This is a genomic window from Allobosea sp. TWI1241, assembly GCF_039673065.1.
Classification (GTDB): Bacteria; Pseudomonadota; Alphaproteobacteria; order Rhizobiales; family Beijerinckiaceae; genus Allobosea.
On record NZ_JBDJKW010000008.1, the window covers coordinates 113,034 to 199,614 of the forward strand.

Here is an 86,581-nt window from a genome sequence, read left to right on the forward strand (position 1 = left end):
TCGGCGTTGCTGTTGGCGCCGCCGCGAAGCGGTCCCGATCAACGGTTCCGGAGTACGAAAGTCCCATGACGTCGCGCAACCTGCTCTTCCTGCTGATCGGCGCGCTGGTCGTCGGCCTCGCCGCCACCGGCTACGCCCTCTATCAGGAGAAGAAGCAGCCCGACGGGGTCGAGATCTCCGTCGGCAAGGGCGGCCTTTCCATCAAGGAGAAATGAGCCGTCCCGCCGGCGCCTCGCCGAGCGCAGGCGCCGGCTCGGCCGCTGCGGCCGTGACCACCCTGTTCCGGCCCTCGGCCTTGGCGCGGTAGAGCGCGTCGTCCGCCCGCTTCAGCATGGTGCCGAGCGTATCGCGCGCCAGGGGCTCGCTCGCCAGCCCGATGCTGACCGTGATCGCCAGCGCCTCGCCTGCATCGTTCCTGACCGGCGTCCGTTCGCAGAGCTGGCGGAGATGCTCGGCCGTGGCGCGCGCGGCGTCCGCCGCCTTGCCCGGCATGACGATGGCGAACTCCTCGCCGCCTAGCCGCCCGAACACGTCCTCGCGCCGCAGTTCCGCGCCGATGGCGGCCGAGAGCGCCGCCAGCGCGCGGTCGCCGGCGGCGTGGCCGTGCCCGTCATTGACGCTCTTGAAATGGTCGACGTCGAGCAGCAGCAGCGCCAGCGGCTCGCGGCGCTCGCGGCTGCGCAGCAGGGCGCGCTCGCCGCGTTCCAGCAGGGCGCCGCGGCTCAGCACGCCGGTCAACGCGTCGTGATTGGCGGCGTGGTCGAGCTTCGCCAGCAACGCGCCGCGCGCGCTGTTGATGCTCGCCACCATGATCGGCCCGAGCGCCACCAGCGCGAGGCCGAGCCGGTGCGAGACCGCCGCCGGGATGAAGGCGTCGGTGCCCGGCGGAATCGCCGAAACCAGCACCGTTCCCTGCCAGACGCCCATGACGAAGGTCAGAACCGCGGTCGGGAACAGGCCGTAGCTAAGCGCGCACCAGAGGATGGCCGGGATCGGCACCGAGACCGCACCCGAGCCGCCGACCATCGTGCCGACGGCGAGCGAGACGATCAGCGCCAGCAGCGGCAGGGACCGCAGCATGCCGTCGCGATCGGGGGCGCGCGGCCGGAGCCGTCGCGCGCGTAGCGTGGCGATGGGCGGCGCGGTCAGCACCATCGGCAGCACGACGAGATTGGCGGCGAGCTCGCTCGCCACATAGAGGGCCAGCGCCTGGGCCGGGCTGGAGCCGAAGAAGACAACGAGGCCGCCGGCCCCGACCACCGCCGAGACCGCGGCGCTCGCCAGGCTGACCAGCAGCAGAAGCAGGATCGACTGCGGCCGTGCCAGCCGCTGGTCTTCCGGGTCGGCCTGGCGGAAAAAGGCATGGCCGGCCAGCAAGCTGGCGAGGTTCGCCACGGTCAGCCAGAGCGAGAGCAGCGGCGGGGTTCCACCGACGAAGTCGGCGAGAAGATAGCCGGCGACCGCCCCGCTCAGGCTGAGCGGCGTGGCGAATTCCGACCGGCGGATCATCAGCCCGAGCAGCAGCGCGTTCGCCGGCCAGAACGAGGCGAGGAAGCCGACCGGGCGGGTGAGATGGCCGAAGCTTGCGGCGGCGAAGACGATCGCGCCGATCAGCAGGGCCGCCGGCATGGGCGGAAGGGGCCCGGTCCGGTGAGCGGCGGGGCCACCGGCAGGCTGGGACGGCCGGGGCGCTGTCATGGCGCCATCATCAACCACGAAAAGGTGAAGGCAAGCTGAAACCGCCCCGTTCCCGGCCGGTCTTGCGCTGGCGGCAAGGCGGCGTCACGCCGGCGGGCGGTGCTGCGGCGTGGTCATCGCGTCCGAAAGACGCTAAGAGCGGCTCTCCTTTGGACAGGCATGAGGTTTTGCGATGAATGCTCCTTTCAAGAATCTGATCGCCGGTGAGTGGACCGGTGCGCAGAACGTCTCGCGCAACATCAACCCGTCCAACACCGGCGATCTCGTCGGCGAGTACGCGCAGGCCTCGGTCGACGATCTCAACAATGCGGTCGCCGCCGCCAAGGCCGCCTTCCCGGCCTGGAGCCGCAGCAACCCGCAGGAGCGCTACGAGGTCCTGAAGAAGGCCTCCGACGAGATCCTGGCCCGCAAGGAAGAGCTCGGCCGCCTGCTGGCGCGCGAGGAGGGCAAGACCCTGGCCGAGGGCATCGGCGAGGCCGGCCGCGCCGGCCAGATCTTCGCCTTCTTCGCCGGCGAATGCCTGCGCCTGGCCGGCGAGGCCCTGCCGTCGGTGCGCCCGGGCGTCGGCGTCGAGATCACCCGCGAGCCGGTCGGCGTCATCGGCATGATCACGCCCTGGAACTTCCCGATCGCCATCCCGGCCTGGAAGATCGCGCCGGCGCTGGCCTATGGCAACTGCGTCGTGATCAAGCCGGCCGACCTCGTGCCGGGCTCGGCCTGGGCGCTGGTCGACATCGTGCAGCGCGCCGGCCTGCCCAAGGGTGTGCTGAACCTGGTGATGGGCCGCGGCTCGGTCGTCGGCCAGGCGCTGCTCAACCACAAGGACGTGCACGCGATCTCCTTCACCGGCTCGGTCGCTACCGGCCGCAAGGTCGCCGAGGCCTGCATCGCCTCCTCGCCGATGAAGAAGATCCAGCTCGAGATGGGCGGCAAGAACCCGCTCGTCGTGCTCGACGACGCCGACCTCAAGATCGCGGTCGAATGCGCCGTCCAGGGCGCCTTCTTCTCGACCGGCCAGCGCTGCACCGCCTCCTCGCGCCTGATCGTCCAGGCCGGCATCCACGACCGCTTCGTCGAGGCCTGCATCGAGCGCCTCAAGGGCGTGGTCGTCGACGACGCGCTCAAGGCCGGCACGCATATCGGCCCGGTCGTCGACCAGAGCCAGCTCGACCAGGACCTCAAGTACATCCAGATCGCCAAGGACGAGGGCGGCAAGCTGGCCTTCGGCGGCGAGCTTTTGAAGCGCGACACCCCCGGCTTCTACCTGCAGCCGGCGCTGTTCACCGAGACGACCAACGCCATGCGCATCTCGCGCGAGGAGGTGTTCGGCCCGGTCGCCAACATCATCCGCGTCAAGGACTACGAGGAGGCGCTTGCCATCGCCAACGACACCGAGTTCGGCCTGTCGTCCGGCATCTGCACCACCTCGCTGAAGCATGCGACGCACTTCAAGCGCAATGCCGACGCCGGCATGGTCATGGTCAACCTCGCCACGGCGGGCGTGGACTATCACGTGCCGTTCGGCGGCCGTAAGGGCTCGAGCTACGGCCCGCGCGAGCAGGGCGCCTATGCCCGCGAGTTCTACACCACGGTGAAGACCGCCTACACGCTGGCCTGAGCGGCCGCGACCGACGCCTGAGACGAGAAGGGCCGTGCCGCAAGGCGCGGCCCTTTTTCATGATCGTTTCTCTTGGCTGCTTCTCATGGCCGTTCGCGCCGCCGTCCCGGCCCGGCTCAGGCGAACAGCGCCTGCTCCAGCCCGGCGATGCTCGGCAGCAGCAGGTCGCTGAGCGGCCGCAGCGTCCCGGCGCTGCCGGCCCCGGTCAGCACGGCGACGCGCAGCCCGGCGCCCGCCGCCGCGGCCATGTGCATGTCGTGGCTGGAATCGCCGACCACCGCGACGGCGTCGGCCGGCAGCCCCGTCGCCGCGCAGAAGCCGTCGACCATGCCGCGCCCCGGCTTGGCGCCATGGCCGGAATCGTAGCCGCAGGCGAAGGCGAGATGCGAGGCGAGGCCGAAGCGCGCGGCCGTCGCCAGCACCGAAGCTTCGCTGTCGCTCGAGGCGATGCCGAGCCGCAGGCCGCGGCCGGCGAGGGCGGCGAACAGCGCGGCGAGATCGCAGACCGGCACCGCCGCCACCACCGCGCCCTGGAACAGCGCGTCGAGCCGCGCGGTCAGCTCCGCCGTGCCGAAGGGCGCGCCGGCCTCGACCCAGGCCCGCGCCACCTCCGCGGTATGGCCCGAGGCGAGCAGCCCGTCGGAGACGGCATGGCCGGTGGCGGGATCAACCCCGGCGACGGTCAGCAGCCTGGCCGCCAAGGCGCGGTCGCCCCCGGCCGCGAGCAGGCCGGCGCCGAGATTGGTCGGCGCCCAGCTCGCCTGGTAGTCGATCAGCGTGCCGTCCTTGTCGAACAGCACGGCGCGGATCGCCGGACGCGTGCTCACGCGACCGGGACCACGTCGACGCCTACGTCGAGTTTCTGGCTGCCGGGGCCGACGAGCACGCCGTCGAGCGGCGAGACGTCGGCATAGTCGCGGCCGATGGCGGTGACGATATGGTCGTCGCCGACGATCAGGTCGTTGGTCGGGTCGAGACCGATCCAGCCGGTCTCCGGGCCGCACCACAGGCTGACCCAGGCATGGGTCGCGTCGGCGCCCTCCAGCCGCGGCTGGCCCTCGGGCGGGATGGTGCGCAGATAGCCGCTGACATAGGCCGCCGGCAGGCCGAGCCCGCGCAGACCGGCGATCATGATATGGGCGAAGTCCTGGCAGACGCCGTGGCGCCGGGCGAAGGCCTCGCGGATCGGGGTCGAGACCTCGGTCGCCTCGGGGTCGTAGCTGAAGCCGGCGCGGATGCGCGCCATCAGGGCGCTGGCCGCCTCGAACACCGGGCGGCCGCGGGCGAAGCTCTCGCTCGCATAGGCGGTGATCTCGTCGACCAGCGGCACGAGCCGGCTGGGATAGAGCTGCTGCGCCGGCGAATCCGCGCCGAGGCTCTGGGCGGCGAGCGCCAGCTGCGCCACCTCCTCCCAGCGCCGGGTGATCGCCGGGAAGGGCGCCGCCCCGCGCTCGACCGCGACGCGCGCCGTCATCTCGATGCGCAGCTCGCGATGCGGCCTGGCGATGGTCAGCGTCGTGGTGCGGTTGCCGAAGAAGCAGAGCCCGTCCTGCCGCTCGGCGTCGCGCGGCGAGACGGTGATCTGGCTGGAGAGCACCTGCTGGCCGCCGCCCTCGCGCGGCAGCATGCGCAGCACGCAGCGCGCGAAGGGCACCGGCCGGCCATAGGCGTAGGTGGTGACGTTGCGGATGTCGTAGATCACGGCCGCCTCACGCGAGTTGCGTGGCGCGCGCGCCTTCGGGGCGGGCGTTCTGCAGGAAATAGCGCTCGGCCACCGCGTTGGAGAGCCCCATCAGCAATTGCTCGAACAGCAGGATGCTGGCGCGGTCGAGCCGGGCGGCCTCGGCGGTGCGCACCTCGGCCGAGAGCCTGACTGCCAGGCGCTGCGGCTCCTCCAGCATGCCGTTGTCGCTGAGCGAGGGCAGGGCGGCGAGCTCGGCGTGCAGCCGCTCGATCTGGAAGCCGACCGAGCGCGGGTTGTAGGGATCGAGCATCACCAGGTCGAGCACCGGCTGCAGCTCGACGCCGACCATGTAGCGCGAGCGGTAGGTGATCTGGGAATCGGTCAGGTCGAGCAGGGCGTCGAGGCAGTTGTCGGGGGCCGACGCCTCGGCGAAATGCCGGGCGAAGCGGCAGGTCGCGATGCCGCGCTCCAGCCGCCGGCCGATGTCGAGGAAGCGCCAGCCGGCGCCGCGCACCATGTTCTCCTGCGACAGGCCGGAGAAGGCGGCGAGCGATTTCAGCGCGCTGTCGGCGATCTCGAAGGCCTCGCCCTCGCTGGAGGGCTTGCGCGGGCCGGAGAGCTGGCGCTGCAGGTCGCCGAACAGCCGCCAGGCGTCGACCGAGAGCCGCTCGCGGATGACGGAGGCGGTGCGGCGCGCCTCGCGCAGCGAAGCGGCGGCCGAGCCGTATTCCTCGACGTCGTAGAGCGCGCTCGCCGCCTGCGCCACGATGCTGCGCCCCTTGGCGGCCGGGGCGGCGCCCCAGGCCGAGAGCAGCCGCGCCAGCCGGGCGATGGCCTCGGCATGGCCGGGCGCCTGGTCGTCGGCGTTGATCAGCCGGCCGAGCAGGGCGCGCACCAGCCGCAATGTCGCCTCGCAGCGCTCGAGATAGCGGCCGAGCCAGAACAGGTTGTCGGCGGCGCGGCTCGGCAGGATGCCGACGATGCGGCGGATGGCGATGGCGTCGCGGCTCGGCAGCAGCGTCACCGGCTCGACCGGCTGGTCGGAGGTCACCCAGACATCGCTGGAACGCACGCCGGAGCGCATGGCGACGGCCCGTCCGTCCCCGCTCTCGGCGATGCGGCAGAAGCCGCCGGGCATCACCTGCCAGCCATCCGGGGTCGCGGCGGCGAAGACGCGCAGCGTCATCGGCCGCGGGGTCAGCCGCCCGTCCTGCACCACCGGCATGGTCGAGAGCCGCAGCCGCTCCTGCGCCACCAGGTCGAGCCCGCGCCGCGCGATCGTCTCGCGCAGCCGCGCGCGCTCCGCCGCGGGCAGGGAGGCCACGGGCACCGGCTCGCCCGAGGCCTCGTCCGTCGTGCGGAAGGCGGGCGCGATGTCGAGCTCGTCGAGCCGCTCCAGCACTTGGGCGCGCGCCTGCGGATCGCCGCACCAGAAGCTCGCCGGGCTCGGCAGGATCAGCTCCTCGCCGATGACGGCGCGGCTCAGTCTCGGCAGGAAGCCGGTCAGCGCCCTGGCCTCGACCACGCCGGAGCCGAGCCCGTTGGCCACCACGACGCTTTCGCGCCGCACCGCCTCGACCAGGCCGGCGACGCCGAGCGCCGAGCGGGCGTTGAGCTCGAGCGGATCGGCGAAATCGCCGTCGATGCGCCGCCAGATCACGTCGGCGCGCTTGAAGCCGGCGATGGTGCGCACATGCACCCGCCCGTCGCGCATCACCAGATCGCCGCCCTCGACCAGCAGGAAGCCGAGATAGCGGGCGAGATAGGCCTGCTCGAAATAGCTCTCGTTGAGCGGGCCGGGCGTCAGCAGGCAGATGCGCGGCTCGACGCGCCGCGCCCGCGAGACCAGCCCGGCGCGGAAGCCCTGGAAGAAGCCGGCCAGCCGCTCGACATTCATGGTGCGGAACAGGTCGGGGAAGGCGCGGCCCATGGCGAGCCGGTTCTCCAGCGCATAGCCGGCGCCGGAGGGCGCCTGCGCCCGGTCGCCCAGCACCTGCCAGCGCCCGTCCGGCCCGCGGCCGAGATCGGCGGCGTAGAGCTGCAGCCGGCCAGCGCCCGGCGTGCCCTGCAGCGGGCGCAGATAATCCGGGCTGCCGGTGATCGCCGCCGCCGGCAGCAGCCCTTCGGCGACCAGGCTGCCGCGGCCGTAGACATCGGCGAGCAATGCGTCGAGCAATTGGGCGCGCTGGGCGACACCGGCGGCGATGGTGCGCCATTCGGCGCCGGTCAGCACCAGCGGTACATGGTTGAGCGGCCAGGGCCGCTCCCCGGCCAGCGGGTCGTCGGGATCGCCGTCGCCATGGATGCGGTAGGAGACGCCGGTGTCGCGCGCGTGCCGGTCGGCCAGGCCGAAGCGCCTGTGCAGCTGCTCGCCGGTCAGCGCGCTCCATTCGGCGAGCAGCGGCTCCCATCGCGGATGCACCGACCCGTCCGGCGCCATGAGCTCGTCATGGGCGCCGGCGAGCGGACGATAGCCCGCCAGCAGGGCGGCGCGGCGTTCGCCGCGCACCCGTGCGGAGCCGCTCCGGCCCTGGATCGGCATCGCCGGCCTCAGGCCCCGGCCGGGCGGCGCAAATCGAGCGTCATGGGGAACTCCGGATTGCGCTCCTCCGCGGGAATCGCCAGCGCGCCCGGACTATGGCCGATCGCCTCGAAACGGGCCAGCCTGCGTGCCTCCGCCTCGTAGGAATTCACCGGCGGCGTCTCGTAGTTGCGCCCGCCCGGATGCGCGACATGGTAGACGCAGCCGCCGAGCGAGCGCCCGGCCCAGAGATCGACGATGTCGAAGGTCAGCGGCGCGTCGACAGGCAGGGTCGGATGCAGGCCGAAGGCCGGCTGCCAGGCCTTGAAGCGCAGGCCGGCGACGCTCGTCCCGGCGGCGATCTCGGTCATCGGCAGGCGCCGGCCGTTGCAGCAGATCGCGTGCCGGCCCGGCACCAGCCCGGTCGCCTTGACCTGCAGCCGCTCCACCGAGCTGTCGACATAGCGCACCGTGCCGCCGATCGCGCCCTGCTCGCCCATGACGTGCCAGGGTTCGAGCGCCTGGCGCAGCTCCAGCTCGACGCCGCTCTGGACCACCTTGCCGAAGAAGGGGAAGCGGAACTCCTGCTGCGCCGCGAACCAGGTCGGATCGAAGGCGTAGCCGGCGCCGCGCAGATCGGCGAGCACCTCGGCGAAATCGGCCGCGACGCAGTCGGGCAGCATGAAGCGGTCGTGCAGGGTGGTGCCCCAGCGCACCGGGCGCCCGGTCTGCGGCTGGCGCCAGAACCAGGCGAGCAGCGCCCGGATCAGAAGCTGCTGCGCCAGCGACATCCGCGCATCCGGCGGCATCTCGAAGGCGCGGAACTCGATCAGCCCGAGCCGGCCGGTCGGCCCGTCGGGCGAATAGAGTTTGTCGATGCAGATCTCGGTGCGGTGGGTGTTGCCGGTCACGTCGATCAGCAGGTTGCGGTAGAGCCGGTCGACCAGCCAGAGCGGGATCGCCGGCTCGCCCGGCCCCGGCGTCTGCGCCAGGGCGATCTCGAGCTCGTAGAGCTGGTCGTGCCGCGCCTCGTCGATGCGCGGCGCCTGGCTGGTCGGGCCGATGAACAGGCCGGAGAACAGATAGGACAGCGAGGGATGGCGCTGCCAGTAGAGCACCACGCTCTTGAGCAGGTCGGGCCGGCGCAGGAAGGGGCTGTCGGCCGGGGTGACGCCGCCGAGCACGACATGGTTGCCGCCGCCCGTGCCGGTATGGCGTCCGTCGACCATGAACTTCTCGGCACAGAGCCTGGCCTGCCGCGCCTCCTCGTAGACGCCGCGGGTGATCGCCACCGCCTCGCGCCAGTCGGCGGCCGGGTGGACGTTGACCTCGATCACGCCGGGATCGGGCGTGACCTTGATCACCGCAAGCCGCGGATCGTGCGGCGGGGCATAGCCCTCGATATGGACCGGCTGCCCGGTCGCGGCCGCCGAGGCCTCGATGCCGGCGACGAGGTCGAGATAGTCCTCCAGCCGCTCGACCGGCGGCAGGAAGACGCAGACCACCCCGTCGCGCACCTCGATGCTGAGCGCGGTGCGCACCGCATCGGCCGAGAGGTCCTGCTCGACGATGTCCTGCCGCGCCACCTCCGGGCCGGAGGCCACCGGCTGGGCGATCGGCTGCGGATGCGCCTCCGCGGCGGGGGGGAGGGGCGGCGCGGGCGGAGGTGCTGCTGGCGCGGCGCCGGCCGGCGGCAGCGGGCCGCGCGGCTCCATCGGGTCCTGCGGATGGACATGCGGATAGGCGCTGGCCGGCAGGTTGGGCAAGGCGCCGAGCGGCAGACGGTAGCCCACGGGCGAATCGCCCGGCACCAGGAAGAGCCGCCCGCGCCGAAGCTTCCACTTCTCCGAGCGCCAGCGCCGGTCGCCGGCCTCCGCCTGCCAGCGCTGCACCGGGATGACGTATCCGCTCGGCCGGCCGAGCCCGCGCTCGAAGACGCGCACCATCCGGGCCCGTTCCTCGGGGTCGGAGAGCTTCGGGTCGAGCGGGTCGACATTGGAGGGCAGCTGGCCCTCCTTCAGCAGCCAGTGGCCGGGATCCTCATAGGCCGGCAGCACATGGTCGGCGCCGATGCCGAGCCGCTCCGCCAATTGCCCTGCGAGACGCTCCACCGCCGGCTGCTCCGGCTCCGGCGGCGTCTCCGCCGCGGCCTCGCGCGTGGCGCCGGGCTCCGGCGCGATCAGGGCAGGGTCGCGCCAGATCGGCTCGCCGTCGCGGCGCCAGTACAGCGCGAAGGCCCAGCGCGGCAGGCTCTCGCCGGGATACCATTTGCCCTGGCCGTAATGCAGCATCCCGCCCGGCGCGAAGCGCGCGCGCAGGCGCCGGATCAGCACGTCGGCGCGCTGGCGCTTGCTCGGGCCGACGGCGGCGGTGTTCCATTCCTCGCCGGACTGGTCGTCGATGGAGACGAAGGTCGGCTCGCCCCCCATGGTCAGGCGGACGTCCTGCGCGGAGAGATCGGCCTCGACCTGCTCGCCCAGCGCGTCGAGCCGCGTCCAGGCCTCGTCGGAGAAGGGCAGGGTGATGCGCGGCACCTCGTGCACGCGCTCCACGCTCATCTCGAAGCCGAACTCGGTCTGGGCATAGCTCGCCAGGCCGCTGACCGGCGCGGCCGAGCGGTAATGCGGCGTCGCGGCCAGCGGCAGATGGCCCTCGCCGGTCAGCAGGCCCGAGGTCGGGTCGAGCCCGATCCAACCGGCGCCGGGAATGTAGACCTCCGCCCAGGCGTGCAGGTCGGTGAAGTCCTTGTCGGTGCCGCGCGGCCCTTCCAGCGGATCGACGTCCGCCTTCATCTGGATCAGGTAGCCCGAGACGAAGCGGGCGGCGAGGCCGAGATGGCGCAGGATCTGGACCAGCAGCCAGGAGCTGTCGCGGCAGGAGCCGGAGCGCAGCGCCAGCGTCTCCTCCGGCGCCTGCACGCCGGGTTCCATGCGGATGCCGTAGGCGATCATGCCCTGCAGCCGGGCGTTGAGGTCGACCACGAAGCTGACCGTGTTCGTCGGTTCGCGCGGGATGCCGGCGAGCAGGGCGGCGAGCAGCGGCCCGGCCTCCTCGCGCACCAGATAGGGCGCGAGCTCGTCGTGCAGCTCCTCCGGATAGGCGAAGGGGAAGGTCTCGGCCTCCTCCGCCACGAAGAAGTCGAACGGGTTGATCACCGACAATTCGGTGACGAGGTCGACCGCGATGCGGAACTCGGTCACCGGCTCGGGAAAGACGTAACGGGCCAGCCAGTTGCCGTTCGGATCCTGCTGCCAGTTCACGAAATGCGGCGCGGGCGTCACCGTCAGCGAATAGCTGCGGATCGCCGAGCGGCAATGCGGGGCCGGCCGCAGGCGGATGATCTGCGGCCCCAGCGTGACCGGGCGGTCGTAGCGGTAATGGGTGACGTGGTGCAGAGCTGCGATGATGGCCAAGGGCGTTCGCCTGCTGCGAGGTCGGTGGTCCACGATAGCGGCGCGACGGCGGGGGGCAAGCCGCTTCCGGCGCCGCGACTGCCGGCAAAGCGGGCTTATGCGCGCGTCCTGCGCAGGCGGACGCCCCGGCCCGCCGTCCCCGGCGCTGGCAAAGCCGGCGCGATGGTCGCATTGTCGTCGCAGGATTCGGTTCGACTGGCGTGAACCGGCCAGGAGTTTTCAGACCATGGATGCCATCGCCGAGCGCCTGCTCAATCTCGAGGCCACCCCGCAGCGCACGCCGGTGCCGCCCTTCGACCTGGTGATCTTCGGGGCCGGCGGCGACCTGGCGCTGCGCAAGCTCTTTCCGGCGCTGGCGCAGCGCAACGAGGAGGGCGTGCTGCCGGGCGAGAGCCGGGTGATCGGCATCGTGCGCAAGCAGGCCGACATCGAGGGCGTGCCCAACCAGGTCGCGGCCAAGCTCGCCGAGGCCGGCTTCTCGCCGGAGCGGATCAAGGCCTTCCGCCAGCGCCTGACCATGGTGATGCTCGACGCGGTCAAGCCCGAGACCTATGGCGCGCTCGCCGAGGCGCTGGGCGAGTCCCAGCGCGTGCGCTCCTTTTATCTCTCGACGCCGCCGGACCTGTTCATCCCGATCTGCGAGAACCTCGCCGCGGCCGGCATCCTGACGCCGACCTCGCGTGTCATCCTCGAGAAGCCGCTGGGGCGCGACCTCGCCTCGGCGCGCGAGATCAACGACGCCGTGGCCCGCATCCTGCCGGAAAGCCGCACCTACCGGATCGACCATTATCTCGGCAAGGAGACGGTGCAGAACCTGCTGGTGCTGCGCTTCGCCAACACGCTGTTCGAGCGCTCCTGGTCGAGCCGCGACATCGACAACGTCCAGATCACCGTGGCCGAGACGGTCGGGCTGGAGCAGCGCGCCGGCTATTACGACAAGGCCGGCCATCTGCGCGACATGGTGCAGAACCATGTGCTGCAATTGCTCTGCCTCTTCGCCATCGAGCCGCCGAACCTGCTGGAGGCTGATGCGGTGCGCGACGAGAAGGTCAGGGTGCTGAAGGCCCTGCGCCCGATCGTCGGCCCCGACGTGCAGCGCCATACGGTGCGCGGCCAGTACGGGCCGGGCGTGCTCGACGGCCAGCGGGTGCGCGGCTATGCCGAGGAACTCGGCCATCCCAGCAACACCGAGACCTTCGCCGCCATCCGCTGCGAGCTCGACACCTGGCGCTGGGCCGGCGTCCCGATCTATCTGCGCACCGGCAAGCGCATGGCGCAGCGCTATTCCGAGATCGCGGTGACCTTCAAGCCGGTGCCGCACTCGATCTTCGGGCGCTCCCCCGGCTGCGACGAGTTGATGGCCAACCGGCTGCTCATCCGTCTGCAGCCCAATGACGGCGTGCAATTGCAGCTGATGATGAAGGTCCCGGGCTCGGGCAAGCTCAAGATCGTGCCGCGCCAGCTCGACCTGCGCTACGACACCGCCTTCGACGTGCGCACCCCCGACGCCTATGAGCGCCTGCTGACCGACGTGATCCGCGGCGACCAGACACTGTTCATGCGCCGTGACGAGGTCGAGCAGGCCTGGGGCTGGATCGACCCGATCCTGGCCGGCTGGCAGGAATACTACCCGCAACCGCATCGCTATGCCGCCGGCAGCTGGGGTCCCTCGCAGGCCATCGGCATGATCGAGCGCGAGGGCCGTTCCTGGGCCGATCCGGAGATCGCCTGATGACCATGCCCGGACCGCTGGTGCGCCATCGCTTCGAGACGCTGGCCGACGCCTCGGAGGCGCTGGCCGAGGCCGTCGCGGTGCGCCTGCGCGCCCTGATCGACGCCCAGGGCTCGGCGCTGCTCGCCGTGCCCGGCGGCACCACGCCGGCGCGCTTCCTCGCCGCGCTCGGCGGGCAGGATCTGCCCTGGCAGCGTGTCACCGTGATGCCGACCGATGAGCGCTTCGTCGCGCCCGACGATCCGGCCTCGAACGAGCGGATGATCCGCGCCGCCTTCGCACCGCTGCGCGACGGCAGGGCCCAGTTCGTCTCCTTCCACAATGCCGGCGACGATCTCGAAGCGGCCGCCACCAGCCTCGACCGGGTGCTCAGCGCCCTGCCGCCGCTCGACATCCTGGTGAGCGGCATGGGCGCCGACGGGCACATCGCCTCGCTGTTTCCCGGCGAGACGGCGGCGCTCTCTGCACCGGCCGCGGTGCACGCGGTCGCGGCGGCGCCGCCCGACCTGCCGCCGCGCCTGTCGCTCTCGCCCGCCAGACTGGCCGGCGCCGGCCATGCCGCGCTGCTGATCACCGGCGCCGAGAAGGAACGCGTGCTCGCCGCCGCCGCCGAGCTGCCGGCCGCCTTGCCGGTCGGCCTGCTGCTCGCCCGCTCGCAAGGGCTCGACGTCTACTGGGCGAAGGCGTAAGCGAACCCCAAACGAGGCCTAGCCGCGAGCGGCCCGGAGCGCTGCCGGGCCGGCCGCGCGGCCGGACGCAGCCCGAGAGGAAACCGATCATGTCCACCGATCCCGAAATCGCCCGTCTCGCCGCCTGCGGCGTCGTGCCCGTCGTCGTCATCGACGAGGTCGAGGTGGCGGTGCCGCTCGCGGAGGCGCTGCTCGCCGGCGGCATCGACGTGATCGAGATCACGCTGCGCCGGCCGGCCGCCATGGCGGCGCTGGAGGAGGTGGCCAGGCGCGTGCCGGCGATCCTGCCGGTGGCGGGCACCGTCGTCACCCCGGCGCAGGCCGCCCAGGTCCGCGACGCCGGCGCGCGCGCCGTGGTCAGCCCCGGCTTCAGCGAGAGCGTCGATGCGGCGATGCGCGCCACCGGCCTGCCCTGGCTGCCCGGCGTCTCGACCGCCTCCGACTGCATGCGCGCGGTCGAGGCCGGCCGCCTGACCTGCAAGTTCTTCCCGGCCGAGCAGTCCGGCGGCGTGCCGGGGCTGAAGGCGCTGTCCGGCCCGTTCCCGCAGCTGCGCTTCTGCCCGACCGGCGGCGTCTCGCTCGCCAATCTCGGCTCCTATCTCGCCTTGCCGCAGGTCGCCTGTGTCGGCGGCTCCTGGCTGGTCCCGGCCGATGCGGTGACGAGCCGCGACTGGGCGACGGTCACCCGGCTGTCGCGCGAGGCCCGCGCCAAGGTTGCCGAGCTGCGCTGAGCCGGCCAGTCACGCGGCGAGGACCTCAGTCGTCGCCGCGCACGCCGCTCCAGGCCAGTTCCTGGACATAGGTCCGGATATCCGCCGGCCAGCCGGCCGCCTGCCGGAAGAAGCCGATCTCGTCGTCGGCGAAGAGCGCGCGCGTCGCCTCCTCGAAGCCCGGCCGGTCGCCGGCCAGCGGGCTCATCACGCGATAGGCGCGCTCGCGGGCGATGCGGCCCTGCGTCTGCCCGCCATCGCCGCGCCGCGCCTCGTCGATCAGCCGCCGCAGTGCCTGCGAGGCGCCGCCCGGCTGCTCCGCCAGCCAGTCCCAGTGCCGCGGCAGGAGCGTGACCTCGCGCGCCACCACGCCGAGCTTCGGTCGGCCGCGGCCGCGCGGCAGCTGGGGATCGAGCCGCGCCACGATCTCCGCGTCCGTGCCGCGCAGGTCGAGATCGATCACCGCCCCCGTCCGGTCGTCGAAGGTCAGGATCGTCGCATCCGGACGGCGGTCGAGGCGCTGCCGCACCGCGAGCGCGACCTCGGTCAGCGGGCCGCGGGCGAGGAAGCTTTCGCCGTCGAAGGCGGTGGCGGGACGATCTGCGTCGGACATGGGCGGCTCCTGATGGCTGCCATTAATTACCCGGGCGAAAAGTCTTGAGTCAATATGATCCGGGTGATAATTGCCGCCCCTCGAACAGCAGGAGGGCGCGATGCGTCAGGACGACAGGAAGGCGGCGATCGCGGCCTATCGCGAACGCAAGGTGGTGGGCGGGATCTATCTGCTGCGCTGTGTGGCGAGCGGCGAAGCCTGGGCCGGGCAGGCGCCGGACCTCGCGACGATCCGGAACCGGCTCTGGTTCACGCTGCGGCAGGGCAGCCATCGCCAGCGCAGTCTACAGGCCGCCTGGGCCGCCCATGGCGAGGACGCCTTCGCTTTCGAAGCGCTCGAGCGACTGGACGAGAAGGCGCTGGAGGCCGGCCGCGAGCGCGTCATGAAGGCGCGGCTGGCGCATTGGTGCGCGCAGCTTGGGGCGGACGCGCTGTGACCGCCGCATCGTCATGCGGCGCTTGTCTTCGGCATCCACGTCTCGCGATCGGCATGTGATCAGCCGAGCGCAAGACGTGGATGGTCGGGACGCGCCCGACCATCCTGGGGGAGGGCTTCAGCTTGCCAGCCCCTCGACGACGAGATCGGCGATCGCCAGCGAGCTGGTCAGCCCGGGGCTCTCGATGCCGAGCAGATTGACCAGCCCGGGCACGCCGTGGATGGCGGGACCGTCGATGCGGAAATCCGGCATCGGCTCGCCCGGCCCGTGCAGCTTGGGGCGCACGCCGGCATAGTCGGCGACCAGCGCCCCGTCGGGCAGGCCCGGCCAATAGGTGCGGATCGCGGCGTAGAAGCTCTCGGCGCGGGCCGGATCGACCACGAGATCCTGGTCGTCCTCGACCCATTGCACGTCCGGCCCGAACTTGACCCGGCCGGCCATGTCGATGGTGGCGTGGATGCCGAGGCCCGCCTGCTCCGGCACCGGGTAGACCAGATGGCGGAAGGGCTGCTTGCCGAGCAGCGAGAAATAATTGCCCTTGGCGAAGGACTGCTTCGGCACCTCCTCGGCGGGGAAGCCTTCCAGCCGCGAGAGCAGGCGCGGCGCGCCGTGGCCGGCGGCGTTGACCACGGTCTTCACTGTGTAGGTCGCCGGATCCGCGCCGCCGAAATCGACGCTGAAACCCTCGCCCTCGCGGCGCCAGGCGGTGATCGGCGTGTTGAGCGCCAGCGAGCCGCCGGCCGCCTCGCACTCGCCGAGCAGCGACAGCATCAGCGCATGGGAATCGACCACGCCGGTCTCGGGCGAGAACAGCGCGATCTCGCAGGTCACCTCCGGCTCGAGCTCGCGCGCCTCGGCCGCGTCGACCCAGCGCAGCGAGCCGACGCCCGAGGCCTCGGCGCGCGCTGCGATCGTCTCCAGCGCCGGGCGCTGGCCGGCATGGGTGCCGACGATCAGCTTGCCGCAGGCGCGGTGCGGCACGCCGCGCTCGCGCAGATAGTCGTAGAGCCGCTTGCGGCCCTCGACGCAGACCCGCGCCTTCAGCGAGCCCGGCGGATAGTAGATCCCGGCATGGATGACCTCGCTGTTGCGGGCGGAGGTCTGCGTGCCGATGCCCTCGGCCGCCTCGGCGATCACGACTTCGCGGCCCGCCAGAGCGAGCGCGCGCGCAGTGGCGAGGCCGACGACGCCGGCCCCGACCACCAGACAATCGATGTCGGTCATGCCGAGCGCGCGGGCATCGCGGTCTCGACGAGGCCGGCCCAGTAGGCGATGCCTACGGGGATGGCGGCGTCGTTGAACTCATAGGCCGGGTGGTGCAGCCCGGCGGAGTCGCCGTTGCCGATGAAGATATAGGCGCCCGGCCGCTCCTCCAGCATGAAGGAGAAGTCCTCGCCGCCCATGGTCGGCGCCACCTCGGTGTCGACCACGTCGCCGGCGAAGACGCTGCGCGCCGTCTCGGCGACGAAATCGGTCTGCGCCGCATGGTTGAAGGTGACCGGATAGCCGCGCTGGTAGTCGAGCGTGTGGCTCAGGCCGAAGGCCTGGCTCGTGCCGGCGACGATCTCGCGGAAGCGCGTCTCGGCGAGGTCGCGCATCGCCGGGGTCAGCGAGCGCACCGTGCCCTTGATCTCGACGGTCTGCGGGATGACGTTGAAGGCGTCGCCGGCATGGAAGGTGGTGACCGAGACCACCACGGAATCGAGCGGGTCGGCATTGCGCGAGGCGATGGTCTGTAGCGCCGAGACGATCTGGCAGGCGCCGACGATCGGGTCGATCGTCTCGTTCGGCTTGGCGGCGTGGCCGCCGCGGCCTTCCAGCTTCAGCACGAAGCCGTCGGTGGCGGCCATGATCGGCCCCTTGCGGATGGCGAACTGGCCGACCGGCAGGCCGGGCATGTTGTGCATGCCGTAGACTTCCTGGATGCCGAAGCGGGCCATCATGCCGTCTTCGCACATCTCGCGGCCGCCGCCGCCGCCTTCCTCCGCCGGCTGGAAGATCAGCACCACCGTGCCGTCGAAGTCGCGGGTCTCGGCGAGATATTTCGCCGCGCCGAGCAGCATCGAGGTGTGCCCGTCATGGCCGCAGGCGTGCATCTTGCCCGGCACCGTCGAGCGATGCGGCAGGTTGGTCTCCTCGTGGATCGGCAGCGCGTCCATGTCGGCGCGCAGGCCGATCACCTTGCCCGAGCCCTGGCCGCGGCCGCGGATCACGCCGACCACGCCGGTGCGGCCGATGCCGGTCTCGACCGTGTCGACGCCCCAGGCGCGCAGCTTCTCGGCGACGACGCCGGCGGTGCGGTGCACGTCGAAGAGCAGCTCGGGATGGCGGTGGAGGTCGCGGCGGATCTCGACGATCTCGGGCTCGATGGCGGCGATGAGTTCGGATTTGGGCATCAGGTCCTCGATCGGTGCGTCTGGCCGGCCGCCGGGGCGGGGCGTCGCAGGCAAGCTAGCGCGCTCGGGCGCGGGGGGTAAGGGGGCGATCGCTCATGATCGCCCGGAGCGGCGGGCATGGCGGACTCAGAGGCCGAACTCGCGGCGCCAGGCGTCGAGATCGGCGAGCGCGACATTGGAGCCGCACAGCACCAGCGCGACGCGCTCGCCGGGCTGGAAGCTGTCCCGGCGAGCGATCGCCGCGGCGATGGTGCAGGCGGCGGCCGGTTCGAGCAGCACCCGCCCGTTCTCCAGCGTCCAGACCAGCTCGCGCACCGCCTCGGCGTCCGGCACCACCACGATCTCCTCCAGCATCTCGCGGGCGGCGGCCAGCGTGCGCTCGGTGGCGAAGGGCGCGCCCAGCGTGCGGGCGATCGAGGTCGGGCGGATCGGCACCGGCTTCCCGGCCGCCAGCGCCTGCGTCATCGTCGTCGCGCCCTCGGTCTCGACGCCGTGGACGCGCACCGCCGGATCGAGCCCCTTCAGCGCCGCACCGACGCCGGCGACGAAGCCGCCGCCGCCGATCGAGACGAAGACATGGTCGATGCGGCCACCGGCATCGGCCGCGAGCTCGAGCCCGACCGTGCCGTGGCCGGCGATGATCGCCGGGTCGTCATAGGAATGGACATGGGTCATGCCCTTGGCCTCGTAGGCTTCCGCCTTCGAGAAGGCGGCGAGTGCGTCCTCGCAGAGCTCGACCTCGCCGCCGGCCTCCTGCGTCAGCCGGATGCTCAGTGGTGCCACCGATTTCGGCATCAGCACTAGCGCCCGCGTGCCGAGCATGCTCGCCACCAGCGAGACCGCGATGGCGTGGTTGCCGCCGGAGACGGTGACGACGCCGCGCGCCTTCTCGGCATCGGAGAGGCCGAGCAGCTTGTTGAAGCAGCCGCGCACCTTGAACGAGCCGGCGAGCTGCAGGCTCTCGACCTTGACCACGGTCTCGACGCCGAGGCGCTGCGACAGGCCGGCGCTGCGGAAGGTCGGGGTGCGGCGCACCCGGCCGGCGATGCGGGCGGCGGCGGCCTGGATATCGGCGAGGGAGACGTCGAAGGGCATGGGCGCTGGATCTCTGGCGGGCTCTGCGTCGGTCCGAACAAGAGCGCGCCGGGCGCGGGCCGGTCAAGCGTGCGCCGCCGGTTGACCTGCGGGCGGCGCGCCGTAGCCTCGGCGGCACGGTTCCTGCCTGTGGTTCCTTGTGAAGGAGGTCACCCGACGTGCGCTATACGCCGAGGGACATGCTGGCCAAGCTGGTTTCGTTCAACACCGAATCGCAGCGGAGCAATCGCGAGCTGATCGATTTCTGCCGCGACTACCTCGCCGCCCATGGCGTCGAGGCCGTGGTGGTGCCGAGCCCCGACGGGTTCAAGGCCAATCTCTACGCCACCATCGGGCCGCAGGTGGAGGGCGGCGTCGTGCTCTCCGGCCATACCGACGTGGTGCCGGTGGCCGGGCAGGACTGGAGCTCCGACCCCTGGACGCTGACCGAGCGCGAGGGCCGGCTGCACGGGCGCGGCACCTGCGACATGAAGGGCTTCGACGCCATCACGCTCGCCCTGGTGCCGGAGATGCTCGAGGCCGGGCTGAAGCGGCCGGTCCACATCGCGCTCTCCTATGACGAGGAGGTCGGCTGCATCGGCGCCCGCGTGATGATCGACGCCATGGTCGCCGCCGGTCTCAAGCCCTCGGCCGTCATCGTCGGCGAGCCCTCGATGATGCAGGTCGTCACCGGCCACAAGGGCGGCACGCGCATGCGCACCACGGTGCGCGGCCACGCGGTCCATTCCAGCCGGATCGATGTCGGCGTGCCGGCGATCATGGTGGCCGGCCAGCTGGTGGTCTGGCACGAGGAGGTGATGCGCGAGAACGCGGCGCAGACCCCGTCCGACAACGGCTTCGAGCCGCCCTACACCACGCTGCATGTCGGCACGATCACGGGCGGCACGGCGGTCAACATCACCTCCGAGCATTGCAGCTTCTCCCATGAGGTCCGCGTCATCCCCGGCGAGAGCGACGACGCCTATGTCGCGCGCTACCGGGCGCGGATGGCCGAGCTCGAGGCGCGGATGCAGGCGATCGCGCCCGAGACCGGCATCACCATGGAGGTCACCTCCTTCACCCCGCCGCTGGCGCCCGAGAACGGCGGTGCAGCCGAGGTCCTGGCGCGGCGGCTGACCGGCGACAATGGCAGCCATGTCGTCGCCTACGGCACCGAGGGCGGCCTGTTCCAGGGCGCCGGCTGGTCGACGGTGGTCTGCGGGCCGGGCGACATCGCCCAGGCCCACCAGCCCGACGAGTTCATCACCATCGCGCAGCTGGAGGCCGGCACGCGCTTCGTGCGCGGGCTGATCGCCGAGCTGTCGCGCTGAGGCAAGGGGGCGGACGTGGCAAAGTGCCTCGTCTCTTTTGCGGACTGGACGCCCGGTCCGAACCCTCGCTAAGCTCAGTCTTTCGCAGGGTCGTCAGACGAGGAAAGCCTCGCCGGCCAGTACCACTCCTGGGGAGGGGTGGTCGCGCAACCAACGGGAGCAAGTCGCATGTCCTTCAAGTCCCATTGCCTGGCGGCGGTCGCGGCCATCGCGCTGATGTGCGGCGCGGCGCAGGCGCAGACCCTGCGCTACGCGAACCAGGGCGAGCTGAAGTCGCTGGATCCGTACACGGTCAACGAGACGACGACGAACGCGCATCTCGGCCATCCCTATGAGGGGCTGACGGCCCGCGACAGGGACCTGAAGATCATCCCGGCGCTTGCCGAGAAATGGGAGGTCTCCCCGGACGGCCTGACCTGGCGCCTGTTCCTGCGCAAGGGCGTCAAGTTCCACGACGGTTCCGACTTCACCGCCGACGACGTGCTGTTCTCCGCCGACCGCGTGCGCGCGCCGGGCTCCAACTTCACCACCCGCATCCCCACCGACGCCAAGTTCGTCAAGGTCGACGACCACACGGTCGACGTCGTGCTGAGCAAGCCGAACCCGATCCTGAACGCGCAGTGGGACACCTGGTACATCATGTCGAAGAAGTGGGCGGAGGCGAACAACGCCGTCGCGCCCACCCCGGCCGCCGCGACCACGCCGAGCCATGCCTCGCTCAATGCCAACGGCACCGGTCCCTACCGGATCGAGAGCCATCAGCCGGGCGTGAAGACCGTCTTCAAGCTCAACGAGAACTACTGGAAGAAGATCGACGGCAACATCAAGGAGATCGTCTTCACGCCGATCGCCTCGGACGCCACCCGCGTCGCGGCGCTGCTCTCGGGCGAGGTCGACGTGATCGAGCCCGTGCCGGTGCAGGACATCCAGCGCGTCGAGGCGTCCGGCAACGCCCAGGTGCTGACCGGCCCCGAGCTGCGCACCATCTTCCTCGGCATGGACCAGACCCGTGACGAACTGCTGGAGTCCAACGTCAAGGGCAAGAACCCCTTCAAGGATCCGCGCGTCCGCCAGGCCTTCTACCAGGCGATCGACATCGAGACGATCAAGAAGCGCGTCATGCGCAACCTCTCGACCCCGTCGCCGCTGATGATCGCGCCAGAGCTGTTCTCGCATGAGGGCTTCACCCGCGCCAAGTTCGACACCGAGGGCGCCAAGAAGCTGCTCGCCGAGGCGGGTTATCCCAACGGCTTCGAGGTCGGCATGGACTGCCCCAACGATCGCTACGTCAATGACGGGCAGATCTGCCAGGCGGTGGTCGGCATGCTCGCCCGCGCCGGCATCAAGGTGAACCTGAACGCCCAGCCCAAGGGCCAGTACTTCGCCAAGGTGCTGAAGACCGGCGGCTACAACACCTCGTTCTACCTGCTGGGCTGGACGCCGGGCACCTTCGACAGCCACAACGTGCTCTACGACATCCTCGGCTGCCGTAGCGACGGCACCTCGCGCGGCGAGACCAATCTCGGCAACTACTGCAACAAGAAGGTCGACGAGCTGACCGACAAGATCCTCGTCGAATCCGACAAGGCCAAGCGCGACGCGATGATCAAGGAGGCGTTCAAGATCACGGTCGACGAGTTCGCCTACATCCCGCTGCACCAGCAGGCGCTGGCCTGGGGCGTCTCGAAGAAGGTCAAGCTCGCCCAGCGCGCCGACAATTCGGTGCTGCTCTACTACGCCACCAAGGAGCCGTGAGGCGCCGGGCGGGGCGGGCCTGACGCCCGTCCCGCCACCGCATCCGGCCATGCCTCCCGCCGCGGCGGGAGGCGCTCCGCCAGGGATATCCGGACCTCGCGCCGCCTTATGGCGCGGACGGCACCCGTTTTCTGCACGGACCGCCGCCACGGGCCGCCGTCCAGTTTCTTAAGGCGAACATGCTCGCATTCATCCTGCGCAGGCTCGTCCAGTCCCTCATCGTGATGCTCACGGTGGCGCTGATCGCCTTCGCCATGTTCCGCTTCGTCGGCGATCCGGTGAACCAGCTGGTCTCGCTCGACACGCCGCAGGAGCAGGTCGAGGCGATCCGCCGCTCGCTCGGCCTCGACGATCCGGTCATCGTCCAGTTCGGCCGCTACATCTACAACGCCGCGCGGCTCGAGCTCGGCGTCTCCTACCAGTTCCGCCTGCCGGTGATGTCGCTCCTGGCCGAGCGCGCCCCGGCGACGCTGGAGCTCGCCTTCATGTCGGCGCTGTTCTCGCTGCTGGTCGGCATCCCGATGGGCGTCTACACCGCGCTGCGCCGCGACAGCGTGCTGGCCAAGCTGTTCCAGGCGGTCTCGCTGATCGGCATCAGCCTGCCGACCTTCCTGATCGGCATCCTGCTGATCTACCTGTTCTCGGTGACGCTCGGCTGGCTGCCCTCCTTCGGGCGCGGCGAGGTCGTCAAGATCGGCGACTGGTGGACCACCGGGCTGCTCACGGCCTCGGGCTGGCGGGCGCTGATCCTGCCCTCGATCACGCTCGGCCTGTTCCAGATGACGCTGATCATGCGCCTGGTGCGGGCCGAGATGCTCGAGGTGCTGCGCACCGACTACATCAAGTTCGCCCGCGCCCGCGGCCTCAAGACCCGCGCCATCCATTTCGGCCATGCGCTGAAGAACACGCTGGTGCCGGTCATCACCATCGCCGGCCTGCAGCTCGGCTCGATCATCGCCTTCGCCATCATCACCGAGACGGTGTTCCAGTGGCCGGGCATGGGCCTGCTCTTCCTCAGCGCGGTGCAGCGCGTCGATATCCCGATCATGGCGGCCTATCTGCTGCTGATCTCCTTCCTGTTCGTGGTGATCAACCTGATCGTCGACCTGCTCTATGCCGCGGTCGATCCGCGCCTGCGCGCCACCGTCGGCTCGCATTGAGGGAGGGATCGATGCTCGACCGTCAGGTGCTGCGCCACCCGTTCCCACCCGCGACCCGCATCTTCCTCGCCGCCGGCAGGGCGAAGGCCTTCGCGCCAACCTGCGGAGGAGCGTCATGACCGACACGACCGGTTCCGCCACGAAGCCGCCCTCCCTCTGGGCCCGCTTCCTCGACAGCGACATCCTGGCGAGCTTCCTGCGCTCCAAGGTGACGATGGTCGCCGCCTTCGTGGTGCTGCTCCTCTTCATCGGCGCCGCCTTCTCGCCCTGGATCGCGCCGACCGACCCGTTCGACCCGGCCAGCGTATTCCTCTCCGACGCCAACATCCCGCCGGCCTGGCAGGATGGCGGCGATCCGCGCTTCCTGCTCGGCACCGACGATCAGGGCCGCGACCTCTATTCGGCGATCCTCTACGGCCTGCGCGTCTCGCTGATCGTCGGCGGCCTCGGCGTGCTGCTGGCGGCGACGATCGGCATCACGCTCGGCCTGCTCGCCGGCTATCTCGGCGGCCGGGTCGACGCGCTGATCATGCGCATCGCCGACGTGCAGCTGACCTTCCCCGCCATCCTGATCGCGCTGCTGATCGACGGCGTGGTGCGCGGCATCTTCAAGGGGGCGAACCGCGAGGACACCGCGCTCTACGTGCTGGTGATCTCGATCGGCCTGAGCTTCTGGGTGCAGTATGCCCGCACCATCCGCGGCTCGACCCTGGTCGAGCGCAACAAGGACTATGTCCAGGCCGCCCGCCTCGTCGGCCTGCCGGCGCCGCTGATCATGCTGCGCCATGTCCTGCCCAATGTGATCGGCCCGGTGCTGGTCATCCTCACCATCAACCTGGCGCTCGCGGTCATCACCGAGGCGACCCTGTCCTTCCTGGGCGTCGGCCTGCCGCCGACCCAGCCCTCGCTCGGCACGCTGATCTCGATCGGCAACCGCTATCTGTTCTCGGGGGACTGGTGGATCGTCGCCTTCCCCGGCGCGACGCTGGCCATCCTCGTCCTGGCGGTGAACCTGCTCGGCGACTGGCTGCGCGACGCCCTCAACCCCAGGCTGAGGTGAGCCGATGACGGAACCAGTGATCTCGGTCCGCGACCTCACGGTCGAGTTCGTGACGCGGCGCGGCACGTTGCGCGCGCTCGACAAGGTCTCCTTCGACGTCGCCCGCGGCGAGGTGCTCGGCGTGGTCGGCGAATCGGGTGCCGGCAAGTCGGTGACCGGCTCGGCGATCATCGGGCTGATCGACCCGCCCGGACGCATCGCCGGCGGCGAGATCCGCCTGGCGGGCGAGCGCATCGACAACCTGCCGCAGGAGCGCATGCGCCGCATCCGCGGCAAGCGCATCGGCATGATCTTCCAGGACCCGCTGACCAGCCTCAACCCGCTCTATCGCGTCGGCGAGCAGCTGGTCGAGACGATCCGCACCCATACCGATCTCGACGCGGCCGGCGCGCGCAAGCGCGCCATCGCGCTGCTCGACGAGGTCGGCATCCCGGCACCCGACCGGCGCATCGACGGCTATCCGCACGAGTTCTCCGGCGGCATGCGCCAGCGCGTGGTGATCGCGCTCGCGCTCTGTGCCGAGCCCGACTTCATCATCGCCGACGAGCCGACCACCGCGCTCGACGTCTCGGTGCAGGCGCAGATCATCGCGCTGATCAAGCGGCTCTGCAAGGAACGCGGCACCTCGGTGATGCTGGTCACCCACGATATGGGCGTCATCGCCGAGACGGCCGACCGGGTCGCGGTGATGTATGCCGGGCGCATCGCCGAGATCGGCCCGGTGCGCGATGTGGTCAAGGCGCCGCTGCACCCTTACGCCCGCGGGCTGATGGGCGCGATCCCCTCGATCGAGGGCGATGCCGAGCGGCTGGTGCAGATTCCCGGCGCCATGCCGCGCCTGTCCAATATCCCGCGCGGCTGCGCCTTCAATCCGCGCTGCGGCGAGGTGTTCGAGCGCTGCCGCGTCGAGCGGCCGGAGCTGATCGACGTCGAGGGCCGGCAGGTCGCCTGCCATCTCTACGACCGCGAGCACCAACCCGCCCGCACTGGGGAGATCGCGGCATGACAGAGCGGCCCTTCGTCGAGGTGCGCGACCTCAGGCGCGTCTTCGACGTCTCCAAGCCCTGGCTGAACCGCATGCTGGAGCGGCAGGACAAGCAGTTCCTCAAGGCGGTCGACGGCGTCTCCTTCGATATCCGCAAGGGCGAGACCTTCGCGCTCGTCGGCGAGTCCGGTTCGGGCAAGTCGACGGTGGCGCGCATGGTGGTCGGGCTGCTGCCGCCCTCCGGCGGCGCGGTCTCGATCGACGGCATCTCGATGACCGACCGCGCCGTCTCGCAGGAGCGCCAGCGCCTGCGCCGGCGCATCCAGATGATCTTCCAGGACCCTTACGCCTCGCTGAACCCGCGCTGGCGGGTCGGGCGGATCATCGCCGAGCCGATCCGCGCCTTCGACGTGATCCAGGGCGAGCAGGCGATCACCGCCCGCGTCGGCGAGCTGCTGACGCTGGTCGGCCTGCATCCCGACGACGCCAAGAAGTTCCCGCACGAATTCTCCGGCGGCCAGCGCCAGCGCATCGCGATCGCCCGCGCGCTCGCGGCCGATGCCGAGTTCATCGTCTGCGACGAGCCGACCTCGGCGCTCGACGTCTCGGTGCAGGCGCAGATCCTCAACCTGATGCGCGACCTGCAGGAGCGGCTCGGGCTGACCTATCTGTTCATCTCGCACAATCTCGCGGTCGTGCGGCACATGGCGACGCGCATCGGCGTGATGTATCTCGGCCGCCTCGTCGAGGTCTCGGAAGGCAAGCGGCTCTTTTCCGACCCGCGCCATCCCTATACCCGCATGCTGCTCGAGGCGGTGCCGGACCTCGCCATGGTCGGCAAGCCGCGCGAGGGCGTGAAGGGCGAGATCCCGAACCCGATCGACCCGCCCTCGGGCTGCACCTTCCATCCGCGCTGCCCGCTGGTCTTCGACCGCTGCCGGGTCGAGGCGCCGGCGGTGATCGACGGCGTCGCCTGCCATGCGGTGAACCAGGGCCGCGCCGCCGCCTGAAGGCCTTAAGAGGGCGGCAGCGGGCGCGACCAGGGTCCGCCCGCCTTCGAGGTCTCGACGATCTCCGTCAGGGGCTGGCGCGCGCCGACGCCCGGCGGGCCGTGCGGCGCGTCATCCGGCATCCGCCCGCCCGCCATCTCGACCAGCGCCTGGATGCGCTTGGTGATCGAGGGATGGGTCGAAAACATGTCGGCGAAGCTGTTCTGGTCGTTCTCGAAGCACATATCCATGACGCCCGACGGCACGCCGTCGAGATCGGCGCGGCCGGAGATCTTCAGCAGGGCCGAGATCATCGCATCCGGGTTCTTGGTCAGTTCGACCGCGCCGGCATCGGCGAGATATTCGCGCGAGCGCGACAGCGACAGCCGCACCACGATCGCCAGGAACCAGGCGATCGCGATCACCGCGACGCCGATCAGGATCGCCGCGCCGCCGCCGCCCTTCCTGTCGCCGGAGGAGGACGACGATGAGGACGACGAGGAGCCGCCGAAGCCGCTGCGGCCCATGCCGCGGAACATCAGCTCGCCGACCAGCGAGATCACGCCGGCGATCACCACGGCGATCACCATCAGCCGGACGTCGCCATTACGGATGTGGGTGAGCTCATGGGCGATCACCGCCTCGAGCTCCTCGTCGCTCAGCGCTTCGATCAGCCCGCTGGTCAGGGTGACGGTGAACTGCTTGTCGTTGACGCCGCTGGCGAAGGCATTGAGCGCGTCGCTCTGGATGATGGCGAGCTTGGGCGTCGTCATGCCCCGCGAGATGCACAAGGTCTCCAGCATGCGGAAGAGCTTGGGATTGTCGCTCTGCGTGATGCCCCGCGCGCCCGTGACCGAGCCGATCAGCGCGACATTGGTCTTGAAGCCGATCAGCACCCAGGCGCCGGTCGCCAGCGTGATATAGGGCAGCCAGGAGACGAAGCTCGCGCTGGCGTCGCTGATCGGGTCCCGGTAGGGCGAGCCGCCATAGCCATAGGCGACCAGCATCAGCCCCCAGCAGCTCAGATAGACCAGCAGGAACAGGCCGGCGATCAGCAGCCGCGAGCGGATGCGGTTGCTGCGCTGGTGGGTGTAGAGCCCGAAGGCCTGGGCTGGCATGGCCGGCCCTCTAGAACTTCACGCTGGGCGCGACCTCGATCTGGGCGCGGGCCTGCTCGCCGACATCGAAGAATTCGCGCGCGGTGAAGCCCATCTGCGGCGCGAACAGCACGGCCGGGAAGGCCTGGATGCCGGTGTTGTACTCGCTGACCGCGTTGTTGAAGAAGCGCCGCGCCGCGGCCAGCTTGTCCTCGACAGTGCCGAGATCCTGCTGGAGCTGCTGGAAGTTGGCGCTGGCCTTGAGGTCGGGATAGGCCTCGCCGAGGGCGAGCAGCCGGCCGACGGCGCCGCCGAGCTGCTGCTCCGCCACCGCCTGGTCGTGCGCGCCAGTGGCCTGCTGGGCGGCATTGCGCGCCTTGATCACCGCGTCGAAGGTCTCCTTCTCGTGCGCGGCATAACCCTTCACCGTCTCTACGAGGTTGGGAATCAGGTCGTGGCGCTGCTTGAGCTGGACGTCGATGTCGGCGAAGGCCTGGTTGACGCGCTGGCGCATCGCGACCAGCCCGTTATAGGTCATCACCAGATAGACCACGAGGGCGGCGATCAGTCCGAGCAGGGCCCAGCCCATGGCATTCTCCTTCGGCGGGAGGCGGCGTTGGCGCAACCTCGCATGAAACGGTCGCGCGGGGAAAGGTCGGCACCCCGGCGCGGCCCGGTTCTTGTGGCCGTCTGAGGCGAAATCCGGGATGCGGGCGCGCGGGGAGGGGGAGCGATGAGGGACTGGCTTCGCCCGCTCGGCCCGGGACCGGCGCGCGGCGCCTATCTCAAGGCCGCGGGCCTCGTGCTCCTGGCCGCGATCCCGACCGCGGCCATGCTGACCTTCACCCCGCTGGAGACGGCGTCCGCCCTGTTCATGCTGCCCGGGCTGGTCGCCGCCGTCCGTTACGGTACCGGCCCCGCCATCTTCGCGGCGCTGCTCGGCGCGGTGATGTCGGCGCTGTTCTACGATCCCGTGCTCAGCGTGCTGGTGGTGACGCCGTCGCAGATCATCGATCTCGCGATCTCGCTCATCGTCGCGATCACCATCGGGCGGCTCGCCGGGCAGCTCAGGGCCGAGATGGTCCGCGTCCGCGAGGGCGAACGCCGGGTGCGCCGCCTCTACGAACTCGGCAGCGAGATCGCCGGCGCCGGCGACCTGCCGGCGATCTATGACATCGTCGCCCGCCATATGGGCGAGGAACTCGGCCGCGCGGTGGTGCTGTTCGCGCCGAACGAGGCGGGCGCGTGGGGGCCGGTCCGGGCCGACGCGGATGCGGTGGTGCCGGGGCTGGCGACCGAGGTCGAGGCCTTCGCCGCGCGCGCGCCGCACGATGGCGGCACCGAGATCGACCTCGTCGCGCCGCCGGGCGCCGGGCGCTGGCTGCTCTGCCGCCTCGGCGCCGCCAGTCGCCACGGCGCCGTGCTCGCGGTTGCGATGGAGGACGGCGCGGCCGGCGCGACGGGCGAGGTGCTGGTCCAGGTGCGCTCGATCCTGGAGGAGGGCGCCCGCTCGCTCGAGCGCCTCGGCCTCAGCCGCGCGCTGGAGGAACGCCAGCTGCGCCGGCGCAGCGACCTGCTGCGCGACATGCTGATGGGCGCGGTCTCGCATGATCTGCGCACGCCCGTCGCCAGCATCATGGGCGCGGCGAGCGTGATCTCCGGGGCGCCCGCGCTGGCGGCGGAGCCGGAGCTGGTCGCGCTCGCCGAGGCGATCGCGCTGGAAGCGCGCCGGCTCGATCGCCGCATCCAGAACCTGCTCGACGTCACCCGCATCCGCGCCGGCGCGCTGCAGCCGCGGCTGGAGGACATCGAGGCAACCGACATCGTCAACGCGGTGCTCGCCGGGCTGTCGGAACGGCTGCTCGACCGGCGCGTCGCCCTCACGGTCGCCGACGCGCACCCTTGGGTCCGCGTCGACCCGGTGCTGATCGAGCAGGCACTGGTCAACATCCTGGACAATGCCGCCAAATACGCGCCTGCCGGGGCGCCGGTGGCGATCGCGCTCGGGCGCAGCGGCGACCGCCTCGCCATCGACGTGCGCGACGAGGGGCCGGGCCTCGACGGCGGCGAGCAGGCGCATCTTTTCGAACGCTTCTATCGCGGCGAGCGTCATGCCGATATTGCTGGCGGCAGCGGGCTCGGCCTGACCATCGCGCGCACCTTCGTCGAGGCCTGTGGCGGCACGATCGAGGCGCTGAGCGGCGGGCCGGGCCAGGGCACGACGATGCGCATTCTGCTCCCCGTCTCGCCGGCGGGAGCGACCAGGGAGGACGAGGATGGCTGACGAAAGGGCGTCGACGGCGGCGCCGCTCGTGCTCGTCGTCGACGACGAGCCGCAGATCAGGCGCTTTCTCAAGACCGGCTTCGAATTGCAGGGCTTCCGCATCGTTGAGGCCGGCACGGCGCGCGAGGCGCTGGAGGTCGCGGTGATGCGCAAGCCCGATCTCGTCGTGCTCGATCTCGGCCTGCCCGATGCCGACGGCGCCAGCGTGCTCGAGCAGTTGCGCGGCTGGTTCGACGGGGCGGTGATCGTGCTCTCGGTGCGCAATGCCGAGACCGACAAGGTCGCGCTGCTCGAAAAGGGCGCCGACGACTATGTGGTCAAGCCTTTCGGCATGGCCGAGCTGCTGGCGCGCGCCCGCGTGGTGCTGCGCCGCGTGGTCAGCCGCGGTGCGCCCGAGCCGGTGCTGCGCGTCGGCGCGCTGGCGCTCGACCTCGCCCAGCGCATCGTCACGCTGAACGGCGCGCCGGTGACGCTCTCGCCCAAGCAGTTCGCGCTGCTGCGGGCGCTCGGCATGCATCACGGCAAGGTGCTGACGCATCGCCAGCTGATGAAGGAGCTCTGGCCGCAGGACCCCGACGAGGACGTGCAGTATCTGCGCATCCTGATGAAGAAGCTGCGCGACAAGCTGGAGCCCGACCCGGCGCGGCCGGTCTATCTGGTGACCGAGCTCGCGATCGGCTACCGCCTGCGCACCCAGGAGCAGCTCGACCTGACAGGTTATGCCGAGGTTATGCCGTAGCCTTGTATAAGACATGGAACGGCTAAGCCCGTAACTGCTAGCGACGGCTCAATAAGCGCACAGGAAATGCGCCCGGAGCCGGGGCCTGTCCGGACGCCGTCCCGCGACCGCCGCGGCAGGCGTCGCAAGGCCGTTCCCGACCCCGGAGAACCCGGGGACGCCTGATGTTCAAACTCTGGTTGGCGCTCGCCACCGTCGGCGGCATGGCCGCGATGGTCTGGCTGGCCTGGACCTTCTGCCGGCAATTGCTGCCCTTCGCGCATGCGGTCGACCGCCTCGGCGGCTGGCTCGGCGTAATCGCGAGCTGGCTGGTGCTGCTCGCCTGCCTGGTCAGCGCCGGCAACGCCTCGATCCGCTACCTGGTCTCGTCCAGCTCCAATGCCTGGCTCGAGCTGCAATGGTACATGTTCGCCGGCATGGTCCTGCTCGGCGCGGCCAACACGCTGCGCGTCAACGAGCATGTCCGGGTCGACCTGCTCTACGGCATGGTCTCCGACCGCACCCGCCACTGGATCGACCTGATCGGCGGCGCGGTGTTCCTGACGCCGATGTGCGTCGTGCTGATCTGGTTCACCTGGCCCTGGTTCGTCCAGGCCTGGACGCTGAACGAGACCTCCAGCAATGCCGGCGGCCTGATCCGCTGGCCCGTGATCCTGCTGCTGCCGGTCGGCTTCTCGCTGCTGCTGCTGCAAGGCATGTCCGAGATGATCAAGCGCGCCGCAGCGCTGCGCGGCTTCCACCAGCACGAATTCGCTTACGAGAAGCCGCTGCAATGATCGACCTCATCCGCGCAAATCTCGGCCCCATGATGTTCGGGGGGCTGGTTCTCTTTCTGCTGATCGGCTACCCGGCCGCCTTCTCGCTGGCGGCGGTCGGCCTGTTCTTCGGCTTCATCGCGATCGAGATGGGCGTGATCGTGCCCCAGTACATGGGCAATCTCACCTTCCAGCTCTATTCGATCATCTCCAACGACCTGCTGCTGGCGATTCCCTTCTTCACCTTCATGGGCGCGGTGCTGGAGCGCTGCGGTCTCGCCGAGGATCTGCTCGATTCGATCGGCCAGCTCTTCGGCAGCGTGCGCGGCGGCCTGTCCTATGCGGTAATCTTCGTCGGCGCGATCCTCGGCGCCATCACCGGCACGGTCGCGGCCTCGGTCATCGCCATGGGCGTGATCTCCCTGCCGGTGATGATGCGCTACGGCTACAACATGCAGCACGCCACCGGCGTGATCGCGGCGTCGGGCACCATCACCCAGGTCATCCCGCCCTCGCTGGTGCTGATCGTCCTGGCCGACGTGATGGGCAAGTCGGTCGGAGACATGTATGCCGGCGCCATCGGCCCCAGCATCGTGCAGATCGCGCTGTTCTGCGCCTGGGTCGCCATCCTCAGCATCCTGCGGCCCTCGCATGTCCCGGCGCTGCCGCCCGAGGCGCGCACCCTGCGCGGCTGGCCGCTGGCGCTGAAGTGCATCCGCGGCATCGTCCCCTCGGCGGCGCTGATCTTCCTGGTGCTCGGCACGATCTTCGTCGGCCTCGCCACCCCGACGGAAGCCGGTGCCATGGGCGCGGTCGGCGCGCTCGGGCTCGCCGCGCTCTACCGGACGCTGACCTGGAAGCTGACCTATCAGGCCATGTCCTCGACCATGCGCATCACCGCCATGGTGACGATGATCCTGATCGGCGCCCGCGTGTTCAGCCTGGTCTTCCAGGGCGTCGGCGGCGGGCTGTGGATCGAGCACATGCTGACGGGCCTCCCCGGCGGTCAGGTCGGCTTCCTGACCTTCACCATGGTGTTCGTCTTCTTCATCGCCTTCTTCCTCGACTTCTTCGAGATCGCCTTCATCATCATCCCGCTGCTGGCGCCGGTCGCGACGAAGCTCGACATCAACCTGATCTGGTTCGGCCTGCTGATCTGCGCCAACATGCAGACGGCCTTCATGCACCCGCCCTTCGGCTTCGCGCTGTTCTACCTGCGCGGCATCGCGCCGCCGGAGGTGAAGACCCGCGACATCTATCTCGGGTCGATCCCGTGGATCGGGCTGCAGCTGCTGCTGGTCGCGCTGATGATCGTCTTCCCCGGCATGGTGACCTACTGGCTGGAGAAGCCGCCGGTCGCCGATCCGGCCGCGATCGAGCGCCAGTTCCAGAGCCTGCCGGGGCTCGAGGGCCTCAGCCTGCCGGGCCTGCCCGGGCAGAACTAGGACGCAAGGCGAGGGCGAGGCCGCTCAGGCGGCCTCGCCGCGCTCCCGCGCCACCTCGGCGAGGATGGTGTAGGAGCGCTTGCGGGCCTCGTGGTCGAAGATCGCCGAGGCGACGATCAGCTCGTCGGCGCGGGTGCGGGCGAGCAGGGCCTTCAGCCCTTCGCGCACCGTCTCGCGCGAGCCGACGATCGAGCAGGCCAGCATGCGCTGCGCCTGCAGCTTCTCGGCGCCGCTCCAGTAATCCTCGATATCGTCGATCGGCGGCGGCAGCAGGCCGCGCCGCCCGCGCAGCATGTCGGCGAAGCGCTGCTGCACCGAGGTGAAGAGATGGCGCGCCTCGGCGTCGGTCTCGGCCGCCACGACGTTGACGCCGACCATGGCATGCGGCCGGGCGCTCTGCGCCGAGGGCTCGAAGCGGTCGCGATAGACCGCCAGCGCATCGTCGAGGGCATCGGGCGCGAAATGCGAGGCGAAGGCGTAGGGCAGGCCGAGCATCGCCGCGAGCTGGGCGCCGAACAGGCTGGAGCCGAGGATCCAGAGCGGCACGTTGGAATTCATCCCCGGCACGGCGCGGATCGCCTGGTCCGCCTGCACCGGTCCGAGCAGCGCCTGCAATTCCAGCACGTCCTGCGGGAAGCGCTCGGCGGCCTCCGGATCGCGGCGCAGCGCGCGCCAGGTGCGCTGGTCGGTGCCGGGCGCCCGGCCGAGCCCGAGATCGATGCGCCCGGGATAGAGCGCGTCGAGCGTGCCGAACTGCTCGGCGATCACCAGCGGCGAGTGGTTCGGCAGCATGATGCCGCCGGCGCCGACGCGGATGGTCGCGGTGCCCTCGGCGACATAGCCGATCGCCACCGCGGTCGCGGCGCTGGCGATGCCGATCATGTTGTGGTGCTCGGCCAGCCAGAAGCGGGTGTAGCCGAGCGCCTCGACATGGCGGGCGAGGTCGCGGCTGTTGTGCAGCGCGTCGGCGGGCGTGGCGCCGTCGGCGACGAAGGCGAGGTCGAGAACGGAGAGCGGGAGCATGCGGGCCTTCCCCTGATCGGTGCGGCGACGCCGGGGTCGCGCTTCGCCGCAAGAGATCGGGCGCGGCCGGGGCGATCGCAAGGCCGCGGCGCGCATGGCCGCCCCGACGCCTCCGGCCGGCGCGGCTTCGCGGCGAAAAACCCGGGATAATCGCCGGGAAGCTTGCATCGGGGCCTGAAAATCGCTACGTCGCCTCCTGTCCGAAGGGCCGTGTCCGTCACGTGCCGGGAGCGCCTCGTTTCGGCGCGCGCCCGTCCAGCAGCGGGAAGCGCGTTTCGGATACGGATCGGCCCTGTGGCCCGGCGCCCGTCGTCCCGCTCGTCGCGGACGGCAAACGTCCCGCTCGGCGGGACACCGCATCGCCCGATCCGGCGTGCAACACCAACCGAACGGCGCCCAGCCGGACATCCGCGGGATACGCGGCCGGCCTCCAGGAGCACATATGTCTGCTGTCGAAAACTATCACGCGGGCCGCGAGGATTTCGCCGCCCTGCTCGAGGAATCGTTCCAGAAGAACGAGGCCCTCGAAGGTACCGTCATCAAGGGCAAGGTCGTCGCCATCGAGAAGGATATGGCGATCATCGATGTCGGCCTGAAGACGGAAGGGCGCGTCGCCCTCAAGGAATTCACCGGCCCCGGTCGCGACCAGGAGCTGAACGTCGGCGATGAGGTCGAGGTCTATCTCGACCGGATCGAGAACGCCCTCGGCGAAGCCGTCATCTCGCGCGACAAGGCGCGCCGCGAAGAGAGCTGGGTCAAGCTCGAGAAGGCCTTCGAGGCCCGCGAGAAGGTCACCGGCATGATCTTCAACACGGTCAAGGGTGGCTACACCGTCGATCTCGACGGCGCCGTGGCCTTCCTGCCGCGTTCGCAGGTCGACATCCGCCCGATCCGCGACGTCGGTCCGCTGATGGGCCAGCCGCAGCCCTTCGAGATCCTCAAGATGGATCGTCGCCGCGGCAACATCGTCGTCTCGCGCCGCACGGTTCTCGAAGAGACCCGCGCCGAGGCCCGCTCCGAGCTGGTCGCCTCCCTCGAGGAGGGTCAGGTCATCGACGGCGTCGTCAAGAACATCACCGAGTATGGTGCGTTCGTCGACCTCGGCGGCATCGACGGCCTGCTGCACGTCACCGACATGGCCTGGCGCCGCGTCAACCATCCGTCCGAGGTCGTCACCATCGGCCAGACGGTCAAGGTCAAGATCATCAAGATCAACCAGGAGACGCACCGCATCTCCCTGGGCATCAAGCAGCTCCTGGCCGATCCGTGGGACGGCATCGCCGCCCGCTACCCGGTCGGCGCCCGCCTCAAGGGCCGCGTGACCAACATCACGGACTACGGCGCCTTCGTCGAAGTGGAGCCGGGCATCGAAGGCCTGATCCACGTCTCGGAGATGTCCTGGACCAAGAAGAACGTCCACCCCGGCAAGATCGTCTCGACCTCGCAGGAAGTCGACGTTGCGATCCTCGAGGTCGACCAGGTCAAGCGCCGCATCTCGCTTGGCCTCAAGCAGACCCTCCGCAACCCGTGGGAGGTCTTCGCCGAGCAGCATCCGTCCGGTTCGGTGGTCGAGGGCGAGGTCAAGAACAAGACCGAGTTCGGCCTGTTCCTCGGCCTCGATGGCGACATCGACGGCATGATCCATCTGTCGGACCTGGACTGGAACCGTCCGGGCGAGCAGGTGATCGAGGAGTACAAGAAGGGCGACATGCTCCAGGCGGTCGTTCTCGACGTCGACGTCGAGAAGGAGCGCATCTCTCTCGGCCTGAAGCAGCTCGGCGGCGATCCCTTCGTGGATGCCGGCGAGTTCAAGAAGGGCCAGGTCGTCACCTGCGAGGTGATCGACGTCAAGGAGGGTGGTCTCGACGTCAAGATCGTCGGCACCGACATGACGACCTTCATCCGTCGCGCCGAGATCGCGCGTGACCGTGCCGAGCAGCGCCCCGAGCGCTTCGCGGCCGGCGAGAAGGTCGACGCTCGCGTCATCCTCTTCGACAAGAAGGCCCGCAAGATCCAGGTCTCGATCAAGGCCCTGGAGATGGCCGAGGAGCGCGAGGCGATGGCGCAGTTCGGCTCCGCCGACTCCGGCGCGTCGCTCGGCGACATCCTGGGCGCCGCCCTCAAGAAGGCCGGCACCGACAAGAAGTGAGACCGGGGCCGCCTCGCGGCGGCCTCTCTCGACCATCTGCCCGCGCGGAGCGATCCGCGCGGGTTTTTCTTTCGCCGCTGCCGTGATTGCGGGCTCTTCGCTGGCGCGAAGCCCCGGAAGGACGGCAGTGGTCCGCGTCACAGGAGCAGAGCATGACCACGGCCGCCATCGGCATCGATTTCGGCACCACCAACAGCGTGGTGGCGCTCGCCCATGCGGACGGCTCCGTGACGACGCGCAGCTTCGCCACCCGCCAGGGCGCGGTCGACGCCTATCGCTCGGCGCTGATGTTCTGGCGCGAGGGCCGGCCGCCCGAGACGCATGTCGCCCATGTCAGCGGCCCCGACGCGCTCGACATGGCGCTGGGCATGACCGCCGAGCACCGCTTCCTGCAGTCGCTGAAGACCCATCTCTCCAGCCGCGCCTTCCAGGAGACGCGGCTGTTTGGCAAGCTCTACCGGCTGGAGGATCTGATCGGCGTCTTCCTCGCCGACCTCGCCGCCGGGCTCGACGGGCTGGACCGGCACACCATGCTCTCCGGCCGCCCCGTCGTCTTCGCCGGCGAGCGCCCGGACGAGGAACTGGCGCTGACGCGGCTCAGGGCCGCCTATGGCCATGCCGGCATGGGCAAGGTCGATTTCGCCTATGAGCCGCTCGGCGCCGCCTACTGGTATGCGCGCGGGCTGGAGCGGGCGCAGACCATGCTGGTCGCCGACTTCGGCGGCGGCACCAGCGACTTCTCGGTGATGCGCTTCGAGCCGGGCGGGCGCGGCGGGCTGGAGGCGCTGCCGCTCTCCCATGCCGGCGTCGGCGTCGCCGGCGACAGCTTCGACTACCGCATCATCGAGCACGCCGTCTCGCCGCGCCTCGGCAAGGGCGGCGAGTACCTTTCCTTCGGCAAGCGCCTGCCGATCCCGGCGCATTACCACGCCGCTTTCGCGCAATGGCACCGGCTCTCGCTGATGAAGAGCCGCGAGACCATGGCCGAGCTCAAGGCGCTGATCCGCGACGCGGTCGAGCCAGACCGGCTCGAGGACCTGATGACGGTGATCGAATACGATCTCGGCTACGAGCTCTACCGGGCCGTCTCGGCCACCAAGATCGCGCTCTCCTCCCAGGACGAGACGGTGCTGCGCTTCGACCAGATGGGCGTCACCATCGAGCGCAGCGTGACCCGCGCCGAATTCGACGGCTGGATCGCCGCCGACGTCGCCGCGATCGAGGGCGCGCTCGACGAGGCGCTGGCCAAGGCCGGCGTGAGCGGCGAGGCGATCGAGGCGGTGTTTATGACCGGCGGCACCTCGCATGTCCCGGCCGTGCGCGCCCTGTTCGACGCCCGCTTCGGCGCGCAGCGCATCCATGTCGGCGATGCCTTCCGCTCGGTGGCGAGCGGGCTCGCCCTGCTGGCGCTCGACCGCAGCCGCGCCGCCGCAGCCGCCTGACACGGCGTCGCGGCCGCCGCTTCGCCATAATTGCCGCCTTGCTCGTGCGGGATGGCCCGTTTACATCACAGGCCCGAAGCTGGAGCCGCCGACATGTCGTCAGACGCCGATCTGCTCGCCGACCGCCGCAATCTGAGGCGGAAGCTTTCGCTGTGGCGGCTGCTGGCGCTGCTGGCGGTCGTCGTCATGGTCGTCGGCGGGGCTCTCGCCCTGACCGGCAACGTGCCGGGCGGCGTCTCGCAGGCCCATATCGCGCGCGTCACCATGTCGGGCTTCATCTCCGGCGACCGGCGCACGCTCGACATGCTCTCCTCGTTGGAGACCAGCCGGGCCAGCGCCGTGCTGCTGCGCATCGACAGCCCCGGCGGCACCGTCACCGGCTCCGAGGCGATCTACGAGGCGGTGCGCCAACTCGCCGGCAAGAAGCCGGTGGTGGCGGTCGTCGACGGCGTCGCGGCCTCGGGCGGCTACATCGCCGCGCTGGCCGGCGAGCGCATCGTGGCGCGCCAGACCTCGCCGGTCGGCTCGATCGGCGTGATCGCGCAGGTGCCGAACGTCGCGCGCCTGCTCGACATGATCGGCGTCAAGGTCGAGATCTCGCGTTCGAGCCCGCTCAAGGCCAATCCGAGCGGCCTCGAGCCGACCTCGCCGGAGGCGGCGGCCGAGATGGCCCGCATCGTCGCCGACAATTTCGAATGGTTCCGGACGCTCGTCGCCGAGCGCCGCAAGCTCAGCCCGGCCGAACTCGCCGCCGTTGCCGACGGGCGCGTGCATTCCGGGCGCCGTGCCGTGGCGCTCAAGCTGGTCGACGAACTCGGCGGCGAGCGCGAGGCGATCGCCTGGCTCGAGCGCGAGAAGGGCGTCGCGGCCTCGCTGCCGGTGCGCGACTGGCGCCCGCGCAGCCGCTCCTCCTCCTTCGGTCCCTGGGCGCTGGCGGCGTCGTTGGCGCGGGCCGCGGGCTTCGACCAGTTCGCCGCGGTGCTGGGCCGCGCCGCCGAGCAGCCGGCCGGCGTGCGGCTTGACGCGCCCCTGGCGCTCTGGCAGCCTTTCGGTGAAAAGTGACGATGTTACAAGCGGTTATATTGGCGCCATGATAAAATCAGAACTCGTCCAGCGTATCGCCGAACGCAACACCCATCTCTACCAGCGCGACATCGAGAACATCGTCGGCTCGATCCTCGACGAGATCGTCAAGGCGCTGGCGCGGGGAGACCGGGTCGAGCTGCGCGGCTTCGGCGCCTTCTCGACCAAGCAGCGCGAGGCGCGCATCGGGCGCAATCCGCGCACCGGCGACGCGGTCGAGGTCGAGCAGAAGCTGGTGCCGGTGTTCAAGACCGGCAAGGAGCTGCGCCTGCGCCTCAACGGCAAGGCGTGAGCGGGGCAGGCGGCGGGAGAAACCGGATGAAGGCATTCTTCAAGGCGCTGGTGCTCGTGCCGCTGGCCATCCTGCTCGTGCTGTTCTCGGTGGCGAACCGGGCGCCGGTGCGCGTCTCGCTCGATCCGATCAGCCGCGACGCGCCGCTGTTCTCGGTCGAGCTGCCGCTCTTCGCCGTCATCCTGGCGACGCTCGCGGTCGGGGTGCTGATCGGCGGCCTCGCCACCTGGCTCGCCCAGGGCAAGCACCGCAAGGCCGCGCGCGTCACCCGCAAGGAGTGCCAGATGCTGCGCGACGAAGCCCAGTCGCTGCGCGCGGCCGTGCCCGATTCCGCCCTGCCGGCCCTGACCAGCCGGGTCTGACGATCCAAGGGATACGATGCGTTTCATTTCCGCGGCGGAGATCGACGATCTCCTGACCTTCCCGGCGCTGATCGACGCGCTGGCCGACGCTTTCAAGGGCAGGATCGCTACCCCGACCCGCCATCACCATGCGATCGAGGGCCATGGCGCCACGGCGACGCTGCTGCTGATGCCGGCCTGGACCGAGCCTTCGGTCGAGCCGGCCTATGTCGGCACCAAGGTGGTTACCGTCTATCCCGACAACGCCGCGGCGAGCCTGCCGAGCGTGATGGGCACCTATCTCCTGATGGACGGGCGCAGCGGCAAGCCGCTCGCGGCGCTGGACGGCACGCGCCTGACGTTGTGGCGCACCGCGGCGACCTCGGCGCTGGCCTCGCGCATGCTGGAGCGGCGCGACACCGAGCGCATGCTGATGGTGGGGGCGGGCGCGCTCTCGCCCTTCCTGGTCAAGGCGCATCGCAGTGTCCGGCGCTTCGAGGACATCGCCATCTGGGCGCGCCGGCCGGATGCCGCGGCAGAGGTCGTCACGGCGCTGGCCGCCGACGGCATCCAGGCACGCGTGGCCGAGGATCTCGAGGGCGAGGCACGCCAGGCCGATCTGATCTCCTGCGCGACGCTGGCGCGTGAGCCGCTGGTGCAGGGGCGCTGGCTCAAGCGCACTGCCCATCTCGATCTGGTCGGCGCCTTCAACCTGTCGATGCGCGAGGCGGATGACGAGGCGCTGCAGCGCGGCCATGTCTTCATCGACACCGAGGCCGCCCTGCACGAGGGCGGCGACGTCGCTGTGGCGATCGCCGCCGGCGCCTATCGGCCCGATCTGGTCGCCGGCACGCTCGGCAGCCTCTGCCAAGGCGAGCACGACACGGCGGCCGAGCGTGACGACGTCACGGTGTTCAAGTCGGTGGGGACGGCGCTGGCCGATCTCGCCGCGGCGATGCTGGTTTGGAAGCTCGCCGCCTGAGGCGGGCTGGCTGCGTCAGACGCGCACCGGGGCGCCGCCGAGCGCGCCGAGCAGCCACAGTACCACGACGATGGTGAGCACCAGGCCGAGCACGCCGCCGAGGCCGGCGCCGCCATAGGTCCTGTGGCCGTAATAGCCGCCGCCACCGAGCAGGACGATCAGCAGGACGATGATCAGGACTGTCGACATGGCGGGCTCCCGTGGCTGGTTTGAGGTCGTCGGCGCCTAGGCGCCCGGTCTGTCAGCTGAACGCCGCGGATCGCGCCGAGTTCCGCAGCTCCGGAGCGCGCCCTTGACCCGGCACCGCCCGACACGCGAGTCTGGCGCCATGTCACTGCTTCGTGTCTCACTGCTTCGTCTCGCGGCCGGCCTGGCCCTTCTGCCGCTGCTGATGGCCGGTTCGCCGGCCTCGGCCCAATCCACCGCAGAGGCCGAGGCGAAGGCCCGCGCCCGCAATCTCGCGGCCTTCCCGGAGGCGGCGCGGGCGCATTTCGGCTCGCAGAACTCGCCGGCCTCCAGCCTGAGGGCGCGCGCCATCGGCTCCTATGCCCGCGGCTGCCTCGCCGGGGCGCGGGCGCTGCCGGTCGACGGGCCGAGCTGGCAGGTGATGCGCAGCAACCGCAACCGCAACTGGGGCCATCCCGAGCTGATCGGCTTCCTCGAGCGCTTCGCGCGCGACGTGCCGCGCCTCACCGGCTGGCCGGGGCTGCTGGTCGGCGACATCTCGCAGCCGCGCGGCGGGCCGATGCTGACCGGCCACGCCTCGCACCAGATCGGGCTCGACGCCGATATCTGGCTCACGCCGATGCCGCGCGCCCGCGTCAACGAGAGCCAGCGCGAGAACATGCCGGCGACCAACATGGCACGTTCCGACTGGCGCGACATCGATCCGAAGCACTGGACCCCGGCCCATACCCGGCTGATCAAGGCGGCGGCGAGCGAGGCGCGGGTCGAGCGCATCTTCGTCAATCCGGCGCTGAAGGTCGCGCTCTGCCGCGAGGCCGGCGCCGATCGCGCCTGGCTGTCAAAGGTGCGCCCGATCTGGGGCCACAACTACCATTTCCACATCCGGATGGGCTGCCCGGCCGGTGCAGCTGGCTGCACGCCGCAGGCTGCGCCGGAGAGCGGCGACGGCTGCGGCGCCGAGCTCACCGGTTGGATCGAGCGCCAGCACAAGGCGATCTTCGGGCCGAAGCCCAAGCCGAAGCCGGGTCCGCAGCCCAAGCCGAAGCCGCCCATGGGGCTGGATGCGCTGCCGGACGAGTGCCGGCAGGTGCTGCTGGCGGAGTGACGGGCTTCTGACGGCTCGCGGCGGCGCCGGCCGCGCCGCCGCGAGCCGGTGTGCTGGCCGCGCCCATAGGCGAACGGGTCGTTCGCCGGCGTGATCGCCTCCTCGCCGCCCTGGGCGTCGTCGCTGACGGCGGCGCCGCCTTCGTCGCCGATCGCCATGCCTTCCTCATCCGGCGCCACCGCGCCGGGCAGGCTGAGCGGGGCGCTGGCGCTCGGCAGCGGCTCGGGCCGGTAGCCCTGCCAGCGCAGCTCGGCCTGGCGCTGCGGCGGCTGCCCTGTGCGGGAAGGCCCCGCCATGGTGTAGGCGCCGTCGCCGATCTGGCCGGGCGGGCGCATGCCGCCGGCGGCCGCGCGCTGGCTGGCGAGCTGCGGCGGCAGGCGGTTCTGCAGCACGGGCCGGGCGGCCGGGGCGAGCGCGACGCTGCGCGCCGGGTCGGGCGGCGGCAGGTCGTAGTTCGGCGTGTACTTGATCACCGGCTTGCAGATGCTGCGGCCCTTGGCGTGCCGCGCTAGGTCGATGTGGAAATGGTCGTAATGGAAGGCGTCGGCGCCTGGCCCGAGCACGGTCGAGAACAGCCCGCAGGCGCCGGTGAAGACCTCGCGCAGGAAGGCCTGCTCCGCCGGCGCGCCGCGCCAGCCATCCTTCACCGTGACGACGCGCCCGTCATTGAGGCGGAAGGAGAAGATGTCGACCGCGTTGCCGTAGGAATGCTCGGAGGCCCGGCGCGTGCCGCTGCCATTGTTCATGGCGCGGCAGGAATAGGAGCCGGCGCGCATCTCGATGACCTGGGCGCCGAGCACGTTCATCGCCGCCGGCTGCACCACATCGGCCAGCCAGCGATCGGTGGTGGCGACGACCGGGCAGGCGAGGGTGGCGCGGCTGGTCAGCCCGACCGAACCGTTGGAGAGCGCGGTGACCCGCAGCGGCTGCTCCATGCCGCAGGTGCCCGGCCCGTCGATCGCCTTGCCGCGCAGGCTGACATAGGCTGTCAGCGGCACTTGGCGCGAGGCCATGCAGGCGGCCTCGGCCTGGTCACGCCAGGCCGCGCGCTGGGGCTTCTGGAACTTGCCGCAACCGGCGAGTCCGACGCCGATGACGCCAAGGGCGATGAGGGCGAGATGAACGCGACGCATGTCGATCAAATGCGAGGCGCAGGATGAACGGTTTGTTGACCGGCTGCGGCAGCGGCGCCACGGCGCGATTAAGTTTGCGGACGGCGTTAAGGCGCGGTGAATCGCGCTGATCGGCCGTTAAGGAGCGCCGCAGCGTCAGCTCACGAAGCCGTAAGCCGGCCGGCCGGCGCCCGTCCCGGCGCTTGCGGCGGCGGCGATCGCGGCCCACCTTGGGGCCCTGCGCGCAGCCCCGACACGCATGGCCGCGCCTTTCCCGTCGCCCGCCAGAGGACCATCGACGCCATGGCCGATCTTTCCGCCTTCCCGATCACCACGCGCTGGCCGGCGCGCCATCCCGACCGGCTGCAGCTCTATTCGCTGCCGACGCCCAACGGCGTGAAGATCTCGATCATGCTGGAGGAGACCGGGCTTCCCTACGAGGCTCATCTGATCGAGATCGGCAAGAACGAGACCTGGACGCCGGAATTCCTCTCGCTCAACCCCAACGGCAAGATCCCGGCGATCCTCGATCCGGACGGGCCGGGCGGCCGGCCGCTGGCGCTGTTCGAATCGGGCGCGATCCTGGTCTATCTCGCCGAGAAGACCGGCAGTTTCCTGCCGAGCGAGCCGGCGGCGCGCTACGAGACGCTGCAATGGGTGTTCTTCCAGATGGCCGCGATCGGCCCGATGTTCGGCCAGCTCGGCTTCTTCCATAAGTTCGCCGGGCGCGATTACGAGGACAAGCGCCCGCGCGACCGCTACGTCGCCGAGAGCAAGCGCCTGCTCGGCGTGCTCGAGACCAGGCTGTCGGATCGCGACTGGATCATGGGCGACGCCTACACCATCGCCGATATCGCGACGCTGGGCTGGGTGCGCGCGCTCGTCGGCTTCTACGGCGCCGGCGATCTCGTCGACTATGCTGCGCTCAAGGCGGTGCCGGCCTGGCTGGAGCGCGGTCTCGCCCGCCCGGCGGTGCAGCGCGGCCTGGAGATCCCCGCGCGCGGCTGAGACACTGGCTGCGGCCGTCACGACGAGCGGGGCGCGGGCACAGGCCGGCGCCCCGTCGTCATGTCAGCGGTCGAGCTGGACCAGCCGGTCTAAGGCCGCGCCGAAGCCGTTCAGCGCGATGTTGAACGAGACGACCTCGCCGCTCGACAGGTTGAGCGCCGCGGCGGTGAGCGTCTTGCCGGCCTTCATCGCGTCGGTCGCGACCTTCGGGAAGGAGATCGGCAGCAGGCAGCCGGCCGGCACGCAGGTCGAGAAGCGCAGGCCCTGGCCGAGATCCTTGTCGTCGAGCTTCAGCACGGCGCCGTTCTCGAGCTTCACCCCGAACGGCATCAGGATCGTGCCCTCGGCCCGGTCCTCGCGCGGCGTGCGCAGCTCGATCGCGAAGACGCGCTGGTTGGTGCGGCTGTCGCCTTGGGCCTGCGACAGGCTGCAGGAGCGCTTCCCGTCCGCCATCCGGCAATCCACCGTCCAGTCGCCGAAGACCTCGTTGATCGCGGTGGCGCCGTTGGGCAGCCCCGACGCCGCGCTCTCCGGCTGCGCCACGGCCTGCGCGGTGCGCGGCGCCGGCGGGCGGGCCGGCTGGCGCTGCGGCGCCGGCTTCGCTGCCGGCGGCTTCGGCGTGATGTCGAGCGGCTGTTGCGCGGCGGCCGGCAGCGCTCCGATCGTGAGGCCGAGGATCAGGGCGGCGAGGCGGTTGCTGGCGTTCAGGATCATGACGTTCGGCTCGAGGCGCGCGTGCCGCCGGCGGGGAGGGCGACCGGCCGGCGCCGCTGCGGAAGGCTCCGCAGCGCGGGTGCGCACAGGGCTCGGGGCGCTGCTCCGCCCGCCATGCGGACGCAGAGGGGAAGACAGTATTGCGCGAGAGATATCAGTTTAAAATCGATCTAATCTGATATCCTGCGAGATTAATGCGCCATGCCGGCATGTATTGCAAGGTCGTGCCTTGCAGGCCTCGGCATGCCTGTCGTCTCCCGCGCCCTCGGTCAGGCCGCCCGGGCCGTCCCGATCAGCCCTGCGCCCGGCGCGGCTTGCGCATAGACGCGCCCGAAGCGGTTGGCGAGGAATTCCGGCAGGCCGATCTCCTCCTGCCGCACGAAGCCGCGCTGCGGCAGCGCGCCGGCGGCCAGAAGGTCGAGCACCGTGCAGATGCCGGCGGCGGTGGTGATCTGGATCGCGGAGCGCGGCTTGCCGCCGACCACGCCGCTATAGATCTTGTGGGCATAGCTGGTCTGGACCAGCCGCCCGTCGATCCGCCCGCTGGCGGCGACGAAGATCACCACCACGTCCTGCAGCGTGCCGGGCAAAGCGTGCTCGAAAATGTCCTTCAGCACCGCGCGCCGGTCGGCGAGGCGCAGATCCTGCAGCAGCGCCTTCATGATCGCGCAATGGCCGGGATAGCGAATGGTGCGGTAGTTCAGCGCCCGGACCTTGCCGGCCAGGCTGTCGCAGAGCGTGCCGAGCCCGCCCGAGGTGTTGAAGGCCTCGTAGGTGACGCCGTCGAGCGAGAATTCCTCGCGCTCCTCCATCGCCGGCACCAGCACGCGCTGGCCGGCGACGATCGCCTCGCAGGGCTCGCAATACTCGTTGATGACGCCGTCCGTGCTCCAGGTCAGGTTATAGTTCAGCGCGTTCGAAGGATATTGCGGTAGTGCCCCGACGCGCAGCTTCAGGCTGTCCAGCGTCTCGAAGCGCCCGGCGAGATCGGCCGCGACGATCGAGATGAAGCCGGGCGCCAGCCCGCATTGCGGGATCAGCGCGCTGCGCGCCGCGCCCGCGAGTTCGCGGACCCGGCGGGTGCTGGCGACGTCCTCGGTCAGGTCGAGATAATGCACGCCCTGCGCGACCGCGGCTTCGGCGATGCGGGCGGTGAGGTGGAAGGGCGCCGCGCTCAGCACGGCGAAGGCCCCGGCGAGCAGATCGCTCAGTGCGGCGCCGTCGGCGATGTCGATCCGCCGCGTCGCGACGGTCTGAGAGGTCGCGATCGCGGCGAGTTGGCGCGCATCGGCATCGGCGATGGTGACGCGATAGTCGCCGGTCCCGGCCAGGAGTTCGGCGATCGTCGTGCCGATCTTGCCGGCGCCGATCACAACGACATTCTTCTGCTGCCCGTTGCTATGCATGTCTTTCATCCCCCGCGAACCGGTTCGCCACAAGTCTGCCGGCGATATCGGCGGATGGAAGAGGATGTTTCGACGCTATGATGGGGTGATTTCGTCGGATCGTCGGCTATGATCGTCGCTATGACGATCGACGCCACCGACCGACAGCTGATCGCCCTGCTGATGGAGAACGCTCGCGCGCCGGTCGCCGAGCTCGGCCGCCGGCTCGGCCTGTCGCGCACCACGGTGCAGAGCCGGATCGAGCGGCTGGAGCGGCGCGGCGTCGTCGCCGGCTATGCGGCCCGGCTCTCCGACGCTTTCGAGAAGGGGCAGGTGCGGGCCCATGTCTCGGTGACGGTGGGCGCCAAGGCGGCGCCGCGGGTCGAGGCGGAGTTGCGCCGCATCCCCGAGGTGCGCACGCTGCACTCGGTCAGCGGGCATTTCGATATGATCGCGGTGGTGGTCGCCGCCTCGATCGGCGAGCTCGATCTGCTGATCGACCGGATCGGCGGGCTGGACGGCGTCGAGCGCACCCTGTCCTCGATCATCCTCTCGACGCGGATCGATCGCTGAGCCGTGATCCGCCATGCGGTTGCGGGCGGTGCCCGCTCCGCCCAGCCTGGCCTCTCACCTGGATGCCCCTGCCATGATCCTCGTCTGCGGCGAAGCGCTGGTCGATCTCTTCCTCGGCGAGGCGGAGGGCGCGCGCCTGCCGGCGGTCGCGGTCGCCGGCGGCTCGCCCTTCAACGTCGCCGTGGCGCTGGCCCGGCTCGGTGTCGCCACCGGCTTCCTCGGCGGGGTCTCTACCGACGCCTTCGGCACCATGCTGGCCGGCGTGCTGGCGCGCGAGGGCGTCGATGGGCGCCATCTGCTGCGCAGCGCCCGGCCGACGACGATCTCGGTGGTGGCGACCGGGCCGGGCGGCGAGCCGGTCTACGATTTCCGCGGCATGGGCGCGGCTGACCGGGCGATCACGCGCGCCGACCTGCCGGCCACGCTGCCGGCCGAGGTCAGGGCGCTCGCCTTCGGCTCCTACAGCCTCGTGGCCGAGCCGGTCGGCACGGCGCTGGCCGGGCTGGCTGAGCGTGAGGCGGGCGAGCGCCTCGTCAGCGTCGACATCAACCTGCGCCCGACGGTCGAGCCGGAGATCGGCCGCTGGCGCGACGCGCTCGCCCGGATCGGGCGTGTCGCGAGCATCGTCAAGGCGAGCGAGGAGGACGTGGCCGGGCTGTTCGGCCCCGGCATGGCGCTGGCGGAGGCCGCCCGCGCCTGGCTGGATCGCGGCGCCGGGCTGGTGGTGATCACCCGCGGTGCGGCCGGCGCCAGCGCCTGGACGCGCGGTGGCGAGGTCTCGGTCGCGGCGAAGCCGGCCTCGGTCGTCGACACGGTCGGCGCCGGCGACAGCTTTCACGCGGCGCTGCTGGCCGGGCTCTTGCGCGAGGGCCTGCTGACGCGCGCCGGCGTCGCAGGGCTCGCGCCCGAGATGCTTGCGCGCCTGCTGGCAGAGGCCGCCGCGGCCGCCGCGATCACCGTGTCGCGGCGCGGCGCCGACACGCCGCGCGCGCTGGAACTGGCGCAGGCGCTCGCCTGAAGCCGCGTCAGGCCGCGAAGCGCGCCACCTCGGCGAAGCTGTCGAGCGTCAGGTCGGGCGCCAGCGCCTGGCAGGCCTCGCGATCGCCGAAGCCGTAGCGCGCCCAGGCCACGGCCGCGCCGATGTTCCGCGCGAAGCGGATATCGGTGACCGTGTCGCCGACCATCAGGGTCTGGGCCGGCGTGATCGCCGGGAAGCGCGGCGCCACCACGTCGCTGTAGCTGCCCGGCTCGGGCTTGCGCACGAAGCCCGGCCTGTCGCCGAGGATCATCTCGAACTGGTCGTGCAGGCCGAAATGCACCAGCGCCTGTTCCAGCGCGACAATGCCCTTGTTGCTCAGCACGATCTTGCGGCAGCCGGCGGCGTCGAGCTTCTGCAGGCCCTCGCGCACGCCGGGGAAGAGCACCGAGCGGGCGAGGCCCTCGCCGCTGTTGTAGATCTCGCGATAGCGCACGCCCCAGTCGAGGCATTGCTGGTGGCCCGAGGGCAGGCCGAGCAGCGTCGCAAACACCTCCTCGACCACGACGCCGCTGCTGATCAGCCGGTCGATCGCGTCGGCGGGCGGCACAGGCTGGCCATTGTCGCTGAAGGTCAGGCCGATCACGTGGCGCGCCGCCTCGTGCGTGCTGCAGAGTGTGCCGTCGAAATCGATGATCGCGAGCTTGTACACGGCGTCGCCGCTCCTTCTGCCGCCTGGCGGCCCTGGTGTCGGGGAAAGGCGGGGCTACCGGGCGGGTGATGCGATGATCAGTTCGCAGCGCGCGTCGCGAATCATCTGCATCGTCGCCGGGCCCGGCTCCCGGTCGGTGATCAATGTGCCGATTTCGCTGAGATGCGCCACCCGCGACATCGCCACACGGCTGAACTTGCTGTGGTCGGCGAGCAGGATGGAGCGGCGGGCGTTGCGCAGCATGGTGCGCCCGACCACCGCCTCGTCGTCGCGGTATTCCAGCAGGTTACCGTCCTGGTCGATGCCGCCGATGCTGGTGATGAACAGGTCGCAGCGATACTGCTCGACGAAGCTCGCCGCATGCATGCCGCCCATCGCCCGGTTGGGGCCGAGCCAGCGTCCGCCGGTGATCATGATCGAGATCTCGGGGCACTTGTCGAGGATCGCGGCGGCCGCCGTGCTGCTGGTGACGACGCGCAGCCCGCTCGGCCGGCGCTCGGCCACCGCCTTGGCGAGCGCGTCGACCGTGGTGCCCGGCGTCAGGAAGAGCGAGCTGCCCGGCTTGACGAACTCGGCCGCGGCGCGGGCGATCGCCGCCTTCTCCGAGGCGGTCTCGACATGGCGCAGGCCGTAATCGGCATTGGCGGTGCTGAGATTGGCGCTCGCCCCGCCGTGATGGCGGCGCAGCAGCCCGCGATCGGACAGTTCCTGCAGGTCGCGCCGCAGCGTCTGCGGCGTGACGTTGAAGGTCTCGACCAGTTCCTCGATGGCGGCATAGCCGCGCCGGGCGAGGATATCGAGAATATCCGTATGGCGTTTGCTCAGGGGCTCCATGGAGCGTCAGGCCTATATGCAGCGAACGGGACGGGCAATGCGCGTTTGCGAAAATGATCTTGCGAAAAAGAAAACGCAAGGCATCATCACGGCGGCCGCGCAGACGGATCCTGCCGGCCGCAGCGACACGATGATCCGGTCGGGATGAAACATGTTCGAGGCGCGGCCCCTGGGCTGCCGGCCATGCGGCCGGCCGGCCGATCTCCCCCTGGCGGCGGGAGCGCGTCGATGAGCGGGCCTGTCATCGTCTGCGTCGGCAATCTCGTCTATGATGAGGTCTTCCGGGTCGAAACCCTGCCCTCCGCCGGGATCAAGACCGGCTGCACCGGCTATTCCGAGCGCTTCGGCGGGCCGGCTGCGACGGCTGCGGTGGCGATCTGCCGGCTCGGCGGCCAGGCCGCCTTCTGGGGCCGGGTAGGCGCCGACGCCGCCGGCGATCTCGGCATCGCGACGCTGCGTGGACATGGCGTCGATTGCGCCGGCGTGGTGGTGAAGCCCGAGGGGCGGACGCTGCGCGCCATCGTCTTCGTCGACGATCGCGGCGAGCGCATGATCGTCTCCAACCGCTACAGCCTCGCCCCCGATGCCGACGGATTGCCGGCGGACGGGCTCGAACAGGCCGGTGTCGTGCTGGCCGATACGCGCTGGCCTGCCGGCGCCCATATCGCCTTCGAACGCGCCAAAGCCGCCGGAATCCCGCGCGTTCTCGACGCGGACGGCGGCAGTGTGGCCGACAACCAGCGCCTGATCGAGGCGGCCGACCATGTCGTGTTTTCCAGCGAGGGCCTGCGCGATCATGCCGGCGAGGGCGAGCCCGAGGCGCTGCTGCGGCACTGCGCGGGGAATGGTCGTACCGTCTTCGCGGTCACCTGCGGCTCCGGCGGCAGCCTCTGGCTCGTCGATGGCGTGCTCGCCCATGTGCCGGCCTATCGGGTCGCGGTCAGGGATACGACCGGCTGCGGCGACGTCTTCCACGGCGCCTATGCGATGGCCCTCGCCGAGGGGCGCCCGCCGGTCGAGGCGGCACGCTTCGCCTCCGCCGTGGCGGCGCTCAAGGCCGAGCGCGGCGAGGGCTGGAACGGCATGCCCGACCGCGCCTCCGTCGAGGCGCTGATGGCACGTGGCGCGACGGGCTGACGGCTTTCGCAATGCAGCGTTTTCAATTCGCATTGCAACATATCGAACGCGATATCTGATCGAAAGCGATAATAGTACTTGCGATAGCGAACATCGCATGCATCAATCCGGTCGAGCGCTCACGGGCGCCGGCCCGGTGGAGACCGGCCGGGCCCGAACCCGCGCCGCGCCCCGCGTTTCCAAGCCGTTCCGAAGGTGACCCATGGCCTGTTCCACGCCCGCCGAGCTGATCCAAGACCTGAAGGCGATCGGTGTCGATCTGTCCGGGGCCTCGCCCGATTTCTCGAAGAGCAGCCGGCCGCCGGCCGAGATGATCGACCGCTGGGCCGAGACGGCGGCCATCGCCGAGCCGGCCGCCCGCTCGGTCGCGATCTGGGCGATCCGCGAGGCCGCGCTCGCCGCCGGCATCGTGCCGTCCTCGATCCAGGAACTCTATCTCGCCTGCGCCGCCGGCAAATGGTCGGGCCGCACCGTGCCGGCCATGAACCTGCGCGGCTGGACCTATCACACCGTCCGCTCGGTCTTCCGCGCCGCCAAGGAGCTCGACTCCAAGCTGTTCATCTTCGAGCAGGCGGTCGGCGAATGGCTCTACGCCCAGCAGCCCCCGGCCGAATACGCCGCCGGCGTGCTCGCCGCCGCCCTGCGCGAGGGCTATACCGGCCCGGTCTTCCTGCAGGCCGACCACGACCAGATCAACGCCAAGGCCTATCTGGCCGATCCCAAGGCCGAGGTCGCCAAGCTCGAGACGATCATGCGCGAGCAGATCGCCGCCGGCCTCTACAGCATCGACATCGACGCCTCGACCGTGGTCGACCTCTCGCTGCCGACCGTCGAGGACCAGCAGCGCGTCAACGCCGAGCTGACCGCGCATTTCACCCAGTTCGTGCGCGGCATCGAGCCGAAGGGCATCAACATCTCGCTCGGCGCCGAGATCGGCGAGGTCGGCCACGAGAACACCACGCCGGAGGAGCTGCGCTCCTTCATGAAGGTCTATCTCGAGGAGATGGCCAAGCGCGATCCCAAGGCGCCGATCGTCAGCAAGATCTCGATCAATTCGGGCACCTATCACGGCGGCAAGGTACTGCCGGACGGCACGCTCGCCCCCGTCACGGTCGATTACGAGCTGCTGAAGACGATCTCGACGATCTGCCGGCAGGACTACAACATGGCCGGCGCGGTGCAGCACGGCGCCTCGACGCTGCCGGGCGAGCAGCTCGCCATGCTGCCGAAGGCGGAGGCCGTCGAGGTCCATCTCGCGCTCGGCTTCAACAACCTGATCTTCGACCACCCGGCGCTGCCGCAGGCGATGCGCGACCAGATCCGCGACTACACCTTCGCCAACCACGCCCATGAGCGCGGCAAGGACGAGACCGAGGCGCAGTTCTTCTACAACACGCGCAAGAAGTCCTGGAAGGTGATGAAGGAAGCGTTCTGGGCGATGCCCAAGGAGCCGACCGACGCCATCATGGCCTCGCTCCAGGAGATATTCCGCAACATGTTCACCTGGATGAACGTCGGCGGCACCAGCAAGCTCGTCACCGAGAACACCACGCTGGTGAAGATCGCGCCGCCGGTTCCCGACGCGCTAGCCAAGGCCCGCGCGGCCTGACGACGACGACATGGGCGCGCCCGCTTCACGCGGACGCGCCCGGGCCGCCCAGGCCCGCGACCACGCCTGCCAACGAGACGAGCCGCGATCAGCGGCCGGCCATAAACGAACCCGGGAGAAACGCTCATGGATCGCACACGTAGATCGTCCCTGCTCAAGATCGCCGGGATGGCGCTCGCCTCGATGATCAGCCTGCCGACGCTCGCCATGGCGCAGCAGAAGGAGGTGCGCTGGGGCCAGTGGAAGGGACCCGAGGTCGGCGAGAAGTTCATGTCCGAGCTCAAGGCGGCCTTCGAGAAGGACCATCCGGACATCAAGCTCGTGCCGGTGGATTCGCCCTTCAACGGCTTCCACGACCGCGCGCTGGTGCTGCACCAGGCCAACAAGCTGCCCGACGTGCTGCTGGTCCAGGTCGACTGGGTCGCCGAATTCGCCGATCTCGGCCTGATCGAGCCGCTGGATGAGCGCATCGCCAAGGAGCCGAAGGAGTTCTTCGGCAATATCCCGACCACCTTCCACACCAAATGGCGCGGCAAGCAGTACTACCTGCCGATCGAGTCGGGCGCGGTCGCGCTGTTCTGGAACACCCAGCGCTTCAAGGAGGCCGGCCTTTCCGGGCCGCCGAAGACCTGGGACGAGTTCGCCGATTATGCGCGCAAGCTCAGCAATCCCGACAAGCGCCAGTTCGCGGTCACCGGCACGCTGCAGGGCGAGCCGCCGACCAACATGACCTACGAGATCTATCCGCTGCTGCTGCAGGCGGGCGCCAAGATCATCGATTCCGAGACCAACAAGGCGGTGTTCAACAGCCCCGAGGGCGTCAAGGCGATCGAGTGGTATGTCGACCGCATCAACAAGGACAAGATCTCGGTGCCGGGCGTGCTGAGCAATGGCGAGAAGGAGAAGCGCGCCAACTTCGCCTCCGGCAACGTCGCGATGATGTTCGAGGGGCCCTGGGGCGTCGCCATCCAGAAGCAGCTCAACCCCAACCTGACCTACGACATCGCTCCGCTGCCCAAGGGCGCCACCACCGGCACCATGGTGCGCGGCTCGCTCAACGCGCTGACCAGCCAGGCGCGCGACAAGGACGCCGCCTGGACCTTCATGCGCTGGATGTCGGGGCCGAAGGGCATCGAGATGTGGTCGAAGGGCACGGGTGCCTTCCCGGCGCGCAGCGACGTGGCCAGCCAGGACTGGTTCAAGGAGCGCAAGCTCTTCCAGGCCTTCGTCACGCAGATGTCGGCCGAGAACGCCAACTCGCCCTTCCTCGTGATGCCGAACGCCGTGCAGATGAACAAGATCATGAGCACGGAGATCCAGAACGTCGTGCAGGGCAAGAAGACCGCCAAGCAGGCGCTCGACGACGCCGCGGGCGAGTGGAACAAGATCTTCGCCGCCGCGGCGAAGTAAAGCCACCGCACCGCCCGCATGTGAGCGGCGCCGCCGCCGGCCGGACCCGAAAGGGACGGCCGGGACGGCGCCCCGCCACCGCCCGCGATCGCCCGGAGGGGGCAGGCGTCCCCTCCGTCCGTTGCACCAGGGCCGGCGCACGCGCCGACCCCGCAAGACCGGCGTGCCAGGTTCCCCCATGTATTCGCTGAAGCAGAAATACCGCGAGGAAATCCTCGCCTTCTCGTTCCTCTGGCCGGCGCTGCTGATCCTGGTGGCGCTGCTGGTCTACCCGCTCGGCGACGTGATCCGGCTGAGCTTCTACGATTCCAACCTCAACCGCGAGGAATGGGTCGGGTTCGGCAACTACATCGCCCTGTCGAAGGACCCGCTGTTCTGGAAGGCCTTCGTCCAGACGGTCGTGTTCACCTTCTTCAGCGTGGCGCTGCACCTCGTGCTCGGCCTCGGCCTCGCCCTGCTGCTCAACCTGCACCTCAACGGTGCCTTCCGCAGCCTGGCGCGCGGCCTGCTGATCGTGCCCTGGCTGATCGCGCCGACGGTCGCGGGCATGATCTGGGTGCTGATGCTGCAGCCCTTCGGCGTCTTCAACGGCGTGCTGGTCTCGCTCGGCATTCTCGACGCGAATTCCGCCGTGTCCTGGCTCGGCGATCCCAAGACGGCGCTCGGCTCGGTCACGGCGATGAACGTCTGGCGCGCCTTCCCCTTCTTCATGGTGATGCTGCTGGCCGGCCTGCAGGCGATCCCGAAGCAGCTCTACGAGGCGGCCGAGATCGACGGCGCCACGCTCTGGGAGCAGTTCCGCCACATCACCCTGCCGCAGCTGCGCAGCGTCATCACCACGATCGTGCTGCTCGACTCGATCTGGACCTTCCGCGCCTTCGACCCGGTCTACGTCATGACCGGCGGCGGCCCGGCCCATTCCTCGGAAGTGCTCGCCACCGCGATCTATTTCGACGGCTTCCAGAAGCTGCGCTTCGGCTACGCCTCCGCCGAGGCGGTGGTGATGTTCCTCGTCCTCTTCGTCGTCAGCGCCATCTATGTGCGCCGCGCGATGAGCAACGCCTAAAGCGGGATCAAAACACGATGCCTATGGTCATTTCCGGCAGGCTGGGCCAGCGCGGGCGCGAGCGTCTCCTCAACGCCTCGGCCTACCTGCTCCTGATCCTCGCGATCGTCATCATATTCTTCCCGCTCGCCTGGATGCTCTCGGTCTCCTTCCGGCCGAATCTCGAGGTCATGCAGATGCCGCCGCGCTGGCTGCCGGAGGTGTTCACCCTGGAGGGCTATCGCAAGATCTTCTCCAGCAGCCGCTATCTCGTGGTCTTCCTGAACACGACGATCATCTCGCTGGTGGTGACGGTGCTGTCGCTGCTGCTGGGCGCGATGGCGGCCTATGCGCTGGCGCGTTTCAACTTCGTCGGCCAGCGCATGGTGCTCATGTTCCTGATCACCACGCAGATGTTCCCGCTGGTGCTGCTCTGCATCCCCTATTTCAGGATCTTCATCACGCTCGGGCTCTACGACACCCGCACCTCGCTGGTGATCGTCTACCTGACCTTCACCCTGCCGTTCTGCATCCTGATGCTGCGCAGCTACTTCATCAACATCCCGCGCGACATCGAGGAGGCGGCGATGGTCGACGGCTGCTCGCGGCTGGGCGCGATCTTCCGCACCCTGGTGCCGATGTCCTATCCCGCCTTCGTCGGGGCCGGGCTCTACACCTTCCTGCTCGCCTGGAACGAGTTCCTCTTCGCGGTGGTGCTGATCGAGTCCTGGGAGAACCGGGTGCTCACCATGGCGATCTACAGCCTGATGGCCGAGTTCGTCACCGACTGGAACGCGATGATGGCCTTCTCGGTGCTGGCGAGCCTGCCGCTGGTTGTCGCCTTCATCTTCCTGCAGCGCTACATGGTGCAGGGCATGACCGCCGGCGCGCTGACCTCGTGAGCGGCGAGACCGGCCGGGCTCGCAAGGCCCGGCCGGATCGTGTAGGCGGGTGTCCCAGCGGAAGCGCCGCAGAAGCGCTCCGCCCGCCAACGCACCAGCCCGGGGAAGCATCGTGAGCCGTCTCGTCTACGTCCTGAACGGACCCAACCTGAACCTCCTCGGCAAGCGCCAGCCCCAGATCTACGGCCACACCACCCTGGCCGATGTCGAGGCGCGCTGCCGCACGCTCGCCGGCGAGCTCGGCCTCGAGCTGCGCTTCCACCAGAGCAACCGCGAATACGAGATCATCGACTGGGTGCACGAGGCGCGCGAGACCGCCGGCGCCATCGTCATCAACCCGGCCGCCTTCACCCATACCTCCGTCGCGATCCTCGACGCGCTCAACGCCTTCGACGCGCCGGTGATCGAGGTCCACATCTCCAATGTGCACAAGCGCGAGGCCTTCCGTCACCATTCCTATGTGACGCTGCGGGCGGACGCGGTCATGGCCGGCTTCGGCACCCATGGCTACGAGCTCGCCCTGCGCCACGCCGCCCATCTGATCGACGCCAAGCAGGCCGCGACCTGATGGCGGACCTGCGGATCGCGGTGATCGGCGGCGGGTTGATCGGCCGCCGCCATGCCGAGCACGTCGCCGCCCAGCCGGGCCTCGCCCTCTCGGCCATCGTCGACCCCTCCTCCGTCGGTGAGGCGCTCGCCGCCGAGCTCGGCACGCGCTGGTTCGCGCGCTTCGAGGATCTGGTCGCGCAGGACAGGCCGGACGGCGTGATCATCGCGACGCCGAACACGCTGCATCTCGAGCACGGGCTCGCCGCCGCGGTGGCGGGGCTGCCCGCCATCATCGAGAAGCCGATCGCCGATAGCATCGCCGCCGCCCGGCAACTGGTCGAGGCCTTCGACGCGGCCGGGCTGCCGCTGCTGGTCGGCCATCACCGCCGCTACAACCCGATGATCCGCAAGGCGAAGGAGATTGTCGAGGACGGCCGGCTCGGCCGCATCCTGACCCTTCATGGCCAGTTCTGGCTGATGAAGCCCGACGATTATTTCGAGGTGCCCTGGCGCCGCCAGACCGGCGCCGGCCCGGTCTTCATGAACTTCGCCCATGACGTCGACCTGTTCCGCTATCTCTGCGGCGAGGTCGCCGCCGTGCAGGCGCAGGAATCGCGGCTGGTGCGCGGCAACGAGGTCGAGGAGACCGCCGTGGTGCTGCTGCGCTTCGCCAATGGCGCGCTCGGCACGGTCAACGTCTCGGATTCGGTCGTCGCGCCCTGGAACTGGGAGATGACCACCGGCGAGAACCCGGTCTACCCGCGCCAGGACCAGTCCTGCTACCAGATCGGCGGCACCCATGGCGCGCTGTCGGTGCCGCAGCTCGAGCTTTGGAGCAACCCCGGCAAGCGCAGCTGGTGGGAGCCGCTGCGGCGCGAGCGCGTGCCCTTCCTGCCGGAAGATCCGCTGCAGGCGCAGGTCCGCCATTTCGGCGAGGTGCTGCGCGGCGAGGCCGCCCCGCTGGTGCCGGGCCGCGAGGGGCTGGAGACGCTGAAGGTCATCCACGCCGTCAAGGAATCGGCGCGCACCGGCGCCATGGTCACGATCGCCTGAGGCCGGGCGGGAAGGGCGGGGACGTGGAACGACGCGCGTGATCTTACCCGCCCGCTCTGGCACGCCGTCCGGCGGTGTCGAGGCGCTCGCGCTCGCCGTCGCCGGCTTCGCGCTGTTCGCCGCCGGTGATGCCGCCTCGAAGCTCGTCGTGGTCGAGAGCAACACCGTGACCGTGCTCTGGGGCCGCAGCCTCGCCTTCCTGCTGGTGACGGTGCTGCTGATCGGGCCGCACCGGGTCGTGCCGGTGCTGCGCGGCACGCCGGTGCGGCTGCTGCTGCTGCGCTCGGTCTTTCCCTGCCTGGGCGGGCTCTGCGTCATCGGCGCCAGCGCCTATCTGCCGCTGGCGCAGGTCACCACCGTGCTCTTCGTCGCGCCGCTGCTGAGCATGGTCTTCGGCTACCACATCCTCGGCGAGCGCGTCGGTCCCTGGGGCTGGGTCGCGGTGCTGCTCGGCTTCGCCGGCGTGCTGGCGATCATGCGGCCCTTCGGCGGCGATTTCTCCTGGGCGCTGGTCATTCCGGCGCTGGGCGGCGTCTTCGCCGCGATGGGGCAGGTGCTGACCCGCCTCGTGGCGCAGCGCACCACGCCGCGGGCGATCGTGCTGTATCTGGCGCTGCTGATGCTGGCCCTGTCCTCGCTGCCGCTGCCCCTGTTCTGGCAGGCGCCGAGCGCCGGGCAATGGTGGGTGCTGGCGCTGGCCGGCGCCTGCCAGGCGCTCGGCCAGTTCAGCATGGTCGCGGCCTATGCCCGGGCGGCTGCCTCCCGCATCGCGCCCTATTCCTATGCGCAGCTCCTCACCGCAGCCCTGCTCGGCTTCGCGCTGTTCGGTGAGGTGCCGGATGCGATGACCCTGCTCGGCGCGGCGCTGATCGTCGCCGGCGGGCTGATCTCGCTGCGGCTGGCCGGGCGCTGAGCGGTTTCCGCTTTCCGGCACGATGTTGTAGATCGGCGGCGAGGAGACCCGTCGCGCCATGACCTTCGAGACCGCCGCCACGCCCGAAGCCGCCGTCGACCGGCTGGAAGCGCTCTATGCCGCGGCGACGACGGCGCTGCGCGGCGATCTGCAGCGCTTCTTCGCGACGCGGCAGGCGCCGACCCCGGAGGAGCGCGCGCTCTACCGCTATCCCCTGCTGCGCGTCACCTACGAGCCGGACAAGCTGCCGGCGGCGACGCGGCGCGGTTACGCCAAGTTCGCGGCGCCCGGCGTCTATTCGACCACGGTCTCGCAGCCCGGCGAGTTCCGCACCTATCTGCTCGACCAGCTGCGCCCGCTCGTCGAGGAGTATGGCGCGACGATCGAGACCGGCGTCAGCAGCCAGGAAATTCCCTACCCCTACGCGCTCGACGGCGGCGACGAGCTCGGCCGCGACAATATCAGCCCGGCCGAACTCGCCCGGCATTTCCCGACGCCGCTGCTCTCGCTGGTCGGCGACGAGATCGCCGACGGCACCTATGAGCTGGTCGACGGCGAGCCGCGGCCGCTGGCGCTGTTCGACGCGGTGCGCGTCGACTATTCGCTGCGCCGGCTGGTGCACTACACCGGCACCGACTGGCGCGCCGTGCAGCCCTGGGTGCTGCTGACCAATTATCACCGCTATGTCGACCAGTTCGTCCGGCTCGGCCTCGCCGAGATCGAGGCCGGCACAGCTGAGGCGCTGGTCACGCCGGGCGGCGTGCGCATCGAGCGCGACGGCGTCGATGTCAGCGCCGCCGAGCGGGTGATGTCGGCGCCCTGGCACCGCTTCCAGATGCCGGCCTACCATCTGATCCGCAAGGGCGGCGCCGGGGTGACGCTGGTCAACATCGGCGTCGGCCCGTCCAACGCCAAGACGATCACCGACCATCTCGCGGTGCTGCGCCCGCATTGCTGGCTGATGGTCGGCCATTGCGGCGGGCTGCGCCAGACCCAGATCATCGGCGACTACGTGCTGGCCCACGCCTACCTGCGCCAGGACGGCATCCTCGACCACCATGTCCCGCCCGACGTTCCTGTGCCGGCGCTGGCCGAGGTGCAGGTCGCACTTCAGGAGGCCGCGGCGCTGGTCACCGGCGAGAAGGGCGACCGGCTGAAGCAGCGCCTGCGCACCGGCACCGTCGTGACGCAGGACGACCGCAACTGGGAGCTGCGCTGGACCCGCGAGCGCCGTCGCATCAACCTGTCGCGCGCCATCGCCGTCGACATGGAATCCGGCACCATCGCCGCGCAGGGCTACCGCTTCCGCGTGCCCTACGGCACGCTGCTCTGCGTCTCCGACAAGCCGCTCCATGGCGAGATCAAGCTGCCCGGCGCCGCCAACGCCTTCTACGAGCGCGCGGTCGGCGAGCATCTCAAGATCGGGCTCGCCGCGCTGGACAAGATGCGCGACGCCGGCTCCTCGATCCATTCGCGCAAGCTGCGCAGCTTCGACGAGCCGCCCTTCCGCTAGGTGGATCGCTAAACCGCGAGCGATCCTCTCAACCGCCCGGAAGGGCTGCCCGCGGGAGAGTGGCGACCGGGATCGCGGTCATTGTGCGGGCCGGTCCGCATCGACAGGGAGACGCCGGGGACCGTGAGCGAGCACAGCCCGACCATCACCATGGCCCTGATCGGGCCCGGCGTCCTGTGCGTGTTCGGACTGGCGTTCCTCTGGGCCTGGGTGATCGAGCGCAGGCGGCATTATCTGCTGCTGCTGGCGGCCGCGCCCCTGCTGTTCGGGCTGGGCATCCTGATCCAGGCCTTCTACTGGCCCCCGGCGACCGTTCCCAACGCGCTCCTGTCGGCGCTGTTATATACGCTAGCCGTTCTGCTGGCTGCGGAGGCGATCCTCTCCCGCTCGGGCCGGCGGCTGGGCCTGCCGGCCGATCTCGCCATCCTCGCCGTCATCCTCGGCGGATTGTGGTTCTTCGCCGTGATCCGGCCGAACCTGCTGGCGCGCGTCTACATCCAGAATTTCGGCTACGGCTTCATCCTGCTCGCCGCGGCGCTGCGGCTGCTGCCGCTGATGCGCGGCCGGCCGGTCGACCGCGTGCTGTTCTGGGTGCTGCTCGTCTTCGCGCTGCACTTCTTCCCTCGCACGCTGCTGACCATCGGGCTGAGCGCGCCGGTCGGGCCCAGGGCGTTCGGCGGCTCGCTGTTCTGGCACGCGCTGCACCTCTCGCTCGCGGTGCTGGGCGCGGCGCTGGCGACGGCGATCCTCGCCGCGGCGCTCTCAGACCTGATCGACGATCTGCGGCGCGAGCGCGATGTCGACGGCATGACCGGCGTGTTCAACCGGCGCGCCTTCGAGCAGAGGGCCGGGCTCCTGCTCGCTGACGAGCGGGCGGCGCCCTGCACCCTGATCGCCTGCGACCTCGACCATTTCAAGCAGATCAACGACCGCTACGGCCACGGTGCCGGGGACGAGGTGCTGAAGGCCTTCGCGAGGCTGCTCCTGCAGGGCTGTCGGGCCGAGGATCTCGGCGGCCGGATCGGCGGCGAGGAGTTCGCGCTGCTCTTGCCGCGCACCGGGCAGGATCGCGCCAGCGAGGTCGCCGAGCGGCTGCGCACCGCGCTGTCGCGGCTATCCTTCCCCGCCATGCCGCGCGATGCGGTCGTGACGGCAAGCTTCGGCCTCGCCCAGGCCCGGCCGGGAGACACGCTGTCGCAGCTGCTCGCCCGGGCGGATACGGCCCTCTACCGGGCGAAGCGCGCCGGCCGCGACCGGATCGTGCTGGAGACCGCCGCGCCGGAGGCAGGTCGGCGCGACCCGGCGCCGAGCCTCTCGCCCTCGTGACGGCGACGCCGCGGCATGACAGCGGCGCCCGCCGGATGCTACGACACGATCCGTCACGCCTCGGAGGCCGCCTGTGTCCGCGACCCGCTCGATCCTGCTCATCATCGGCGGCGGCATCGCCGCCTATAAATGCCTGGAGCTGATCCGCCGGCTCAAGGATCGCGGCATCGCCTGCCGCTGCATCCTGACCCGCGCCGGCGAGCAGTTCGTCACGCCGCTCTCGGTCGGCACGCTGGCGGGCGAGCGCTGTTTCACCGACCTGTTCTCGCTGACCGACGAGGCCGATATCGGCCATATCGCCCTGTCGCGCTCGACCGACCTCCTGGTGGTGGCGCCCGCCACCGCCGACCTGATCGCCAAGATGGCCAACGGCCATGCCGACGATCTCGCCTCGACCGCGCTGATGGCGACCGACAAGCGCGTCCTGATCGCCCCGGCCATGAACCCGCGCATGTGGTCGCATCCGGCGACCCGGCGCAACATGGCGCAGCTCCGGCAGGACGGCGTGCTGGTCGTCGGCCCGAATACGGGGGCGATGGCCGAGCGCGGCGAGAGCGGCGAGGGCCGCATGGCCGAGCCGCAGGAAATCCTCGCCGCCATCGAGCTGGCGCTGGCCGGCGAGCCGCGCGCCCAGCCGGCCTCGATCGGCTTCCTCGGCCGCCTGCCGGGCGGGGAGCAGGCGGGCCGGAGGCCGCTGGCCGGACGGCGCGTGCTGGTGACCTCGGGCCCGACGCATGAGCCGATCGACCCGGTGCGCTATATCGCCAACCGCTCCTCCGGCAAGCAGGGCCACGCCATCGCCGCCGCCGCGGCCGCCGCCGGCGCCGAGGTCACGCTGATTTCCGGCCCGGTCGCCATCCCCGATCCGGCCGGGGTCACCACCGTCCATGTCGAAAGCGCCCGCGAGATGCTGGCGGCGACCGAGGCGGCGCTGCCCGCCGATATCGGCATCTTCGCCGCCGCCGTGGCCGATTGGCGGGTGGCGGGTGCCGCCGGCCAGAAGATGAAGAAGGACGCAGGCGGCATCCCGGCCCTGCATCTCGTCGAGAATCCCGACATCCTGGCGACCGTCGCGGCGCGCGAGGTCGACCGGCCGCGCCTCGTTGTCGGCTTCGCCGCCGAGACCCAGAACGTAGTCGACTACGCCCGCGCCAAGCTGGCGAAGAAGGGCTGCGACCTGATCGTCGCCAACGATGTCGGCGGCACCGGCGTGATGGGCGGCGACGACAACACGGTGCATCTCGTCACCGCTGAGTCCGTCGAGACCTGGCCGACCCTGCCCAAGGCCGAGGTCGCCGGACGCCTGGTCGCGCATCTCGCCGGCCTGCTGGCCCAGCCTCGATGAGCGCCATGGCCGCCGTCCTCGTCCGGCGCCTGACGCAGGCGCGCGACCTGCCGCTGCCGGCCTATGAAACCGCCGATGCTGCCGGGCTCGACCTGCGCGCCGCGCTGCCCGGCGGCCCGCTCGACCTCGCCCCCGGCGCGCGCGTTCTGGTGCCGACCGGGCTCGAGATCGCGCTGCCGCCCGGGCATGAAGGCCAGGTCAGGCCGCGCTCCGGTCTGGCGCTGCGCCATGGCGTCACCGTGCTCAACGCACCCGGCACCATCGACGCCGATTATCGCGGCGAGGTGAAGGTCATCCTGGTCAATCACGGCGCCGAGCCCTTCGCGATCCGCCATGGCGATCGCATCGCGCAGCTCGTGGTGGCGCCGGTGTCGCGGGCGGCCTTCGTCGAGGTCGCCTCGCTCGACGAGACGGCGCGCGGTGCCGGCGGCTTCGGCTCGACCGGCATCGGGCGCTCCGCCGTCGCAGGGGGCGCGTCGTGATCCAGCTCTCGCGCCGCAGCGCGCTCGCCATCGCCGCGGTGGTCGACATCGCCTTGCACGCCCGCGGCGCGCCGGTCGCCGCCAAGGCGCTCGCCGCCCGGCTCGACCTGCCGCCGCGCCATCTCGAGACCATGCTGCAGGCCCTCGTCCGCGCCGGCATCCTCAAGGGGCTGCGCGGCCCGCGCGGCGGCTACGAGCTCGCCCGCGAGCGCCGTCGCATCACCGCCGGCGGCATCCTGCGCGCCACCATGCTTGACCCTAGCGGCGAGTTGCCGGCGCCCTCCGAATCCAGTCCGCTACTGGCCACCGTGATCACGCCGCTGGTGCAGACCGCGATGGAGGCCTGCCTGGCGACGCTCGACACCGTTACCGTCGCCGAACTCTGCGAGCAGGCGGAGAATGGCGGCCTGACCGAAGACGGCACGAAGACGCATGATTTCACGATCTAGGATTGTGAATATAAAACAAATATCGACACAATTTGTGATTAAGTGATAAGCCAGAGCAGGTCGCTTCCGCAGACCCGCAAGCAGGGAGGCCCGTCATGGCCGAGACACCCCGGATCAAGACCGCCGGCCGCGGCCGGATCTACGACTCCATTACCGATACGATCGGCGACACCCCGCTGGTCAAGCTCAACCGCCTGCCGGACGAGCGCGGCGTCAAGGCGACGATCCTGGCCAAGCTGGAGTTCTTCAACCCGATCTCCAGCGTCAAGGACCGCATCGGCGTCAACATGATCGACGCCATGGAGGCCTCGGGCGCCCTGAAGCCGGGCGGCACGCTGATCGAGCCGACCTCCGGCAATACCGGCATCGCGCTCGCCTTCGTCGCGGCGGCGCGCGGCTACCGCCTGATCCTCGTCATGCCCGAGACCATGTCGATCGAGCGCCGCAAGATGCTGGCGCTGCTCGGCGCCGAGCTGGTGCTGACGCCCGGCCCGGCCGGCATGCGCGGCGCCGTCGCCAAGGCCGAGGAGCTCAAGGCCGAGATCCCGGGCGCGATCATCCCGCAGCAGTTCGAGAACGCCGACAACCCGGCGATCCACCGCGTCACCACCGCGGAGGAGATCTGGAACGACACCAAGGGCGCGGTCGACATCGTGATCTCGGGCGTCGGCACCGGCGGCACCATCACCGGCATCGGCCAGGTGCTGAAGCAGCGCAAGCCCACGGTGAAGATGGTCGCGGTCGAGCCGGAGGATTCCCCCGTGCTCTCCGGCGGCCAGCCCGGCCCGCACAAGATCCAGGGCATCGGCGCCGGCTTCGTGCCCGGCGTGCTCGATCGCGCGGTGATCGACGACATCGTCACAATCGGCAACCAGACCGCCTTCGAGACGGCGCGCGCGCTCGCCCGCAGCGAGGGCATCCCGGTCGGCATCTCCTCCGGCGCGGCCGTCGCGGCGGCGCTCGAGGTCGGCGCCCGGCCCGAGAACGCCGGCAAGACCATCGTCGTGATCATCCCCTCCTTCGCCGAGCGCTATATTTCGAGCGCCCTGTTCGAAGGGCTCTGAGCCGCCGCCTTCGGGCACGGCCTTGCAGTGACATGAGAAGGGCCGGCGTCCGTGACGCCGGCCCTTCGCGTTTGCTGGCCGGGGGAGGGGATCAGCGCCGCAGCACGATCCGGTTGCCCCAGGGATCGGCGATGGTCGGGGACCCGCCTGCCTCGTCGCCGCCGGCGGCCAGGATGCGGCCGCGCAGGGCGTCGAAGGCCTCGGCGTCGCGGGCCACCAGCTCGAAGCTCGCAAGCCCCGCCTCGCCCGTGTGGCGCGGCCCGGCACCGCGGCTGTGCCAGATGTTGCCGGCGATGTGGTGGTGATAGCCGCCCGAGGCCATGAAGCTGGCGCCGGGATAATGCGTCATCACGTCGAAGCCGAGCTTGCGGTGATAGAAGGCCTCGGCGGCCGCGACCTCGCCGACGCGCAGATGGATATGGCCCATGGCCGTGCCGGCGGGCATGCCGGCATAGCCGCGGCCGTCGGCCTCGCGCAGCAGCGCCTGGAGGTCGAGGCGCTCCGTCGCCATGGCGATGTCGCCGGTCGCGGTGCGCGGCCACTCCGACCGCTTGCGGTCGCGATAGATCTCGATGCCGTTGCCTTCCGGATCGGACAGGTAGAGCGCCTCGCTGACCAGATGGTCGGAGGCGCCTTCCAGCGGCAGCCGGGCCGCGGCGGCGTGCGCCAGCCAGTTGGCGAGGTCGCCGCGCGAGGGCAGCAGGATGGCGAGGTGGAACAGGCCGGCGGCGGAGGCGGGCGCCGTCGCGCCGGCGATCAGCCGCACCAGCGGCAGCGAGCCGATGCCGAGCACGGCCTGGCCTTCGTCCTGCGTGATGAGGCGCAGGCCGATCATGTCGCGATAGAAGGCGGTGAGGGTGGGCAGGTCGGCGACGCGCAGGCTGACGGCGCCGATATGGATCGGTGCGTCATGGGCCTCGAGCGGCATGTGGGCTTCGTCGGCCGGGACGGTTGCGGTCATGGCAGGCTCCGGAAAGGGCTGCGGGCGCCGTCGCCCGCCTGCAGCCAATATCGGATGCCCCTGGCCGCTTGTCGTCCCCATGCGCGACAAGGACGCGCTTGCAGCGGCGCAATCGGGCTCAGCGTTTGCGGGCTTCGCCGCCGAGCTGCGGGCGGGCCGGCGCCGCCGCCCCGTGCAGGCGCTGCTGCTCCAGCTCGGAATTCAGCTCCGCCCCGACCAGCACGATGGTCGCCGAGAGCCAGAGCCAGGTCATGAACACCACCACCGTCGCCAGCGAGCCATAGGTCGCGGTGTAGTTGCCGAGCGTGCCGACATACCAGGAGAAGGCGCTGGAGGCCGCGACCCAGAGCAGCGCCGAGACCACCGCGCCGGGCAGCACCCAGACGAAGCGCGGCGGCTTGCGGTCCGGCCCGATCCAGTAGAGGCAGCCGATCGCGATGGTGGCGATGGCGAAGAAGGAGGGCCAGCGCACCAGCCGCACGACCTCTTCCAGCTCGTGGCCGAAGGGGAAGAGCGCGGTGACCACCGGCAGGCTGGCGATGGCGATCAGCGCGATCGTCAGGATCAGCAGTCCGCTCAGCGTCGTGCCGAGCGAGATCAGGTTGAGCTTGACGAAGCCGCGCTGCTCGCGCGCCCCGTAGATGATGTTGAGCGCGTCGAAGATCGCCTTCACCGCCGCGTTGGCGCTCCAGGCGGCGACGCCGAGGCTGATCAGGAAGGTCGTCGACAGGCTGGCGGCGTCGCGGCCGGAGAGGCGGATCGCCTGCTCGCGGATCAACTCGCGGGCGGCGTCGGGAAACATCACGGTGATGTCGTCGAGCTGGGTGATGATCCGGGCCGGATCGGTCAGCATGCCGTAGGCGGTGACCAGCAGCGAGAGCGCCGGTACCAGCGAGAGCAGGGTGAAGAAGGCGACGGCGCCCGCTAGCGACAAGACCCGCGCCTCGCCGACCCGCTCGACGAAGCGGGCGAACACGTCCTTCCAGCCGCGCCAGGGCAACTGGGCAGGGGTGGCGACGCCGCGGCCGGCCTTGCTGGGCGCCTCGTCGCGGCGCTTGCGGCGGCCGAGCAGCGTATGGACGTATCCGAGCGCCACCGCCGCCATGCCGGCGGCGCCGGTGATCCGCTTCAGATACGCCATGCCCTTCGCCTCCTGACCGCGTCGCCCTGTCTTCAACGCCACGAAAACCCCGCGCGTTCCAGCCCGCCGGCCGCCTGGGCCGTTTTAGCGCTCTGTTAACCTTAACGCTTTCTAATCATCGGGTCTCGTCCAGAGCCGTCATCCGCCCGGCGCGCGGCCCGATCGCCCGCGCCGACGCCCCTACCATGCCCGCCTCCGAGTTCCTGATGAAGCGCTCTCTCACCGCCGCGGTCGCGACCCTCGCTCTCCTGGGCTGCGGCCCGGTGCTGGCCGGCTATCTGCCCTCCGCGAAGGGGATGCTGCCGCCGGCGCCGCCGCTGCCCGCCTTCTACGACTGGAGCGGCGTCTATCTCGGAGCACAGGCCGGCTATGGCTGGGGTTCGGACCGTTTCGCGCCGGTGACCGCCTTCGGGCGCGTGCCGCTCGGCCCGCGGGCACAGACCAGCCCGTCCGGCGCCTTTGGCGGTGGCCATCTCGGCTTCAACCACCAGTTCGGCCAGCTCGTCTTCGGCGTCGAGGCCGATATCGAGACGATGAACGCCCGCACCCGCTACGAGGATGCGGCTCTGGTGATGCGCCAGCGCCAGGACTGGCAGGGCTCGGTGCGCGGCCGCCTCGGCTACGCGCTCGACCGCTATATGGTCTATGTCTCGGCCGGCGCCGCCTTCACCCGTTTCGAGCACGCCTTCTCCAGCCCGCTCACCGGGCTGAGCGAGACCGCGAAGGTCTCGCGCACCGGCTGGACCGTCGGCGCGGGCCTCAATCATGCTGTGACCGAGAACGTCATCCTCGGCCTGGACTATCGCTATACCGATTACGGCCGCTTCGACCAGGCCGGGCGCGGCCCGTTCTTCGGCATCGCCGCCGAGCACGAGCCGTCCTCCCACGCCATGCGCGCCAGCATCGCCTACAAGTTCTGAGCGGCCGGGCGACCGGCGTCCCGCGAGGCCGCGCTCATTGGGCGCGGCCTTCTGCGTTGCGGGCGCAAGCCGCGCCAGCCGCTTGGCAGCCCCCGCCGCCCGGTGCCACAAGAGGGTGAGTGCGACGGCCCGCTGGAGGCCGCCGGCCAAAGCAGGGAGGCCGTCATGGCGAACGGGAAGGTCGCGGTCGTCACCGCGGGTGGCAGCGGCATGGGCGCGGCGTCGGCGCGCCGTCTGGCGGCGGACGGCTATGCGGTGGCCATCCTGTCCTCCTCCGGCAAGGGCGAGGCGCTGGCGGCCGAGCTCGGCGGGCTGGGCGTCACCGGCTCGAACCAGTCGAACGACGATCTCAGCCGGCTGGTCGAGGCCGTGATGGCGCGCTGGGGCCGCATCGACGTGCTGGTCAACAGCGCCGGCCACGGTCCGCGTGCCGGCATCACCGAGATCACCGACGAGCAGTGGCATACCGGCCTCGACGTCTATCTGATGAACGTCGTGCGGCCGACGCGCATCGTCGCGCCGCTGATGGCGGAGGCCGGCGGCGGCGCCATCGTCAACATCTCCACCGCCTGGGCCTTCGAGCCGAGCGCGATGTTCCCGACCTCGGCGGTGTTCCGCGCCGGGCTCGCCGCCTACACCAAGCTCTTCGCCGACGCCTATGCCGCCAAGAACGTGCGCATGAACAATGTCCTGCCCGGCTGGATCGACAGCCTGCCGCAGACCGAGGAGCGGCGCGACAGCGTGCCGATGAAGCGCTACGGCAAGGCGCAGGAGATCGCGGCCACGGTCGCCTTCCTCGCCTCCGAGGGCGCCGGCTACATCACCGGACAGAACCTGCGCGTCGATGGCGGTTTGATGCGCTCGGTCTGACGGGAAGCGGCGCGCGCGCCGCGCGCCGCTTTGCTCCGCGGCCTCAGAAGCCGGTGCGCTGGCGGATCGCGGCGGCCAGCGTGCCGTCGTCGAGATAGTCGAGCTCGCCGCCCACCGGCACGCCATGGGCGAGCTTGGTCACCTTCACCGGCAGATGCGCGAGCAGGTCGGTGACGTAATGCGCCGTGGTCTGGCCCTCCACCGTGGCGCTCAGCGCCAGGATGACCTCGGTGACACGCGGATCGGCGGCGCGGGCCACCAGCGCGTCGAGGAAGAGGTTCTCCGGCCGCACGCCGTCCAGCGCCGATAGCACGCCGCCGAGCACGTGGTAGCGGCCCTTGACCGCGCCCGAGCGCTCCAGCGCCCAGAGGTCGGAGATGTCGGCGACGACGACGATCAGGCTGTCGTCGCGGCGCGGATCGCGGCAGAGCCCGCAGGGATCGCTGGTATCGACATTCCCGCAGGTCCCGCAGACGACGATCCGCTCGCGCGCCACCGTCATCGCCTCCGCCAGCGGGCCGAGCAGCTGTTCGCGCTTCTTGACCAGGTGCAGCGCGGCGCGCCGCGCCGAGCGCGGCCCGAGCCCGGGCAGCCGCGCCAGCAGCTGTATCAGCTTGTCGATTTCGGGGCCGGCGACGGAGCGTGACATGGTGGCGGGCGATGCCTCACGGCAGGCCTCGCGCCGACCGTCTGGTGACTAGGGGCAGGGGAGCGGCGGCCGCGACCGGAGCGGGCCGCCGCGGCGCGGCTCAGAACAGCTTCATGCCGGGCGGGATCGGCAGGCCGCGCGTCACTTCCGACATGCGCTCCTGCACCTCGCGCTCGGCCTTGTTGCGGGCGTCGTTGGTGGCGGAGATTACCAGGTCCTCGAGGATTTCCTCCTCGCCCTGCACCATCAGGCTGGGGTCGATCTTGATGGTCTTCAGCAGGTTCTTGGCGGTCATCACCACCTTGACCAGCCCGCCGCCCGCGCTGCCCTCGAATTCGAGCGTGTCGAGCTGGGCCTGCATGTCGGCCATCTTCTGCTGCATCTGCTGCGCCTGCTTCATCAGGCCCATCATGTCGCGCATGTGTTCGGCTCCCGGCTTGGGTCGGTTCTTCGGTCAGTTCTTGGGTCAGTTGCTGTCGTCGGTCCAGAAGGCGATGTCGTCCAGATCCGGCTCGGCGTCGTAGTCGAGCGGGGCATAATCCGACAATTCGGCATCCTCGGGGCCGGCTGGCGCTTCCGCGGCGGCTTCCGCCGCCCGCGGGTCGCGCACGTCGACGATGCGTGCGCCCGGAAAGCGTTGCAGCACGGCGCGCACCGCCGGATGCGCCGCCGCGTCGCTCTCCCGCCGGCCCTTCGCGGCCTCCGCCTGCTCGCGCAGCGTCGGCGCGCCCTCGCCGTTGACCACGGTGACGAACCAGGTCTGGCCGGTCCATTCCTTCAGCCGCTTGGCGAGGTCGTTGGCGAGATGGCGGTTGCCGTGCTCGGCCAGGGCGAACTCGATGCGCCCGGTCTCGAACTTCACCAGCCGCACGTCGCGCTCGAGCGCGATCTTCATGGCGATGTCGCGCTGGCGCGAGGCGAGCGCCACCAGCTCCTCCAGGCTTTCCGGCTGTGCGAGCGCGCTGGCGCGTGCCTGTGGGGCGGGCGCCGTGATGGCGACGGGCGCCGGATTGGCCGCGGCCAGCACCGGGCGTGCCGCCAGCGCCGTGGCGCCGCCGCCCATGGGCGGGCGCGGCCCGGAGCCGCCATTGCCGCCGCTGCCCTGGCCGCCGCCGTCCCGCAGCAGGCGCAGCGCCTCGTCCGGCGTCGGCAGGTCGGCGGCATGGGCGAGGCGCACCAGCGCCATCTCGGCCGCCATCACCGGCCGGTCGGCCTGGCGGACCTCGGCGATCGCCTTGAGCAGCATCTGCCAGGCGCGCGCCAGCACCCGCACCGGCAGGCGCTGGGCGAAATCGGCGCCGCGCACCCGCTCGGCCTGGCTCAGGCTCGGATCCTTGGCGGCGTCGGGCACGATCTTCAGCCGCGTCACCAGATGGCTGAACTCGGCGAGGTCGGAAAGCACCACCGCCGGATCGGCACCGGCGTCGTACTGGGCGCGCAATTCGCCGAGCGCGGCGGCAATGTCGCCCTTCATCACCTGCTCGAACAGGTCGATCACCCGCGCCCGGTCGGAGAGACCGAGCATGGTGCGCACCTCCTCGAGCGTGATGCGGCCGCCGGCATGGGCGATCGCCTGGTCGAGGATCGAGAGCGAATCGCGCACCGAGCCCTCGGCGGCGCGGGCGACGGCGGCGAGCGCCTCCTCCTCGGCCTCGATGCCTTCCGCCCGGCAGATCTTGTCGAGATGGCCGACCAGCACGGAGGCGTCGACGCGGCGCAGGTCGAATCGCTGGCAGCGCGACAGCACCGTCACCGGCACCTTGCGGATCTCGGTGGTGGCGAAGATGAACTTGGCGTGCGGCGGCGGCTCCTCCAGCGTCTTCAGGAAGGCGTTGAACGCGCCTCCCGAGAGCATGTGGACCTCGTCGATGATGTAGACCTTGTAGCGCGCCGAGACGGGGGCGTAGCGCACCGCGTCGTTGATCTGGCGGACATTGTCGACGCCGTTGTTCGAGGCGGCGTCGATCTCCATCACGTCGATATGGCGGCCCTCGACAATCGCCTGGCAATGCACCCCGAACTGCGTCAGATCGGTGGTCGGCGCGCCGCTGCCGTCGGCATTCTGGTAGTTGAGCGCGCGCGCCAGGATGCGGGCGGTCGTGGTCTTGCCGACGCCGCGCACGCCGGTCAGCATCCAGGCCTGTGGAATGCGGCCGGCCGCGAAGGCGTTGGTCAGCGTCCGGACCATGGCCTCCTGGCCGATCAGATCGCCGAAATGCGCTGGCCGGTACTTGCGCGCCAGCACGCGATAGGCGGCGGGGGCCGCCGCGGGGGCGGGGGGCGAGGCGGCCGCCGGAACCGCCGGGGCAAGGCCTGGGAAGCCCGGCTCGTCCGCGGGCATGTTCTCGTCGCTCATGTCACTGCTTTCGCCAATCGCGGCGTGGCGGTCAACGCCACAGGCCGAATCCGGCGCGCCATGCCGGCGGATGCGCGGCCGGTCTCGCGAGCGCGAGGTGGGAGGCTGGACGAAGACCCGCTCGGTCTCGTTACGGCTGCTTCCTTCCGGACCTGACCGGGTTGGCGAGTGAAACGTCCCTCGCCAACCTCCCGCCCGCTATATCGACGCTCGCGCGCCGAAGCGCAAGCCGGCTCGTGCGGCTTATCTGCGGGAAAACCGGCGCTGCGACGCCGGCGCGCAGGCGGTTCGGCATTGACTCGGTCCGATCCATCCGCCATAAGCCCGCGACCTGTGCTGCCGGACCGGCGGCATGGACCCATTTTGCACGACAGGCTCGGTCGGCCCTGGCTTTCCTTTCGGAAGCCGTGCCTGTCGCGCCGGATGACGCCCCGGAGACGGACCGTGAAGAGAACCTACCAACCCAGCAAGCTGGTGCGTAAGCGCCGTCACGGCTATCGCGCCCGCATGGCGACGAAGGGCGGCCGCAAGGTCATCGCCGCCCGTCGCGCCCACGGCCGCAAGCGCCTGTCGGCTTGATGGACGAAAAGGCGCGCGAGCTCTGCGCGCCCGTTTCGGAAGACAGGCAAACCGCCATGCGCCTCGCCCGTCTGACGCAACGTAAGGAATTCCTCGCGGCGGCCGAGCACGGCCGCCGTTTTCGTTCGTCGGCCTTCACCGCCCAGGTGCGGGACCGCGCGGACGTCGAGGAGGCCGGCCCGGGCCTGCGACTGGGGCTCACCGCCTCGCGCAAGACCGGGAACGCCGTCGTGCGCAACCGCATCCGGCGCCGCCTGCGCGCCGCCGCCGCCCAGGCGCTCGCGGCGCAGACGCAGCGCGCCTGCGATCTGGTGATCGTCGCGCGGCCCGAGACGGTCTCCGCCGACTTCTCCGTCCTGCTCGCCGATCTCGCCGTCGCGATCGACCGTGCCCGCCCTGCCGGCGGCAAACGCCGCCAGCCATCCCGCAAAGCCTCGTAGAAGCCCCTTCAAACGGGCCGCCACAGAGACCGCTTCCGAGACGATGATGAAAGAAGACAACCGCAACCTGCTCCTCGCGATCGTGCTGTCGGTGGTCGTACTGCTCGGCTGGCAGTTCTTCTACGGCGCGCCCCAGATGGAGAAGCAGCGCCAGATCGCGCAGCAGAACCAGCAGACTCAGAGCCAGCAGCCGCCGGCGCCCGGCACGGTGCCGACGCCTTCGGCCACGCCGGGAGCCCCCGGCGCCCCGGCCGCCACGCCCGGCCAGCCTTCGGCCGTGCCGGCTGCCGCCGGCGCGGTCGAGACCCGCGACGCCGCGCTGGCCCGCAGCCCGCGCGTGCGCATCGAGACCCCGAAGATCGCCGGCTCGATCGCGCTGACCGGCGCCCGCATCGACGATGTCTCGCTGAAGGCCTATCACGAGACGGTCGACCCCAAGAGCCCGATCATCGTGCTGCTCTCGCCTGCCGGCGGCCCGCACGCCTATTACTCCGATTTCGGCTGGGTCGCGGCGCCGGGCACCAATGTGCCGCTGCCGAGCGCCACCACGCTCTGGACCGCCGACAGCGAGGTCCTGACGCCCGCCAAGCCGGTGACGCTGACCTGGGACAACGGCCAGGGCCTGCTGTTCAAGCGCACCGTCTCGGTCGACGACAATGCGATGTTCTCGATTCGCGACGAGGTCGAGAACAAAAGCGCCGCCGCGGTCACGCTGTTCCCCTACGGGCAGGTCGTGCGCGTCGGCCGCCCGGCCACGCTCGGCTACTACGTGCTGCATGAGGGCCTGATCGGCTCGCTCGGCGACAAGGGCCTGCAGGAGTTCACCTACGACGCCATCGACAAGGAGCCGGCCCTCGGCGCCGCGACGCATGGCAAGACCTGGAAGGACGTGGTCGGCGGCTTCGTCGGTATCACCGACAAGTACTGGGCCGCGGCCGTCGTGCCAGACCAGAATCGCAAATACGAGGGCCGCTACTCCTCAGTGCAGAGCGGCGCCCAGCGCATCTACCAGGCCGACTTCCTCGGCGAGCCGGTCGCGATCGCGCCCGGTGCCTCCGCGGCGGCCGATTCGCGCCTGTTCGCCGGGGCCAAGGAAGTCGCGGCCATCGACGGCTACGAGAAGAATCTCGGCATCAAGCGCTTCGAGCTGCTGATCGACTGGGGCTGGTTCTACTTCATCACCAAGCCCATGTTCTACCTGATGGACTGGGTCTACAAGCATGTCGGCAATTTCGGCATCGCGATCCTGGTCGTCACCGTCCTGCTGAAGCTGCTGTTCTTCCCGCTGGCCAACAAGTCCTACGCCTCGATGGCGAAGATGAAGGCCGTCCAGCCGGAGATGATGGCGATCCGCGAGCGCTACGCGGACGACAAGATGAAGCAGCAGCAGGCGCTGATGGAGCTGTACAAGAGCCACAAGATCAACCCGCTCGCCGGCTGCTGGCCGGTGCTGGTGCAGATCCCGGTCTTCTTCGCGCTCTACAAGATCCTGTTCATCACCATCGAGATGCGTCACGCGCCGTTCTTCGGCTGGATTCGCGATCTCGCCGCGCCGGACCCGACCTCGGTCTTCAACCTGTTCGGCCTGCTGCCCTTCGCGGTGCCCGCCTTCCTAATGATCGGCGCCTGGCCCATCATCATGGGCATCACGATGTTCGTGCAGATGAAGATGAATCCGGAGCCGCCGGATCCGATCCAGAAGGCGATGTTCACCTGGATGCCGGTGTTCTTCACCTTCCTGCTCGGCTCGTTCCCGGCCGGCCTGGTGATCTACTGGAGCTGGAACAACCTGCTCTCGATCCTCCAGCAGGGCTACATCATGCGCAAGCATGGCGTGAAGATCGAGCTCTGGGACAACATCAAGAACATGTTCGGCAAGAAGAAGCCGGCCGTGGCCGCGGCGGGGACGACGCCCAAGCCCGCCAACAGCAACAAGAAGTGAGGTGGGCGGCCTTCCGGCCGCTGCTTCACCGACGATTTCAGCGGGCCGCTCCCCAAGGGGCGGCCCGTTTCTCATCCGGGCGGTCGCACCGCCCGCAGGCCGCGACGACGGGGAGCCATGCCATGCCCTTGCCGGACCCGATGACCCGCCATCCGATCCCCGGTTGGAAGGGCACCGCCTTCCTCAAGGCGATCGTCGACCATCCGCTGGTCGAGGTCGGCGACTATTCCTACTACGACGACTCGCGCGGGCCCGAGCACTTCCTCGCCCGCTGCGTGCGCTACCATTTCGATTTCATCGGCGACCGGCTGATCATCGGGAAGTTCGTGGCGATCGCCCAGGCGGCGCAGTTCGTGATGAACGGCGCCAACCATCCGATGGGCGGCTTCTCGACCTTTCCCTTCGGCATGATCGGCTGCGAGGAGGCGCCGCCGATGACGCCAGAGCGGCTCGCGCTGCGCGGCGACATGGTGATCGGCAATGATGTCTGGATCGGCCGCGAGGCGGTGATCATGCCGGGGGTCACCATCGGTGACGGCGCGATCATCGGCACGCGGGCCCAGGTGGCGCGCGACGTGCCGCCCTATGCGGTGGTGGTCGGCAATCCCGGCCGGGTGGTGAAGCTGCGCTTTGCGCCGGAGGTGATCGCGGCCCTGCTCGATATCCGCTGGTGGGACTGGGCGCCGGAGAAGATCGCCCGCAATCTCGCGCTGATCGCCGGCGCCGACATCGACGCGCTGCGCGCGGCCGTGTAGGCAGGGGCCATGACCGAGAACACCAGCACGCCATTCACCGAGGACGAGCTCGAGACCGCCCGCAAGCTCTTCGAGGGGCCGTGGGACTTCGTCTGGGCCTCGACCCGGATCGACGACCTGCCGCCGATGGTCGGGCACGAGATCGCCTTCGCCGGCCGCTCCAATGTCGGCAAGTCGAGCCTGATCAATGCGCTGACCCGCCGCAACGCCCTGGCGCGGACCTCGCACACGCCCGGCCGCACCCAGCAGCTCAACTTCTTCCGCCAGGTCGACCATGACGAGCGCCTGAGCATCGTCGACATGCCGGGCTACGGCTATGCCGCGGTCGGCAAGGACAAGGTCGCAGCCTGGACCAAGCTGATCCACGACTATCTGCGCGGCCGCGCCAACCTCATGCGCGTCTACGTGCTGATCGACGCCCGCCACGGCATCAAGGAGGTCGACGGAGCCGTGCTGGAGACGCTCGACAAGGCAGCGGTCTCCTACCAGATCGTGCTGACCAAGGGCGACGCGCTCAAGCCCTCCGAGCAGCAGGCGCGCATCGAGGCGACGCGCGAGGCGATCCGCCGCCGCCCGGCCGCCTTCCCCGAAGTGCTGCTGACCTCCAGCGAGAGCGGGCTCGGCGTCGCCGAGCTGCGCGCGGCCATCGCCCGCATCCTGTTCGAGCGCAGCTGAGCGCGCCGCGTCATCGAAATTTTACGCTCGCGGGCGGATGATCGCGGGCTGCCGGGCGTGCCACCGGTGCCGATCCGCCCGGAGTTCGTCATGCATGCCGTTTTCCGCCTGCTGAGCTGCTGCCTCGTCCTGGCCGCGCTGGCCGTCTTCGGCTGGTCGCGCCAGGCCGTCGCGCAGGACTGGACGCCCGCGGCCTCGGGCGTCGAATACCAGCTCCTCGCCCGCTGGGACGCCGAGCGGCTGAACAGCATCCTGACGAAGGACATGCCGGCCTTCTCCGGCCTGTCGGTGAGCTATACCCCGGCCAGCAGCGCCATCCGCCTCTACCGCGTGCGCTATGCCTCGGTGATTCCCGAGCGCGGCAACCGGCCGACCGTCGCGACCGGCCTCGTCGCCGTGCCCGAGGGCGCGACGGGGCGCCTGCCGCTGCTCTCTTACCAGCACGGCACGGTCTATGGCCGCCAGCAGGTGCCCTCCTATCCCGATCAGTCCTCCGAGACGCAGCTGATGCTCGCCCAGTTCGCCGGGCAGGGCTATGTCGTCATCGGCGCCGACTATTTCGGGCTCGGCGATTCGCCTGAGGCCGAGGGCTATGTCGTCAAGGCCAGCCACCAGCAGGCGACGCACGACATGCTGGTCGCGTCGCGGGCGGTGCTCGCGGCGCTCAAGGTCGAGACCGGCGATCTCTTCCTCGCCGGCTGGTCGCAGGGCGGCTTCGTCACCATGGCGATGCTGGAGAAGCTCGAGGCGGCCGGTATTGCGGTCAAGGCCGCGGCGACGGCGAGCGCGCCGGTCGATGTCTTCGCCGCGCTGAACGGGTTCCTGAGCTTCCCGCGCAAGATCGACGCCTCTTGGGTGTCGACCCTGTTCATCCTCTCCTCCTTCTCCTTCGAGCACTATTACGGCGTGCCAGGCCTCGCCCGCTCGCTGCTGGCGGAGGCGCATTACGACGCCGCCCGGCGCGCCTATGAGCGGAAGCCCGTCGAGGCCTCCGAGATCCCGACCGACCTCAAGGTCCTGATCCGGCCGGAGTATTTCGACCCGCAGTTCTTCGCCGAATCGGCCTATGGCCGGCTCGTCGCAGCGACGCAGTCCTATCGCTGGGTGGTGAAGACGCCGGTGCGCAACTATTACGGCGAGACCGACGAGGTGATCCGCACCGAGCTCGGCCGGCTGGCGATGACCTATCAGCAGAGCATCGGCAACCAGGCGGTCGAGGCGGTCTCGACCGGCCAGACCAGCCATCGCGGCACCTATGCCACCGCCGCCCCGCAGTGGAAGCGCTGGTTCGACGGGCGCTGAGGCACTGCGCCGCCGCGTCGCGGCAGGGCGGGCTTGCCTTCGCGGCCGCGCCGGGGTCTAGCGAAAGGGCCCCCGCCGCGAAAGGCCGAGCATGAGCGCAGCCCGCATCCACCTGACCCTCGCAGCCCTGATGGGGCTGGCCGGCGTCGCCCTGCTCGCCGCCTCCACCCATGTCACCGGCACCGCCAATGTCGGGCTGGCCGGGCAGATGCTGCTCTTCCACGCGCCGGTGGTCTTCGGCGCGACGGTGGCGCGCAAGGCCGGCCATCTCGCCGATCTCGCCGCGCGGATCGCGCTCAGCGCCATCATCCTCGGCGCCTGCCTGTTCGCGGCCGATCTGTCGCGGCGCGGCTTTTCGGGCGTGGCGCTGTTCCCGCGCGCCGCGCCGACCGGCGGCTGGTTCATGCTCATGGGCTGGCTCGGCCTGGCGCTCTCGGCGGCCGTCCGGCGCGGCTGAACAGAGCGCGAATGTGGCCGGGGTGCTTCCTCCGCCCGGCGTCTTCCGCTAGAAGCCGCAGCCGGCGCGGCCGCCTTCCGCGTCCTCGCGGAGCCCGTCCATGACCACGCCCCACAATCTCACGCCCTCGCAAGCCGCCGATCTGCTGGTCCAGGCCCTGCCGCACATGCAGCGCTACGACCAGGAGGTGATCGTCATCAAATACGGCGGCAACGCCATGGGTGACGCGGCCACCGCCGAGGACTTCGCCGAGGACGTCGTGCTGCTAGAGCAGTCCGGCCTCAAGCCGGTGGTCTGCCATGGCGGCGGCCCGCAGATCGCCCGCATGCTCGACAAGCTGGGCATCAAGTCCGAGTTCAAGCAGGGCCTGCGCGTCACCGACGCCGCCACCGTCGACGTGGTCGAGATGGTGCTGGCCGGCTCGGTCAACAAGGAGATCGTCGGCTACATCTCGCGCGAGGGCGGCAAGGCGATCGGGCTCTGCGGCAAGGACGGCAACATGGTCGTCGCCCGCAAGGCGACCCGCACCATCGTCGATCCCGATTCCAAGATCGAGCAGGTGCTCGACCTCGGTTTCGTCGGCGAGCCCGACAAGGTCGACACAAGCGTGCTCGACTCGGTGCTGAAGGCGGAGCTGATCCCCGTCCTGGCGCCGGTCTGCGCCGGGGCGGACGGCCAGACCTACAACGTCAACGCCGATACCTTCGCAGGCGCGATCGCCGGCGCGCTCAACGCCAAGCGCCTGCTGCTGCTGACCGACGTGCCGGGCGTGCTCGACAAGAACAAGACGCTGATCCCGGAGCTGACGGTCGAGCAGTGCCGCCGGCTGATCGCGGACGGCACCATCTCCGGCGGCATGATCCCGAAGATCGAGACCTGCATCTACGCGCTGGAAAAGGGCGTCGAGGCGGTGGTGATCCTCGACGGCAAGGTACCGCATGCGGCGCTGATCGAGCTGTTCACCGACACCGGCTCGGGCACTATCATCCGGATGTGAGCGGCACGGCCGCCGCCGCGTCCCGCGGACGGCGGCCATCGCAACGAGTTCGCAAGAACCTTGCCCGAAGCTTGCATGTCCTGATGGCGACCCCACATGACATGCCCCGATGATACAGAACAACGCACCGTCCGCCGCTCAGCTTCCGCCGCGGCTCCTGCCGCAGGAGGCGTTCGGGCATGTCGATCACTGGATCTTCGACCTCGACAACACGCTCTACTCGCATGAGGCGCGCGTCTGGCCGCAGGTCGACGAGCGCATCACGCTCTTCCTCGGCGAGCTCTTCGGGCTCGACGGCATGTCCTCGCGCGCGCTGCAGAAATACTATTACCAGCGCTACGGCACGACGCTGAAGGGGCTGATGGAGGAGCACCGGATCGATCCGGACGACTTCCTCGCCTTCGCCCACGAGATCGACCTCTCGCTGCTCGATCCCAACCCCGTGCTGGGCGAGGCGATCGCCGCGCTGCCGGGCCGCAAGCTGATCCTGACCAACGGCTCGCGCGGCCATGCCGAAAACGTCGCCGGCAAGCTCGGTATCCTGAACCATTTCGAGGACATCTTCGACATCGTCAATGCCGGCTTTACGCCCAAGCCCGAGCGCTCGACTTACGAGACCTTCCTCGCCAAGCACGCGGTCGATCCGGCCCGCGCCGCGATGTTCGAGGATATCGAGCGCAACCTGATCGTGCCGAGCGCGATGGGGATGAAGACCGTGCTGATCGTGCCGCGCACGCCCGACCCCTTCCGCGAGGCCTGGGAGCAGGCGGCGGTCGAGGCCGGCCATGTGCATTTCGTCACCGACGATCTCGCCGGCTTCCTCTCGCCGCTGACGCGCCCGGGCGAGGCCGTCCCGGTCGCCGGTCCGCCGGTGGCTTGAGCGGCGCGCCGGCTCAATCGTCCCAGAGCGAGCCGCTGCGGCAGCGATAGCCGACCATGCATTGCGGCGTGTCACGCGTCGGCACGAAGGCTGGGTCGATGAACTCGTCGATCTGGCAGAAGCTGCGGTCGCGCACGAAGCGGTCATAGGTGAAGCCGCCCGTGCCCAGCACAACCGCGCCGCGCGCCGCCACCATCTGCCGGCTGGCCTCGCAACTCATCGCCGGCGTCTGTGGTCGCGCCTGCGCGAGGGCGCCGGCCGTGCCGGCGAGCAGGAGAACGAGTGTGCAGATGAGACGGCGCATGGCGATGTCCTCGAGGTGGGATCGGCAATCCCGGGATCGGCTGCCCTTGTAACACGCGCGCGGGCCCTGCGTTCCGGCAGCGCTTGACGCCGCCGCCGGCATCCGCCATCGCCTCCTGACGACCTCACGACACCGCCGGAGTGCCCCGATGTCCATGACCGATCTTGCCGCCACCATCGACGCCGCCTGGGAGAACCGGGCCGAGATCGGCCTGTCGACCAAGGGCGCGGTGCGCGACGCCGTCGAGCAGGTCATCGAGATGCTCGACGCCGGCAAGGCCCGCGTCGCCGAGAAGCAGGGCGACGACTGGGTCGTCAACCAGTGGCTCAAGAAGGCGGTGCTGCTCTCCTTCCGCCTCAACGACAACGTCGTCATGGCCAACGGGCCGGGCGAAGGCGTGTTCTGGGACAAGGTCCCGTCGAAGTTCGAGGGCTGGGGCGAGAACCGCTTCCGCGCCGCCGGTTTCCGCGTCGTGCCGCCGGCCGCGGCGCGCAAGGGCGCCTTCATCGCCTCGGGCGTCGTGCTGATGCCGTCCTTCGTCAATATCGGCGCGTATGTCGACAGCGGCACCATGGTCGATACCTGGGCGACGGTCGGTTCCTGCGCGCAGATCGGCAAGAACGTGCATCTCTCGGGCGGCGTCGGCATCGGCGGCGTGCTCGAGCCCCTGCAGGCCAACCCGACCATCATCGAGGACAACTGCTTCATCGGCGCCCGTTCCGAGGTGGTCGAGGGCGTGATCGTCGGCGAGGGCTCGGTGCTCTCCATGGGCGTCTTCCTGTCGGCCTCGACCAAGATCATCGACCGCGCCACCGGCCAGGTCCATGTCGGCAAGGTGCCGCCCTATTCGGTCGTGGTGCCGGGCGCGCTGCCGGGCAAGCCGCTGCCGGACGGCACTCCCGGCCCGTCGCTCGCCTGCGCCGTCATCGTCAAGACGGTCGACGCCCAGACCCGCGCCAAGACCGGCATCAACGAGTTGCTGCGCGACTGACGCAGCCGGCGCGAGCGCCGCAAAGCAAAGGGGCGGTCCCGCGCGGGACCGCCCCTGTTTCGTTCTGGCGGGCTGCTGCCGGCGATCAGGTCGCGGGCGCCGGGTCCGCCGCGCCGCCCGGCGTGGCGGTGGCCGGCGCCGCCTGCACGGCCGGGGAGGCGGCCAGCGCGTCGCGCAGCTTCTGCTCCTGGGTGTGGTCGAGCGAGGTCTTCATCACTACGCCGCCCGAGCCCTTGATCGCTTCCAGAACCTTGTCGCCCGTGACCTTCTGCACCAGGACGAACAGAGCCGCATTGCCGGGCTGCAGGCTGGAGGAGAGCTCCTTCATGAACTGGTCGTTGACGCCGTAATCGGTCAGCGCGCCGCCGAGCGCGCCCGAGGCGGCGCCGATCGCCGCGCCAAAGATCGGCATCAGGAAGATCGCGCCGATCAGCAGGCCCCAGAAGCCGCCGGACGCCGCGCCGAGCGCGGTGGTGTTGAGCAGCTGGTTCAGCTTCACCTTGCCGTCGTCGTGCATCACCGCGATGGCGGCGTCACCGATCTGGATCAGGTACTGCTTCTGCAGGTCGAAGAGCTTCAGGCGCATCTCCTCGGCCTTGGCCTCGGTCGGATAGACGATGACGACGAGATCGGACATTGCGGGCCTCCGGCTACGGGCAGCGGATCCTGTCGCGGGTTTGCGACGGCTCTGCGACCATACTGCCGCCGAGCATGCTGCCAACCGCCGGGTTCCGGCAAGGTTCCATGGCTGCGGCTATTCGGCCGCGACCTCGCGCGCCGCCTGCACCGCATTGCCGCGCAGCGGCAGTTCCTTCATCCGCAGCAGGAAGAACAGCGCCAGCGCGAACCCGGCGAAGGTCGCGGCGAAGACGTACTGGAACAGCCGGACCATGGTCTCGCGCGCCACGCTGCCGAGCTGCAGCGCCTCGGCGTGGAGGCCGGGCCCGCTCGCCCCGATGCCGCCGATCACGATCGCGCCGAACACCGCCACGATCAGCGCGCCGCCGATCTGGCGGAAGAAATTGGCGGTGGCGGTCGCGGTGCCGAGCTGGTGCAGCGGCACCGCGTTCTGGATCGAGACCGTCGCCACCGGCAGCAGCATGCCGAAGCCGACGCTGATCACGCCGAGCAGCAGGCAGAAGGCGACGAGCGGCAGGCGCCCTGCGAAGGCGATCAGCACCGCCGTGCCGAGGAGCGCGACGCAGAGCCCGGCCACCGGCACGCGCTTGTAGTGCACCAGCCGGGTCAGCGCACGGCCCGAGCTGGTGGCGCCGATCACCGTGCCGCAGGTCAGCGGCAGCAGGCCGAGGCCCGAGCGCGCCGCCGACAGCCCCGCCACCGTCTCGAAATACAGCGGCAGGTAGATGGTCAGCCCGATGAAGGTGCCCATGCCGAAGCCGGCGGCGATCGTGCCGTGGCGCACCACGGGATTGGCGAGGATGGCGAGCGGGATCAGCGGCTCCCGCGCTGTCCGCAGGCGCCAGCCGAAGCAGGCCCAGAGCAGAGCCGAGCCGGCGACGAGGCCGAGGATCTGCGGCGAGCCCCAGGGGAAGCGCACCCCGCCCCAGGACAGCGCCAGCAGCAGCGTCATGGTCGCGCCGGTCATCAGCAGCGCGCCCAGCACGTCGAGCGCATGCCGGCGCTCATGGCGCGGCAGGCGGCGCAGCGCCCGGTCGGTCATCAGATAGGCGAGCAGGCCGAGCGGCAGATTGATCCAGAAGATCACCGACCAGTGCAGCGTCTCGGCGATCAGCCCGCCCAGCACCGGGCCGAGCAGCGAGGAGGAGAAGAACACGCTGGCGATGTAGACCTGATAGCGTCCGCGCTCGCGCGGCGGCACCATGTCGCCGATGATGGTCTGCGCCAGCGCGATCAGCCCGCCGCCGCCGAGCCCCTGCAGGAAGCGCGCGACCACCAGCAGCCAGAGCGAGGGCGCCAGCGCGCAGGCGGCCGATCCGAGCACGAAGATCACGATGCCGCCCAAGAGCACGACGCGCCGGCCGTGGATGTCGGCGAGCTTGCCGTAGAGCGGCGTCACCGCCGTCGAGGCGAGCAGGTAGGAGGTCACCACCCAGGGCAGATGGGTGACGTCGCCGAGCTCGCGCCCGATCGTCGGCATCGCGGTGGCGACGATGGTCTGGTCGAGCGCCGCCAGGAACATGGCGAGCATGATCCCCAGCATGATCTTGCGGATATCGGCATGGGAGAGGGCGGCCTGAGTCGGCTGGGTCTCGGCGCGCTGGTCCATGCGGTGTCCGTGGCGGGGAAGAGGGCGGGGAGCGTGCCCGGACAATAGGGAGCCGCACGGGCCCGGGCCAGACGATCCGCCGCAGGGCCGCCCGGCTCGCAGGGCGGGTCATCATGGCGCGACTGTGGCGGATCGTGTCGCGCCGCACGCCGGGTCTTGTGGCGGACCGGCCGGGCAGGCGAGGATGGTGCCCTGCCCGCCCCGTCCGCGCGACAGGCGGGCCGGCCTGCCGCCGAGGAGTTTTCGCCATGGACAGTCTCACCCCGCGCCAGCGCGAGATCGTGGCGCTGGCGCGCGAGCAGGGGCGTGTCGGCGTCGAGGAGCTCTCTGCCCGCTACGGCGTCAGCCTCCAGACCATCCGCAAGGACCTGAACCAGCTCTGCGCCATGCGCGCGATGTCGCGCGTCCATGGCGGGGCTGTGGTGGCCTCCAGCATCGAGAACCTCGCCTATGAGGCGCGCCGCTTCATTGCGCCGGACGAGAAGGCGGCGATCGGCAGGGCGGCCGCCGCGCTGATTCCCGACGGCTCCTCGCTCTTCCTCAACATCGGCACCACGACGGAGGAGGTGGCGCGGGCGCTGGCAAACCATTCGGGCCTGCTGGTCATCACCAACAACCTGCATGTCGCGACGCTGCTCTATCCGCACCCGCATATCGAGGTGATCGTCGCCGGCGGCGCGGTGCGCCGCTCGGATGGCGGGGTGGTCGGGGCTTCGGCGGTCGAGCTGATCCGCCAGTTCAAGGTCGACTATGCGGTAATCGGCACCTCCGCCATCGACGAGGAGGGCACGCTGCTCGACTACGACCATCAGGAGGTCAAGGTGGCGCAGGCGATCATCGGCAATGCCCGCCGCCGCATCCTCGTCGCCGACGCCAGCAAGCTCAGCCGCGCCGCGCCCGTGCGCATCGCCCATCTGCGCGATCTCGACGTCTTCGTCACCGACCGGCTCGCCTCGGAGCGCCTGCGCGCGCTGTGCCGTGCGGAGGAGGTGGCGGTGGTCGAGGCGCTCACCGCGGCGCATGCCGACGATACGGTCGCTTGAGTTTCGCTTTCAGTTTCGTTTCTGGTTGATCGAAACTCGATTTCGCGCTATCAGCGGCGATACGGGCCGGCTGTCTCGTGCCCGTGGTCAGGGAGGGCGTCGTGCCGGAGGCTGTGTTCGATGTCGCCATCATCGGCGGCGGGGTGAATGGCTGCGGCATCGCGCGCGATGCGGCCGGCCGCGGCGCCTCGGTCGTGCTGTTCGAGCAGGGCGACCTCGCCGGCGCCACCTCTTCGGCCTCGACCAAGCTGATCCATGGCGGCCTGCGTTATCTCGAGCATTACGAGTTCCGGCTGGTGCGCGAGGCGCTGGCCGAGCGCGAGGTGATCTGGCGGGCCGCGCCGCATATCGTCTGGCCGCTGCGCTTCGTGCTGCCGCATCACGAGGGCCTGCGCCCGCGCTGGCTGCTGCGGCTCGGCCTGTTCCTCTACGACCATCTCGGCGGCCGCAAGCTCCTGCCCGCGACCCGCAGCCTCGACCTGCGCCGCGACGAGACGGGCCTGCCGCTGCAGCCGCGCTTCCGCCACGGCTTCGAATATTCCGACTGCTGGGTGCAGGACGCCCGCCTCGTCGTGCTCGCCGCCCGCGATGCTGCCGATCGCGGCGCCCGCATCCTGACCCGCACCCGCGTCACCGGCGCCCGGCGCGACGGCCATGTCTGGGTCGTCGAGACCCGCGACGCCGACGGCGTCGTCGGCGCGGTCAGGGCCCGGGCGCTGGTCAACGCCGCCGGCCCCTGGGTCGCGGACATGCTGAACGGCATCCTGGCCCGGCATCGCCCGGCGGCGGTGCGGCTCGTCCAGGGCAGCCATATCGTGGTGCCGCGGCTCTATGCGCATGACCGCTGCTACATCTTCCAAAACGGCGACGGCCGCATCGTCTTCGCGATCCCCTATGAGGACGACTTCACGCTGATCGGCACCACCGACCGCGACTATGCCGGCGATCCGGCGGCGGTGGCGGCGAGCGAGGAGGAGATCGGCTATCTCTGCGCCGCGGCGAGCGAGTATTTCCGCCAGCCGGTGCGGCGCGAGGACGTGGTCTGGACCTATTCCGGCGTGCGCCCGCTCTATGACGACGGCGCCAGCAAGGCGCAGGAGGCGACGCGCGACTATGTGCTCGTGCTCGACGACGAGGGCGGCCAGCCGCCGCTGCTCTCGGTGTTCGGCGGCAAGATCACCACGGCGCGGCGCCTCGCCGAGGCGGCGATCGCCAAGCTCGCGCCGAGGGTCAGGGCGCTGAAGGCCCCGGCCTGGACCGCGACGGCCCCGCTGCCGGGTGGCGACTTCCCGGTCGACGGCTTCGACGCGCTGGTCGCCAGCCTGCGGGCCGGCCGGCCCTGGCTGCCGGCGGCGCTCGCCCGGCGGCTTGCCCGCGCCTACGGGACCCGCACCGAGGCGATGCTCGGCGACGCCGCGGCGCTGGCCGATCTCGGCGAGGTCTTCGGCGCCGACCTCACGGCGCGCGAGGTCGATTGGCTGATGGGCCGCGAATGGGCGGTCACCGCCGAGGACGTGCTGTTCCGGCGCGGTAAGCTCGGCCTGCGCCTCGACGCCGGGCAGCGCGCGGCGCTCGAAGACTATATGGCCGCTCGCCGCGCGCGCTGAAGGCTCGGGACCGGGCCCGTCAGGACTGGACGGCGCCCGGGTCCATCCACATCACCTCCCAGACATGGCCGTCCGGGTCGCGGAAGCCGTGCCCGTACATGAAGCCGTGGTCCTGCGGCGCGTTGTAGGTCGTCCCGCCGGCCGCGACGGCCTTGGCGACGATGGCGTCGACGGCCTCGCGGCTCTCGCGCGACAGGCAGATCAGCGTCTCGACCGACTGGGTCGTGTCGGTGATCGGCTTCGGCGAGAAGCTCGCGAACTTCTCGTGGGTCAGCAGCATCACGAAGATCGTCTCGCTGATCACCATGCAGGCGGCGGTCTCGTCGGTGAATTGCGGGTTGTTGCGGAAGCCGATCGCCTCGAAGAAGGCGATCGCCCGCGGCAGGTCCTTCACCGGCAGGTTCACGAAGATCATCTGGGGCATGGGGGTCTCCTCCTTGGGGGCGGCGGGGTTCGGTATGCGGGGTCAGGCGGTGGCCGCCGGCGCCGACAGGGCGTTCAGCGCGGCGCGCAGCTCGCCCGGCCCGCCATGGCCCTCCAGCCGCTCGTCGAGGCCGGCATGGCTGCCGGCCCAGCTCGGCAGCGCCGCGGCGAGCAGCGCCTGTCCCTGCGCGGTGAGCACCAGCCGGCGGCTGCGGCGATCGGCCGGATCGGTCTCGACCAGCACGAGGCCGCGCCGCTCCAGCGGCTTCAGCGCCGCGGTCAGCGTGGTGCGGTCCATGCCGAGCAACTGCGCGACGGGGCCGATCGGCGGCGGCTCGGGACGGTTCAGCGACATCAGGAGCGAGAATTGCTGGTTGGTCAGCGCGAAGGGGCGCAGCGCCTCGTCGAATAGGCGGGCGACCGAGCGCGCGGCGCGTTGCAAATGGAGGCACAGGCAATGGTCGCGGACATGGAGCGTCGTGGCGAAGGGGACTGGCCGCTGCGTCCCCGACTCAGGCGATTTTGACATGATCGATTCATGTTGATATCAACTTAAAATGTCAAGGCCGGGATCGTCGATCTCCGCGCGACGGGCGGCGCGCGCTGGCGCCCCGGTTCCGCGCGGCTTTCCCGGCGGCCGATGGCGCGCATAGGGTCGGTGGGATGCCCGCCTCCCGCGGGAGACGGGCTTGGGGCGCGCCTCGCGGCCGGAGTGTCGGGCGGCCGGCTTGATCGCCGGGCACCTTCGCGGTCATGCTGCGCGCGCGGCGCCCGCTTCGGCGCGCCGCCTGCCGGAGGATGGCATGGCGCTGATGGAGGCCGCGCGCTCGCGGCTGCTGGTGATCGATTTCCAGGACAGGCTGATGCCGGCGATCCGCGACGGCGAGGCGGTGCTCGCCCAGGCGCGGCGGCTGGTCGAGGCGGCGCGCCTGCTGGCGGTCCCGGTCCTGGTGACCGAGCAGAGCCCGGCCAAGCTCGGCCGCACCGTCGCCGGCCTCGGCTGGAGCGGGCCGGTGGTCGAGAAGACCAGTTTCGACAGCGGCGCCGCGCCGGCCTTCCAGGCGGCCGTCGCCGGCGACGAGGACCTCGTGGTCTGCGGCTGCGAGAGCCATGTCTGCGTGCTGCAGACGGTGCTGGGCCTCCTGGCCCAGGGCCGGCGGGTGCGGCTGGTGCAGGATGCGGTCGGGTCTCGTGCGGCCGAGAGCAAGGCCGTGGCGCTGGAGCGCCTGGCGCGTCATGGCGCCGACGTCGTCACCACCGAGATGGTGCTGTTCGAATGGCTGCGCGATGCCGGCCATCCGCAGTTCCGCGCCGTCTCCCGGCTGATCCGGTGACGGCGATGGCTGCGCCTGCGCTCTGGTATTTCGACATTGTCTCGCCCTTCGCGCATATCGCGCTGGCGCGGCTCGACGCGGTGCTCGCCGGCCGGCCCGTGCGCCTGCGCCCGGTGGTGCTCGGCGCGCTGTTGAAGCACTGGGGCCAGCTCGGCCCGGCCGAGATCGCGCCGAAGCGGCTGCACACCTACAGGCTGGCGCTGCATACCGCGCGGCAGCAGGGCGTCACGCTGCGCTTCCCGCCCGGACATCCGTTCAACCCGCTGCCGATGCAGCGCCTCCTGACCGCGCTGGAGGGCGAGGCGGAGGCGGTGCGCACCGCCTTCCGCCTGGTCTGGGGCGAGGGGCGCGACGCCGGCGATCCGGCGGTGCTGGCCGCGGTCGCGGCCGCGGCGGGCCAGCCCGAGGCGGTCGAGGCCATCGCCTATCAGAGCGTCAAGGACCAGCTGCGCCAGACGACGGAGGAGGCGATCGCCGCCGGGGTCTTCGGCGTGCCGAGCCTGGTGGTCGACGGCGAGGTCTTCTGGGGCGCCGACGCCATGGCGCTGGCCGGCGACTATCTCGCCGACCCGTCCCTGTTCGCGCGGGGCGAGATGGCGCGGCTCGCTGCGCTGCCGGCTTCTGTCCAGCGCCGGCTCTGATCCTCGCATATGCGCCCATGAAGAAGGCTCCGTCGCTTGGCGCCGGAGCCTTTGGTGTTTTGGGCGGTGGTTTCGCCGCCGGGTCTGCGTGTGTTCGTCAGAGGGGTTTCTTGATGGCCTTTGCGATGATTCCGATGATGCCCTCGCGGAATGTGAGGACGCAGATGA

83 protein-coding genes, 1 other RNA gene and 1 pseudogene are annotated in these 86,581 nt (G+C 70.4%); 56 read left to right on the top strand and 29 right to left on the bottom strand.

Annotated features, from left to right (window positions below; all coding sequences use genetic code 11):
* Positions 1-65 precede the first annotated feature (65 nt).
* Entirely contained in the window at positions 66-215 is a 150-nt protein-coding gene (locus ABE438_RS12365) for a hypothetical protein (protein ID WP_346502926.1), read from the top strand.
* Here the strand turns inward: ABE438_RS12365 and ABE438_RS12370 are convergent.
* Positions 202-1,629, bottom strand: coding sequence for a GGDEF domain-containing protein (locus ABE438_RS12370; RefSeq protein ID WP_346502927.1), 1,428 nt, complete (start codon positions 1,627-1,629; stop codon positions 202-204). The two genes, ABE438_RS12365 and ABE438_RS12370, sit on opposite strands and share 14 nt — an antisense overlap.
* A gap of 241 nt (positions 1,630-1,870) precedes the next feature.
* Between ABE438_RS12370 and ABE438_RS12375 the strand changes: the two genes are divergently transcribed.
* Positions 1,871-3,316 (top strand): aldehyde dehydrogenase family protein, encoded by a 1,446-nt coding sequence (locus tag ABE438_RS12375; RefSeq protein ID WP_346502928.1) that lies wholly within the window; start codon positions 1,871-1,873, stop codon positions 3,314-3,316.
* A 116-nt stretch (positions 3,317-3,432) separates the two neighbouring features.
* Here ABE438_RS12375 and ABE438_RS12380 read toward each other — a convergent pair whose 3' ends face one another.
* Genes ABE438_RS12380 through ABE438_RS12395 form a run of 4 tightly spaced genes read right to left on the bottom strand, consistent with a single transcriptional unit; the run spans position 3,433 to position 10,934 of the window.
* The gene (locus ABE438_RS12380; RefSeq protein WP_346502929.1) at positions 3,433-4,143 is read right to left on the bottom strand and encodes an HAD family hydrolase; all 711 of its coding nucleotides are present in this window, start codon (positions 4,141-4,143) and stop codon (positions 3,433-3,435) included.
* Complete coding sequence (locus tag ABE438_RS12385; protein WP_346502930.1) at positions 4,140-5,018, bottom strand: transglutaminase family protein; 879 nt, start codon at positions 5,016-5,018, stop codon at positions 4,140-4,142. The genes ABE438_RS12380 and ABE438_RS12385 overlap by 4 nt, the downstream gene beginning before the upstream one ends.
* A gap of 7 nt (positions 5,019-5,025) precedes the next feature.
* Entirely contained in the window at positions 5,026-7,542 is a 2,517-nt protein-coding gene (locus tag ABE438_RS12390; protein ID WP_346502931.1) for a circularly permuted type 2 ATP-grasp protein, read from the bottom strand.
* An 8-nt stretch (positions 7,543-7,550) separates the two neighbouring features.
* Complete coding sequence (locus ABE438_RS12395; RefSeq protein ID WP_346502932.1) at positions 7,551-10,934, bottom strand: transglutaminase family protein; 3,384 nt, start codon at positions 10,932-10,934, stop codon at positions 7,551-7,553.
* A gap of 226 nt (positions 10,935-11,160) precedes the next feature.
* On the opposite strand from ABE438_RS12395, the gene zwf reads away from it, so the two are divergent.
* The 3 genes from zwf to eda all read left to right on the top strand — a co-directional run bounded on the left by zwf (position 11,161) and on the right by eda (position 14,086).
* Positions 11,161-12,666 (top strand): glucose-6-phosphate dehydrogenase, encoded by a 1,506-nt coding sequence (gene zwf / locus ABE438_RS12400; protein ID WP_346502933.1) that lies wholly within the window; start codon positions 11,161-11,163, stop codon positions 12,664-12,666.
* The gene (gene pgl / locus ABE438_RS12405; protein ID WP_346502934.1) at positions 12,666-13,355 is read left to right on the top strand and encodes a 6-phosphogluconolactonase; all 690 of its coding nucleotides are present in this window, start codon (positions 12,666-12,668) and stop codon (positions 13,353-13,355) included. The genes zwf and pgl overlap by 1 nt, the downstream gene beginning before the upstream one ends.
* 89 nt (positions 13,356-13,444) lie before the next feature.
* Entirely contained in the window at positions 13,445-14,086 is a 642-nt protein-coding gene (eda, locus tag ABE438_RS12410; protein ID WP_346502935.1) for a bifunctional 4-hydroxy-2-oxoglutarate aldolase/2-dehydro-3-deoxy-phosphogluconate aldolase, read from the top strand.
* Between the two features lie 25 nt (positions 14,087-14,111).
* Here eda and ABE438_RS12415 read toward each other — a convergent pair whose 3' ends face one another.
* Positions 14,112-14,678, bottom strand: coding sequence for a DUF2239 family protein (locus ABE438_RS12415; protein ID WP_346502936.1), 567 nt, complete (start codon positions 14,676-14,678; stop codon positions 14,112-14,114).
* Between the two features lie 100 nt (positions 14,679-14,778).
* Here ABE438_RS12415 and ABE438_RS12420 point away from each other — a divergent pair, with 100 nt between their 5' ends.
* Positions 14,779-15,114: a GIY-YIG nuclease family protein gene (locus ABE438_RS12420; RefSeq protein WP_346502937.1), complete on the top strand. Its 336-nt coding sequence runs from the start codon at positions 14,779-14,781 to the stop codon at positions 15,112-15,114.
* Between the two features lie 117 nt (positions 15,115-15,231).
* Here ABE438_RS12420 and ABE438_RS12425 read toward each other — a convergent pair whose 3' ends face one another.
* The 3 genes from ABE438_RS12425 to ABE438_RS12435 form a co-directional block, all read right to left on the bottom strand.
* Positions 15,232-16,329, bottom strand: coding sequence for an NAD(P)/FAD-dependent oxidoreductase (locus ABE438_RS12425; RefSeq protein WP_346503013.1), 1,098 nt, complete (start codon positions 16,327-16,329; stop codon positions 15,232-15,234).
* Between the two features lie 5 nt (positions 16,330-16,334).
* The gene (locus ABE438_RS12430) at positions 16,335-17,510 is read right to left on the bottom strand and encodes a M20 aminoacylase family protein (RefSeq protein WP_346502938.1); all 1,176 of its coding nucleotides are present in this window, start codon (positions 17,508-17,510) and stop codon (positions 16,335-16,337) included.
* 126 nt (positions 17,511-17,636) lie between these two features.
* Entirely contained in the window at positions 17,637-18,605 is a 969-nt protein-coding gene (locus ABE438_RS12435) for a threonine ammonia-lyase (protein ID WP_346502939.1), read from the bottom strand.
* Positions 18,606-18,763: 158 nt separating this feature from the next.
* Between ABE438_RS12435 and argE the strand changes: the two genes are divergently transcribed.
* From argE to ABE438_RS12465, 6 genes are all read left to right on the top strand, one after another.
* Positions 18,764-19,915 carry an acetylornithine deacetylase gene (gene argE, locus ABE438_RS12440; RefSeq protein WP_346502940.1) on the top strand — a complete coding sequence of 384 codons (1,152 nt, stop codon included), beginning with the start codon at positions 18,764-18,766 and terminating at the stop codon, positions 19,913-19,915.
* A 168-nt stretch (positions 19,916-20,083) separates the two neighbouring features.
* The gene (locus ABE438_RS12445; protein ID WP_465248607.1) at positions 20,084-21,670 is read left to right on the top strand and encodes an ABC transporter substrate-binding protein; all 1,587 of its coding nucleotides are present in this window, start codon (positions 20,084-20,086) and stop codon (positions 21,668-21,670) included.
* A gap of 179 nt (positions 21,671-21,849) precedes the next feature.
* Complete coding sequence (locus tag ABE438_RS12450; RefSeq protein ID WP_346502941.1) at positions 21,850-22,830, top strand: ABC transporter permease; 981 nt, start codon at positions 21,850-21,852, stop codon at positions 22,828-22,830.
* Between the two features lie 115 nt (positions 22,831-22,945).
* Positions 22,946-23,890: an ABC transporter permease gene (locus ABE438_RS12455; RefSeq protein ID WP_346502942.1), complete on the top strand. Its 945-nt coding sequence runs from the start codon at positions 22,946-22,948 to the stop codon at positions 23,888-23,890.
* 4 nt (positions 23,891-23,894) lie between these two features.
* Positions 23,895-24,896 (top strand): ABC transporter ATP-binding protein, encoded by a 1,002-nt coding sequence (locus tag ABE438_RS12460; RefSeq protein WP_346502943.1) that lies wholly within the window; start codon positions 23,895-23,897, stop codon positions 24,894-24,896.
* Entirely contained in the window at positions 24,893-25,885 is a 993-nt protein-coding gene (locus tag ABE438_RS12465; protein WP_346502944.1) for an ABC transporter ATP-binding protein, read from the top strand. The genes ABE438_RS12460 and ABE438_RS12465 overlap by 4 nt, the downstream gene beginning before the upstream one ends.
* A gap of 5 nt (positions 25,886-25,890) precedes the next feature.
* Here the strand turns inward: ABE438_RS12465 and ABE438_RS12470 are convergent, their stop codons facing one another.
* Both ABE438_RS12470 and ABE438_RS12475 read right to left on the bottom strand, forming a co-directional pair.
* Positions 25,891-26,982, bottom strand: coding sequence for a M48 family metallopeptidase (locus ABE438_RS12470; protein WP_346502945.1), 1,092 nt, complete (start codon positions 26,980-26,982; stop codon positions 25,891-25,893).
* 10 nt (positions 26,983-26,992) lie between these two features.
* Positions 26,993-27,550: a LemA family protein gene (locus ABE438_RS12475; protein ID WP_346502946.1), complete on the bottom strand. Its 558-nt coding sequence runs from the start codon at positions 27,548-27,550 to the stop codon at positions 26,993-26,995.
* Positions 27,551-27,694: 144 nt separating this feature from the next.
* Between ABE438_RS12475 and ABE438_RS12480 the strand changes: the two genes are divergently transcribed.
* From ABE438_RS12480 to ABE438_RS12495, 4 genes are all read left to right on the top strand, one after another.
* On the top strand, positions 27,695-29,245 hold the full coding sequence (locus tag ABE438_RS12480) for an ATP-binding protein (RefSeq protein ID WP_346502947.1): 1,551 nt from the start codon (positions 27,695-27,697) through the stop codon (positions 29,243-29,245).
* Positions 29,238-29,984 (top strand): response regulator, encoded by a 747-nt coding sequence (locus ABE438_RS12485; protein WP_346502948.1) that lies wholly within the window; start codon positions 29,238-29,240, stop codon positions 29,982-29,984. The genes ABE438_RS12480 and ABE438_RS12485 overlap by 8 nt, the downstream gene beginning before the upstream one ends.
* A 212-nt stretch (positions 29,985-30,196) precedes the next feature.
* A complete protein-coding gene (locus tag ABE438_RS12490; RefSeq protein ID WP_346503015.1) occupies positions 30,197-30,760 on the top strand; it encodes a TRAP transporter small permease subunit in 564 nt (187 codons plus the stop codon).
* Positions 30,757-32,184: a TRAP transporter large permease gene (locus ABE438_RS12495; RefSeq protein ID WP_346502949.1), complete on the top strand. Its 1,428-nt coding sequence runs from the start codon at positions 30,757-30,759 to the stop codon at positions 32,182-32,184. The genes ABE438_RS12490 and ABE438_RS12495 overlap by 4 nt, the downstream gene beginning before the upstream one ends.
* 24 nt (positions 32,185-32,208) lie before the next feature.
* On the opposite strand, the gene ABE438_RS12500 is transcribed toward ABE438_RS12495, so the two are convergent.
* A complete protein-coding gene (locus ABE438_RS12500) occupies positions 32,209-33,207 on the bottom strand; it encodes an LLM class flavin-dependent oxidoreductase (protein WP_346502950.1) in 999 nt (332 codons plus the stop codon).
* Positions 33,208-33,649: 442 nt separating this feature from the next.
* Here ABE438_RS12500 and rpsA point away from each other — a divergent pair, with 442 nt between their 5' ends.
* The 6 genes from rpsA to lhpI all read left to right on the top strand — a co-directional run bounded on the left by rpsA (position 33,650) and on the right by lhpI (position 39,496).
* A complete protein-coding gene (gene rpsA, locus ABE438_RS12505; protein ID WP_346502951.1) occupies positions 33,650-35,356 on the top strand; it encodes a 30S ribosomal protein S1 in 1,707 nt (568 codons plus the stop codon).
* A gap of 152 nt (positions 35,357-35,508) precedes the next feature.
* On the top strand, positions 35,509-36,798 hold the full coding sequence (locus ABE438_RS12510; RefSeq protein WP_346502952.1) for an Hsp70 family protein: 1,290 nt from the start codon (positions 35,509-35,511) through the stop codon (positions 36,796-36,798).
* Between the two features lie 93 nt (positions 36,799-36,891).
* Complete coding sequence (gene sppA, locus ABE438_RS12515; RefSeq protein WP_346502953.1) at positions 36,892-37,860, top strand: signal peptide peptidase SppA; 969 nt, start codon at positions 36,892-36,894, stop codon at positions 37,858-37,860.
* A gap of 28 nt (positions 37,861-37,888) precedes the next feature.
* Positions 37,889-38,173, top strand: a complete 285-nt coding sequence (gene ihfB / locus ABE438_RS12520; protein ID WP_346502954.1) for an integration host factor subunit beta — start codon at positions 37,889-37,891, stop codon at positions 38,171-38,173.
* A gap of 26 nt (positions 38,174-38,199) precedes the next feature.
* Positions 38,200-38,535, top strand: a complete 336-nt coding sequence (locus tag ABE438_RS12525; protein WP_346502955.1) for a LapA family protein — start codon at positions 38,200-38,202, stop codon at positions 38,533-38,535.
* A gap of 16 nt (positions 38,536-38,551) precedes the next feature.
* Complete coding sequence (lhpI, locus tag ABE438_RS12530) at positions 38,552-39,496, top strand: bifunctional Delta(1)-pyrroline-2-carboxylate/Delta(1)-piperideine-2-carboxylate reductase (protein WP_346502956.1); 945 nt, start codon at positions 38,552-38,554, stop codon at positions 39,494-39,496.
* A 15-nt stretch (positions 39,497-39,511) separates the two neighbouring features.
* On the opposite strand, the gene ABE438_RS12535 is transcribed toward lhpI, so the two are convergent.
* Positions 39,512-39,685: a DUF3309 family protein gene (locus tag ABE438_RS12535; RefSeq protein WP_346502957.1), complete on the bottom strand. Its 174-nt coding sequence runs from the start codon at positions 39,683-39,685 to the stop codon at positions 39,512-39,514.
* 139 nt (positions 39,686-39,824) lie between these two features.
* On the opposite strand from ABE438_RS12535, the gene mepA reads away from it, so the two are divergent.
* A complete protein-coding gene (mepA, locus tag ABE438_RS12540; protein ID WP_346502958.1) occupies positions 39,825-40,787 on the top strand; it encodes a penicillin-insensitive murein endopeptidase in 963 nt (320 codons plus the stop codon).
* A gap of 488 nt (positions 40,788-41,275) precedes the next feature.
* On the opposite strand, the pseudogene ABE438_RS12545 reads toward mepA, so the two are convergent.
* Positions 41,276-41,920, bottom strand: a pseudogene (locus ABE438_RS12545) (extensin-like domain-containing protein); the annotation flags it as partial.
* A 282-nt stretch (positions 41,921-42,202) separates the two neighbouring features.
* Between ABE438_RS12545 and ABE438_RS12550 the strand changes: the two are divergent.
* Positions 42,203-42,907 carry a glutathione S-transferase N-terminal domain-containing protein gene (locus ABE438_RS12550; RefSeq protein ID WP_346502959.1) on the top strand — a complete coding sequence of 235 codons (705 nt, stop codon included), beginning with the start codon at positions 42,203-42,205 and terminating at the stop codon, positions 42,905-42,907.
* A 63-nt stretch (positions 42,908-42,970) separates the two neighbouring features.
* Here the strand turns inward: ABE438_RS12550 and ABE438_RS12555 are convergent, their stop codons facing one another.
* A complete protein-coding gene (locus ABE438_RS12555; protein ID WP_346502961.1) occupies positions 42,971-43,621 on the bottom strand; it encodes an invasion associated locus B family protein in 651 nt (216 codons plus the stop codon).
* Between the two features lie 269 nt (positions 43,622-43,890).
* On the bottom strand, positions 43,891-45,027 hold the full coding sequence (locus ABE438_RS12560; protein ID WP_346502962.1) for a saccharopine dehydrogenase family protein: 1,137 nt from the start codon (positions 45,025-45,027) through the stop codon (positions 43,891-43,893).
* A gap of 120 nt (positions 45,028-45,147) precedes the next feature.
* Between ABE438_RS12560 and ABE438_RS12565 the strand changes: the two genes are divergently transcribed.
* On the top strand, positions 45,148-45,579 hold the full coding sequence (locus ABE438_RS12565) for an Lrp/AsnC family transcriptional regulator (protein ID WP_346503016.1): 432 nt from the start codon (positions 45,148-45,150) through the stop codon (positions 45,577-45,579).
* Positions 45,580-45,652: 73 nt separating this feature from the next.
* Positions 45,653-46,597, top strand: a complete 945-nt coding sequence (locus tag ABE438_RS12570) for a carbohydrate kinase family protein (protein WP_346502963.1) — start codon at positions 45,653-45,655, stop codon at positions 46,595-46,597.
* 7 nt (positions 46,598-46,604) lie between these two features.
* Here ABE438_RS12570 and ABE438_RS12575 read toward each other — a convergent pair whose 3' ends face one another.
* The gene (locus tag ABE438_RS12575) at positions 46,605-47,267 is read right to left on the bottom strand and encodes an HAD family hydrolase (RefSeq protein ID WP_346502964.1); all 663 of its coding nucleotides are present in this window, start codon (positions 47,265-47,267) and stop codon (positions 46,605-46,607) included.
* A 54-nt stretch (positions 47,268-47,321) separates the two neighbouring features.
* Positions 47,322-48,101, bottom strand: coding sequence for a DeoR/GlpR family DNA-binding transcription regulator (locus tag ABE438_RS12580; protein ID WP_346502965.1), 780 nt, complete (start codon positions 48,099-48,101; stop codon positions 47,322-47,324).
* 228 nt (positions 48,102-48,329) lie between these two features.
* On the opposite strand from ABE438_RS12580, the gene ABE438_RS12585 reads away from it, so the two are divergent.
* From ABE438_RS12585 to cysK, 14 genes are all read left to right on the top strand, one after another.
* A complete protein-coding gene (locus ABE438_RS12585) occupies positions 48,330-49,238 on the top strand; it encodes a PfkB family carbohydrate kinase (RefSeq protein WP_346502966.1) in 909 nt (302 codons plus the stop codon).
* 202 nt (positions 49,239-49,440) lie between these two features.
* On the top strand, positions 49,441-50,847 hold the full coding sequence (locus ABE438_RS12590) for a class II fructose-bisphosphate aldolase (RefSeq protein ID WP_346502967.1): 1,407 nt from the start codon (positions 49,441-49,443) through the stop codon (positions 50,845-50,847).
* Between the two features lie 126 nt (positions 50,848-50,973).
* Entirely contained in the window at positions 50,974-52,257 is a 1,284-nt protein-coding gene (locus tag ABE438_RS12595) for an ABC transporter substrate-binding protein (RefSeq protein WP_346502968.1), read from the top strand.
* Positions 52,258-52,435: 178 nt separating this feature from the next.
* Positions 52,436-53,323, top strand: coding sequence for a carbohydrate ABC transporter permease (locus tag ABE438_RS12600; RefSeq protein ID WP_346502969.1), 888 nt, complete (start codon positions 52,436-52,438; stop codon positions 53,321-53,323).
* Between the two features lie 17 nt (positions 53,324-53,340).
* Positions 53,341-54,204: a carbohydrate ABC transporter permease gene (locus tag ABE438_RS12605; protein ID WP_346502970.1), complete on the top strand. Its 864-nt coding sequence runs from the start codon at positions 53,341-53,343 to the stop codon at positions 54,202-54,204.
* 112 nt (positions 54,205-54,316) lie between these two features.
* On the top strand, positions 54,317-54,772 hold the full coding sequence (gene aroQ, locus ABE438_RS12610; protein WP_346502971.1) for a type II 3-dehydroquinate dehydratase: 456 nt from the start codon (positions 54,317-54,319) through the stop codon (positions 54,770-54,772).
* Positions 54,772-55,806, top strand: coding sequence for a Gfo/Idh/MocA family protein (locus tag ABE438_RS12615; RefSeq protein WP_346502972.1), 1,035 nt, complete (start codon positions 54,772-54,774; stop codon positions 55,804-55,806). Before aroQ ends, ABE438_RS12615 begins: the two co-directional genes overlap by 1 nt.
* A gap of 37 nt (positions 55,807-55,843) precedes the next feature.
* A complete protein-coding gene (locus ABE438_RS12620; protein WP_346502973.1) occupies positions 55,844-56,719 on the top strand; it encodes a DMT family transporter in 876 nt (291 codons plus the stop codon).
* A 58-nt stretch (positions 56,720-56,777) separates the two neighbouring features.
* The gene (locus ABE438_RS12625; protein ID WP_346502974.1) at positions 56,778-58,232 is read left to right on the top strand and encodes an AMP nucleosidase; all 1,455 of its coding nucleotides are present in this window, start codon (positions 56,778-56,780) and stop codon (positions 58,230-58,232) included.
* Positions 58,233-58,355: 123 nt separating this feature from the next.
* Positions 58,356-59,558, top strand: coding sequence for a GGDEF domain-containing protein (locus ABE438_RS12630; RefSeq protein WP_346502975.1), 1,203 nt, complete (start codon positions 58,356-58,358; stop codon positions 59,556-59,558).
* Between the two features lie 73 nt (positions 59,559-59,631).
* The gene (locus ABE438_RS12635; protein ID WP_346502976.1) at positions 59,632-60,903 is read left to right on the top strand and encodes a phosphopantothenoylcysteine decarboxylase domain-containing protein; all 1,272 of its coding nucleotides are present in this window, start codon (positions 59,632-59,634) and stop codon (positions 60,901-60,903) included.
* Positions 60,900-61,385, top strand: coding sequence for a dUTP diphosphatase (gene dut, locus ABE438_RS12640; RefSeq protein WP_346502977.1), 486 nt, complete (start codon positions 60,900-60,902; stop codon positions 61,383-61,385). Before ABE438_RS12635 ends, dut begins: the two co-directional genes overlap by 4 nt.
* Positions 61,382-61,834 carry an RrF2 family transcriptional regulator gene (locus ABE438_RS12645; protein ID WP_346502978.1) on the top strand — a complete coding sequence of 151 codons (453 nt, stop codon included), beginning with the start codon at positions 61,382-61,384 and terminating at the stop codon, positions 61,832-61,834. The genes dut and ABE438_RS12645 overlap by 4 nt, the downstream gene beginning before the upstream one ends.
* A 95-nt stretch (positions 61,835-61,929) precedes the next feature.
* Positions 61,930-62,898: a cysteine synthase A gene (gene cysK, locus ABE438_RS12650; RefSeq protein ID WP_346502979.1), complete on the top strand. Its 969-nt coding sequence runs from the start codon at positions 61,930-61,932 to the stop codon at positions 62,896-62,898.
* A 91-nt stretch (positions 62,899-62,989) separates the two neighbouring features.
* Here the strand turns inward: cysK and ABE438_RS12655 are convergent, their stop codons facing one another.
* Positions 62,990-63,859 carry a VOC family protein gene (locus ABE438_RS12655; protein WP_346502980.1) on the bottom strand — a complete coding sequence of 290 codons (870 nt, stop codon included), beginning with the start codon at positions 63,857-63,859 and terminating at the stop codon, positions 62,990-62,992.
* Between the two features lie 118 nt (positions 63,860-63,977).
* Positions 63,978-65,000, bottom strand: a complete 1,023-nt coding sequence (locus tag ABE438_RS12660) for a YihY/virulence factor BrkB family protein (protein ID WP_346502981.1) — start codon at positions 64,998-65,000, stop codon at positions 63,978-63,980.
* 185 nt (positions 65,001-65,185) lie between these two features.
* Between ABE438_RS12660 and ABE438_RS12665 the strand changes: the two genes are divergently transcribed.
* Together ABE438_RS12665 and ABE438_RS12670 are read left to right on the top strand one after the other, a co-directional pair.
* Complete coding sequence (locus tag ABE438_RS12665; RefSeq protein ID WP_346502982.1) at positions 65,186-65,920, top strand: outer membrane protein; 735 nt, start codon at positions 65,186-65,188, stop codon at positions 65,918-65,920.
* A gap of 165 nt (positions 65,921-66,085) precedes the next feature.
* Positions 66,086-66,790 (top strand): SDR family oxidoreductase, encoded by a 705-nt coding sequence (locus tag ABE438_RS12670; protein WP_346502983.1) that lies wholly within the window; start codon positions 66,086-66,088, stop codon positions 66,788-66,790.
* Positions 66,791-66,833: 43 nt separating this feature from the next.
* Here ABE438_RS12670 and recR read toward each other — a convergent pair whose 3' ends face one another.
* The 4 genes from recR to ffs all read right to left on the bottom strand — a co-directional run bounded on the left by recR (position 66,834) and on the right by ffs (position 69,988).
* Positions 66,834-67,439: a recombination mediator RecR gene (gene recR, locus ABE438_RS12675; RefSeq protein WP_346502984.1), complete on the bottom strand. Its 606-nt coding sequence runs from the start codon at positions 67,437-67,439 to the stop codon at positions 66,834-66,836.
* A gap of 100 nt (positions 67,440-67,539) precedes the next feature.
* Positions 67,540-67,860 (bottom strand): YbaB/EbfC family nucleoid-associated protein, encoded by a 321-nt coding sequence (locus ABE438_RS12680; protein ID WP_346502985.1) that lies wholly within the window; start codon positions 67,858-67,860, stop codon positions 67,540-67,542.
* Between the two features lie 45 nt (positions 67,861-67,905).
* Positions 67,906-69,795, bottom strand: coding sequence for a DNA polymerase III subunit gamma/tau (locus tag ABE438_RS12685; protein WP_346502986.1), 1,890 nt, complete (start codon positions 69,793-69,795; stop codon positions 67,906-67,908).
* Between the two features lie 96 nt (positions 69,796-69,891).
* An RNA gene (ffs, locus tag ABE438_RS12690) (signal recognition particle sRNA small type) lies at positions 69,892-69,988 on the bottom strand.
* Between the two features lie 251 nt (positions 69,989-70,239).
* Between ffs and rpmH the strand changes: the two genes are divergently transcribed.
* The 9 genes from rpmH (at position 70,240) to ABE438_RS12735 (ending at position 77,822) form a co-directional block, all read left to right on the top strand.
* On the top strand, positions 70,240-70,374 hold the full coding sequence (gene rpmH, locus ABE438_RS12695) for a 50S ribosomal protein L34 (RefSeq protein ID WP_038364779.1): 135 nt from the start codon (positions 70,240-70,242) through the stop codon (positions 70,372-70,374).
* 56 nt (positions 70,375-70,430) lie between these two features.
* A complete protein-coding gene (gene rnpA, locus ABE438_RS12700; protein ID WP_346502987.1) occupies positions 70,431-70,814 on the top strand; it encodes a ribonuclease P protein component in 384 nt (127 codons plus the stop codon).
* Positions 70,815-70,860: 46 nt separating this feature from the next.
* Positions 70,861-72,756, top strand: coding sequence for a membrane protein insertase YidC (gene yidC / locus ABE438_RS12705; RefSeq protein ID WP_346503017.1), 1,896 nt, complete (start codon positions 70,861-70,863; stop codon positions 72,754-72,756).
* 122 nt (positions 72,757-72,878) lie between these two features.
* The gene (locus ABE438_RS12710) at positions 72,879-73,511 is read left to right on the top strand and encodes a CatB-related O-acetyltransferase (RefSeq protein ID WP_346502988.1); all 633 of its coding nucleotides are present in this window, start codon (positions 72,879-72,881) and stop codon (positions 73,509-73,511) included.
* Between the two features lie 9 nt (positions 73,512-73,520).
* Entirely contained in the window at positions 73,521-74,186 is a 666-nt protein-coding gene (gene yihA / locus ABE438_RS12715; protein ID WP_346502989.1) for a ribosome biogenesis GTP-binding protein YihA/YsxC, read from the top strand.
* A gap of 90 nt (positions 74,187-74,276) precedes the next feature.
* Positions 74,277-75,488, top strand: coding sequence for an alpha/beta hydrolase family protein (locus ABE438_RS12720; RefSeq protein WP_346502990.1), 1,212 nt, complete (start codon positions 74,277-74,279; stop codon positions 75,486-75,488).
* A 91-nt stretch (positions 75,489-75,579) separates the two neighbouring features.
* A complete protein-coding gene (locus tag ABE438_RS12725; RefSeq protein ID WP_346502991.1) occupies positions 75,580-75,945 on the top strand; it encodes a DUF423 domain-containing protein in 366 nt (121 codons plus the stop codon).
* Positions 75,946-76,045: 100 nt separating this feature from the next.
* Complete coding sequence (argB, locus tag ABE438_RS12730; RefSeq protein ID WP_346502992.1) at positions 76,046-76,942, top strand: acetylglutamate kinase; 897 nt, start codon at positions 76,046-76,048, stop codon at positions 76,940-76,942.
* A gap of 109 nt (positions 76,943-77,051) precedes the next feature.
* Positions 77,052-77,822, top strand: coding sequence for a pyrimidine 5'-nucleotidase (locus tag ABE438_RS12735; RefSeq protein ID WP_346502993.1), 771 nt, complete (start codon positions 77,052-77,054; stop codon positions 77,820-77,822).
* A 13-nt stretch (positions 77,823-77,835) separates the two neighbouring features.
* Here ABE438_RS12735 and ABE438_RS12740 read toward each other — a convergent pair whose 3' ends face one another.
* On the bottom strand, positions 77,836-78,126 hold the full coding sequence (locus tag ABE438_RS12740; RefSeq protein WP_346502994.1) for a hypothetical protein: 291 nt from the start codon (positions 78,124-78,126) through the stop codon (positions 77,836-77,838).
* Positions 78,127-78,274: 148 nt separating this feature from the next.
* On the opposite strand from ABE438_RS12740, the gene dapD reads away from it, so the two are divergent.
* Positions 78,275-79,117 carry a 2,3,4,5-tetrahydropyridine-2,6-dicarboxylate N-succinyltransferase gene (gene dapD, locus ABE438_RS12745; protein WP_346502995.1) on the top strand — a complete coding sequence of 281 codons (843 nt, stop codon included), beginning with the start codon at positions 78,275-78,277 and terminating at the stop codon, positions 79,115-79,117.
* A gap of 85 nt (positions 79,118-79,202) precedes the next feature.
* On the opposite strand, the gene ABE438_RS12750 is transcribed toward dapD, so the two are convergent.
* Complete coding sequence (locus ABE438_RS12750) at positions 79,203-79,754, bottom strand: DUF1269 domain-containing protein (protein ID WP_346502996.1); 552 nt, start codon at positions 79,752-79,754, stop codon at positions 79,203-79,205.
* A gap of 117 nt (positions 79,755-79,871) precedes the next feature.
* Positions 79,872-81,365 (bottom strand): MDR family MFS transporter, encoded by a 1,494-nt coding sequence (locus ABE438_RS12755; RefSeq protein WP_346502997.1) that lies wholly within the window; start codon positions 81,363-81,365, stop codon positions 79,872-79,874.
* A gap of 248 nt (positions 81,366-81,613) precedes the next feature.
* Here ABE438_RS12755 and ABE438_RS12760 point away from each other — a divergent pair, with 248 nt between their 5' ends.
* Together ABE438_RS12760 and glpD are read left to right on the top strand one after the other, a co-directional pair.
* Entirely contained in the window at positions 81,614-82,408 is a 795-nt protein-coding gene (locus ABE438_RS12760) for a DeoR/GlpR family DNA-binding transcription regulator (RefSeq protein WP_346502998.1), read from the top strand.
* 101 nt (positions 82,409-82,509) lie between these two features.
* Positions 82,510-84,015, top strand: a complete 1,506-nt coding sequence (gene glpD, locus ABE438_RS12765; RefSeq protein ID WP_346502999.1) for a glycerol-3-phosphate dehydrogenase — start codon at positions 82,510-82,512, stop codon at positions 84,013-84,015.
* 19 nt (positions 84,016-84,034) lie between these two features.
* Here glpD and ABE438_RS12770 read toward each other — a convergent pair whose 3' ends face one another.
* The gene (locus ABE438_RS12770) at positions 84,035-84,439 is read right to left on the bottom strand and encodes a VOC family protein (RefSeq protein WP_346503000.1); all 405 of its coding nucleotides are present in this window, start codon (positions 84,437-84,439) and stop codon (positions 84,035-84,037) included.
* A gap of 42 nt (positions 84,440-84,481) precedes the next feature.
* The gene (locus ABE438_RS12775; RefSeq protein ID WP_346503001.1) at positions 84,482-84,967 is read right to left on the bottom strand and encodes a MarR family winged helix-turn-helix transcriptional regulator; all 486 of its coding nucleotides are present in this window, start codon (positions 84,965-84,967) and stop codon (positions 84,482-84,484) included.
* Between the two features lie 274 nt (positions 84,968-85,241).
* Between ABE438_RS12775 and ABE438_RS12780 the strand changes: the two genes are divergently transcribed.
* On the top strand, positions 85,242-85,772 hold the full coding sequence (locus ABE438_RS12780) for an isochorismatase family protein (protein WP_346503002.1): 531 nt from the start codon (positions 85,242-85,244) through the stop codon (positions 85,770-85,772).
* A gap of 5 nt (positions 85,773-85,777) precedes the next feature.
* Positions 85,778-86,413, top strand: a complete 636-nt coding sequence (locus ABE438_RS12785; protein WP_346503003.1) for a 2-hydroxychromene-2-carboxylate isomerase — start codon at positions 85,778-85,780, stop codon at positions 86,411-86,413.
* Positions 86,414-86,581: the final 168 nt, after the last annotated feature.

What these genes read in the sequence shown, in the direction of transcription:
- ABE438_RS12365 (WP_346502926.1), top strand. Translation starts at nt 66, where the DNA reads ATGACGTCGCGCAACCTGCTCTTCCTGCTGATCGGCGCGCTGGTCGTC.
- ABE438_RS12370 (WP_346502927.1), bottom strand. Translation starts at nt 1,629, where the DNA reads ATGCCGGCGGCCCTGCTGATCGGCGCGATCGTCTTCGCCGCCGCAAGC.
- ABE438_RS12375 (WP_346502928.1), top strand. Translation starts at nt 1,871, where the DNA reads ATGAATGCTCCTTTCAAGAATCTGATCGCCGGTGAGTGGACCGGTGCG.
- ABE438_RS12390 (WP_346502931.1), bottom strand. Translation starts at nt 7,542, where the DNA reads ATGCCGATCCAGGGCCGGAGCGGCTCCGCACGGGTGCGCGGCGAACGC.
- zwf (WP_346502933.1), top strand. Translation starts at nt 11,161, where the DNA reads ATGGATGCCATCGCCGAGCGCCTGCTCAATCTCGAGGCCACCCCGCAG.
- pgl (WP_346502934.1), top strand. Translation starts at nt 12,666, where the DNA reads ATGACCATGCCCGGACCGCTGGTGCGCCATCGCTTCGAGACGCTGGCC.
- eda (WP_346502935.1), top strand. Translation starts at nt 13,445, where the DNA reads ATGTCCACCGATCCCGAAATCGCCCGTCTCGCCGCCTGCGGCGTCGTG.
- ABE438_RS12415 (WP_346502936.1), bottom strand. Translation starts at nt 14,678, where the DNA reads ATGTCCGACGCAGATCGTCCCGCCACCGCCTTCGACGGCGAAAGCTTC.
- ABE438_RS12420 (WP_346502937.1), top strand. Translation starts at nt 14,779, where the DNA reads ATGCGTCAGGACGACAGGAAGGCGGCGATCGCGGCCTATCGCGAACGC.
- ABE438_RS12430 (WP_346502938.1), bottom strand. Translation starts at nt 17,510, where the DNA reads ATGCCCAAATCCGAACTCATCGCCGCCATCGAGCCCGAGATCGTCGAG.
- ABE438_RS12435 (WP_346502939.1), bottom strand. Translation starts at nt 18,605, where the DNA reads ATGCCCTTCGACGTCTCCCTCGCCGATATCCAGGCCGCCGCCGCCCGC.
- ABE438_RS12445 (WP_465248607.1), top strand. Translation starts at nt 20,084, where the DNA reads ATGTCCTTCAAGTCCCATTGCCTGGCGGCGGTCGCGGCCATCGCGCTG.
- ABE438_RS12450 (WP_346502941.1), top strand. Translation starts at nt 21,850, where the DNA reads ATGCTCGCATTCATCCTGCGCAGGCTCGTCCAGTCCCTCATCGTGATG.
- ABE438_RS12455 (WP_346502942.1), top strand. Translation starts at nt 22,946, where the DNA reads ATGACCGACACGACCGGTTCCGCCACGAAGCCGCCCTCCCTCTGGGCC.
- ABE438_RS12460 (WP_346502943.1), top strand. Translation starts at nt 23,895, where the DNA reads ATGACGGAACCAGTGATCTCGGTCCGCGACCTCACGGTCGAGTTCGTG.
- ABE438_RS12465 (WP_346502944.1), top strand. Translation starts at nt 24,893, where the DNA reads ATGACAGAGCGGCCCTTCGTCGAGGTGCGCGACCTCAGGCGCGTCTTC.
- ABE438_RS12470 (WP_346502945.1), bottom strand. Translation starts at nt 26,982, where the DNA reads ATGCCAGCCCAGGCCTTCGGGCTCTACACCCACCAGCGCAGCAACCGC.
- ABE438_RS12475 (WP_346502946.1), bottom strand. Translation starts at nt 27,550, where the DNA reads ATGGGCTGGGCCCTGCTCGGACTGATCGCCGCCCTCGTGGTCTATCTG.
- ABE438_RS12480 (WP_346502947.1), top strand. Translation starts at nt 27,695, where the DNA reads ATGAGGGACTGGCTTCGCCCGCTCGGCCCGGGACCGGCGCGCGGCGCC.
- ABE438_RS12485 (WP_346502948.1), top strand. Translation starts at nt 29,238, where the DNA reads ATGGCTGACGAAAGGGCGTCGACGGCGGCGCCGCTCGTGCTCGTCGTC.
- ABE438_RS12490 (WP_346503015.1), top strand. Translation starts at nt 30,197, where the DNA reads ATGGTCTGGCTGGCCTGGACCTTCTGCCGGCAATTGCTGCCCTTCGCG.
- ABE438_RS12495 (WP_346502949.1), top strand. Translation starts at nt 30,757, where the DNA reads ATGATCGACCTCATCCGCGCAAATCTCGGCCCCATGATGTTCGGGGGG.
- ABE438_RS12500 (WP_346502950.1), bottom strand. Translation starts at nt 33,207, where the DNA reads ATGCTCCCGCTCTCCGTTCTCGACCTCGCCTTCGTCGCCGACGGCGCC.
- rpsA (WP_346502951.1), top strand. Translation starts at nt 33,650, where the DNA reads ATGTCTGCTGTCGAAAACTATCACGCGGGCCGCGAGGATTTCGCCGCC.
- ABE438_RS12510 (WP_346502952.1), top strand. Translation starts at nt 35,509, where the DNA reads ATGACCACGGCCGCCATCGGCATCGATTTCGGCACCACCAACAGCGTG.
- sppA (WP_346502953.1), top strand. Translation starts at nt 36,892, where the DNA reads ATGTCGTCAGACGCCGATCTGCTCGCCGACCGCCGCAATCTGAGGCGG.
- ihfB (WP_346502954.1), top strand. Translation starts at nt 37,889, where the DNA reads ATGATAAAATCAGAACTCGTCCAGCGTATCGCCGAACGCAACACCCAT.
- ABE438_RS12525 (WP_346502955.1), top strand. Translation starts at nt 38,200, where the DNA reads ATGAAGGCATTCTTCAAGGCGCTGGTGCTCGTGCCGCTGGCCATCCTG.
- lhpI (WP_346502956.1), top strand. Translation starts at nt 38,552, where the DNA reads ATGCGTTTCATTTCCGCGGCGGAGATCGACGATCTCCTGACCTTCCCG.
- ABE438_RS12535 (WP_346502957.1), bottom strand. Translation starts at nt 39,685, where the DNA reads ATGTCGACAGTCCTGATCATCGTCCTGCTGATCGTCCTGCTCGGTGGC.
- mepA (WP_346502958.1), top strand. Translation starts at nt 39,825, where the DNA reads ATGTCACTGCTTCGTGTCTCACTGCTTCGTCTCGCGGCCGGCCTGGCC.
- ABE438_RS12550 (WP_346502959.1), top strand. Translation starts at nt 42,203, where the DNA reads ATGGCCGATCTTTCCGCCTTCCCGATCACCACGCGCTGGCCGGCGCGC.
- ABE438_RS12555 (WP_346502961.1), bottom strand. Translation starts at nt 43,621, where the DNA reads ATGATCCTGAACGCCAGCAACCGCCTCGCCGCCCTGATCCTCGGCCTC.
- ABE438_RS12560 (WP_346502962.1), bottom strand. Translation starts at nt 45,027, where the DNA reads ATGCATAGCAACGGGCAGCAGAAGAATGTCGTTGTGATCGGCGCCGGC.
- ABE438_RS12565 (WP_346503016.1), top strand. Translation starts at nt 45,148, where the DNA reads ATGACGATCGACGCCACCGACCGACAGCTGATCGCCCTGCTGATGGAG.
- ABE438_RS12570 (WP_346502963.1), top strand. Translation starts at nt 45,653, where the DNA reads ATGATCCTCGTCTGCGGCGAAGCGCTGGTCGATCTCTTCCTCGGCGAG.
- ABE438_RS12580 (WP_346502965.1), bottom strand. Translation starts at nt 48,101, where the DNA reads ATGGAGCCCCTGAGCAAACGCCATACGGATATTCTCGATATCCTCGCC.
- ABE438_RS12585 (WP_346502966.1), top strand. Translation starts at nt 48,330, where the DNA reads ATGAGCGGGCCTGTCATCGTCTGCGTCGGCAATCTCGTCTATGATGAG.
- ABE438_RS12590 (WP_346502967.1), top strand. Translation starts at nt 49,441, where the DNA reads ATGGCCTGTTCCACGCCCGCCGAGCTGATCCAAGACCTGAAGGCGATC.
- ABE438_RS12595 (WP_346502968.1), top strand. Translation starts at nt 50,974, where the DNA reads ATGGATCGCACACGTAGATCGTCCCTGCTCAAGATCGCCGGGATGGCG.
- ABE438_RS12600 (WP_346502969.1), top strand. Translation starts at nt 52,436, where the DNA reads ATGTATTCGCTGAAGCAGAAATACCGCGAGGAAATCCTCGCCTTCTCG.
- ABE438_RS12605 (WP_346502970.1), top strand. Translation starts at nt 53,341, where the DNA reads ATGCCTATGGTCATTTCCGGCAGGCTGGGCCAGCGCGGGCGCGAGCGT.
- ABE438_RS12615 (WP_346502972.1), top strand. Translation starts at nt 54,772, where the DNA reads ATGGCGGACCTGCGGATCGCGGTGATCGGCGGCGGGTTGATCGGCCGC.
- ABE438_RS12625 (WP_346502974.1), top strand. Translation starts at nt 56,778, where the DNA reads ATGACCTTCGAGACCGCCGCCACGCCCGAAGCCGCCGTCGACCGGCTG.
- dut (WP_346502977.1), top strand. Translation starts at nt 60,900, where the DNA reads ATGAGCGCCATGGCCGCCGTCCTCGTCCGGCGCCTGACGCAGGCGCGC.
- cysK (WP_346502979.1), top strand. Translation starts at nt 61,930, where the DNA reads ATGGCCGAGACACCCCGGATCAAGACCGCCGGCCGCGGCCGGATCTAC.
- ABE438_RS12655 (WP_346502980.1), bottom strand. Translation starts at nt 63,859, where the DNA reads ATGACCGCAACCGTCCCGGCCGACGAAGCCCACATGCCGCTCGAGGCC.
- ABE438_RS12660 (WP_346502981.1), bottom strand. Translation starts at nt 65,000, where the DNA reads ATGGCGTATCTGAAGCGGATCACCGGCGCCGCCGGCATGGCGGCGGTG.
- ABE438_RS12665 (WP_346502982.1), top strand. Translation starts at nt 65,186, where the DNA reads ATGCCCGCCTCCGAGTTCCTGATGAAGCGCTCTCTCACCGCCGCGGTC.
- ABE438_RS12670 (WP_346502983.1), top strand. Translation starts at nt 66,086, where the DNA reads ATGGCGAACGGGAAGGTCGCGGTCGTCACCGCGGGTGGCAGCGGCATG.
- recR (WP_346502984.1), bottom strand. Translation starts at nt 67,439, where the DNA reads ATGTCACGCTCCGTCGCCGGCCCCGAAATCGACAAGCTGATACAGCTG.
- ABE438_RS12680 (WP_346502985.1), bottom strand. Translation starts at nt 67,860, where the DNA reads ATGCGCGACATGATGGGCCTGATGAAGCAGGCGCAGCAGATGCAGCAG.
- ABE438_RS12685 (WP_346502986.1), bottom strand. Translation starts at nt 69,795, where the DNA reads ATGAGCGACGAGAACATGCCCGCGGACGAGCCGGGCTTCCCAGGCCTT.
- rnpA (WP_346502987.1), top strand. Translation starts at nt 70,431, where the DNA reads ATGCGCCTCGCCCGTCTGACGCAACGTAAGGAATTCCTCGCGGCGGCC.
- yidC (WP_346503017.1), top strand. Translation starts at nt 70,861, where the DNA reads ATGAAAGAAGACAACCGCAACCTGCTCCTCGCGATCGTGCTGTCGGTG.
- ABE438_RS12710 (WP_346502988.1), top strand. Translation starts at nt 72,879, where the DNA reads ATGCCCTTGCCGGACCCGATGACCCGCCATCCGATCCCCGGTTGGAAG.
- yihA (WP_346502989.1), top strand. Translation starts at nt 73,521, where the DNA reads ATGACCGAGAACACCAGCACGCCATTCACCGAGGACGAGCTCGAGACC.
- ABE438_RS12720 (WP_346502990.1), top strand. Translation starts at nt 74,277, where the DNA reads ATGCATGCCGTTTTCCGCCTGCTGAGCTGCTGCCTCGTCCTGGCCGCG.
- ABE438_RS12725 (WP_346502991.1), top strand. Translation starts at nt 75,580, where the DNA reads ATGAGCGCAGCCCGCATCCACCTGACCCTCGCAGCCCTGATGGGGCTG.
- argB (WP_346502992.1), top strand. Translation starts at nt 76,046, where the DNA reads ATGACCACGCCCCACAATCTCACGCCCTCGCAAGCCGCCGATCTGCTG.
- ABE438_RS12735 (WP_346502993.1), top strand. Translation starts at nt 77,052, where the DNA reads ATGATACAGAACAACGCACCGTCCGCCGCTCAGCTTCCGCCGCGGCTC.
- ABE438_RS12740 (WP_346502994.1), bottom strand. Translation starts at nt 78,126, where the DNA reads ATGCGCCGTCTCATCTGCACACTCGTTCTCCTGCTCGCCGGCACGGCC.
- dapD (WP_346502995.1), top strand. Translation starts at nt 78,275, where the DNA reads ATGTCCATGACCGATCTTGCCGCCACCATCGACGCCGCCTGGGAGAAC.
- ABE438_RS12750 (WP_346502996.1), bottom strand. Translation starts at nt 79,754, where the DNA reads ATGTCCGATCTCGTCGTCATCGTCTATCCGACCGAGGCCAAGGCCGAG.
- ABE438_RS12755 (WP_346502997.1), bottom strand. Translation starts at nt 81,365, where the DNA reads ATGGACCAGCGCGCCGAGACCCAGCCGACTCAGGCCGCCCTCTCCCAT.
- ABE438_RS12760 (WP_346502998.1), top strand. Translation starts at nt 81,614, where the DNA reads ATGGACAGTCTCACCCCGCGCCAGCGCGAGATCGTGGCGCTGGCGCGC.
- ABE438_RS12770 (WP_346503000.1), bottom strand. Translation starts at nt 84,439, where the DNA reads ATGCCCCAGATGATCTTCGTGAACCTGCCGGTGAAGGACCTGCCGCGG.
- ABE438_RS12775 (WP_346503001.1), bottom strand. Translation starts at nt 84,967, where the DNA reads ATGTCAAAATCGCCTGAGTCGGGGACGCAGCGGCCAGTCCCCTTCGCC.
- ABE438_RS12780 (WP_346503002.1), top strand. Translation starts at nt 85,242, where the DNA reads ATGGCGCTGATGGAGGCCGCGCGCTCGCGGCTGCTGGTGATCGATTTC.
- ABE438_RS12785 (WP_346503003.1), top strand. Translation starts at nt 85,778, where the DNA reads ATGGCTGCGCCTGCGCTCTGGTATTTCGACATTGTCTCGCCCTTCGCG.